A 98,544-nucleotide genomic window follows, 5' to 3' on the forward strand; every position below is an offset into this window, starting at 1 on the left:
GTTGTTTTGGTCGATGACATTATACACGAAAAGGGAGGTCAATGCTCTTTTTATTTGCAAACCTCCAAAAGATCAAGGTAAAACGTAACTTTAACCAATAAAAAGCATGGTAGTTTTGGACACTACCACGAGAAATATGGAGGAATACGTATGAAAAACACGAACCGCCCCGCCTTCCACGGCAGTGATCTGGAACAGATCGAGGCATATTACCATATCAAAAAGGAGGACATCATAAGCTTTGGAGCCAATGTCAATCCTCTGGGGCTGTCCCCCTCTGTCAAAAAAGCTCTGGCAGAAAATCTGGATGTCATCAGCCGCTATCCTGACCGGGACTATGTTTCCCTGAAAGCCGCCATCTCCGACTACTGTCAGATCCCTGCCTCCTTTGTCGCCGTGGGGAACGGCTCCACAGAGCTGATCTCTCTGCTCATCAGCCAGCGCCGGGCCCGCCATGCCGTGGTCATCGGCCCCACCTACTCAGAATACCAGCGGGAACTGGCCCTGACCGGAGGGCTGGTCACCGCCTACAACCTGAAGGAGGAGGACGGCTTTTTGCCGGACACCGCGGATCTGCTGCGCTTTCTCCCGGAAGACACAGATCTTGTCATCCTGTGCAACCCCAACAATCCCACCTCCTCCGCCATCAGCCGGGACGATCTCACATCTCTTGTCAGCGCCTGCCGGGAGCGGGACATCTTCGTCATGGTGGATGAGACTTACGCCGAGTTCGCCCCGGATCCGCGCCTGATCACGGCCATCCCTCTGACTCTTCGCTTTGACAATCTCATGGTCATCCGGGGCGTGTCCAAATTCTTTGCGGCTCCGGGGCTTCGCCTGGGCTACGGGGTCACTGGAAACCAGGACTTTCTCGCGTCACTCAAGATCCACCAGAACCCATGGAGCGTCAGCAGCATTGCTGCTCTGGCGGGAGAGCTGATGCTGCAGGATGCCGGCTACATTGAGAAGACCTGGCAGCTCATAGACTCTGAGCGCACCCGCCTGACTGAGATCCTCTCCGGTTTCCGCCATGCCCGGGTCTACGCCCCCTACGCCAACTTTATCCTGGTGCGGATCCTGAAAGAGGGACTCTCCTCCTTCCAGGTCTTCGAGGCGGCCATCCGCCAGGGCATGATGATCCGGGACTGCTCCTCCTTCGAGAGCCTGCCAGGAGAGTACATCCGCTTCTGCGTCATGCTGCCAAAGGACAACGACCGGCTGATGAAGTGCCTGGCAGAGCTGCTTGCCTGACGGACACCGGACGATATAGAACGGGGCCGGACCGCTTTTTACCGCTGTCCGGCCCCGTATGTTTTGAATATTGCTCTATCCTTTTACATCCTCGAAAATCCGGTCTTTTAGAAGGGTGTCCCGATCATATTGTAGGGCGTCACCTGGTACACGTAGTAATTCAGCCAGTTTGTGTACAGATTGTTCCCGTGGGCCCTCCATGTCAGAAGCGGCCTGTTCTGGGGATCATTGTCCGGGTAATAGTTCTCCGGGATCTCAATGGGCAGTCCCTTGGCAAGATCCCTCTTGTACTCCCCGTCCAGCGTAACCCTGTCGTACTCCGGATGCCCCATGACAAAGATCTGCCGGCCATCCTGGGCCATGGAGAGGAAGGCACCTGCCTTTTTGGACTCTGCCAGGATGGTGATCCTTCCGTCCTGCCGGATCTTCTCCGCCGGTACATCTGTGTGCCTGGAGTGAGGCGCCAGAAAGACATCGTCAAACCCTCTCACCAGGGGGATCTTCCGATTCAGCACTTTGTGGCTGAAGACGCCGAACAGCTTTTTCTCCAGGGGCACTTTGTTGATCCCGTAGTGGTAGTAGAGGGCTGCCTGGGCTCCCCAGCACAGGTGAAGGGTGGAGGTCACATTGGTCTTCGTCCACTCCATGATCTGGGTCAGTTCCTCCCAGTAGTCCACTTCCTCAAAGGGCATCTGCTCCACCGGGGCGCCGGTAATGATAAATCCGTCAAATTTCTGGTCCTTTACCTCATTAAAGGGCAGATAGAATTTATTCAGATGGCTGGTGGAGGTGTTCTTGGACTCGTGGCTGGACACGTTGATGAACACCACGTCTATCTGCAGAGGTGTGTTGGACAAGGACCGCAGGATCTGAAGCTCTGTGTCCTCCTTGAGCGGCATCAGATTCAGAAGCCCGATGCGGATGGGCCTGATATCCTGGTGGGTGGCACGGTGATCGTCCATCACAAATATATTCTCCTGCTCCAATATCTCTTTTGCTGGCAGGTCATTCTGTACTCGAATTGGCATAGTCTCTTCTCCTTTAACTTTTATCTGCTATGGTTTGTCTGGGCCTGTCTTCTCTTCTGCTTCCCCGTCGTCCCGGGGAGCCTTGTCTCTGTGTATATAGGTGCCTTCATCGTCCACATAGCTCAGCTCATCATAATAGTCAGACTGAACAGGGAGATCTTTTTTCTCCAGCCGCCTGTTGACAATACTCTGGATGATATAGTAGATCACTGCAAAGGTGGGCACACCCATGAGCATTCCCGGGAATCCGAACAGTCCACCTCCCAGAAGGATGGAGAAAATAACCCAGAAAGCGGAAAGCCCTGTGCTGTTTCCAAGGATCTTAGGTCCAATGAAATTGCCGTCCAGCTGCTGCAGAAGAAAGATAAAGATAATAAAATACACACCCTTCAGCGGATCTGCGAGCATGATCAGGAGGGCTGATGGGATCGCTCCTATGTAGGGGCCGAAAAACGGGATCACATTGGTCACGCCCACGATCACGCTGACCAGCACCACATACGGCATCTTGAGTATGGAAATGCCGATAAAGCACAGCACTCCGATGATGGCGGAGTCGATGATCTTCCCGATGATAAACCCTCCGAAGATCTCGTTGCTCTTTCTTGTCAGGTGAAGGATAGCGTTGGCGTTCCTGCTGGAAAATGCCGCGTAGACGGTCTTCTTTGTCTGGGACACAAATTTCTCTTTGCTGAACAGCACATACACCGAGACGATGATGCCGATCAGTGCGTTAAAGACTTCGCTGAGGAATCTGATCACTCCCTCTGTCAGGCTGGCCATCAGGTCGTTGATCCGGGCCAGAAGGTCTGTGCGCAGCCAGTTCTGCAGCATGTCTGTTCCTTCACTGAGTGCCCGCTTTATGATATCCCCGATGGCTGAATCATCAGCGTAGATCCGGTTCAGCTGTTTTCCCAGACCGTTCAGCTGCCCCGGCAGGGTCATGATCAGGTCCCGGATACTCTTGTACAGCTCCGGTATCAGCATATTAAACAGGGCCGCGATCAGAAAGAGCAGGAACACCACCGCCAGGGCGATCCCGGCTGCCCGTGAGAACTTCTCCGCCTTCTCGTCATTTTTCATTTTCCTCTTCAGTGCGGGGACGAGATAGCGGTCCACCTGCTTTACAATAGGATTCAGCAGGTAGGCGATGACGAGCCCGTACAGGATCGGCTTCAGCACATCTACTACTGTCCACATCACATCCGTCAGATTGGTGGCCCGGAGCAGCGCAAAATAAAACATGATGCCGGCTGCCACCACGAGGAAATAGGTAATTCCCCTGCCGAACTGCTGCCGGATCCAGGATGTCCCCCTGCCGCTCCTTGCCCTGTCCTTGTTCTCTCTTTCTGTCTCCTTCTCTGTCATATCCATCATTCCTTTTCCATTCTGCGCATATAAATCATTATATCAATGCCCTTCTGAAAAAGCAACGAAGAAAGGAAGGACATTGCTGTATGCTGTCCTTCCTCTCTCTTTCCTGTTCTGTTATCCTGTGCGCGTCGTCTTCTATCCGCACTGATCTTATTCGTCTCAGCAGGTAAATGTGGCGCACTCTGTCTGACTGCTCTGACTGGCATTTCCGCCCTCCACGCTGATCTTTCCGGCATGGCACTGGCAGTTGTCGTTGTACTTGCACTGAACGGCCTGGCAGTCCACACAGCTGCAGGCTGAAGCGCTTGCCGCGCTGTCAGTCATTCCCATGCCGGATGCTCCGCTGTAGGAATTGCTGTAGGAGCTGCCGGATGCATTTGTCTGGGCGTTTCCTCTCTCCTGGAAACTGTCACAGCAGGTCTCGTCCGCTCTTTTTGCAGAGTTTCCTCCCACCTGGATCTTGTCCAGGGTACAGTAGTAATTCTGGTTGTGCATGCAAGTCTGCACTGTGCACTTCAATTCTGGCATTGATACTACCTCCTTTATCCGTTTATCGGAAATAGTATCTGCACTTTTTTGAAAAATATTCTGGCTTTTACTTCTCCTGTCCCATGACTCCCACAAAGAGCGCATGGATGTCGGGATAGTCTTTCTTCAAGGATACAGGGCGCCCCTTTTCATTTAAAAAACAATGCTTTGTCAGCCCCCGGCAGTGGACCATGCCGGTGTTCTCATCTGTCACCTCATACTCCAGGGTCAGCTTGATGCCGTTGTACTCCTTCATCCTGGTTCGGATGGACACGGTGTCCCCAAAGCGGACCATACGCAGATAGTCCGCCTCTACGCCCAGGACGGGGCTGGCTATCCCCAGCTCCTCCATCCGGTCATACCCCATGCCCATCTGCTCCATAAGGTCGACCCTGGCCTCTTCAAACCACCGGATATAGTTGGAGTGATGAACGACTCTCATCTGATCCGTCTCATAGTACTGCACTTTATGTATGTATTTCTGTATCTCTCTCATTATCTCTCACTCCCTCTTATGGATCCGGTGTCCGGATGCTGCCCCGACCAGCCGGTCTGAGGTATGGTCCCCAGCCTGTACATATCCTCCTCTTCTATCTCAAACCCGAACACATCCTGATTCTGCTTCATCCTCTCCATGGCGGAGGACTTAGGCAGGGGCACAACGCCCCGCTGGATGGCATAGCGGATACACAGCTGCGCCACAGAGACGCCGTAGCGGCCCGCCATCTCCTGCAGCATCTCATTGTCCAGGAGGGCTCTCCTTCCAATGGGGCTCCAGGCCTGTACCAGGATCCCCTTCTCCTGACAGTACCGGACCGTCATCTCCTGGGTATAGCCGGGGTGGAACTCGATCTGGTCCACCGCCGGACGGACACGGCAGTCCTCCAGCAGGTTATCGATGTGGTGGGGAAGGAAGTTGCTCACGCCGATGGCTCTGACCTTTCCCTCCTCGTACAGTTCCTCCAGCCCCTTCCATGTCTCTTTGTCCAGCTGTTTCCAGTCCTCGTATCCTTCCTCAGGCAGGGGCCAGTGGATCAGATAGAGATCCAGGTAATCTGTCTCCAGCATCTCCAGAGACTGCCGGAATGCTTTTTTAACATTCTCATATCCCATCTGGGTCTTCCACGCCTTTGACGTGATAAAGAATTCCTTCCTCGGGACGCCGCTTCTGCGTATGGCCTCCGCCAGGTACTCCTCCGTTCCGTAGAAGGAGGCCGTGTCAAAATACCGGTACCCGGCTTCAATGGCCATTTCTATTATATCCGCGCTCTTACCGTCCGCCGCCTTGTAGGTGCCGTAGCCAAGGCAGGGATTTTTCACTCCGTTGTTTAACGTGTAGCAGTCGTACATATTCTTCATCATTTCTCTCCTTTATCTGAAAATCCACATCTTCCAGACCGCAAAGAACTCTCTTACCGCATAGTTAAGGAACAGTACTGCGCTGCTGGAAGCCGGGATGGCCCGGGGATTTTTATAACCTGTTCTCCTGGCATACTCCTTAGCCCTGTACATGTGGAAGTTGTTAGTCACAACTCCAACCGGCTCTGTCTTGTCCGGTATGAAGGCGCTGGAGAAGGCAAAGTTCTCCCTGGTGGACGTAGAACGGTCCTCCTTTAGGATCCGCTCCGGACTGATCCCTCTTGCCCGCAGATACGCCTCCATCGCCCCCGCCTCGGTGATCGCCTCCCCTTTTCCCATGCCGCCGGACACGATCACCGCCGTACCTGGATGAGACTCCAGATAAGTGACCGCCGCCTCCAGGCGGCGGCTCAGGGAGCCTGTCACTTTCGTTCCCTGGATATGGGCCCCGAGGACGATGATAAAGGGACAGTCTGCCTCCCGATCCGGGCGCATCCCCAGAAGGATCCGCATCTCCACCACCGCAAATACAAAAAGGGCAATGGAAAAAGAACTCTCCACTGCCAGTTCCAGCCAGGAAGGCCCCGCAAGGGCGGCCGCATGTCCCAGAAGACACACGGCCCCGGCCCCTGGCCAGAACCAGGCAAAGGTAGATTTCCACTTTCCCATCGCCATACAGATGATCAGATAATATGCCAGACAGAAAACCGCTGCTGCCAGTATCATCTTATCTTCCGCAGCAGTGTTTGTATTTCTTTCCGCTTCCGCAGGGGCAGGGATCATTGCGCCCGATCTTCTTCGGCTTGCGGATCGTGCCTGACTCCTTCTGCTCTTTGTAGAGAGCCTTTCTCTCCTCCTCGGTGAAAATAGCATCCCACTGGGGAAGATTGTAAAGCCAGTCAGCCTTGGCGGCCACCATGTTCTTATATAACAGGGCTTTGTCGTACACAAGGTTTACCTGTGTGTCCTCGTCCATGGTCTCAATGGGGTTTGGCACCTTCAGGCTCTCGTCAATGCCATCCAGAAAGCCCACCATCGTCATAACGCTGTGTCCGAATCTGTCTGCCAGCTCTTTGACTGTGCCGCGGACTTCCTCCTCCGGGTTGGAGAGCAGTTTCTCATAGATCTCCTTCTCGATCTGGAAATAGGAAGCCCAGAACTTCTGAAGCTGGCCTCTGTCTGCCTTCTCATTGTAAGCGGTAGCCCGCCACTGTTCCAGTAATGTACTCATTTTTATACTCCTTTGTGCTCCTGCCTGCGCAGGTTTTTTTCTGTGCAAGCCCTATTATATACTATTTTCCCCGATTTTCAAAGAGGATGGATTTGATTTTTTAACTGTTTCCCTATATAATACTGGAATACAGCAATATGTTTCTGAAAGGAGTCTTCTCATATGGAAAAGATCAGGCGGATCCTGGCAGCCTGCGGGGCTGTTCTTCTCCTCGCCATGTACGGCAGCACGCTCTTCTTCGCCATCACTGACCATTCACAGACAATGGGTCTTCTAAAAGCCTCCATTGCATGTACCTTTATCATCCCTGTCCTTCTGTACGCCTACACACTCGTGTACAGGAACATCCGGAACAGCCGCCCGGCCTCCGGCGAGGAGAGCGCCTGTGAAGATATGACGGATCTGGCAGGGGAAGAAGATCCCGGCAGTGATCAGACGTAAAGTCCGGCCCACATCCAGGCCGGGCTTTTTTCTTTTACCTGACCTTTTCTACTCTGCTGCGCCTCTTTTATCTTCTGTCTCTTATTTAAGTACTCTTCCATGGAAATTGCTTCCTGGCTGATGTCTTTTCTCTCGCTGTTTCTCATGCTGCATACCTCCACTTCTATTTATTTATACTCCATACTCCGATTTCCCGGCTTTATTATTATATTGCCGGTCTTCTGTTTTTATGACTTTTTCTGCTATGCTGTTACTATACTTCACAAATGTGTCTTCTGTATGGAGAGAAGCTAAAATAAAAGTAAGGAATTTCTTAAAAAAATATTGTCACTCCTCCTCGAGAGAATGCTTTTTCTTTATAACAACCGTCTCGTCATAGCAGGCAAAGATCCTGTCAATATGTTCTCCGGAGGGCTTGGGTGTCAAAAGGCTTACCACCGGCACAATGATCATGCCTGCCACCATCGCCAGCGCACCTGCATTGATAGGCGAGTCAATATATCCTATGAGCATGTTGGACACAGTAATGCCTATCCCTGCCGCAAAACTGGCCCACACAGACAGCCTTGTCGTCCGCTTCCAGTACAGGCCATACAGGAAGGGCGCCAGGAACGCACCTGCCAGAGCGCCCCAGGAAATTCCCATGAGCTGCGCGATAAAGGCCGGGGGATCCAGAGCCAGCACAACAGACAGGAGGATAAAGAACACGATCAGAAGCTGCATGACTATGATCTGCCCTCTCTCGCTCATCTTCTTCATCACCGTATCCTTCAGGAAATCCAACGTCAGCGTGGAGCTGGACGTAAGAACCAGGGAAGACAGGGTAGACATGGACGCGGACAGCACAAGGATCACCACAATGCCCACCAGAATGTCCGGAAGCCCTGACAGCATAAAGGGGATAATACTGTCGTACACAACCGATCCGTCTGTCCCGTAGATCTCCGGCGAATCAAAGAGCCTGCCAAAGCCTCCCAGGAAGTAGCATCCGCCGGACACGATGATAGCGAACACTGTGGAGATAATGGTGCCGGTCTGAATGGACTTCTCATCCCGGATGGTGTAGAACTTGTGGATCATCTGGGGCAGTCCCCACGTCCCCAGGGAAGTCAGGATCACCACACCCAGCAGATTCAGCGGGTCCGGTCCAAAGAAGGAGGTGAAGGCGCCGGGCTGCCCCATCGTCACTTCCACGTCACTTGGAATCTGGGCCATCTTTCCCACTGCCTCCATGAAACCTCCCTGTCCTGCCAGCACTGCCGCAATGACTGCCACAATGCCGGCCAACATGATGATCCCCTGTATAAAGTCATTGATGGCTGTGGCCATGTAGCCTCCCAGGATGACGTACACGGCTGTGATCACTGCCATGAGGATAACGCACCAATGGTAGGGAATGTTGAAAGCCATCCCGAAAAGCCTGGAAAGCCCGTTGTAGATGGACGCCGTGTAAGGTACAAGAAAGATAAATACAATGGCGGACGCCGCAATCTTCAGTTCCCGGCTCCCGTATCTCTCCCCGAAAAAGTCCGGCATGGTCCTGGAGCCAAGGTGCTGGCTCATGACCCGTGTCCGCCTCCCCAGGATGACCCAGGCGAGAAGGCTGCCAATGACCGCGTTTCCTATCCCGATCCAGGTGGAGGCGAGGCCGTATTTCCACCCGAACTGTCCGGCATACCCCACAAACACGACTGCTGAGAAATAGGAGGTTCCGTAGGCGAAAGCTGTCAGCCACGGTCCCACTGACCGCCCTCCCAGCACAAATCCGTCCACACTGCCTGCATGTCTTCTGGCATAGATCCCCACTGCCACCATTACCACAAAAAACAACAGCAGGATCGTAAGCTTGATGATCATTTTTGTTTCCTCCTTTTCTCTGCACTTCCTTTTTTCTACATCACTTTAAACCGTAACGCTTTAAAGCACTAAATCATTTCTCTAAAAGAATACCACAGTGCAGCGCGCCCTGTCAACTGCAAAATAAGTAAAAAAGCCCCACAGGCATTGACCTGTGGGGGGGCAAAACATAACATCTTTTTGAGGCTGCTCCTTCGCGAACCTGCTATTTATTTCTGTAGATAATATCTTTTCTTCCCGGTCCGTTGGAGATCATAGTAATCGGATAGCCGATCTCCTTCTCGATAAACTCGATGTAATTCCGGCAGTTCTCCGGGAGATCCTCGTACTTCTTGATGCCCCGGATATCACATTTCCATCCCGGCAGCGTCTCAAGAACCGGTTTTGCTTTCTCCAGAAGATGTGTGGTGGGGAAGTCTTTTGTCACTTTTCCATCGATCTCGTAACCTACGCAGACAGGGATCTCATCCAGGTATCCCAGCACGTCCAGAACTGTGAACGCCACGTCCGTGGTTCCCTGCAGCCTGCATCCGTACCTGGAAGCAACACAGTCAAACCATCCCATACGCCTCGGACGTCCTGTCGTGGCGCCGAACTCTCCGCCGTCTCCTCCGCGTCTTCTCAGTTCATCTGCCTCCTCGCCGAAGATCTCACTGACAAAAGCGCCTGCTCCCACTGCGCTGGAGTATGCCTTGCAGACAGTGATGACCTGTTTGATCTCGTAAGGCGGGATGCCGGCTCCGATGGCGCCGTAACCTGCCAGTGTGGAGGATGATGTGACCATGGGGTAGATGCCGTGATCCGGATCCTTCAGGGAGCCAAGCTGTCCCTCGAGAAGGATCTCCTTTCCTTCCTTCAGCGCATTGTAAAGGAAGAGAGACACATCACACACATAGGGTTCGATCATCTCTTTGTATTCTTTCAGTTCTTTATAAAGGTCAGCAGGATCGATCAATGGCTTATGGTACAGATGTTCCAGCAGTACGTTTTTCTGCTCTGCAACGCGGACCGTCTTCTCTTTCAGCAGCTCGTCATCGAAAAGCTCACTTACCTGGAAGCCGATCTTGGCATATTTGTCTGAGTAGAAAGGAGCGATCCCGGACTTTGTGGATCCGAAGGATTTTCCGCCCAGCCTCTCCTCCTCGTACGCATCAAAATTTTTGTGGTAGGACATCACGATCTGCGCCCTGTCGGACACAAGGATCTTTGGCATGGGAACTCCCTTTTCCACGATGGACTGGATCTCACCGAAAAGGCGCGGAATGTCCAGAGCAACTCCGTTGCCGATAATACTTGTCGTGTGACTGTAGAACACGCCGGAAGGCAGTGTGTGCAGCGCAAATTTGCCATAGTCATTTATGATGGTGTGTCCTGCATTGGCGCCTCCCTGAAAGCGGATGATTATATCCGCGCTCTCGCCAAGCATGTCGGTAATCTTTCCCTTACCTTCATCGCCCCAGTTGGCACCTACTACTGCTTTTACCATATCCATTCCTCCTGTGTATCATTTACATTACTGGCTCACAAACAGCCATATGCATTATACTATATTTTCCCCTCAATGTACAATACTATTTTCCCGAAGCCACCTACATAAGGGGAGCAAAGAGCCTGAGCACCTGTCCTGTGATCTTGGAGAACAGACTCCTGTTACGCAGCTCCACAAGGCTCACCTTGTGGCACTTCATAAGCGTCTCCTGGAAATCTCTCTCCACCCGGTCCACCACGGAATTGTTATAGATGAACACCCCGCACTCGAAATGCAGGTAAAGGCTCCTGTAGTCCAGGTTGATGGTGCCCACGGTGGCCGTGTCATCGTCTGACACGAAAACTTTGGCGTGGACAAACCCCGGCTTGTACTCGTAGATCTGCACGCCCGCGCGGATCAGTTCCCGGTAGTAGGTCTTGGCCACCACGAAGGCATACCACTTGTCCGGGATGTGGGGCATGATGATGATCACCTCGATGCCGCTCTTGGCCGTCCTTGTCAGGGTGGTGATCATCTCGTTGTCCAAAATGAGATAAGGGGTCATAATATGCACGTACTTTTTCGCGTGATTCAGTATATGGAAATATACTTCCTCCCCCACATTTTCATTGTCAAAGGGGCTGTCTCCGTAGGGCAGCACGTACCCCAGCTCCCGCCTGAGCCCCTGGCGTCTCGGCGTGAGATAGCGGGTATAGTGCCCCTCCTCTTTCTCGTCCACATTCCACATCTGCAAGAAGAGCATGGTGAGGCTCTGGACCGCGTCCCCCTTCAGCATGACAGCTGTATCCTTCCAGTGTCCGAAGCGCTCTTTCCGGTTGATGTACTCATCTCCCAGATTGATGCCGCCTGTGAAGCCCACTCTCCCGTCGATCACGCAGATCTTGCGGTGATCCCTGTTGTTCTGCACCGTAGACAGGAAAGGCCTGATGGGGTTCATCATCTTGCACCGGATCCCTTTTCGCTCCAGCTCCTGGGGATACTCGTAGGGAAGATTGGAGATGGCGCAGGTGCCGTCGTACATGAACCGCACTTCCACTCCCTCCCTGGCCTTCTGCACGAGGATCTTCAGGATGGTGTCCCACATATATCCCTTCTCCACGATAAAATATTCCATGAAAATGTATTTCCGCGCTTTTTTCAGCTCAGGAACCAGCGCATCAAATTTATCCTCCCCAAGAGGGAAGTAGGTCACCTCCGTGTTGCGGTATGTGGGGAATCCCATGTGGTGGGCCAGATAGTAGGCCAGGTTGGCATTGGCCGGCTTGCTGGCACGCAGAGCGTCCACCACGTCCATATCCTGCATCATATAGGGATCTGTCTCTATCTTCAGGGTTGCCAGCCTCTTTCCCATCCAGCGGACGCCCACCTGACTCTTCACATATATATAAAACAATGTGCCCACTGCAGGAAAAGCCATGACGCAGAGCATCCACGTCATCTTGAACGCGGGGTTGCCCTCTGCGTTGATGATGTAGATCAGCACCACGACTCCTACTACCCTGAGCGTACCGTTGATAAACAGTGCGTATGACTGTAGCAGATTGGTTGTCACTATAAAAAGTCCAAGCTGTATCAGGATCAGAAGAAGAATAAATCCTGTACGGCTGAATATGATCCTGGAAAGTCCTGATTTCGCCTTTCCCGGTTCGTTCTTTCCCATAAAGTCCTCCTTATCTTGTCTGACGCAATATAGTGTAACACACTTTCCTGCCCTCTACAACCGGACGCATGCCCTGAATTTCGCCAGTATTTGCATGTTTCCCCTTTCTTTTTTTGTTCAAAAGTATTACAATGTATCATATCATACACGCAGTCTGCAGAAAGGAGTCATGGATATGTCTAAATGGATAAAACGCGTGCTTGGTCTGGCTGCTGTAGGAAGCGCCGCTGCCGGACTTTACTATTATCTGAAAAAATCTTCTTCAGATAACACAGATGACGATATGGATGATTTTGAGGATGAGGATTTTGATCTCGACAACGACCTGAAGCCTGTAGGCGACAGGGAGTATGTGCCCCTCAACACACCTCCCAAGGGCGGCAGCGATGCCGGGGAGACGGACGCGGAGGAAGAGGCCACTGCAGAACCATCCGCAGACGAGGATAAAAAAGACGCATAAAACGTCCTGTCAAAACAGGCATAACAGAAGCGGGAACCCCCCGGATGATCTGCAAAGATCTCCACAGGCGGGTTCCCGCTTTTTCGTAAAGATTTCTCTTTTTTCTATTTTTTCCATATCCTGCAAAGGATACTGCAGGCCTCTTTGATCTTATCTTCCGGCATATTGGCGTAGCCCAGCAGGATAACCGCTTCCCTGCCAGGTTCTCCCACGATGTAGTCCGACATGCCGTACACCCTTATATCGCAGGCCGACGCCTTCTCGATCAGCTCCCTCTCCGATCTGCCGTCATCAAAGTGGAGAAGAAGATGGACTCCCGCATTCTCGCCGGATATCCTGCATGTATCCGCAAGGGGCTTCAGCCCCGCTATGAGCTGGTCGTGCCTGCCCCTGTACAGAGCACGGGTCTTGTTGAGATGCCGCTCATAGTATCCTTCTTCAAGAAAGCGGCACATGATGAGCTGATCCACCTTGGACACAGTGGAATTGATAAATCCCAGTTTCCTTTCATACTCTTCGCACAGCGTCTCCGGAAGGACCATATAGCTGAGACGGATGGCGGGGGCGATGGACTTGGAAAAGGTTCCCAGGTATATGACTTTCCCCCTGGCGTCAAATCCCTGCAGCGCCGGGATAGGCTTGCCCTTGTATCGGAATTCACTGTCGTAATCATCCTCTACAATGTATCTTCCCCTGCCCGCCTCGGCCCAGGCAAGCAGCTCCATCCGCCGTTTGATGGGCATGACGATCCCTGTGGGATACTGGTGGGAGGGGGTCACATAGGCAATGTCCGCCCCTGCCTCCTCCAAAAGCCGGGTGTCCATTCCCCTTTTGTCCATCCGGATCGGGCAGACCTGAAAGTCCAGGCTGCAAAAAAGCCGGTATGCCTGTTTGTAGGTAGGGTTCTCCACAGCGATCACATGATCCCGCCCAAGCAGAGAACTAAGAAGCATGAGCAGATAGTCGCTGCCGGCACCCACGATCACCTGCCTGGGCGTACAGCTCACCCCTCTTGCCTGGTAGAGATAGCTGCATATGGCTCTGCGGAACGCATATTCCCCCTGGGGATCCCCCAGCCGGAACAGCTCTGTCCTGTCGTCCAGCAGCACTTCCCGGGACAGCTTCCTCCAGATATTGTAGGGAAAACTGTTCAGATCTACTCCATTGGGGGTAAAGTCAAACCGGTACGCTTGTCTCTTCTTCTCCTTAGGCCCTGCCTTCTCATCTCTGGCAGGAGCCGTCTCCAGATGCCATAGGTCCTCCACCTGGGCCACAAAATACCCTCTGCAAGGGACCGCCTCGATATACCCCTCTGACAAAAGCTGTTCATAGGCCATCTCCACCGTGCTCCTGCTGACCTCCAGATAGCGGCACAGGGAGCGGGTGGAAGGCAGTTTCTCCCCGCAGGAGATCCGGCCCGTCCTTATATTCTCTTTGATATAACCGTAAATCTGCTCGTACAGGGACGTGCCGCTGTGGGGCTGCAGATGGATCGTCAGTTCGTTCATGGCAGGCTTATTTAGGCAGCTTGAAAGAGCTCTTCAGGGAGACGATACGGTTGAACACAAGGGCATCAGGCTCTGAATCCCTGGCGTCGATACAGAAGTAGCCGTTTCTCACAAACTGGAAGCTGTCGTAGGCCTTCGCATCCTGGAAGCTGGGCTCCACATAACAGTTTTTCCGGATTTCCAGGGAGTGCGGATTCAGATTCAGGGAACCATCCTCCTTGTTGTACACACCCTTCTCCTCGTCGATCAGGTTCTCATAGAGGCGCACTTCCGCCTTCTGTGCGCAGGAGGCCGGTACCCAGTGAATAGTACCTTTGACCTTTCTTCCTGTAAAGCCGGAGCCGGCCTTTGTCTCCGGGTCGTAGGTGGCATGGACCACAGTCACATTGCCCTCCTCGTCAGTCTCATAGCTCACGCACTTTACGAAATAAGCGTGCATCAGGCGCACCTCATTACCCGGGAAGAGGCGGAAATACTTCTTCGGGGGCTCGATCATGAAATCCTCCCGCTCGATGTACAGCTCCCGCTCAAAAGGAAGCTGGCGCATTCCCAGTTCTTCGTTCTCCAGGTTATTGGCTACATCCAGGTACTCTCTTTCTCCCTCCGGATAGTTGTCAATCACCAGCTTGATGGGATCCAGCACGGCCATCATGCGGGGACGTTTCATCTTCAGATCCTCACGGATGCAGTACTCCAGCATCGCATAGTCCACAGAGCTCTGGCTCTTGGACACACCGCACATCTCCACAAACATCTTGATGGACTCCGGCGTAAATCCTCTCCTTCGCAGCGCCGCGATAGACACAAGGCGGGGATCATCCCATCCGTCCACAATGCCCTCCTGCACCAGCTTCTTGATGTAGCGCTTGCCAGTCACCACGTTGGTCAGGTAGAGCTTGGCAAACTCAATCTGGCGGGGCGCCGGGTCAAACTCACACTCTCTTACCACCCAGTCGTAGAGTGGTCTGTGATCCTCAAATTCCAGCGTACAGATAGAGTGGGTGATCTTCTCCACTGCGTCCTCGATCGGGTGAGCGAAATCATACATGGGGTAGATGCACCACTTGTCCCCTGTATTGTGGTGGGTCATATGGGCTACTCGGTAGATGATGGGGTCGCGCATGTTGATGTTGGGCGACGCCATGTCGATCTTGGCGCGCAGCACTTTCTCCCCATCTTTGTACTCCCCGTTCTTCATAGCCTCAAACAGGGCCAGGTTCTCCTCCACAGAGCGATCCCTGTAAGGGCTGTTCTTTCCGGGCTCTGTGAGGGTTCCTCTGTACTGCCTTATCTCCTCCGGGCTCAGGTCACAGACATAGGCCTTCCCCTTTTTGATCAGCTTCACCGCGCACTCGTACATGATGTCAAAATAATCAGAGGCAAAGTACAGATGTTCCCCATACTCTGCACCCAGCCACTGCACATCTGCCTTGATGGACTCCACAAACTCCATATCTTCTTTCATGGGGTTTGTGTCGTCGAAGCGCAGGTGGAATTTTCCGCCGTACTTCTTCGCCAGCCCGTAATTTAAAAGGATGGACTTGGCATGTCCGATGTGGAGATACCCGTTTGGCTCCGGCGGGAATCTGGTGCACACATTGTCGTACACTCCCTCTCTGAGATCTTTGTCGATCTCCTGCTCAATAAAATTTTTAGAAACCACTTCTTCTCCCATGTCAACCTCCTGATAACAATAATTCCTCTGGTCATGAAGAATATCTTACCATACTTCCCGTCAATCCACAAGCACAAGACACAAGGTCTTCCTTTAAGCCCTGCTAAAAATCCGTGTAACTCTTTCCGTTCACAAGGGCTGTGTTCTTTGCCGCCGCCAGCTCTGACACCGTCACAAGCTGATAGCCCGCCTCCTGGAGCTTTGGTATGAGCTCCAGGGCCGCATCCACAGACTCTGTATGTATATCGTGCATCAGGATAATGTCGCCATCGTCCACAGAGCTCATAACCGTGTCCACCGTCTTTTTGGCATCCCTTGTATTCCAGTCCAGCGTGTCAATGTTCCACAGGATCATGGGCATGCCCACATTCCCGGACACGGTGCTGTTGATGGCCCCGTAGGGCGGGCGCATGACTGTGGCGGAGGTCCCGGCCGCCTCCCGTATCCTGTCGTTCGTCCTCTGGACCTGGGAGGACACGGCCCCCGCGTCCAGCTTAGTCAGATCCGCGTGGTCATAAGAGTGGTTCCCCAGCTCGCATCCTGTGTCCTTCATCCGCTTTACCAGCTCCGGATAGGAGGAGACCTTCTCCCCCAGCATGAAAAAGGTGGCGTGGGCGCCGTACTTTTTCAGCTGATCCAGTATTTCCCCCGTCCGCTTTCCCGGACCGTCGTCAAAGGTGAGCGCCACCATGGGCCGGGAGGGATCCACCATGCTCTCCTTCACGGAGAGGAATTTCCCGTCCCCGCCAAAGGAATAGAGGGAGAGGCCCATGTAGACATCCCCCACGGCCATCTTTCCCTTCTGGTCAAAATAGTACCTGCTCCCCTCTATCTCCTGCCAGCCGGTGAGCGCGCGGCCGTCCTCTCCCAGGTAATATCTGCCGTCCTCCCCGTCCTTCCACTGGCCGGCCTCCATGGCGCCGCTGTCGTCAAAGAAGTACCTGGCCCCGGCAATTTCCCGCCAGCCAACCGCTTTCTCCCCGGCGGAGTCAAAATAGTAGCTCTTTTTCTGCCAGGTGACAAATCCGTCCGTGACCCAGGAACCGTCGTAGCGCTGAAATCTTTCATCCTTCCACCTGCCCACCGGGTTCTTGACCGTCAGTGTGCCTTCCCGCACCTGGAGCTGTACTTTCTTTCTCCAGTCCTTCCCCAGCTTTTCCTTCAGCTCTCCGTCCAGCTCGATCCGCACAGGATAAGTTCCCTCCATGGACAGGTCCGCATCGCACACAAGGGAAATCCCCTCCCCTTTCTCCAGCCGGCTCACCAGCTCCTCTGCCGTGAGCTTCTTCTTTTTGTCCAGGCGTATCCTCTTATTGTACCTTTCCGTGTCCGAGGTGACCTCCGCGAGCAGGGGCGGCTGCTCCTCTCCTACATAGACCTCCCGGTCCGACGTCGAAATCTGTATCCTGGCACGCCGCCCAAAGCCGGACAGGGCAAAGACAGCCCCCGCGGCTCCGGCACAGGTGAACAGGATGGCCGCAGCCACCAGCAGCCTGACCGCAAGACTCCTCCGTCTCCTCCTGTGCATACGCCCCCTCAACTCTGTTCCTATGCTGTTCCTCTTCCTGTTCATCGGTCCTGCTTATCCTCCCCAGACATACTTTATCTTCGACAGAGTATAGCCTGATTCGACAGGAACCACAAGAGGAGCAAAGAATACTTAAGAAAAGTAAAGAAATTCTTAAATTTTGGCACAAAAAAAATGGAGCATACGGGACTTGAACCCGTGACCTCCACACTGCCAGTGTGGCGCGCTCCCAACTGCGCTAATGCCCCATTCAATCATATGAACTCCATTTAATGGAAAAAGCTGCCTAGCGGACTTGAACCGCCGACCTCCGCCTTACCAAGGCGACGCTCTACCTACTGAGCCAAGGCAGCATATATTTCGTAAGCAACATGAACAATATACAATATTAAGACGGACTTGTCAATGACTTTTTAAAAAAACACAGCATCGGTTTCTGCCTCAAAAGTCGGCGGGGCATCCGCTCATTCTCCGGATGCCCTGCTGACCCCTGCAAAAGTCTTGTCCCCGGTCTTATTTTCTCTCCTGGGAGTCCTCTTCCTCTTTTTCCTTCTTCCACACAACCGCTTCCTTGATCCGGTGGTTCTCCACAGCCAGAACACGGATCTCCAGGTCGTCCGTGCTGCACACAAAGGTCTCTCCATCCTCCGGGATCCGGTCTATGACGCCGCAGACGTAGCCGCCAAACGTATCGTAGTCCTGTGAGGGGAGCTCGATCCGCAGCTCCTCCGCCACATCCTCCACATCCGCGCCTCCCTGGATGCGCCACTGGTTATCAGAGATCTTCACAATATCATCAGGTTCTTCCTCCTCGTCCGGCTCGTAGAGGTCTCCAACAAGGGACTCCATCAAGTCGTGGAGGGTGATGATGCCGCTGACACCGCCGTACTCGTCCACCAGCACAGCAAAGTAGATCCTCTTCTTCTTCATATTCTGGAACAGCGTGTTGGCCTTCATGGTATCCGGCACAAAATAGGCTTTCTCCATGGCATTTGCCATAATGTTTTCACGGCTCTTGTCCTCAAGCCGGAAATAGTCTTTCGTGTCCAGCACGCCCACAATGTCTTCCTGATTTTCCTTGCACACCGGATAATGGGTGTGTCTGGTGGAGTGGATGACCGTCTCCCACTCCTTCATATCCTCGTCCAGATACAGGCAGTCCATGTCCACCCTGTGGGTGCAGATCTGTTCCACGGAAATATCGTCAAACTCGAATACATTGCGGATCATCTCGCTCTCCTCGCTGTCGATATTCCCCTGGGCATTTCCCTCCATAAGGAGCATGCGGATCTCCTCCTCCGTCACCTGCTCCTCCTCTTCCTCCGGGTTGATGTGCAGGAGACGAAGCACTCCGTTGGTGGATTTGGTCAGCAGGAACACAAGGGGGGCGAACGCCTTGGACACCCCGTACAGAAGACCGGACAGCAAAAGGGAGAGCTGCTCCGACTTCTTCATGGCGATACGCTTTGGCACTAGCTCGCCGAACACAAGGCTGAAGTAGGCCAGTATGACTGTGATGACAACAAGGGCAACCGTCCGCACGACCCGCTCCGGCACATCCACTCCCATGCTGATGATCCAGTCTGAGAGAGGTCCCGAAAAGCTGTCCGCCGCAAAGGCACTTCCCAGCTGTCCGGCCAGTGTGATGGCCACCTGGATCGTGGAAAGAAATTTGGCAGGCTGCTCTGTCAATGTGTAGAGATGGCGGGCTCTCCTGTCTCCGTCCTCCGCCATTTTTTTCAGTTTTGTCTCATTCATGGAGATCACGGCGATCTCCGCGCTTGCGAAGATAGCGTTGAGCGCTATCAGCACAACCTGTAAAATCAATGGTCCAACCATTCTTTTCTTACTCCTCCTGATTAATCATTCAAACATAAAACATATGGCAAAAGGGTATAACCCACAGGCCCCGCATCTCAACTGATGCGTGCCTGCAGGCTATACCCCTATCTATTCATGATACCACATGGATTCTTTTTTTCCCGCGCACACAAATATGACGCACACACTGTCATCTGAAAGCACTTGCACCTTTCAGTGTCACTGTCATCGTCCATGTATGTAATCACACCTTTCTTTTACGCATTTCCCGGTATTTGTCAGATTTATACCAGATTGATTAATAAAATATCATACTTCGGGCTGTCTGTCAATCTTTCTCCTGCTCGTTCTGTATGATCTTCTCTGTCTTAGCCTTGATCCTCTGGATCGCATTGTCCACTGTCTTGGGACTTTTATCCAGCAGTCTGGCGATGGTCCGGTAGTCTGTTCCCATGAGATGCAGGTAGAGGACCCTCCTCTCCAGATCGCTCAGAGCGCCCTCCAGCTCCTCCTCGATCCTTCTTGCATTCTCCTTGCCCAGAAAGGCCTGCTCCGGATCGCTCTCCCGGCCGGCCTGGATGGTGTCCATCAGCTTGGCACCCTCCCCCTCCTCCGGGTTCTCCTTCTCGTAGAAGGATATATAAGAATTCAGGGGACTGTGCTTCTTTCTCCTGGACGCCTCTATGGCCGTGTAGAGCTGTCTTCTCACGCACAGCCTGGCAAAACTGTAAAAAGACGCCTCCTGCTCCAGGTCATAATCCTGGACTGCTTTGAAAAGGCCTATCATTCCCTCCTGGATCAGATCATCGTTCTCTCCTCCCAGGAGATACATGGCTTTGGCTTCCTTCTTTACAAGTCCTTTATATTTCTCCATCAGGTAGTCCGTGATCGCCCGGTCTCCCTCCCGGAGCCTGCGTATCAGCTGTTCATCTGTCATCTGTTCATACTGGGGCATACTCGCGCTTCCTTTCCTGATCCTGCTATTTTTGCCTCTATGACATCCGCTGCCGTACGATCTCGTAGGCCAGGACTCCCGCTGCCACCGACGCATTCAGGGAGTCAATATCTCCCTTCATGGGGATGGATGCTGTGAAATCGCAGTTCTCTTTCACCAGACGTCCCACGCCCTCACCTTCATTTCCAATGACCAGGCCGATGGGGCCTTTCAGGTCCAGGTTGTACATCAGCTCTCCATCCATGTCCGCGCACACGAACCACAGGCCTTCCTCCTTCAGCTCCTGCATGGTGCGGGCCAGATTCGTGACCTTTGCCACCGGCGTGTAGTTCACTGCTCCCGCGGAAGTCCGGGCCACTGTGGCCGTCAGTCCCACCGCCCGGCGCTTGGGGATGATGACCCCGTGGGCCCCGGCCAGGTTGGCAGTCCGGATGATGGCCCCCAGATTGTGGGGATCCTCCACATTGTCGAGAAGGATAAGGAAGGGGGCCTCCCCCCTGCTCCTTGCCAGCTCAAGCATATCCTCCACCTGCGCGTATTCCCAGGCCGCAGCGTGGGCGATCACTCCCTGGTGATGCCCTGTCTCTGAGAGCTGTCCCAGGCGCTCCCTGGAGACAAACTGGATGATGGTGTCGTGTTTTCTGGCCTCCCGCAGGATGGTCTGCACAGGCCCGTCCTTGCAGCCGACCTGGACAAACAGCTTGTCAATGGTCTTTCCGGACCGGAAAGCCTCCAGAACCGCATTTCTCCCTTCTATCACCGTGCTGTTTTTCTCTGTCTCTCTCTCTTTCATCGCTCTTCCTCTTTATCTTCATGGCCGGCCATTTCAAAGCCGCCTTCTGCCAGCTCCCCATACTCCAGACTCTCAAGTCCGGTCCGGATCAGGCTGAGCATCCTCTCCCACTCTTTCTCCAGATAGAGATATCCCATCAGCGCCTCAAATCCGGTGGCCCTCCTGTAATCTGTCACAGACTGGTTCTTTGCCGGAGATACGCTCTTGGCATTTCTCCCTCTCTTGTAGACCGCGTGCTCCTCCTCTGTCAGAAGACCCTGGAGAGTGCGCATCATCCTGGACTGGGCAGAGGCCTGCACAAGAGAGCTGGTCATCCTGTGCAGCTGGTTCACAGGCCGGTTCCCCCTGCTGATCACAAGGGTCTTGATGACAAGGTCATAGATGCTGTCACCGATGTAGGCCAGCGTGAGAGGCGAATACTCCCGGATATCCACCTCCTCCATATGGAAGACCTGGCTCATATACTCCTCAAACTGCCACTGCACTTTCTGTTCTACGCTCTTTTCCATTTTACACCTTCACGCGTATCCTCAAGGATAATGCCCTTGGCTGCCAGCTCATCCCGGATGGCGTCCGCCCGCGCAAAATCTTTTGCCTTTCTGGCTGCCTGCCTCTCCTCGATGAGAGCCTCAATATCTCCGTCCAGCATCTGGGCTTCTTTCACCACGATCAGCCCCAGCACATCGCAGAGCTTCTCCAGGACTGCAAGGAGCGCTCCTGCGAACTCGGCTGAGCTTTCCTCTCCCGCTGTGGTGTTGCAGTATTTCACAAGGTCGAACACAGACGCGATGGCATCTGCCGTGTTGAAGTCATCGTCCATGGCCTTCTCAAATGCCTTTACATACTCATCTGTCCTGGCCAGAGCCGCTTTCTCCTCCTCAGACATAGCGGAGGTCTTGGCATTTTCGCCCAGATATTTCAGATTTTCTGCCGCGTTCACGATCCTCTCCAGCCCGTTTTTGGAGGCCTCCATCAGATCAGCGCTGAAATTCAAGGGGCTTCTGTAGTGGGCGCTGAGCATGAAGAAGCGGAGCACCTGCAGGTCATACTGCTCGCTGATCTCGCGGACTGTCCGGAAATTGCCCAGCGACTTGCTCATCTTATGGTTGTCAATATTCAGGAATGCATTGTGCATCCAGTATTTTGCAAATGTCTTTCCGTTTGCCGCCTCACTCTGGGCGATCTCATTTTCGTGGTGCGGGAATACCAGATCCTCCCCACCTGCGTGGATGTCGATCTGCTCTCCGAGATATTTCTTTGACATGACAGAGCACTCGATATGCCATCCCGGGCGACCGTCGCTCCAGGGTGACTCCCAGGCCGGCTCTCCTTCTTTCTTCGGCTTCCAGAGCACGAAATCCAGGGGATCTTCCTTCTCATCCTCGCCGCTGACCAGCAGTGTCCTGTTGCCGGAGCGCAGGTCATCCAGATTTTTGTGGGACAGTTTTCCATACTCTTTGAACTGTCTTGTCCGGAAATACACGGTTCCGTTCTTCTCATAGGCATAGCCCTTGTCGATGAGCTGCTGAATCATCTCCACCATGCCGCAGATCTCCTCTGTGGCGAGGGGGTTTTTTGTGGCCGGCAGGATATTCATGCCATCCATGTCCTTCCGGCACTCTTCGATATATCTCTTGGAGATCTCGTCTGCGGACACACCCTCCTCGATCGCTCTTTTGATGATCTTGTCGTCCACGTCCGTGAAATTGGACACAAAGTTCACATCATAGCCCTTGTACTGGAAGTATCTCCTGACTGTGTCAAACACGATCATGGGCCTTGCATTTCCGATGTGGATCAGATTGTAGACCGTAGGCCCGCAGACATACATCTTGACTTTTCCTTCCTCCAGCGGGATAAATTCTTCTTTTGTCCTTGTCATAGTGTTAAACAGTTTCATGTGGTTCCTCCTTAATTTCTTCCATCTCTATAGTATTGTCTTTCATGCATCTCATATGCTTCTCCAGCTCGCGCAGCTCTGTCTTCAGGCGCATGTTGTCCTTCTGCAGTTCGCGGATATCGTTGCTCACCGGGTCAGGCAGATGTACCTGGTCCATGTCCTCCCTGGGGATCTTCTGGTCTCCCATCTTCACGATGCGCCCCGGAACGCCCACCACTGTACAGTTGGGCGGCACTTCCTTGAGCACTACTGCTCCGGCGCCGATCTTGGAGTTCTCACCGATGGTAAAAGATCCCAGGATCTTGGCTCCGGCGCTGACCATGACATTGTCTTTGAGCGTCGGGTGGCGTTTTCCCTTTTCCTTTCCTGTGCCCCCCAGAGTCACTCCCTGGTAGAGGGTCACATTGTTCCCGATGATGGTGGTCTCGCCTATGATGACACCGGTCCCGTGGTCAATGAAGAGCCCCTTCCCGATCCTGGCACCGGGGTGTATCTCAATCCCCGTCTTCCTGGCTGCCCGCTGGGATACCCATCTGGCCAGGAAATAATGCTTCTTCCTGTACAGTCTGTGGGCCACCCGGTAACTTAAGATCACTTTAAAACTCGGGTAGAGAAACACTTCCCAGTTGGATTTGATCGCCGGATCCCTCTCCCGGATAACCTGAATCTCTTCCCGTATATATTTCACAAGTCCCATGCGTATCCTTTCCTTTCTTTTTATTTTCCGCCCGGCCTATCCCACACGCTGCAGCGCGCCTCTTCAGCCGGAGTTTTCTTTATACAGGCAGGTACGAAGAACTTTCCCGGAACATAAAAAACGTCTCTTACACAATGCCATGTAAGAGACGAATGATGATCCGTGGTTCCACTCTTTTTGAGAACACCCGCCTGCCCCTGGCATGCACAGCTGCTCTCCACTTTCTGGCTGATAACGCCCGCCCTGGCGTACCCGGCTAATCAGGGCGGCTCTCCTGCCGTCTTCCTTTCGCCGGATCAACTCCCGGATGCACTTCACATCGAGCTCGCCCGGAACTGCTTTCAGCCGGTGACAGTTCCTCTCTGATGGCTCCCTTCCATGTTACTCTTTCCGTTCTCCGTTTTTACCGCTATAGATACTATAGTATGTGAAAAGACGGAATTTGTCAACCTCCGCCATGCAGAGTTTTTCTCTTTCCCCTGTCACACCACCTCATTCAGGTAAATAGGGGACAGCGGAACGATCTTTCTCAGCTCTTCCTTCATTCTCTCTGTCACAGTGACGCCGGGCTCCCTCTCGATCTCGTCCGGAGACACACTGCCAAACACCAGCTTTGTCAGGGCCTCCACCGTCAAAGTCCCCTCGCTGTTCTCCGGCTTTCCCTCCATAAGCATCACGCCCGAAAACTCCGTCCCGGTCAGCATGAACACCTGGTTGTTCTCCGGGATAAGGGGATCTGTCACCCGAAAGCACACCGCAGTCAGATAGTTCAGCTCCAAAAGGAGCAAAAGCCGCCTGACATTTACCGGCCGCACCATGATCTTCGGCCTGTCCTTTGAAGTCTGGGGCACCGCAGGCAGACAGTCCACGATCTGCCCGTCCTTCTCGCAGATCATCAGACAGCCGCCGTCGCTCTCGTATTCCCGGATCAGCCTCTCATAGTAAGCCTCGTCCCGCTTTGCGTAGACTTTTGCGCGTCCCCTCAGGCTCTTCTCAGCCGCAGCTCCTATCCGGGTACCGTCTCCCGGGGCTGCCCTCTTTGCGCTCCATTCTTCAGGAAGATTTCCCTCCCCCTCAAAACAGCGCTGCTCCTGCTCATACACGGTAGAAAAACCGTGGGGAAGATAGATCTCCTCCGCCGCCGGCATAAGGAATGTGAAGGGCTCTCCTGCCTGATACATGTCCCCAAGCGCTGTCCTGATAAGGGCTGCCATATAGCCTCTCTTCCGGTATTCTTTTTCCGTAGCCACCGCCACAATGTAGTGGGAGGGCTCTTCCTTTCCGTTTACCATCAAGGTGTAGGGATTGAGGTGCAGCATAGCACGCACGGCCCCGTCCTCCTCCACTACATAGATGGTGTTGTCCTTTGTCTTTTCTGTATAATAGTAATCCACAAACGAAACGCTGTCTTCAGAGAAAATCTCCTCATACAGCTTTCGGGTCTTTCCTTTTTCTGCATCGCTGATCTTTCTGATCTGCATCTTCCTTCACCTGTCTTCTGTCTATCGTTCTTTTGCCCGCGGGCAGCCGCTGCAGGTGGCGCACCCGTCTCCAGGCTGTCCGCCTTCCTCGGGAAGCCGGGGCTCATAACTGTAATTTTCCACCGTCTCAAGGCAGGCAGCCGCCTGGGCTGCGATCCCCTCGCCGCTCCCTGTAAAGCCAAGCCCTTCTTCTGTGGTGGCCTTTATATTGACCTGGTCCTTGCGGATGCCGAGAGTCTCCGCCACATTGTCCCTCATCTGTTCGATATAGGGGGCCAGCTTCGGGCGCTGGGCGATCACCGTGGCGTCAATATTTCCGATCACATAGAGTTCCTCTTCCACCAGCTCTCCCACTCTCTCCAGGAGCTTCAGGCTGGAAGCCCCTCTGTATACCTCGTCTGTGTCGGGGAAATGATTTCCGATATCCCCCAGGGCCGCTGCTCCCAGCAGGGCATCCATAATGGCGTGAAGGAGGACATCCGCATCAGAATGTCCCAGAAGCCCTTTTTCATAGGGAATCTCCACGCCTCCCAGTATCAGCTTCCTGTCCTCTGCCAGTCTGTGTACGTCATAGCCTGTTCCAATCCTCATCCTCTATTCCCCGCTTTCTTCTTTATCCTGGAGCTGTTTTTCAACCTGCTCCTTTCCTGACTCCTCCTCGATCTCATCGATCTCCTGCTGCATATCCTCGTCAGCTGCAATCTCTTCCTCCGACGTTTCCTCCACCGGCTTTGTCATATTTCTGATAGCAAAGACGATCAGCCCCACACCAAACACCGCAAAGAGCACGCCTGCCACGACAAAGCCGATATATCCTTCCGGCTTCTGGTTCAGGACATCCATAACAAGCTGCACGCCTGTGTAGGTGAGATATCCTCCCACAATGATCCAGATCCAGTCTCTCGTTTTTCCATTCATAGTATTCGCTCCTTCATTTTTTCATATGTACAAGTATATAATTATCACATCGAGCTTGTCAATGAGAGGGATTGCCGCAAGGCAAAAATAAACGGCGCCGGAAGTTTTCCGACACCGTTTTCTGGGAGTAGCGGGAACTGGATTCGAACCAGCGACACTACGGGTATGAACCGTATGCTCTAGCCAACTGAGCTATCCCGCCATATGATATGGGGCCTATAGGGCTCGAACCTATGACCCTCTGCTTGTAAGGCAGATGCTCTCCCAGCTGAGCTAAGACCCCATATTTTCTGGTCTTGCAGGTTGCTTTCCCGCAACCCGCTTTGCTATTATACAATCATTTTCAAGCAAATGTCAACACTTTTTTTACATTTTTTTCAAAAGGGTTGCAAACGGCGTTTTTACGGCGTTTTCGGGCTGTGGATTTACAAAAGATCCGGATCGATCCGCCGTCCCCGGGAGTAAAATTCTCTGTCTTTCTCTCCGATGGGGCGCATCACCTGGCAGGGATTTCCCACCGCCACCACGTCCGCCGGAATATCTTTTGTCACGACACTGCCTGCTCCTATCACAGTGTTGTCCCCCACAGTCACACCGGGAAGGAGGATGGCTCCTGCTCCGATCCAACAGTTTCTCCCAATATGCACCGGCAGGTTGAACTGGTACTCCTGCTCCCTGAGAGACGGAAACACCGGATGTCCGCCCGTGGCAATGATGACATTGGGGCCGATCATTGTATGATCCCCCACATAGATGTGTGTATCGTCCACCAGAGTCAGATTGAAATTAGCATAGATATGACTGCCAAAATGGACATGTTTTCCGCCCCAGTTGGCATAGAACGGTGTTTCAATATAACATCCCTCGCCTATCTCTGCAAACATTTTCTCCAGCAGCGCCCTCTTTTCCTCTCCCCTGGAGGGCTTCAGATGATTGTAGTCATAGAGAAGATCCAGGCAGACCGCCTGCTCCTTAAGAAGATCCCCGTCTGTGGGCAGATAGAGTCCGCCCCCGTGCATTTTCTCTGCTGTTTCCCTGTCCATATCCTGTTCCTCCACTCGCGAATTTTCATAATATGATCATTATAGCAGAAAAAACGGCGCAGATGCGCCGTTTTTCCACTTATATATACCCTTATATATGTCCGGTCATACGCCGCCAGGAAAATCCTAGACGATACCCTGTGCCTCCATGGCATTTACGACTTTCTCAAATCCGGCAATATTTGCACCCATCACATAGTTGCCTGCGTGTCCGTATCTCTCGGCAGCGTCAGCCATGCTGTGGCAGATATTGACCATGATGCCTTTCAGCTTGCTGTCCACTTCCTCGAAGGACCAGCTTAAGCGCTCGCTGTTCTGGGACATCTCAAGAGCGGATGTGGCAACACCGCCGGCGTTTGCAGCCTTTCCAGGTGCGAAGAGAACGCCGTTCTCCTGCAGGTACTCGGTAGCATCCAGTGTTGTAGGCATGTTGGCACCCTCTGCCACTGCGATGCATCCGTTTGCAACAAGGGCTTTTGCGTCCTCAAGATGCAGCTCGTTCTGTGTCGCGCAGGGAAGAGCGATATCCACTTTCACGCTCCATACGCCTCTGCCCTCATGGTACTCAGCATTAGGACGGTATTTCTTGTACTCGGAAAGTCTTGCTCTGTTTACTTCCTTGATCTCTTTGATAGCTGCAAGGTCAATGCCCTCAGAGTCATATACCCAGCCTGTGGAGTCGCTCATGGTCACTACTTTTGCACCCATCTGCTGTGCCTTCTCTGTAGCATAGATGGCAACATTTCCGGAACCGGATACAGCGATGGTCTTGCCTGCGATGTCCTTACCGTTCATCTTCAGCATTTCCTCTGTCAGGTACAGAAGACCATATCCTGTAGCCTCTGTTCTTACAAGGGATCCGCCGTATGTCAGGCCTTTTCCTGTCAGAACGCCTTCGTACAGTCCGCGGATGCGCTTGTACTGTCCGAACATGTATCCGATCTCTCTTGCGCCTGTTCCGATGTCACCGGCCGGAACGTCTGTGTCAGCGCCAATATATTTGCATAACTCTGTCATGAAGCTCTGGCAGAATGCCATCACTTCTCTGTCTGATTTACCCTTGGGATCGAAATCAGAACCACCCTTGCCGCCGCCGATGGGCAGTCCTGTAAGGGAGTTCTTGAAAATCTGCTCAAATCCGAGGAACTTGATAATACCAAGGTTTACAGACGGATGAAGACGAAGGCCGCCCTTGTATGGTCCGATCGCACTGTTAAACTGTACGCGGTAGCCTGTGTTTACCTGTACCTGTCCGTTGTCGTCCACCCACGGCACACGGAACTTGAACTGTCTCTCAGGCTCTGTCAGTCTCTCAAGAAGAGCTTCTTTTCTGTACTTCTCCTCGTTTGCCTCAATTACAGGTCTTAAGGACTCCAGCACTTCCTTTACAGCCTGATGGAATTCCGGTTCTGCCGGATTCTTTGCCACAACTCTTTCAATCACTTCATCTACATATGACATTGTTTTCTTCCTCCTTGATCTTCTTATCAGGCGGAAGCCAGCAAAAAGAGCAGGCATAAGCCTGCTCTTAACTAGACCTCTTTGCCTCTTTAACAGAATAAAATATTCCCGGGCAAAACACAAGTATTTTTTGTATTTTTTATGATTTTTTTGCAACTTTATACTTTCATTCCTGCATTTCGTACCCTGTTTAGTATATTTTTACAGAAACTTTGCAATATTGCACATGCAAGAATGCATTTTTATCCAGCTGCTTTATTTAAAATACTCCACGCCGGACTCAAAGATCTTCAGATCCTGCTCTCCGTAGATGTTCATGGCCACGCTCCGGCCCCGGCGCTCCACATGCGCCATCTTGCCCAGCACCCTTCCGTCCGGGCTCGTGATGCCCTCGATGGCAAAGTAGGAGCCGTTCACATTCCACTCCTCGTCATTTGAGATGTTTCCTTCCGGATCACAGTACCGTGTAGCCACCTGTCCGTTTGCAAAGAGCTGTGCAATGGTCTCGGCAGGAGCCACAAAACGTCCCTCTCCGTGGGAGGCAGGAGTGACATAGACGCCGCCAAGATCGGCTTTTGCAAGCCATGGGGACTTGTCTGTCACCACCTTTGTGTACACCATCTTGGAGATGTGCCGTCCGATGGTGTTGTAGGTCAGCGTCGGTGCATTCTCTGTCTGCCCTGTGATCTTTCCATTTGGCACAAGACCCAGCTTGATGAGGGCCTGGAAGCCGTTGCAGATACCAAGTGCAAGGCCGTCTCTCTCATTTAAGAGCTTCTCCACCGCCTCTTTCAGTTTCGCGTTCTGGAAAGCAGTGGCAAAGAACTTGGCTGATCCGTCGGGCTCATCGCCTGCGCTGAATCCGCCCGGGAACATGATGATCTGGGACTGGCTGATGGCTTTCTCAAACACATCTACAGAATCCACGATGTCCGCCGCGTCCATGTTTCTGAATACTTTTGTGATCACCTTTGCACCGGCCCGCTCAAATGCCTTTGCACTGTCGTACTCGCAGTTTGTGCCCGGGAACACAGGAATGAACACCGTGGGCTGAGCGATCTTGTGGCTGCAGATGTGGACTTTTGATGCATGGAAGCAGCCGTCTTCCTTAAGCTCTCCGTCCTCTTTCTTCTCAGACCTGATAAACCAGCTTGTAGGGCCGTCCTGGGCGCCGGATCTGGTGGCAAACACTTTCTCCAGCGTACCTGTCCAGGCCTTCTCCGCCTCGTCAAGTCCGATGACTGTATTTCCATAAGAGAAGGTCTGCTCCTCTGTCACCTCTCCGATGACTGTGTAGGCAATTTGCAGCTCTCCTACTTTCCCCTCCGGTACTTCCGCGATCAGATCGCCGAAGGCCGGGGCAAAGAGTTCTCTTTCATCCATGCTGTGCTCGATCTTCACACCCATGCCGTTTCCAAAGGCCATCTTGCTGACAGCGGCAATGACGCCATGGCGGTCCGGCACGTAGGCGGAGATGATCCTTCCGGCCTTGATATCCTCCGCAAATTTTCCGTACTGCTCCATCACTTTCTCATATACAGGCAGGTCGTACTCATCCTTCGGGATGCGCAGCCACACAAGCTTGCTTCCCGCTTTCTTCAGCTCCGGCGTGATGATATCTTTTTCTTTTGCCACATCCACGGCAAAGGAAACAAGAGTAGGCGGCACATCGATGTCCTCGAAAGTACCGGACATACTGTCTTTGCCTCCGATGGAAGGAAGACCAAATCCAAGCTGGGCCGCATAGGCTCCAAGGAGAGCGGCAAACGGTTGGCTCCAGCGATGTGGATCCTCCGTCATCCGGCGGAAGTACTCCTGGAAAGTAAAGCGGATCTTCCGGTAGTCACCGCCTGCTGCCACGATCTTGGCCACAGACTCTGTCACAGCGTAGACCGCTCCGTGGTAGGGGCTCCAGCTTGACAGGTAGGGATCAAAGCCGTAGCTCATCATGGTCACTGTGTCGCAGTCCCCTTTCAGCACAGGGAGTTTTGCCACCATGGCCTGGGTCTCTGTCATCTGATATTTTCCGCCGTGAGGCATGAACACAGATCCTGCTCCGATGGAACCGTCAAACATCTCCACAAGCCCTTTCTGAGAGCATACGTTCAGATCAGCCAGTGTCTCCAGCCATTTTGCTTTCACATCTGTCACTTCCACTTTATCCGTCAGCACCTTGCCTGCGCGGTCCGGGATGTCCACGGCCACGCTTGTCTCCTGGTGGGCGCCGTTTGTATCAAGGAAAGCTCTGGAGATGTTCACGATCTCTTTTCCTCTCCACACAAGGACAAGTCTTGGATCCTCTGTCACCACTGCCACTTCCACAGCCTCTAAGTTTTCCTCTTTCGCATAGCCCATGAAGGCTGCCACATCTTTTGGATCTACCACAACTGCCATACGCTCCTGGGACTCAGAGATAGCGATCTCCGTTCCGTCCAGTCCGGCGTATTTCTTCGGCACCTTATCCAGGTCCACCCTGAGGCCGTCTGCCAGCTCACCGATGGCAACGGACACGCCGCCTGCGCCAAAGTCGTTGCACTTCTTGATCAGGCAGCTCACTTCCTCTCTGCGGAAGAGGCGCTGGATCTTTCTCTCTGTAGGCGGATTTCCTTTCTGCACTTCCGCGCCGCATGTCTCGATGGACTCCTCCGTATGCACCTTGGATGAACCTGTAGCGCCGCCGCAGCCATCCCGGCCCGTACGTCCGCCGAGAAGAATGATGATGTCTCCCGGATCTGAAGTCTCACGGATCACTGCACGCCTGGGGGCTGCTCCTAAGACAGCGCCGATCTCCATGCGCTTGGCCACATAGTCGGGATGATAGATTTCCTTGACCGCCCCGGTAGCAAGACCGATCTGGTTGCCGTAGGAGCTGTATCCGTGAGCAGCCTCCCGCACCAGCTTCTTCTGGGGCAGTTTTCCTTTCATGGTGTCTTTCACAGAGACAGTGGGATCTGCTGCTCCGGTGACACGCATGGCCTGATATACATAGGTACGTCCTGACAGGGGATCGCGGATAGCGCCGCCAAGGCAGGTAGCCGCCCCTCCGAAAGGCTCGATCTCCGTGGGGTGGTTGTGGGTCTCGTTTTTAAAGTTCACAAGCCACTCTTCCTCCACGCCGTCCACAGTCACCGGCACAACGATGCTGCAGGCGTTGATCTCGTCGGACTCCTCCTGATCCTCCAGCTTTCCTTCCTTCTTCAGCTTGCGCATGGCCATGAGAGCCAGATCCATCAGGCAGACAAACTTGTCCTCCCGTCCTTTGAAGATCTCGCTGTGGTCCGCCAGATACTGGCGGTATGTGTCCTCGATAGGCTTTTTGTAATCTCCCTCTCCAAATGTAATATCCTTCAGCTCAGTGGAGAAGGTGGTGTGACGACAGTGGTCAGACCAGTACGTATCCAGCACACGGATCTCTGTCATAGAGGGATCTCTGTCCTCCTCGCCCTTAAAGTAGTTCTGGATGTGCTGGAAGTCCTTGAATGTCATGGCAAGTCCCAGGGAATCATAGAGCTCCCGGAGCTTCTCCTCTTCCAGATCCTTAAACCCGTCAAAGACCTTGACATCTGCCGGCTCGTCAAATTTTGTCACAAGGGTCTCCGGCTTGTCCATACCGGTCTCCCTGGAATCCACCGGGTTGATGCAGTGATGTTTGACTGCCTCAAACTGCTCATCCGTCAGTTCTCCCCCGATCACATAGGTGGTTGCGGTGCGGATAACCGGCTTCTCATCTTCCTTTATAAACTGTATACACTGCTCGGCAGAGTCCGCTCTCTGGTCAAACTGTCCCGGGAGGAACTCTACAGAAAAGATCCTGTCATCCTCCGCTGCCGGAAATGTCTCTTTATACAAAATGTCTACCGGCGGCTCCGCAAAAACACCTCTGCAGGCTTTTTCAAAAGTCTCCTCTGAAATGTTCTCCACGTCGTAGCGGATCAGCACCCTCACGCTGGTGAGAGTCTTTATCCCCAGGTAGCTTTTGATCTCGTGGAAGAGATCTTTCGCCTGGACTGCATACTCCGGTTTTTTCTCCACATATACTCGTCTTACATTGCCCATAAAACTTCCTCCGTTTTTTATATGTTCATTTTATGATACGCTAACTCTATGATAGCATGGGGTTTGTTATTAGTAAAGTTAATATAACTAAACATTTTTATAAGTTCTTCTTATTTTCTTTGGCATCCCGTACCGGACTTGCCTTCCCAAGGAAGCGCTGCCACACAAGAAAGACGATCAGCAGGATCAGAAGCGAGCCAATGAAAACGCCTCCGATCCGCATGACCATATCATAGAAAAATCCCTCCGGGAGCATTCGGATCATGTAATCCGTGGCCGGGTCAAAAAGCCACAGGTCATTGGTGAAAAATATCTCGTGAAAGATCGTAAAATACTTTGTGAAGTCCGAGGCGATCAGAAGCCCCAGCACCACAGTCAATGCCAGAAAAATACCCAGCGCTATAAAATATGCCTTTGGAAGGATCCGTTTCCAGTCTCCTTTCAGGATCACAAGGAGGATGATAAGCACTGCAGCTCCCCCCAGCAGCCACCACCGAAGAGACAGGCCTCCAAGGAACAGGTTCTTTACATCCGCCATGTGGAGCCGGTCCTGCTGGTTAAAGAAGTCCTGGGTCTGCCCCTCCGCTTCTGTGATCACTGACAGTTCTGGTCTCTCCCCGATGAGGTAATCCATCATCTTCTCTGTCACATCCATGACATCCTCCATCTCCATGCCAAGACTTTCCGTGACATTGTATTTCTCGTATTCCCTCTCATAAAATGCATAGTCCGGATCCCCGTAGATGGCGATCTGAAAGCTGGTGATCAGGAGGGCCAGCACAAGCAGGAACATGGCTGCCACGGCCAGTATGTGATGCAGTTTCTTCATAAAGCAATCCTTCTTTCTGTTGTCTTGTTTTTTGTGATTGTAATTTCCCTGATTTTCCCTTATAATACTAATGATTTTTATTAGGAGGACTTATCATGGATATTAACTATGAATTATATAAAGTATTTTACTATGTTGCCTCGACTTTAAGTTTTTCCGAGGCCTCCAAGCAGCTTTTCATCTCCCAGTCAGCGGTGAGCCAATCCATCAAGACGTTAGAGAGAAAGCTGGACCAGGTTCTCTTTATCCGGAGCACAAAGAGAGTCCAGCTGACACCCGAGGGGGAGATCCTGCTGCGTCACGTGGAGCCGGCCATGAACCTGATCCAGCGGGGAGAGTCCCAGCTTATGGAATCCGCCTCCACCGGAGGACAGATCCGCATCGGCGCCAGCGACACCATTTGCCGGTATTTTCTCGTGCCCTACATCAAGCGGTTCCACGAGGCTTTTCCCGGCGCTCACATCAAGGTGACCAACGCCACCTCCATCCAGAGCGTGGAGCTGCTGAAATCAGGACAAGTAGACTTTATCGTTGTCAACTCGCCCAACGCCTACTTAGGGAGCGCTGCCACGGTCAAACGGATCAAACTGTTTCAGGATGTCTTTCTGGCCAACCGGGACTTTGAGGAACTAAAAGGCCGCCAGCTCTCTTTTGCAGAGCTTCTTAAGTATCCCATCCTGATGCTGGACAAAAAAAGCACCACCAGCGAATTTCTCCACAGCCAGTTCCAGCAGCATCACCTCGACCTTGTCCCGGAGGTGGAGCTTAGCAGCAATGACCTGCTCATTGACCTGGCCAAGATTGGGCTGGGCATCGCCTTTCTCCCGGACTACTGCATTCCCAGGGAGGACGACAATCTCTTCGTCGTAAAGACAAAGGAAGAACTACCTCAGAGGGAGCTGCTGGCTGTCCGGGGCACACGCATCCCTCTGTCCAAGGCTGCCGCTGCCTTTCTCGACTATTTTGAGGAAGTCTGATCCCAGAACAGCCGCATTTTATCACCCGCATTTTTCACATTGCATATCTCCAGGCCTTCCCACTCTCTTGGGAAGGTCTCTTTGTATCTGGGCTCCCGGAAACGGTCGTCCAAAAGCAGGATCACCCCTCTGTCCTCCTCCGTGCGGATGACACGGCCCGCAGACTGGAGCACCTTGTTCATGCCCGGATAGACGTAAGCATAGTCAAATCCCCGAAGCCCTTTTTTGTCGAAATAGTCTTTCAGAAGTTCCCGTTCCCTGCACACCTGGGGCAGTCCGGTCCCCACCACCGCAGCGCCTATAAGCCGGTCTCTGGACAGATCGATGCCCTCGGAAAAGATGCCGCCCATAACGCAGAACCCAAGCAGGCTCTCCTCTCTCTCCTCCTCAAATTCTTCCAGGAAAATCTCCCTCGCCTCCTCCGACATGTAAGGGGCCTGGATCACACACTGGATCCGACTTCCCTCCTTCTCAGCCAGGAGGAGGAACCGGTCGTATACTTCCTCCATGAACTTGTAGGAGGGGAAAAAGGCCATGTAATTGCCCTTTTTTTCCCGCACCATCTCCAGGAGATAGGAGGCATACTTCCGGTAGGTGGTTTCTCCCCTCGCCGTGTAGCGGGTGCTGACGTCATTTCCCAGGAGGAGAAGGCGGTTTTCCCTTGCGAAGGTGGACTCCGCATACACAGCGTAGTCGTCACTTTTTGTGCTCAAGAGCTGCTTGTAATACCGGATAGGAAGGAGGGTGGCAGAAAAGAAGACCGTGCTCACCCCCTTTTCCAGCGCCTCATTTAAGTTCACCGCAGGGTTGACGCAGAACAGGCGGATGAGGAATTTTCCCTCCCCGTCAATCTCCGAGTAGATCATATAATTCTCATCCAGCTTCTCGTAGATCGTCTCGAACATCCGCACTTCAAAATAGAGGTCCAGCACCTCCTCCCGCACATCTTCTTCCTTGCACTCTTCCAGATATCTCTCCATCTCCGCCATGACTGACAAAAGCTTCAGGTAGATGCCTCCGGCACTCTCCAGCACCTGGCAGCCGTCACACTCCCTCTTCAGGGCCAGGAGCTGGCGGTTGCACTCCTCCAGCTGACGGGCCAGCCGCCCATCTCTTGTCTTTACCAGGCGGCGCACCTTCATCACATCTTCCTTACAGAGGCTGGCGCTGAACATCTCCCGCCCCCGCTCCACCAGATTGTGTGCCTCATCGATCAGGAAAATATAGTCCCCTTTTACTCCCTCACCAAAAAAACGCTTCAGCTTTGCGTTTGGGTCAAAGACATAATTGTAATCGCAGATCACCGCGTCTGCCCACAAAGACAGATCCAGCCCCAGCTCAAAAGGGCACACCTGCCATTTCTTTGCCTGCTCCTCCACCGCCTGCCGGCTCATGTCGTCGGAGGTGGTGATCATCTCGTAGACCGCATCGTTGATCCTGTCAAAATGCCCTTTGGCGTAAGGGCAGTAGTCCGGGTTGCACTCCGGCTTCTCGCAGAAGCAGATCTTCTCCTTGGCTGTCAGGGTGATGACTTTGTAGCAGAGAGCCCCCTTCTCATCCTCTTCTGAACAAGCGTGTTTCAGAATGTCAAAGGCCTGCTGGGCCACTGTCCTGGTGATAGTCTTGGCCGTGAGATAGAAAAGCTTATCTGCCAGCCCTTCGCCCACTGCCTTCACAGCAGGAAAGACCGTGGCCATAGTCTTGCCCACCCCCGTGGGTGCCTGGATAAACAGCTTTTTCTTCCGCTGGATGGTCCTGTAGACTGCGGCTGCCAGCTTTTTCTGCCCTTCCCTGTACTGATAGGGAAATTCCACCTGTTTGATGGAGGCATTCCGCTTTTCCTTCCACTCCACCTGGAAGAGTGCCCACTTCTCATAGGCATCCGTGATGCCGTAAAACCACTCTCTCAATTCTTCTATCTTGTACTCCTGCCGGAAACGGCGGATCTCTTCAGTCTCCAGATGGCAGTAGGTCATCTGCACGCCCATCTTCTCCTGCCCGTTCTGCTCCCCATAGATAAAAGCATAGCATTTGGCCTGGGCCAGATGCACCGGGACTGGCTCCTCCATCGTGTTCACATCCTTGAACACGCCTTTGATCTCGTCAATTACCAGTCCCTCCTCTGTATCCATGACGCCGTCCGCCCGACCCTCCACCTGGAGGATGAACTTTTCGTACGGTACCTGGCACTTCACGGACACCTCCGGAGTGTACAGACTTCCCATCTGCCGCTGGATCTTCCGGTGGAGGCGGGCCCCCATCTGCATGGCCTCCTTGTCAGCTGAGGCAGTTCGATTGTCAAGGTCCCCGCTCTGGAGGATGAACTCCACCAGGGCGCGGACCGAAATTTTGATCAGTTGCTTTTCCATAGGTCTATTATAAGTGGGGACGTAATACTTTTCAACAATGTTACGTCCGAAATCAAACCAACTGGTGGGGTATTGTGCATAGCAAAAAAATAATATCTGATTATTTTTTGGAATTGTCTATCCTGAACTATCTAACAAATTCTGTCATGTTGGGGCGGTACCGAAGCGGAAGGTGAGTCCTCTGGCATTTGGGGTTTTCTCTTTCCTTAATGGAAATGGTATTGCAAAACTCCCGCCACAGCTTCTGCATTTCTTCCTCCTGATCTGAAAGGCGGGACAGTCTCGCATCCAATCGGCCTTCCATATCTTCCTCCTGCACCAGGACCCAGCGCCGTCCCGACTCGTGAACAACGAACATATCCCGGTTTTTATCCCGTATCATCCAGTTCTCCAGTGGAAAGCGTTCTTGAAAATGAGCTCCCAGACAGGTCAGGACCTGATTTTTCGGTGTGATGTCCGCAAAAAGTATTCCATTTTCCAGTTCCTGAAAGCGCACAAACCCTGTCAGCAGATGGGCTTCATTTCCCACAGCACGGCTTAACTCAAACACCTTTTCTACAGAAGGGTTTCCAAGATGCTCCATGATCTTCCGGGGCTGCCTGATCTTCCGGGCCGCAAGAAGGGTACCCAGGATCGCCTCGCCTTTTTGGTCGTCCCGCGAAAGAGCTGCATAGTAAATATGATGATAGACATCCTGACCAAGATTGCCCAGGATCATCCGCTCCACTGCCTCCGCTTTACTCTCCTTTTCCAGGATCTCCCGGTACTCGCAGAACAGCTCCGGCTCCACGCTGCCCTGGATCGCAATCCCGCTTGCCCCCTCCCGGCGCCGGTCTTTCCACGCCTCATACACAGCAGAAAAGATTCCTGTGATGCTGTCTGTGCAGATATAGATTGTTTTCATATGACGCCTCCCTCCGCCGCACTGCCAAATCTTACATCATCAAAAAGCGAGAGCTGTCTGAATGTCATGCCGCCGGCTCCCTCAGGCAGCCTCTCCTTTACATTCAATAAATTCCGCGTGATATAGTCCTCCTCGATTTTTACCGGATACATCATCTTCCCGCTGCACGTCAGAAAATACAGAGCCCTTTTGAGCACCACCCCCATTTTCTTCAGATCGCCAAAATCCAGTTTTCCATACCGCCTGGCCTTCACGATCCTTCCAGCCGACTTGTAACCAATGCCTGGTACTCGCAGCAGAAGTTCATATCTTGCGGTATTGACCTCAACAGGAAATACATCCAGATTACGCAGAGCCCAGTTGCACTTGGGATCAAGGAAAATATTGAAGTTTGGATTTTCTTCTGTCAGGAGCTCCCCAGCCTGAAACTGGTAGTATCTGAGCAGAAAATCCGCCTGGTACAGTCGGTGTTCCCGAAGGAGTGGCGGCCCCTCCCCTGTTCTGGCCGGCAGGGAGGCGTCCTCATTTACGTGTACAAAAGCAGAATAGAACACTCGCTTTAACCCGAACTTCTTATAGAGAGCCTCTGCCACATGAATGATCTGAAAATCCGTCTCCGGTGTGGCGCCTATAATCATCTGGGTGCTCTGCCCGGCGGGCACAAATCTCTGGGCATTCCGGTACAGCTGGATCTCCTGCCTGTTTTCCTCCATTCTGTTCTGCACAAGCCGCATGGGTGCAAGGATCCTCTCTCTTGTCTTGTGGGGCGCAAGGAGGCGCAGTCCCTCTGCTGTAGGCAGTTCCAGGTTGACGCTCATCCTGTCCGCCAGAAATCCCAGCCTCTCCAGCAGCTCCTGACTAGTGCCGGGAATAGCCTTCACATGGATGTAGCCCTGAAAGCGGTACGTTGTCCGCAGCTTATAGAGCGCCGCGTAGATAAGGTCCATTGTATAATCCGGACTTTTCAGCACACCAGAGCTCAAAAACAGGCCTTCTATGTAATTGCGCCGGTAAAACTCCATCGTCAGCGTACAGATCTCATCCGGGGTAAAGGAGGCTCTTGGCACATCGTTGCTCCTTCGGTTAATGCAGTATTTGCAGTCGTAGATACACTCATTTGTAAACAGGATCTTCAGCAGGGAAATGCATCTCCCGTCCGCAGAAAAGCTGTGACATATTCCCGCCTGAGCACAGCTTCCGATGCCCGTGCCGTCGTTGCTGCGCTGGGTGCCACTAGACGTGCAGGCCACATCATATTTGGCCGCGTCAGTCAGTATTTTCAGTTTGTCAGCTATGGATATAGACTGCTGAAGTTCCATGATCATACATCTCCTCTCAACAATATAGAACATATGTTCTTATCTCAGTATACAAACGTATGTTCTGCATGTCAAGAGGCGATAAATATGACTGTCCTTTTCTTTCGGTCCTCTCTTACTGCCATTATTTATTTTATGTGATACACAATTTCACACCAGTTTGTTCATTTTTCCGCAGGGGATGATACAAAATTACACACCAACAAACGTAAATGGGGACGTAACCCTTTTAAAAAGGGTTACGTCCCCATTTACGTTATAACTTATTCACCACGTCCGCCAGGTACTGGTTGTCCGCCTCGTAGAACCGTTCTTCTTCCACGGACTCCGCCAGCTTCGGGTCAATGGGCATTTTCCCGAGGACCGGCACACCCAGTTCCCGGGCTGTCTCCTCGATGTGGCTCTCGCCGAACACGGAGATCTTCTTTCCGCAGTCCGGGCATACGAGATAACTGTAATTTTCCACAATGCCCAGCACCGGAATGTTCATCTGCCTGGCCATGTTGCAGGCCTTGTCCACGATCATCTGCACCAGGTCCTGCGGTGAGGTGACGATGACGATGCCGTCCACCGGCAGGGACTGGAACACCGTGAGAGGCACGTCCCCGGTTCCGGGAGGCATGTCCACAAACAGGTAATCCAGCTCCCCCCACATAACATCAGTCCAGAACTGCTTCACCACTCCCGCGATGATGGGACCTCTCCAGATCACCGGGTCAGACTCATGCTCCAGGAGCAGGTTGACGGACATGACCTTCGTGCCGTCCTTTGCCACGCTGGGGAAGATTCCCTCGTCGCTCCCCTTTGCCGTCTCGTGTATACCATACATCTTCGGGATGGACGGCCCTGTAATATCCGCATCCAGGATCCCCACGGAAAATCCCTGCTCCCGCATGATCCTTGCCAGGGAGGCCGTCACCATGGACTTGCCCACGCCGCCTTTTCCGCTGACCACGGCGATCACTTTATTCACATGAGAAAACGGGTTCGCCGGTTCCCTCATATCCTGGGGCTTGCTGCCGCAGGAGTCTGCATGGGCGCACCCCGCACAGTCGGAGGGGGAGCACCCGTTTTGCTGCTCTGCCATTTTTCACTCTACCTCTTTTCTTACTCTTCTGCCTTCCAGGGCTTTTGTTCTTACTCTTCCACTGCCGCGATGACTTCGATCTCACACAGCACATTCTTTGGAAGTGTCTTTACAGCCACACAGCTTCTGGCTGGTTTGGATGTGAAATATTTTGCATACACCTCGTTAAACGCACCAAAGTCTCCCATGTCTGCCAGGAAGCAGGTTGTCTTGATGACTTTGTCGTAGGTTGTGCCTGCTGCCGCCAGGAGCTCGCCGATGTTCTTGCACACCTGCTCTGTCTGTCCCTCGATGGTATCTGCCTCAACTGCGTCTGTTGCCGGGTTGATGGCGATCTGTCCTGCCGCGTAGAACACGCCGTTGTAAATGTATCCCTGTGAATACGGTCCAAGTGCTTTTGGTGCTTTCTCTGTCGCTACTAATTTCATTTCTTATCTCTCCTTTGCTTTCTCCAGTAATTTCTGTGCCACACACACGTCAAAAAGACCCATGCCCACAGATTTAAAATATGTGGTTTTCTTTGCGATCTCATCTTCGTCAGCCCCGGATGCCAGGAACTTATCCATAAGAACCACTCTGTCCATGGTGAATCTTCCCTCGGCAAGCGGCTGACTCAGATCGCCGCTCTCCTCACAGGCATAGGGAAGCTCGATGTACACGTTGTCCACCAGATCCCAGATCACATCCGGTATCTCCCGCATCTGCGGAGTATAGGACCCAATGGCGATGATGCATTTTCCTTCCAGCAGCTCCCTGTCATTGGGAAGTACCGGCTCCTCCGACGGGGTGGCGGTGCAGATGATATCGCTGGCCTTCACCAGTTCTTCCACTGTCTTACATTGTACTACTTCCACCGCCGGATCCGCAATAGTCTTCTTCAGTCTTGCCATGAAATCCGTCAGATCACGGTCGCTGTGGTTCCAGATGTAGACGGTCTCAATGTTCCTGGCCGCGCAGGCGTACACAGCCTGGTGGAAGCCCTGTGCTCCAGCGCCTACAATACCTACTGTGCGGGCATCCTTTCTGGACAGATGGCGGATCCCCACGCCGCCTACAGCCCCTGTTCTCCATGCCGTCACAGCCTGGCCGTCCATAATAGCCAACGGCGCGCCTGTTGTCCTGTCATTTAAGATCACAAGCCCGTCCAGGGAGGGCAGCCCCAGCTTTGCGTTCTCCGGGAAGATGGTCAGCATCTTTGTCCCGATCACATCTTCTGTAAAACAGGGCATATAAATAAGAGTCTTGTTCTCGTGCTCGATTACCGGCCGGGGCGGCATATAGTAGGCGTCTGCCCCGAAGATCCGGTATGCCTCCTCGATCTGGTCCATGATCTCGTCCGGATCCACCAGTTTTTCAATCTCTTCTTTTCCTAAGAAAATCATACTGTTTACCTCTCTTTGTCTTCTTTATTTTGCGTTGTGGTTCGCCGCCTTGTAAATCTCGTAGGCGTCCTGCGCGTCTATCTTTTTAAAGGCACCAAGCAGGATGGTATCCCCCTTTGTGGCGCTGTCCGCCAGCTTCCGCAGCACCTCGTCCGACTGCACGCCTATCTCCAGCTCCCCGATGCAGACGGGCATATGGAGAGACCGAAAGAAATCTTCTGTCGCCTCAATAGCCGCCACAGCCGCCTTCTCCTCATCATCTTCAACAATGCCCCATACTTTCTCTCCATACCGGGCAAATCTTGCCGGATCGATCTTGTACACGTACCTTGCCCAGCTTCCCCAGATAGCGGACAAGGTTGCACCGTGAGCCACATCAAACATACCGCCGATCTCATGTCCCAGCTTGTGGCAGAGGAAATCCTTTGGCCGTCCAAGACCTGTCAGATTGTTGTGGGAAATGCTGCCGCACCACATGATCTCGCTCATGGCATCGTAGTCCGTCTGGTCTTCATATGCCTTTTTCCCACAGGTGATCATGGTCCTTAAGAGTCCCTCTGCGATCTCATCGGTCAGCATGTTGCCGTCCACCGGCGTGAAATACCGCTCCAGCGTATGCATCATGATATCCACGATGCCGCAGGTAAGCTGGTATTTCGGCAGGGTGTATGTAAGCTCCGGGTTCATGATGGCAAACTTCGGTCTGTTAAAATCCGTGTTGATTCCCGCCTTTTTGCCGGTCTCCTCGTTGGTGATGACAGCGGAGTCACTTGTCTCGCTGCCCGCTGCGGAGATGGTGAGGATGACACCCACCGGCAGAGCCGCCTGCACCTGTCTCTCCCCGGCCCAGTAACTCCACACGTCCACAGAAGGATCCGCGGCACCGATGGCCACAGCCTTAGCCGTGTCAATAACACTGCCTCCGCCCACAGCAAGGATCAGGTGCGCCCCGAAATCCACCGCCATCTTCACGCCCTCCCGGACAAGGCCCAGGCGTGGGTTTGGCTTCACACCGCCCAGCTCCTGGAAGGACACACCTGCGTCCGCAAGCTCCGCCTTTACCCGGTCCAGGAGACCGCTCTTTTTCACACTTCCTCCCCCGTAGACAATGAGGACTTTATCGCCGCCCCACTTTTTGGCAAGCCTTCCGGCTTCCTTTTCCGCATCCTTCCCGAACACGATCTCCGTGGGTGCGTACTGCATAAAATTTTTCATAAAACAAGACCTCCTTACGCTCCAATCGTACTCTAAAGATTGTAACATAAGGAGGCCTCAAATTCAATCGGTCTCCCGGTATCTGCTCACCGCCATCCCCACGCCGAAGATGGCCGCCGCAAAGAGAAGCTGCAGTCCCAGCCCCTGCAGCACCTCCGTTCTCTGGCTGGCCGTGAGGGAGGCCTGCTCTGAGAGGATGCCGTTCACCGCCTCATACCAGTACACGGGCAGGAATGCTGCCGCCCGCTTCACCCCTGCAGCCATGACGTCCATAGACACAAAGACACCGCAGAGGAAGCACATGCCCAGGGTCACCACATTGACTACACCGTTTACTGTCTCGGCTCTTTTCACACACATACTCACCACGTAGGCGATGGAGAGACTGACCAGGACCAGGGCGGTCACATTTGCCATATAATAGGGAAGATTTCCGTCTGACAGGAAGTCACCTCTGTAGAGGGTGACCGGCAAGATCAGGGAGATCACCCACACAACCGCCCCCAGGACCAGATATCCGGCCATCAGCCCCAGGTTCTGACGCAGCCTGGGTACAGGGGATACAAGGAGCCTTCGCCTCACCTCCTCCCTCCTGAAGGCGATCATGATAAAAGCCGCCCCGTAGCACAGGATCGAGAGGACCATGTAGGGCAGATACTGAAAGAGAAAGGCGTGGGGCGCCGGCTCTCCCCCGTACCCGCTCTCGTCCAGCATCCGGACAGAGCCGGCCCCGCTCTGGGCCTGCAGCACAAGGGCGCAGGCCTCCTGGGTCCCGTATCCCGCTGCCAGCATGGCCTTCATCTCCCGAAGCCAGGCGCTGATCTGGCTGTCCACATAGTAAGCGCTGGTCGTCCCCGGGATTTTGGTCACCTCCAGCTTCTCCTGCCCCGCAAGGCAGGCAGCCTCAAAGTTCTCCGGTATCCGCACCAAATAATAGATGTCCCTGTAAAACATTTTTTCCTGCAGACCCGTCAGGTCCCCCTCCCACTCCGTCACACGGTGGATCTGTCCCAGGTATTCCTTCAGCCCCTCTGCCGCCGCTCCCCCGTCCCGGTCCTCCACGGCCACAGGCAGAGAGGTCATCTCAAAGGTATCCGTCCCCTCCTCTCTCAGGGAGAGCTGGACAATAACAGCTATAGTCACAAAGACAGCCACATACAGGAGCAGCATGTGGAGCTGACGGAGCGCCAGCTTGATAAATCCTCTAAATACTGTCATACTGTTCCCTCCTCACTGCGGCGAAGGCCAGGAGGATGCAGAGGATGCTCATGCCTCCCAGGATCGCCATATCCTCCAGCAGTCTGTCATAGTCCTCGTACACCGCCAGGCAGTAGAAGGCGTCGCTCAGCACTGCCGCAGGGTTGATCCGGTTAAGGACCGGGCAACGGGTCTCTATGACATATTTCATATTCCCGAACATAAGCCCTGCCAGGAAGGAGGGAAACAGGGTCGCACAGACGCAAAGCCCCATCTTGATGGAGAAGGAAAAACGGCTGATGCTCCCTGTCAGGATGCCAATGCCCACCCCGATCAGGGTTCCCGCAAGGTCCACAAGAAGGACCCATCCCGGGCTGCTGCCAAGGTCCACTCCCAGCACGAGCCATATAAATCCGGTCAGCACCAGCACATTTGCATAGTGGAGAAGGATCAGCACGGCAAAATCCGCCAGGATCCCCTTCAGCTTGTGCATGGGAGAGACACTCCGGCGGGCTCCCAGGGCAGACAGGTTGGCCTGCCCGTCGCAGCACGTCTTGATGCCAAGATAGGCGCCGGACAGGCAGGAGAAGGCGATGAGGGCAAAGAAATACTGCACCCCTGTATTGGTGGTCCTTCCTCCAAGGCTCACCTCCCGCACCCCGCTCTCCTCGGACGCTTCCAGTGCGGCCGCGGCAGCTCGTTCCACTCCCTCCGGGTGGTCTTTGGCTGCCCGGGCAAGGAGATACGCCTGCTGCTCGTACCCCTCCATGAGTTCCCCAAGGATACTCTGTGCAAGCCCGGAGCCGTCCACTGTCAGCTCCGGCTCTTCCTTTACGGTGAAGACGCCTGTCACATCTCCTTCCCGCAGCGCGGCGAAAGCCTCCTGGCTGTCTTCATACTCTTTTATTTCTATCACGTCCCCGTCCAGGGCTTCGAGGAAGGCAGAGAAAGGAGGGTTTTCCTCCGTGACCACCACGCCGGCCGGCACAGACTGCATCTTCTCTCCCATGCCATCCCCTGCCGGGTTGCCGAAGGACACGTAGAAGAGGACCGCCAGGATCAGCGGAAAGGCAAGGGCCCAGAACATAAAGGACTTCTCCCGCACAAGGGTGAGAAATCTGTATTTCAGATAGGTTCCCATTTTATCCCTCCTCCTCTTCCTTTCTGTCCCTGAGCCGCTTTCCCGTGATCTCCAGGAACACGTCGTTCAGCGTGGGGGGCTGGGACCAGACCCTCCCGAAGGGAATGTCCGCCTCCTCCAGCCTGTGCAGAAGCCCTGTCAGGTTGCCCGCCCCCTGGGTGCACTGCACCCGCAGGACTCCCTCCTGGCAGTCTGCCGACACCACGCCCGGGAGCAGCCTGACCTCCTCCACCTGCTCTCCTGTCATTCCGCCTGTCTCCACCGTGATGGTCTCCCCGGTGCCGATCATGGCCTTCAGCTCCTCCTTTGTGCCTGTGGCCAGAATGCGGCCCCGGTCCATGATGGATATCCTGGTGCAGATCTTCTCCACCTCCTCCATGTAATGGGATGTGTAGATGATGGTGGAGCCCTGCTCATTGAGCTTTTTTATCCCCTCCAGGATGTGATTGCGGCTCTGGGGGTCTACCGCCACCGTGGGCTCATCCATGAGGATCAGCTCCGGCCGGTGCGCGATGCCACAGGCGATGTTCAGTCTGCGCAGAAGTCCCCCGGAAAGCTTTTTGGGATATTTTTTCAGATGGTCCTCCAGCCCGGTAAAGCGGACCGCCTCCTCCACAAGCTGCCTGCGCCGCTTTTTGTCCTTCACATACAGGCTGCAGAAATAGTCGATGTTCTCCCGCACGGTCAGCTCCTCGAAGACGGCCACATTCTGCATGACCACACCGATCCTCCTCTTGCTCTCATAGCTGTCCGGCTCCATATTTTCTCCGAAGACCCGGATGCTCCCCTTGTCATATCCAAGGAGAGCCAGAAGGCAGTTGATGGCCGTGGTCTTTCCCGACCCATTTGGCCCCAAAAGGCCGTATATCTCCCCCCTCTTTATTTCCAGATCCAGATGGTCAAGAGCCAGCACATCCCCGTATCTCTTCACCAGATTGTGTATGCTGACAATGGTTTTCTCCTCCATACTGACCTCCCTCTCTTATTTTTGATTTCACTTGTAGTATAAAAGTTTCCGTCCTATAATGATAGTGTCACCTGTCAGCAGACCGAATGACAATTGTCATTTTTTATATCCATCAAAAAGAAAGGAGGCCCCTGATGAAACGACTGAGCGACTGCCTTCTCCTGTTTGTCTGTTCCCTGTCCCTGACCCTCTTCTGTCAGGACCTGCCCCAGGCCGTCACCGGCTTCCTGGTAACGCTGATCTGCCTTTCCGCCGCCCTCCTCTTTCAGCGGAAATCCGTATATATCCCCGCCTTTCTCTGCTGGACTATTTCCGCTCTCCTTACGCCCTGGCAGCTTATCTTCCTTCCCCCTGTGCTATACACCGTCTGCACCTGCAAAAGTCCCCTTCTCTTTGCCCTGTGCCTCCTGCCCACAGCCTTCCACGTCCCCGCTGCCAGCCCCAGGCCCGCCGCTTTTCTTTTGTGCTTCTGCCTGGCCGCCCTGCTCCTTGCCAGGCGGACGCAGGAGGGACTGCGCCTGGAAAAAGAGGTCCATGCGGCCAGGGACACAGGCATGGAGAGAAATCTTCTCCTGGAAGAAAAAAACAGGGCCCTGTTGGAAAACCAGGACTACCAGATGTACACCGCGACACTGAAAGAGCGGAACCGGATCTCCAGGGAAATCCACGACAATGTGGGACATATGCTCTCCCGCTCCATCCTCATGACAGGGGCCATCCGCACGGTAAGCCAGGACAGGGCTCTGGACAGACCGCTGGAGGAGCTGGAGGACACCCTCCACACCGCCATGACAAGCATCCGGCGCAGCGTCCACGACCTGCGGGATGACTCTGTCAGCCTGAAGGAGGCGATGGAGGACCTGATCCGGGATTTTCAGTTCTGCAGCGCCTCCCTCTCCTACGAGGCAGGGCTGCCCATCCCGAGGGAGGTGAAGTACAGCGTGATCATGATCTGCAAGGAGGCCCTGAGCAATGTGATACGTCACAGCGACGCCTCCAGGGTCACCGTCTCCTTCCGGGAGTACCCCGGCTTCTACCGACTGTGCATCCAGGACAACGGCACCTCCGCCCCTCTGTCTCTCACGGACGGCATGGGGCTCTCAAATATGAAGGAGCGGATCCGCTGCCTGGGCGGCGTCATCCAGTTTAACACAGAGCAGGGATTTTCCATCCACGCCTCTGTCCCAAAGGCAGCGGCAAAAGACATGACAGAAAGGAAATCTATATGAATATAGTGATCATCGACGACGATGCGCTCGTGACAACAGCGTTGAAGACCATACTGGAGGCAGACCCGCATGTCACGGTCACAGGGACGGGGAGCGACGGCCGGGAGGCCCTTCCCCTCTACAGGTCCCTGCGGCCGGACGTGCTCCTCATGGATATCCGCATGGAGGGAATGAGCGGCCTGGAGGCGTCAAAGGCTGTCCTTGCAGAGGACCCGGAAGCCCGCATCCTCCTTCTCACCACCTTTTCAGATGATGAGTACATCGTCCAGGCCCTCCGCTGCGGAGTCAAGGGGTATCTCCTGAAAGCCGACTACAACAGCATCCTTCCCGCCCTGCGGGCCGTGCAGACAGGTCAGACCGTGTTCGGCACAGAGATCAGTTCCCGCATCCCAAAGCTCCTTCAGGAGGATAAAGTTTTTCCACAGGAGGCGTACGGTCTCACCGACAGGGAGTATCAGCTCATCAGTCTGGTGGCGGAAGGGCTCAGCAACCGTGAGATTGCCTCCCGCATGTTCCTGGGGGAGGGGACCGTGCGCAATTACCTGAGTGTTCTGCTGGAAAAGCTCTCTCTCAGAGACCGAACGCAGCTGGCCGTCTTTTTTTACCAGCATCTGCAGTAACCCGTCTATTCTCCCCATCAGACAAAGGAGGCAGCTATGATCCAAGAAACATTGCCATCTCACATGAAACCTCTTGCCACTATCAACGGCTTTCCCGTCCGTCCCGGCCTTTACGAGTATTTTGGCGCCTGGGCCATCCCAGGAGGAGTCAGCTTTACTGTCCATTCCCAGAATGCCACGTCCTGTGAGATCCTTCTCTATCACCGGGAGTCAGAGGAGCCCTATGCGGTCCTCCCCATTCCCGACAGCTATAAGATAGGAAACGTTTTCTCCATGATCGTCTTTGGTCTGGATGTGGAAGAATTCGAGTACGCTTTCCGCCTGGACGGCCCCTGGGATCCGGAGAAAGGCCTTCTCTTCAGCAAAAAGAACATTCTCATTGATCCCTACGCCAAAGCCATCACCGGGCAGAGCACCTGGGGCAAAAAGGTCCTGGAAAAGGGGTACCGCGCAAGGGTCGTCAAAAATAATTTCTACTGGGGCGTGGCTCCCCAGCTCTGTACTCCCATCGAGGACCTGGTCATCTACGAGCTCCATGTCAGAGGCTTCACCAAGATGGCAAAGGACGTGTCCGCCCCCGGCACCTTCCTGGGCCTAAAAGAAAAGATCCCCTATCTGAAGGCCCTGGGCGTCAATGCGGTGGAGCTGATGCCTGTCTTTGAGTTCGACGAGCTCATGGACAAGCGCACTCACAACGGGAGGGAGCTCCTCAACTACTGGGGCTACAGTACGGTCAGCTTTTTTGCCCCCAACACCAGCTACGCCGCTGACGTGGAGTACAACAGGGAAGGCCTGGAGCTCAAGGAGCTGGTAAAGGAGCTCCACGACAACGGCATTGAGATCATCCTGGACGTGGTCTTCAACCATACGGCGGAGGGCAACGAAAACGGACCCATTTTCTCATTCAAGGGCTTTGACAACAATGTGTACTATCTGCTCACTCCGGAAGGCTGCTACTACAACTTCAGCGGCTGCGGCAATACGATGAACTGCAACCACCCGGTTGTACAGCAGATGATACTCACCTGTCTGCGCTACTGGGTTACCTCCTACCGCATCGATGGCTTCCGCTTCGACCTGGCCTCCATCCTGGGGCGCAACGAGGACGGCTCCCCCATGGAGCATCCGCCCCTGCTCAAAAGCCTGGCATTCGATCCCCTCCTCGGGAACACAAAGCTGATCGCTGAGGCCTGGGACGCCGGAGGACTCTACCAGGTGGGAAACTTTCCGTCCTTCAGCCGCTGGAGCGAGTGGAACGGGCGTTACCGGGACGACATGCGGGATTTCCTGAAGGGCGGCATCTCCCACACCAGCGCCGCGCTGCAGCGGATCAGCGGCTCACCGGACATCTACGACCCGAAGATCCGGGGCACCCACGCCTCCGTCAATTTTCTCACCTGCCATGACGGCTTCACGCTCTACGATCTGTATGCCTACAACGAAAAGCACAATGAGGCAAATGGCTGGGAGAACACTGACGGTGCAAATGACAACCGGAGCTGGAACTGCGGAGCGGAGGGGGAGACAGACGACCCTCAGGTCCTCCTTCTGCGCATGAAGATGATCCGCAACGCCTGCGCTGTCCTTATGTGCAGCCGCGGGACACCCATGTTCTTTGCAGGAGATGAATTCTGCAACACCCAGTTCGGCAACAACAACCCCTACTGCCAGGACAACGAGATCTCCTGGCTGGACTGGTCCCTCCTGGAAAAGCACCAGGATATCTTCCGGTTCTTCCAGTATATGATCCACTTCCGCATGGACCACCCGGTGCTGCGGGGATCTGCCAGGAGCTGCCGCTACACTCTGCCGGACATCAGCTATCACTCGGAGGAGCCCTGGAAGACTCCCCAGGATAACGGAAACGGGGTGGCCGGCGTCCTCTTTGCAGGCTACGATTCGGCCAAGTCCAGGGACGACATTGTCTATCTGGCGATCAATGTGCACTGGGAGGCCCACAGCCTGACCCTGCCCCACCTCCCCGGCGGCCTCCACTGGCACATCGCGGTCAACACCGGAGACGAGGAGCATATCCTCTTTGAGGCCCCCCTCCCCGTGCTGGCAGGGGACAGTCTGCTCATCGGAGCGCGGTCTGTCATTGTCCTTGTTGGCCGATGATCACACAGGAAAAAGCCCACACAGGCTGCTGTGTGGGCAAAATATTGTTTCAAATTAAATACCTTTTTGATCCCGGCTCGTTTTCAGGGCCTTGCCTGACCGGTCTTATCTCTCCCGGATCACTTTCTCGATCTCCGCTTTTTCCGGCATGACTTTCAGAGCCCCTTTTCTCGTGGTGATAATAGAAGCCCCCGCATTTGCAAAGGTGAGCATTTCTTTTAAGTTCTCCTCTGTCAGGCCTTCCAGACCGTGCTCCAGAATGTAGTTCAGGGTGCACGCCTCAAAAGTGTCGCCTGCCCCGGTCGTCTCAATGGTATCTTCTCTCACAAAGGGGGCTGCCTCCACGATCATATCCCTGTAGTAGGCCCGGCTTCCCTCTTTTCCGAGAGTGACACAGATCAGGGGAATATCAAACTGCTCCCGCAGCATCTCCACCCCTTTTGTGTAATCGGAAGTCCCCGTCATAAACTCCATCTCATTATCCGAGATCTTTAAAATATCGCACTTGGACATACCGTACAGGATCTCCTCTTTCGCCTGGTCCAGGCTTTCCCAGAGGGGCTCCCGCAGGTTCGGGTCAAAGGAGACGAGAAGGCCGTTCTCCTTCGCCACGTCAATAGCGTAGCGTGTGGCCTCCCTCACGCCTGCATGGGTGGAGGAGAGAGTTCCGAAGTGGAAGATCCTTGCGTTTTTGATGATTTCCGGGTCAACCTCCTCCTTGGTCAGCATCATATCAGCGCCCGGATTGCGGTAAAAAGAGAATTCTCTATCTCCGTCCGGAAATGTGTGCACAAATGCCAGTGTCGTGTGTACCTGTTCATCCATGGCAAGGCCGGACACATCCGTGCCGCTTTCCTCCACCACTTCCTTCAGCATCTTTCCGAACTGGTCATTTCCCACCTTGCCGATAAAGGCTGTCTTTTTCCCCAGCCTGTTCAGCATGGCCAGCACATTGCAGGGAGCTCCGCCGGGATTCGCCTCCAGCAGAGGGTTGCCCTGGCCGCTCAGGCCATTCTCTGTAAAGTCGATCAAAAGTTCTCCGAGCGCCACCACATCGTATTTCCTATCCATCTATACCTCTCCTCCTCGCATGTTTCGGTTGAATATCTCTGAATATCATATAACATTTCCCGCCATATTTCCATACTTTTCGTACTCTCCAAAACAGCAGCTTAAAAATGGTTGAGACAATCTCTTTTCCTCCTGCAAGGATGTCAGCGCTGTGCGCTGAAAATGTGCATCGTCATCTTCTTCCCCTCACCGCTGCACCCTATCTTGTCCTCCAGGCCGTACACGGCGTTGCTGATCACGCACTCTCCCTCGTTCACAAAGACCTCCACCAGGTCTTTGTCCACCACCACGTCCAGGTGGCAGCCGCCCTTCAGGGCCGGCGTCTCCGAGCGGAGGTGGGCCCCCGGGAAGGAGGGGAACACGGCGCTCCGGTCCGTGCAGATCCGGTCGCCCTCCCGGCGGATGACAAATCCGCCCACATCAAGCTCCTCCCCGTCCTCCAGGTCCAGTGAGACAAGGTAGCCGTCCTTCGCCCGCTGGGAGCCGGCCGGGATCTCCTGCGAGTAGGCGGCCCGCACGTTCGGGTGCATGGGGAAGAAGATGTGCCCGTCCCTTACCTCCACCACTCTGGGGGTACAGAACATGCCGATCCATCCCTCGTCCGTGACCTTGGGCATCCGCACCCAGGCGGAGAGGATCCGCCGCCCCTCCGCGTCCAGTGTCGTCTGGGGCGCGTACAGGTCCAGGCCGCAGTCCAGGAACTGGTACACATCTGGGATCTCTATCCGGCAGGAGGACTGGTCAAACTCCACATGAAAGCAGATAGACTGGTTTTTCTCCTTCTCCCCGTTCTTAAGGAAGCCCATGGCGGAGAGGATCAGCACCTTGCCCCCTTTCGTCTCAAAGTAGTCCGGGCACTCCCACATCCAGCCGTACTCGGGTCCCTTGAATGCCTTGTCCACGTAGGTCCAGGTGTGGAGGTCATCGCTCCTGTAGAAGAGCACCTCCCCGTACTTTTCTCCCACCGTGCTCCCGAGGACGAGATACCAGTGGTCCCCGCTCTTCCAGACCTTGGGGTCCCTCGTGTGGGTCCGGTCGCCGATGGCCGGGTCCGTGATGGGGGGGATGATCACCTTTTTCCCGTTCTCGTTGTCAAAGTGAAATCCGTCCTCCGAGGAGATCATGAGCTGGGCGGACTCAAACTGATCGTCCAGGCATGTGTGAGGGTCCTCCGGGTTCACCACCTCGTACCGGACGCCGGTGTAGATAAGGTAGAGTTTGCCGTCCTTCTCCACCGCGCTCCCGGAGAAGCAGCCGTTCTGATCCTCCCTCATGGTAGGGTAGAGGGCCAGATCCCTGTGCTCCCAGGTTACCAGATCCCTGCTCACCGCGTGTCCCCAGTGCATGGTCCCCCACCGGGGACCATAGGGAAAATACTGATAAAACAGATGGTAGTATCCTTTGTAGTATATAAAGCCGTTGGGGTCGTTTACCCAGTTGTCCGGCGCTTTTAAGTGTAGTCTCTGTGTTTTCATACTGCCTCCGTAATAAATGCTATTTTTTCTTTTTTCTGTCTAACAGCCTTTTTACTGCATCTCCATGTAGTTGACGCCTGTCTCCTTGTCAAAGAAATGCATCTTTGATGGCATAAACACGAAGTCTATCCTGTCTCCTATCTGGCTGATCTCATACTTGGACACCCGGGCCACTGCCTGGGCCCCGCCGAAGCCAAAATACAGGTTGTTCTCGTTTCCCATGACCTCTGTGTCCGTGATGACCGCGTGGAGCCGGTTCTCCCCGTTGATCTCCATGTTCTGGGCGTCCATCTTGATGTCCTCTCCCCGGATGCCCAGGATCATCTCTCCCCGGCGTCCGTTCAGCTTCTTCAGCGTGCCCTCGGAGAGGGTGATGGAGTTGCCGTCGGCAAATGTCGCCGTGCCGTCCTCCACGGTCACGTCAAAGAAGTTCATCTGGGGCGAACCGATAAATCCCGCCACGAACTGGTTCACCGGGTGGTCGTAGAGCTCCATGGGCTTTCCGACCTGCTGGATCACGCCCTCCTTCATGATGACGATCCGGTCCGCCATGGTCATGGCCTCCACCTGGTCGTGGGTGACGTAGATGGTGGTGGCTCCCAGCTCCCGGTGGATCTTGCTGATCTCTGTCCTCATGCTGACCCTGAGCTTGGCGTCCAGGTTGGAGAGGGGCTCGTCCATGAGGAACAGCTTCTGGTTCTTCACGATGGCCCTTCCGAGGGCCACCCTCTGGCGCTGGCCGCCGGAGAGGTTCTTGGGCTTGCGGTAGCGGTACTCCTCCAGGCCCAGCATCTCAATGGCCCAGTCCACCTTCTTCCTGATCTCATCCGCGGGCATTTTCATGTTCTTCAGGCCGTAGCCGATGTTCTTCTCCACCGTCATGTGGGGGTAGAGGGCATAGTTCTGGAACACCATGGCGATGCCCCTGTCCCTGGGCGCCACCTCGTTCATCTTTTTTCCGTCTATGAACAGCTCTCCCCCGGTGATCTCCTCAAAACCCGCGATCATGCGCAGGGTGGTGGACTTGCCGCAGCCGGAGGGGCCGACGAAGGCGATGAACTCCTTCTCCTCGATATTGAGATTTAAATTTTCCACTGTGTCCTTATCTGATCCGGGATATCTTTTACATACATTCTTAAATTCTATGAAACTCATCTTCTCTTATCCTTCCTTTGAACCTGTTGATGTCACACCCTCCACGATCTGTTTGGAGAACAGAGAGTAGATGATGATGACAGGGATTGTTACAAGCGTGATGACCGCGAGAGTCTGTCCCATCGTCGTGTTTTCATTGGACGTGATGGAGTTCAGACCGATCTGGGCTGTCAGCATGTCGCTGGATGTAAATACGAGCGCCGGCCACAGGTAGTCGTTCCACACATTCAGGAACGTGAATACGCTGACTGTCGCCACCACTGTCTTGGACATGGGGATGACCATGGTGAAGAAGTATTTCACAGGTCCGCAGAAGTCCAGCTGCGCCGCCTCGTACACGTCGTCCGGGAGGCTTACGAACACCTGCCGGAACAGGAAGATGTTGAAGGGGTTGACGATGGACGGCAGGATGTAGCCCAGGATCGTGTTCAAAAGTCCCGCTTTGGCGATGATCAGGAAGTGGATGGTGATGACCGTCTCTGTGGGCACGATCAGCAGCATCATGATGATCAAAAGCCACTGCTCCCGGAAGGGGAAATCGATCTTCGCCAAGGCGTACCCCGCAAGGCCGTTCACAATGATGCCAAGCACGATCAGGATGGCCGCGTAGAGGAGGGTGTTGCCCATATACCGCAGGAAACTGGTGTTTGTGATGATCTCTATGTAGTTGTCAAAGAAATTTCCGTCCAGCGCCGGCGGGATGAAGGCCGCGATGGAATTCATGTCCGCCGTGATTGCCGCGTCCGGCTTGAAGGAGTTGGCCAGCATCCAGATCACCGGGAACAGGAAGAAGATGGAAAGGACCAGCAGCACAGCTACCAGGATCCAGTTAATTCGCCTTTGCTTTTTTGATACCATGCTTTTTCTCCTCCTTGTCCTTAGTCAGTACATTCTGGATGATCGTGAGAATGACCACAAATACGGTGAATACGATAGCCATTGTGGACGCCAGGCCCATCTCCCAGTTCACGGTGCCGGTCTCGTAAATGTCGTACACGATGGTGTAGGTCGAGTGGTCCGGCCCGCCTCCTGTCATGACCATGGGCTGCACCAGCATGCGGAACGCGCCGATGGTGACCGTGATGAACACGAACACGCAGAGGGGCTTCAGCTCCGGCAGGGTGATGTCCTTAAACTGCTGCCATGCGCTGGCGTGGTCCATCTCCGCCGCCTCGTAGAGGGCCGGGTTGATGTTCTGCAGGCCGCCCAGGAAGATGATCATCTGGTAGCCCACGCCCTGCCATACGCTCATGACGGCGATGGAGGGGAGGGCCTGGCTGGCGCTGTGGATAAAGGGCTGGGCGTCGATGCCAAAGTTTGCCAGCAGGGTGTTCAGGATACCCTCCGGGCTGTAGATCTGCATCCACAGGGTGGAGACGACCGCCAGGGACATGACTACGGGCACGAAGAACGCCACCTTGAAGTATTTCTTGCAGTGGGCCGCCTTGTTGATGGCCAGCGCCAGCACCAGAGCCCCGATGCACTGGCAGGGCACGATGATGACGACAAATTTGACTGTGTTCAAAAAGGACTGTACAAAGAGCTCGTCCTTAAAAATATTAAAGTAGTTTTCCAGTCCCACAAAGTGGGTGAGCTCCGGGTTCAGCGCGAAGTAGTCGGTAAAGCTGAACACGAATGTGAGCGCCATCGGCAGAAAGAGAAAGATGGTCAGCAGCACGAGCGCGGGGCCGAAAAACGCCATTCCCAAAATTGAATTCTTCTTTTTCATTCCTTACTCCCTTGTATAACGTTCCAGTTTCTGATCGATCCGTTCCACCTGCTTATCCAGCTCGGTCCGGGCGTCCTTGCCTCCCAGGGCCACGCTCTCCAGTACCTCCTGGAAGGAAGTGCTCACCTGGGGGTAGACCGGGGTCTTCGGCCTCGGGTGCCCGTAGTTGGTGAGCTGCTGGTACAGGGCGCTGTAATTTTCATCTGTCTGGAACACGTCGATGTTTTCAAATGCCTCGTAGGTGGACGGGAAGTTCTTCGTCATATCCCAGATGCGGATCCCGCTGTCCACGCCGCTCATCCACTTCACCAGCTCTGTGGCCGCGTCGATGTCCGTCGCCTCGGAGGAGGCAGCGAAGGCCCAGGAGCCCGTGGGCGTGTAGGTCCCGCCGTCCCAGTCGTCGCTGACCACATAGGGCGCCACCCCCAGGTTGAGATCCGGGTAGCTGGTGTACACGGTGTTGACCTCCCAGGCCCCGTCGAACTTGAAGGCCGCCCGCCCGCTCTCAAAGAGGTGGTCGATGGGGGCCTCGGACATGTAGCCATTTTCTACGACAGTCCGGAAGAACTCCATGGCCTCCTTAGTCTGGTCTGAGTTGAAATATCCGTCCACTGTCAGCCCGTCGTCGCTGACAAGCTCACCGCCGCCGGACCACACGAAGGGCGCGTAGTAGTAGATGCTCGTCTCGCCCACCGGGAAGGTCATATCCAGGCAGTACCCGTCCTTCTCCTCCATGAGGGGCTTCAACTCCTCCAGGATCTCGAGGAACTGGGACCAGGTCCAGGGATGGTCCGCATCCGGTATCTCGATGCCCGCCTCCTCGATGATGTCCTTGTTATAGTAGAAGCCCACGCTGGACTCCATGACTCCCAGGGCGTACAGCTCATCGTTTACTGTCCCCTGCTCGATGATGGAGGGCAGATACTCGCTCTCCTCCTCCTCGGTCAGGTCCGCCAGGGGCTGGATGATCCCGTTGGCCGCGTAGGCCGAGATATTGGGCCCGTCCACAGTGAGCACGTCCGGCAGTCCCCCCGACATGACGGAGGCGTTGACTTTGTCCGAGTAGCCTCCCCCGCTGTCGTTCCTGGGCACGAACTCGATATCCGCGAAATACTGCCCGTCGTAGGCCTCGTTGAAGGTGTCCACAGACTCCTTGTAGGCCTGTCCTTCCTCTGTGTCCTCGATGGAGTGGACCCATATGGAGAGGTATTCCTCCCCCTCATCGTAGCCTGCCACCTCCCCCGGCTGCGGGTCTTTCTGCTGACAGCCGGTGAGGCAGGCCGCCGCCAGGACCGCTCCGGTCAGGCACAGCCTCCATTTCTTCATCACATCTCCTCCTTTATAAAACTCTTTTTGCGTGTAACCGTTTTAGTTACCGGTTAAGTAACCGGTTCCTTTAATAAAATCATATCCCTCTGAAAGCCGGATGTCAACAGAAAAATGGGGTTTCGTCGCTTCTGCCATTTTTTATCCCTCCAATTTGTGCACCTTTCACAAAACCGGTTTTGTTACCGGTTACTTTATTGATTATACGGTCTTTTTTCTGTTATACTACAAGCAGTATTTAAACCTGCTTCCTCCGGGGAGCCAAAGAAAAGGGGATCGGAAATCATATGAAAGCGAAAAAAGTGACATTTGCAGACATAGCGGCCTACACCGGCTTTTCCAAGACGACCATCTCCCGCTACTTCAACAACCCGGACTCCCTCACCCTGGAGAACCAGCAGAAGATCGCGGACGCCCTGGTGGCTCTTGACTACAAGGAGAACAAGGTGGGCAGGATCCTGGCCAGCGGCCAGACGGAGTTCGTTGGGGTCATCATCCCCAACCTGTACATGCACTACTACTCGGAGATGCTCAGCCAGATCCTCTCCACCTACGAGACATACGGCTACAAGTTCCTCGTCTTCTCGGGAAATGCCAAAGCTGATGTGGAGCGCAGATACATCGAGGAGCTGCTGGCCTACAATATAGAGGGCATGATCATCCTAAGCCCCACTATCTCCTCCCGGGAGCTGGCCTCCTACCACGTCCCAGTGGTGGGTATCGAGCGGGAGGACGAGTTCATATCCAGCGTCAACACGGACAACTACATGGGCGGCGTCCAGGCTGCCGGGCTCCTGCGAAAAAGCGGCTGCGACATCCTGATCCACGTAAATGCCAAAATGCCCGACTCCGTCCCCGCCTCCGGCCGTGTCCATGGCTTTGAGGACACCTGCCGGGATTATCACGTCCCCTACGAGCTCATCCTGACTCACATGGGAAATACGTTCGATGAAAACAAGGCAAAGGTGCTGGAGCTGATAGACTATATGGAGGAGAAATATCCCGCCCAGAAAAAAGGTGTCTTCATGCCCAACGACACTCATGCAAACGTGCTCCTCAACGCCCTCATGCAAAAATACGGAAAACTGCCGGACACCTACCAAATCATCGGCTTTGACAACTCTCCTATCTCGCGGGAGGCAGTCATCCCCATCAGCACAGTGGGACAGCAGATCTCCGTCATTGCAGACCAGGCCATGGAGCTCCTGTCTGAGCAGATGGCAGAGCGGAAAAAGAGAAGACCGGCGCCCCAGAGGGAACCGGTCCACAGGGTCATCCCGCCGGTGCTGATCCGCAGGGACACGACCATATAGAGCTGCCGTATAAGACGACTGCACAAAACGACTGTATAAAAGGGAGGCCCTGATGACTAATCATCAAAGGCCTCCTTCACTTTATCCATAAATCCCTTTTTCTTTTTCTTGTGGTTTTCCAGCTCCTCCGGTGTCTGGTTCAGCGTGTTGCCGGAGAGGGCATCAAACTGGCGCAGGGCTTCTTTGGCTTCCGCGCTCAGGTGCTCCGGTGTCTGGATGACCAGCGTCACATAGTGGTCGCCTCTCACCTGGGAATTGCGCACAGAGGGCACGCCCTTTCCGCGCAGGCGGACTTTTGTGTCTGTCTTTGTGCCTGCCTTTACGTTGTACACAACATCTCCATCCACTGTCTTTATTCGGATATCACCGCCCAGTGCCGCCTGTGCAAAGGAGATAGGCACGGTAGAAAAGATGTTCATATCCTGTCGCATAAAAATAGGATGACGGGACACCGCAACCTCCACGAGCAGATCGCCTCTGGGGCCTCCATTTACGCCGGGCTCGCCCTTCTCCCGGATGCGGACACTCTGGCCGTTGTCTATACCGGCCGGGATAGTCACAGCAATCTTCTTTTTGCTGGAAATATAGCCCGTGCCGCCGCAGTCCGGACACTTGTCCTTGATGATCTGGCCGCTTCCATGACAGTCCGGACAGGTCTGTACATTCTGCACTGTGCCGAAGAAAGACTGCTGGGTATAGACAACCTGACCCTTCCCGCCGCACTTGGGACATGTCTGGGGTGATGTCCCCGGTTTCGCCCCTGTGCCGCTGCACTTGGGACAGGGATCCTTCAGAACAACATCAATCTCTTTCTCACAGCCAAATACCGCCTCCTCAAATGTAATGCGGACGCTCTTGCGGATATTCATTCCTTTCATTGGCCCCTGGTTTGCCCTGCCGGACCGGCGGCCCCCGCCAAACAGATCTCCGAAAATATCTCCGAAGATATCACTGAAATCAGCACCGCTGAAATCAAATCCCCCGAAACCTCCGGCTCCGCCGGCGCCGCCCTCAAATGCAGCATGGCCAAACTGGTCATACTGACGGCGTTTTTCCGGGTCACTTAAGATTGCATAGGCTTCTGAGGCTTCTTTGAATTTCTGCTCCGCCTCTTTGTCTCCGGGGTTCATATCAGGATGATATTTTTTAGCTACCTTCCTATATGCTTTTTTCAGAGTTGCCTCGTCCGCATCCTTGCTGACGCCCAGCACCTCATAGTAATCTCTCTTTGACTCTGCCATTCTCTATCAACCTTTCGTTTTATTCAGGAACATGCTGCCCACAAGGCCTCAGTCCGAAGCCTGTGTTTGCAGACAAAGTTCTGCGGGATCCGCAGGAAGTGGATTTCTTCCCCTTTCGGATTCCGCAGAACATGTTTCCTTTGAGATCTTATCTCTTAGTCTTAGACCTCTTTGTAATCTCCGTCTACCACATCATCGCTGCCGTAGCCTTCCGGACCTGCTCCGGCTCCTGTGTCAGCGCCTGCTCCCGGGTTCGGGCCTGCTCCGGCACCTGCGTTTGCGCCAGCTCCCATCTGCTCATACATCTTTGCAAATACTTTCTGTGCGCTCTGTGTCAGTTTTTCTTTGCCGGCTTTGATCTCTGCGATCTGTGCATCAGATATATCATCCATGTTTACTTTTTCCAGTAGCTCTTTCAGAGCCTTGCAGTCAGCTTCTACAGCTGCCTTCTCGGAAGCGTCGATCTTGTCGCCTACTTCCTCGAGAGCTTTCTCTGTCTGGAATACAAATGCGTCTGCATCGTTCTTTGTGTCAATACCTTCTTTGCGCTTCTTGTCCTGTGCCTCGAAAGCTGCTGCCTCTTTTACAGCCTTATCAATCTCTTCATCAGACATGTTGGAACCTGCTGTGATGGTGATGTGCTGCTCTTTTCCTGTTCCAAGGTCCTTAGCGGAAACATTTACAATACCGTTTGCATCAATATCGAATGTAACTTCGATCTGCGGGATTCCGCGCGGTGCCGGCGGGATTCCGTCCAGTCTGAACTGGCCGAGGGACTTGTTGTCTCTTGCGAACTGTCTCTCACCCTGTACCACATTGATGTCAACAGCTGTCTGGTTGTCTGCCGCTGTGGAGAAGATCTGGCTCTTCTTTGTAGGAATTGTTGTATTTCTCTCAATCAGCCTTGTAGCGACACCGCCCATTGTCTCGATGGAAAGGGACAGCGGAGTAACATCCAGAAGAAGGATATCACCTGCGCCGGCGTCTCCGGAAAGCTTTCCGCCCTGGATGGAAGCACCAAGTGCCACGCACTCGTCAGGGTTCAGGGATTTGCTGGGCTCTTTGCCTGTGAGCTGTTTTACCTTGTCCTGTACAGCCGGGATACGTGTGGAACCGCCTACCAGCAGTACCTGACCCAGCTCAGAAGCTGTGATACCTGCATCGGAGAGAGCTCTCTGTACAGGCTCTGCTGTCTTCTCCACCAGGTCGTGTGTCAGCTCGTCGAATTTTGCTCTTGTAAGGTTCATATCAAAGTGCTTCGGTCCCTCAGCTGTAGCTGTGATGAACGGAAGGTTGATGTTTGTTGTTGTAGCGGAGGAGAGCTCTTTCTTTGCTTTCTCAGCCGCCTCTTTCAGTCTCTGGAGAGCCATCTTGTCTGTGGAAAGGTCAACGCCTTCCATTCTCTTGAACTCAGAGATCATATAGTCTGTGATCTTCTGGTCGAAGTCATCACCGCCCAGTCTGTTGTTTCCAGCTGTTGAGAGAACTTCGATGACACCGTCGCCGATCTCGATGATAGATACATCGAATGTACCGCCGCCGAGGTCATATACCATAATCTTCTGCTCTTTTTCATTGTCAAGGCCGTATGCCAGGGCTGCTGCTGTAGGCTCGTTGATGATACGTTTTACATCCAGGCCTGCGATCTTGCCGGCATCTTTTGTAGCCTGACGCTGAGCATCGTTGAAGTAAGCAGGAACTGTGATGACAGCCTCTGTCACTTTCTCTCCGAGGTATCCTTCTGCGTCAGCTTTCAGCTTCTGAAGGATCATAGCGGAGATCTCCTGCGGAGAATATTTCTTTCCGTCGATGGATACCTTGTAATCAGATCCCATCTCTCTTTTGATAGAAGAAATTGTCTTCTCAGCGTTTGTAACTGCCTGACGTTTTGCAGGCTCACCTACCAGACGCTCTCCCGTCTTTGTAAATGCAACTACAGACGGTGTGGTTCTTGCGCCTTCTGTATTAGCGATGACTACCGGCTGTCCACCTTCCATAACGGCGACACAGCTGTTTGTTGTACCTAAGTCAATACCAATGATTTTTCCCATGATTAATTCCTCCTGTTATATTTTAAATTTCGTTGTTTGCTTTTTAGTTGGCCACCTTCACCATGCTGTGTCTCACAACACTGTCACGGTACATGTAACCTTTCTGGAATTCTTCAGCCACAATGTTCTCACCAAAGCTGTCATCCTCCACATGCATCACTGCATTGTGGAAATCCGGGTTGAATTCCTGTCCCACTGCCTCGATCGGCTTGACACCAATCTCTGCCAGTGTGGTCATCATCTGTTTGTACACCTTATCCATGCCCTGCATGAAGGGGTGGTCCTTCTCCTCCTCTTTCACTGCATCCAGCCCTCTCTCGAAGCTGTCCACAACGGGGAGGATCTTCTCTATGATATCTTTCGCTCCAACTTCATACATCTGGGATTTCTCCCTCTCTGTACGCTTGCGGAAGTTATCAAACTCAGCCATCTGTCTTGTGAGCTTATCTGTCAGCTCCTCGATCTTCTCATCTTTTTTATCTTTCTTCTTTCTGCCAAAAAATTTCTTTCCCTCGGTCTTTTCCTCCTCGGAGGAAACTTCCTCGTCATCCTCTTTCGGGCTCTCTGTGCTGTCTTTCTCAGCTTTCTCCGCGTCTTCTGCGGAGGATTCGCCGCCTTCGCCCTGATCTTCCTGCTGGGCAGCGGTCTTCTTGGCCTCTTCCACAGCCTCTTTTACCATATCTTCCTGGCTTTTTTCCTGATTTACTTCTTTGCTGTTTTTATTTTCTTCCAAGGGTCCATCCACCTTTCTTATTCTTTATTATGGAAAATCGCATCCAACTCACCCTGCAGGTGTTTCAGCGATTTTAACACATGTTCGTAATCCATACGCTTCGGGCCAATGATACCTATCGTTCCCTTCATGCCGTCCCCCAATTCATACGTAGCTGTGACGACACTGCAGTCTTTCATGGTCTGCACCGGTGTCTCGTCTCCGATATACACCTGGATGCCTGTGTTGTCTTCCTGGGAAAGAGTCTGGGTAACCAGCTCTGTGAGCTGCTGCTTTTCCTCAAAGGCACTGATGATCTCCTGTGCGCTCTTCTTGTCGCTGAGCTCCGGATATTTGAAAATATTCGTGGCCCCGCTGGTGTAGATCTGCATATCTTCATCTAACTGGATGGCATCTGCCACCGCATCGAGCACATCGCTGATCACCGCGCTGTGGATGCCTGCCTGTTCCTTCAGCCTTGCTATCAGTCCCAGGTTGATCTCCTCAATGGACATACCGTTCAGTGTGGTATTGAGCAGCATGTTCAGCTTCAGAAGATTTTCATTGCCAAGCGGCTCATCTACATTGATGATCTTGTTCTTGATAACATTTCCTCCAAGCACGATCACCGCAATGATCTGCTCATCGTCCACCTGGGAGAGCTGAATGAATTTCAGCTTATTGGCGCTGTTCATGGGAGTGGAAACCATGGTCGCATAGTTGGTGTTCGCCGCCAGAACTCTTGCGGCCTGCTTCAGGAGCTGATCCATCTTGTCTGCTTTATCCAGCATCTGCTCCTGCATCTCATTAAGCTCCTGTTCCTTCTCCTCCATCAGCATATCCACATATAGGCGGTATCCCTTGTCAGAAGGGATCCTTCCCGCTGATGTATGGGGCTGCAGGATATATCCCAGCTCTTCCAGATCCGCCATCTCATTTCGGATCGTCGCAGAGCTCAAATTCAGGTCCGTGTACTTGGAAATGGTCCTGGAACCTACCGGCTCCCCTGTCTCCAGGTAGTTCTGGATGATCGCATGAAGGATTTTCAGTTTTCTCTCACCCAGTCCGTCTCTGACCTGCATCCTGGCTGCCTCCTTTTTATTGTTAGCACTCATTTAGTACGAGTGCTAATCTCTACGGTTACTAATGTATCACTCTGGTTTTTGTTTGTCAACAGGATTTATAAATTTTTTACACTTTACGTGAAATTTATGAAAATTCTTATTTTATATGCTATACTCTAGTTCTGACCTGGCCCATGCGGCCAGATTCTGCCTGAAAGGAAGGACAAAAATGGACAGAACCATAGACTATATAATAGGAAAAGAAGAAGACGGCCTACGGGTGGAACAGGTTCTCAGGCGAAAAGGCTACTCCCGCCAGAATCTCTCTGTCATAAAAAGGATGCCCCAGAGCATCCTTGTAAACGGTGTACATGCTTATATGCGCGGACAGGTACAGACAGGAGACGCCCTGAGAGTCCAGATCCACGAGACCGGAGTCTCCGGGAAAATACCGCCCATACATCTGCCCCTGGATATCGTATATGAAGATGAAGATATCATCGTCATCAACAAGGCGGCAGGCATGCCCATACACCCCTCCATGAACAACTACACCAATTCCATGGCAAACGCCCTTGCCTGGTACTACAAAGAGCAGGGCAAACCCTTCATCTTCCGCTGCTCCAACCGGCTGGACCGGGATACCTCCGGCCTGACTGTGGTGGCAAAGCACCTGGTCAGCGCCGGCATTCTCTCCACCATGACAGCAGAAAAGATCCTGGAGCGGGAGTATCTGGCCATTGTATCCGGACACGTATCTCCCTCCGCCGGCACCATCTGTGCCCCTTTAGCCCGCAAGGGCACCTCCATCATCGAGCGGATAGTGGATTTTGAAAAGGGGGAGGAGGCGGTCACTCACTATGAGACGCTGGGGCACTACGGCCCCCACAGCCTTGTAAAACTGAAGCTGGAAACCGGCCGCACCCACCAGATCCGGGTCCACATGCAGTATCTGGGCTATCCTCTCATCGGAGACTACCTCTACAATCCGGATATGACGCACATCAGCCGGCAGGCTCTCCACTCCCACCGGCTGTCCTTTCCCCATCCCATGACCAGGGAACCTATGGAATTCACTGCTCCTCTGCCGGAGGATATGCAGGAAGTGCTCCGGGTCACATCGTCCTCTCCAGCTTCACAAGAGTGAAAAAGAAGACCCCGGAACCATTTTCTCTTCTCCGGGATCTTCTCTTTGCACGTCCGCTTTCTGCACGCTCTTTTAGCTCAGTTCGATCTTTGCAGCCTCCTCAGGCTTAAAAGCATTGTCCAGATCATAGATATTGTGTCCGGTAGACTCACCCAATACTCTTCCCTCCAGGGAATAGCAGCGGATAAAGCGCTTGGGGGCAATGCTGGACCAGTGCTCCACATCCCAGGTCATGTACCCGTCCTCATCCGACTTTTTCTCCTTCAGGTACAGATCCACCTGGCGTCCATCCTGCATGATCTTGATAAGTTCCTTGTAATCAGCGATCTCCACGTCTTCCTTTTTTACTGTGTCGTAAATCTTCATCTCTCTCTCCTCCTGCCCTCCCCGGGCTGTCGTTCTAGCATCAGTGTACGCTTTTCGCCGCTGTATGGCAAGCCTTATTTTCTCCCGCACTCGCCCGCTGTCCCCCGCAGGACCTCAAGCCCGTGGCCCAGCTGGGGCAGGAGGAACTCCAGCGCCTCTCTCACCGCCTTGGGGCTGCCGGGAAGATTGACGATCAACGTCCCGCCGCGGATACCGGACACAGCCCGGCTGAACATAGCCCTGGGGGTGATGGACATGGAATAGTTCCGTATGGCCTGCGCGATCCCGTCAGCCATCCGGTCGCAGGCGGCGATGGTGGCTTCCGGTGTCAGGTCCCTGGGCGAAAAGCCGGTGCCCCCCGTGGTAAAGATCACATGGACCTGCCGCTGGTCAGCCAGACGGATGAGCTGGCTCTTCAGAGGTTCCACACCATCGGCCAGGAGCAGCTGCTCTTTGACCTCATAGCCCGCCTGCGCCAGCATCTCCGCCACCAGCGGGCCGCTCCTGTCCTCCCGTTCCCCCTTGGCTCCCTTGTCGCTGAGGGTGATCACAGCCGCGGTAAAAGGAAGGTCCGACGCAGGCATCTCTGCTTGCACCTGGTCTCCCTTTTGGATGCGTCCCCCCTTTATCACCTGGGCGAACACGCCCTCCCGAGGCATGATGCAGTCCCCCATGCGCCTGTAGATCTCACAGTGGCTGTGGCACTCTTTTCCGATCTGGGTCAGCTCCAGGACAACCTCACTGCCCACCATAAGGCGGGTTCCCACCGGAAGCGCCCGCAGGTCCATCCCTTCTATAATGAGGTTTTCCCCGAAGGCTCCCGGATCTACCTCCGCTCCCCTCCTGCGGAAATCCTCGATCTTTTCAAAAGAGAGAAGGCTAACCTGGCGGTGCCAGTTTCCTGCGTGGGCATCTCCCTCAATTCCCCAGTCCTCTCTGAGGACCGCCTCTCCCACAGGAGTTTTGACCGTCCCCCGCTTTTTACTGATACATATCTCCAAAAGTCTGCTCAACTTCTCATCCTCCGATCCTGTTCATATTCTTCTGCTCTGTTCCCTCTTCCGCGGCCCGGCCAAACTGGTGGCAGGCCGGCTTCTCCCAGACCGTCTGCCGGATCGCCGATCGGATCTCCTGGTCAGACGCCCCCTGCCGCAGGAGCCGCCGCAGATCTGTCCCTTCCGCGTACTGAAGACAGGGCTTTAAAAACCCCTCCGCACTCAGCCTGACCCGGTTGCACTCGCCGCAGAACTTGTGAGAAAGGGCGCTGATAAACCCGATCCTTCCCCGGAATCCCTCAAAGGTCACGTAAGAGGCAGGGCCATTCCCCGCCGGAGCCTCCCTGCTGTCTGCCTTCTTTTCCGATCCAAATGTATCCCGCAGGCTCCGAAGTACCTCCTCCTGGCTGCACAAAGGGAAATTTTTCCCCAGGCCCACCGGCATCATCTCGATAAAACGCACATCGATCTCCCGGTCTTTTGCAAGCTTTGCCAGGCTGCACCACTGCTCCTGGCTGTCTCCCGCAAGGGGCACACAGTTGAGCTTTACCCGTATCTGGGGAAATTCTTTCATTTTCTCCAGGCTGGCAAGTACCTTCTCCAGCCCGTCTCGCCTTGTAATAGCACGGTACTGTTCCCGGTCCAGCGTATCCAGGCTGACGTTCACAGCCTGGATTCCTGCTGCCGCCAGCTGTGCAATCTGCTCTCCCAGAAGGATCCCATTGGTGGTCAGCGTCACCTCCTCCACCTGATCCAGCGCCGTCAGCATGGACACCAGACTGTGCAGCTCCCTTCTCACAAGAGGTTCCCCTCCTGTCAGCTTGATCCTTGTGATCCCCAGCCCGGCGGCAATCCGGGCAATGCGCGTGATCTCCTGGTAGGTGAGGATCTCACTGTGGGAAATCTGCTCTACTCCCTCCGCCGGCATGCAGTAGACACAGCGAAGATTGCAGCGGTCCGTCACCGAAATTCTCATATAGTTGATCGATCTTCCATATTGATCTGTCATAAACGTATCCTATCTCCCTGCGAAGCGGCGGCCTGCCCTCTACAGAGCCGTCTTTATCCAGAACTAAGTTTAACTGCATACGAAAAAAAAGGCAAGCCATGCTTGACATTTCATTCGCCTTGTCATATTATTGTACTATGTAAGTAATACATTAATACAAATCTGCAAAGGAGGCACACACATGGAACAAGTGATCTTAAAGACAAACCACCTCACAAAACGCTACGGCCACCGAGCCGTTGTAGAAAATCTGTCCATGACCATATATAAGGGGGACATCTACGGATTTATCGGAAAAAACGGAGCCGGAAAGACAACTCTCATCCGCATGGTGACCGGCCTTGCCGCCCCCAGCGACGGCAGCATCCAGCTCTTCGGGAGTGGCAGTCTCCTGGAGGGGCGCCGCAGGATCGGCACAGTCATCGAGGCGCCGGCCTTCTATCCCGGCATGACCGCCCGGGAGAACATCGTCGCTTTCTCCAAGCTCCAGGGGCTCCACGATTTCTCCCACACAGAGGACCTGCTCGAGCTGGTCGGTCTGACTCATACAGGGAAGAAAAAGTGCAGGAACTTCTCGCTCGGCATGAAACAGCGCCTGGCCATCGCCATCGCACTCATAGGGGACCCGGAGCTCCTCATCCTGGATGAGCCCACCAACGGCCTGGACCCGGAGGGCATGAAGGAGGTCCGGGACCTGATCTTGAAGCTGAACCAGGAAAAAGGCATCACAGTCCTCGTATCCAGCCACATCCTTGGAGAACTGTCCAAATTTGCCACCCGCTACGGCATCATCCACCACGGGAAGCTGATCGAGGAGTTCACAGAGGAGGATCTGTGGCGCAGGTGCGCGGGGACCGGCCGCCAGGACATTGATCTGGAAGACTACTTTTTAAGCAGGATCGGAGGGAAACAGGCATGTTAAATTTAATAAGAAGCGACATTTTTAAACTGAGAAAGGCAAAGTATTTCTGGATACTGCTGTTCATCAACATCCTCCTGGCTGTCGGCACTGTCTATCTGCTGGACTTCACCTACAAGCTGGCCGGGGACTCCATGGAAGCCCAGCTCACACAGGAGCAGGCCGCCCTCGACGACGCGGGCATGAATGTGTCCGTGGAAGGCATTCCCACAGGCCACGACCAGCTCAGCGCCTCCGGCCAGCTGCTGACCTTCTTTGCGGGAAACACCACGCTGCTTATGGCTGTCCTCATCTCGCTCTTTGTCGGGAGCGAATTCAACAACGGGACTGTCAAGATCATCGCCTCCCGAAATTACAGCCGACTGAAGATCTACCTGTCCAAACTGTTTGTAGGCATCCTGGCCTCCGTCCTCTTCACCCTGGTGTTTGTCCTGGCTGCCACCATGACCGCCACGGCTCTCTGGGGCTTTGGGGATGTATCCGGCTCCTATGCTTCCCAGCTGCTGCTGAAAGGAGCTCTGGAACTGCTTCTGGGCGCCTCCTACGTGTCCCTCTTTGTCATGTTCAGTTTTCTGATCCGGCAAAACGGGGGCTCTCTGGCTGCCAACATCTGCTTTCTGGAATTCACTTCCCTCGTGGTCACCTTAGGGGAGATGCTTATCCACCATTTTCTCGGCAGGACAGTCACCCTGTCAGACTACCTGCCGGACATGTGCATGACAGCCCTCACCCAGAATCCTGACAGGAATACGCTCCTGCGAGCCGCCCTGGTGGGAGTTTGCTTCCTGCTTGTGCCCACTCTTGTCGGGGCAGCCAACTTTCGGAAGAGGGATATTAAGTAATTCAAAAAAACACTGCGCAAGACTTACGTCTTCACAGTGTTTTTTATTATCCGTATTATCTTTCAGGAAATCTCTTAGCAGATCTTGTGGATCCAGCCTTCCGGGGCCTCAATGTGTCCCATCTGGATGCCTGTCAGTGTATCGTACAGCTTCTGGATCGTGGGGCCCATCTTCTCCATACCGCTGGGGAAGCAGATCTCCTTGTCGTGATCCACGATCTTTCCAACCGGAGAGATGACTGCCGCTGTACCGCACAGACCGCACTCTGCAAAATCTTTCACCTCATCCATGTAGACTTCCCTCTCCTCTGTCTTCAGTCCAAGGTAGTGCTCAGCCACATAGAGAAGAGAACGTCTTGTGATGGAAGGCAGGATCGTGGGGGACTTAGGTGTGACCACTGTATTGTCTTTTGTCACAAAGAGGAAGTTGGCTCCTCCTGTCTCCTCCACCTTGGTCCTTGTGGCGGAATCAAGGTACATGTTCTCGTCAAATCCCTTCTCATGGGCGTCAACGATAGCGTACAGGCTCATGGCGTAGTTCAGACCTGCCTTTACATGACCTGTGCCATGGGGAGCTGCCCTGTCGTAGTCACATACCCGGATAGTGATCGGCTTAGCGCCGCCCTTGAAGTAGGGGCCTACCGGTGTGGTGAATACACGGAACTGGTACTCCTCTGCCGGTTTTACGCCGATAACAGAGTTGGAACCGAACATGTACGGCCGGATATAGAGCGTAGCCCCTGAGCCATACGGCGGAACATAGGCTGCATTCGCTTCCACTACCTTGTGGACCGCATCCACAAAGCGATCCTCCGGAAATGCCGGCATCTCCAGTCTCTTAGCAGAAGCAACCATTCTCTGTGCATTCAGATCCGGGCGGAAAGTAACGATGTGTCCATCCTCCGTCGTGTAGGCTTTCAGTCCCTCGAAACATGTCTGCGCGTACTGAAGAACACAGGCACATTCGTTGAGCACGATATTAGCGTCAGATGTCAGTGTACCTTCATCCCATGCTCCATCCTTATAATTGGAAACGTATCTCTTATCGGTCTGCATGTAAGCAAATCCAAGATTAGACCAGTCGATATTCTTTTTTTCCATGGATTATTCCCCCGTTCTGTGTTTTATTGGTCAATGCTTATCTTCTTGATCTTTTTTCATTATAGTACGGTCATCCGCAAAATTCAAGAGTGCGCTCTGTTTTTTTGTCATCAATTTGAGAGGCAGCTTCCCGCCGTCCGCTGACCGTCTCCACTGACTACCTCTCCATCATGCTGATGGACTCGATCCCCACGCTTCCACCGCGCACTACTTCAATGCTCTTGAACTCCTCCTTCATGAGCTTGATCACCGCATCATTTTTGGTGGCCGTCTGCACAAATTCCAGAAGAAGGCTGTCTTTTCCGTAGTCAATGACCTTGGCCTTGAAGGTCTCCGCGATCTGAAAAGCCTCCACCTTGTCCTCAGCGCTGCAGTTTTTCACCTTCACGTACAGGATCTCCTTCATTCGGACAAAAATGTCTGTAAAATCGATGACCTTGATGACCTCCACCAGTCGGTTGAGCTGTTTTTTGATCTGCTCAAAGGTCTCGTCGTCGCTGACTGTGGCGATGGTCATCCTGGACACCGTGGGGTCTTCCGTTGTCCCCACAGTGAGGCTGTCCATGTTGTAGGACTTTCCAGAGAAAAGTCCTGAGATCTTGGAGAGAACACCTACCTGATTCTCCACATACAGGGATATCCATCTTTTCTTCATTCCGTTGCTCATATTCCTTCTCTCCTTTCTAGCAGTCCATGATCATTTCTTTTAATGTGCCGCCGGGCTGGATCATGGGGTACACCAGATCCTCCGGGTCAATGAGGAACTCAATGATATAGGGGGTCTTTTTGCTCCTGGCCGCCTCTTCGAAAGCAGGGCGGATCTCTTCTTTCTTCGTCACCCGGATGCCTTTGGCCCCGTAGCTCTCCGCCAGCTTCACAAAATCAGGCGTGTAGGGCGGACACTCCACCTCGCCGCATTTTCCCCGGCAGGCTGCCCCGGACCGCAGGCATGTCATGGAATAGCGCTTGCCGTAGAAGAGCTTCTGCCACTGGCGAACCATGCCCAGCACGCTGTTGTTGAACACACAGCTTATAATAGGAAGTTCCTCCAGCACAGCCGTGGCTATCTCCTGAATATTCATCTGCATGCCGCCGTCACCGGATATGGAAATCACGGTTTTGTCCGGATTGCCGATCTTGGCGCCAATCGCTCCGGGAAGGCCATACCCCATGGTCCCCAGTCCGCCGGACATAAGGAGCTGTTTCTTCGGGGTCATCTCCAGAAACTGAGAAGTAAACATCTGGTGCTGTCCCACGTCCGTCACGACGATCGCTTCCTCGAACATCTCATTGATGACATCCAGGATATCCTTGGGCGTCATCACAGGTTTTTTCTTCATAGTCAGAGGATGCTCCTCCTTCCACCCGCTGATCGCCTTCTGCCAGTCTTCCGTCTGGCAGGGCTCCACGTACTCCAGCATCTTATCCACAGCCTCCTTGGCGTCAGCCACAATGGGAATGTCAACCTGTACATTTCTGGAGATGGCGGATGTATCTATATCAATATGCACGATTTTAGCCTTGGGCGCAAAGGAGTGGAGTTTTCCTGTGATCCTGTCGTTAAATCTTGTTCCAATGGAGAAGAGAAGATCACACTCATTTACTGCCATGTTGGCTGCATAGGCTCCGTGCATGCCAAGGTTTCCCACAAAAAGCGGATGATTTGTGGGGATGGCGCCCCTCCCCATGACCGTAGTCACGACAGGAACACTGGTCTTCTCCACCAGCTCTGTGAAGGCCTCCCCCGCATGGGCGATGTTGACGCCGCCTCCTGCCAGGAAGAGAGGTCTCTCCGCCTTGGAGAGCATTTTGATGGCCCTCTTGAGCTGCCCAATGTGCACATGGGTATTCGGCTTGTAGCCTCTTATATTCACTGTGGCGGGATACTCGGCGCTGCCCAGCTCTCCCATCACATCTTTTGGTAGATCCACAAGCACCGGGCCCGGGCGTCCTGTTCTGGCAATGTAGAAGGCCTCTTTGATGATCCGTCCCAGATCTTCTCTGTCGCGCACAGTGACACCGTACTTTGTGATGCTCCTTGTAATGCCTACAATGTCAACTTCCTGGAAGGCGTCATTTCCTATGAGATGCCTTGCCACCTGTCCGGTAAAACACACAAGGGGGACACTGTCATAGTTGGCCGTGGCAAGACCTGTCACCAGGTTGGTGGCGCCAGGTCCGCTGGTCACCAGACAGACCCCTACTTTTCCGGTGGAGCGGGCATAGGCATCCGCCTCATGAACAAGAGCCACTTCCTGCCGCGGCAGGATCACCTTGGTGTAATCCTGTTTATAGAGCTCATCGCTGATATCAATAGTACAGGCGCCGGGGTAGCCAAAGATGGTGTCTACCCCCTCCTCCTTCAGCGCTTTTACAAGCAGTTTGTTTCCAGAAATTTTCTTCATACTTTACCTCCTTAATGACCGTCATAAACACGGGTTAGAGAATAAAGAAACCCTAAGCCATAAAGCTTAGGGCGAATATTCATCCGTGTTACCACCTAAATTCAGAGATCTGTACCTCTGCACTCTGTCAGTACGGGAACCTCTCTGCACACATAAGCATACAGCGCTCCGATACTGTTTCCCATAACGGGGGAATACCGTTGGAGTCTACTGCCGGGGGACTCTGTATACTGCAGTTACACAGAACATTCTGCCCGGGTTCGGTCCACTGCTCGAAGGCTACTTCCATACATCCATCACGAAGATTTCCACCATCCATCTTCTCTCTTGGCTTCCGGTATCTATGTACTCCTCCTTGTCATTGCATTTATTCAGATAATTTCTCTTATTATAGTTGATATACCTGTCAATTGTCAACTGACTTTTTTATTCTTTTTTCATCCACACTTCATCCGGAAAGTCTGCCTCCGGGGCATCCATATCCACGATGTGGTACGCCCCGTTCTCATAGTAAGCCGGCTTCATGCCGCCGGTCTTAAAAGCCTGTACAAGATCCTCCTCAGACCGGATTTCCATGGGGAAATACGTGGCGCAGACTCCCACCTTCTCCGGCACATGGCAGTCGCTGGCTCCCACAGGTATCAGGTTCAGCTTTTTTGCGTAGGATGCCGCTGTCAGACAGGCATCCCGGTGGGTGCTGCCGTTCAGCACCTCGATGCCGGACAGGCCTGTCACCTCGTCCAGATGCTCCTCCATCCCCCTCCTGTTGTTGCGGAAAGGGTGGGCGCTGTAACAGACTCCGCCCTGTTCCCTGACAAGGTCGATAAATGCCTGGGCGCTGATCCGCTCTCTTGGATAGTCATCGATGCCGTAGGCGATGATATCCCCCTGCAGGGAGTAAAACTCGATCCCCACGAAAATGGGGAAGCCGATCTTCCGGGAATACTCCCTTGCAAATTCCCGTATATCCATGTTGTCGTGATCCGTAATACAGATAGCATCCAATCCTTTTTTCTTCGCAATCTCAACGATTTCCTCCAGTGCAAGAAAGCTGTCTCCGGAATTGCGCATCTCGTGCATATGCAGGTCGATAAACACGCCCGTCCTCCTCTCCTCTGCCCATGCAGATCAATTTGTTCTGAATGATTTGCCGCTTTCGCTGCCAGCTGCCGCCTCCAGGATTCTCCCGCAGACTGCTTTCCATGAAATCCGGTCCAGATCCGGTCCGTGCACCTGCTCCGCGCAGATGCTTTCTCCGATCTTCTCTGCCAGCTTCCTCTCAAAGACAGGCAGATCCTCCGGGCAGGGCTCGGCCCCCCGCCTCATCCGGGGAGGCTCTACATAGAAGACAGGTGCGTGAGACACATAGGTTTCCATGAAGGGGCGGATCCCCGGCAGATCTGTCACCACCACCTTGCAGCCGCAGGCAAGCGCCTCCATGACAGTAAGGGGCAGTCCCTCATAGAAAGACGGCAGCACAAAGACATCGCTTTCATTGTACACATCCGCCAGCTTTTCCTGGGGCAGCCTGCCGGCAAAAATGACCGGACAGGGACACGCCTCCGCCAGAGTGCGTATCCTGCCCAGCTCACCCTCGTCTCCATTCCCTCCGGCCAGCGTAAGCTGCAGCTCTCTTCCTCCTGTCTCCACCAGGGCCAGGCTGCGGATCAGGCTTGCCACTCCCTTTTCCTGGCTCACCTTCCCCGCAAACGCAATGCGAACAGGGTGTGATGTCCCGCCATCATTCGCCTTTTCTTCTTCCATTGCTCTGTCTGCTTTCCTGAAAAAAATGCGGTCATTGTAGCCTGTTCCCGCTATGTGCACCCGGCTCTCCTCCACTTTGTACATCTCCAGGATCTCTTCTTTCTGCGCCTGGTGGAGGGCAAAAATGCCGTCCAGCTCTCTCATGTGCTCACAGATAAAATCTCTCTGGAGATCATGTTTTTTCATCTGCCGCAGATCCGTGTTGTGACAGAAACCGTATACAGGAATCTCACGCGCACAGTCCCGCACAAGGGCTGTGACAAGGTACAGATGATGGCAAAGGATCAGATCCGGATGAAAAGACTCCACCGCTTCTTTGATCTTACGGCGGAAAACCTCCATATAGACGCGGACCATCCGGTCATCCATAGTACTGTAGACCGTGCTCTCGTAGGGCATCTTGTCAGACATCCCGGGGATGGCAAAGGGCAGTTCCTCTGACCGGAAGTATACAGGAAAGAAGTCCACGCCTCCGGGAAGGCGGACCTCATCTTCCCGGTATACCCCGGCAAGGACCGCCTGCACATGTCCCTCGCGGCCCAGCTCCCGCACCACCTCTGTAAGATAGACCCCGCTTCCGGTACTGTCCGGCTTCTGTGCGGTAACGCTCAAGATCCTCATTTTCCCCCGGCGATCCTTTCATAGACAGTAAAATAATACTCCAGATCAAAATAGGTCTGCTCGTCACTTGTCTTGGTCATCTTCCACTCCGGGTCCACATCCAGATCCGGGAACCATGTATCCGCGTCATAGGCATGATCCGTCCTGGTCACATAGGCCTTCCTGCACCATGGAAGAAGGCTTCTGTAGATGCTCTCCCCTCCGATGACAAAAATATCCTTCCTGGCATATTTTTTCAGTTCTTCCATAAGCTCTTCCATAGAGTGGACGATGACAGCATCCCCCGCCTTATAGTCGGGATCTGTGGTGAGCACAATGTTGGTCCGGTTCTTCAGGGGCTGCCCTCCCGGAAAGCTCTCCAGCGTCTTTCTCCCCATGACCACTATTTTTCCTGTGGTTGTCTCCCGAAAAAATTTCATATCCTGGGGAATGCTGACAAGGAGTTTGTTATCCTTGCCAATGGCCCAGTTTTTATCTACATTTACGATCAGATTCATAGCATCCTCCCTATTTTCTCCCCTGTTTTAGATAGCCACCGGTATATTTTTGATCTGCTCATGTGTCTGATAATCGATGAGCTTCACATCCTCCGGTGTAAAGTCGTAGAAGTCTTTGACCTCCGGATTGAGCCAGAATCCGGGCGCCGGAAGGGGTTCCCTGGCGATCAGTTCCTCCACCATGGGGATGTGGCGGTCGTAAATGTGGGCGTCTGCGATCACGTGAACCAGCTCTCCCACCTGCATATCACAGACCTGAGCCAGCATATGCAGAAGCACTGCATACTGGCACACATTCCAGTTGTTTGCCGTCAGCACATCCTGGGAGCGCTGGTTCAGAATCCCGTTCAGCGTGAGTCTGTTACTGTCCTTTTCCTTGGTCACGTTGAAGGTCATGCTGTAGGCACATGGATAAAGACCCATCTCATGGAGATCCTGATGCACGTACATGTTTGTCATGATGCGCCTGCTGTATGGGTTGTGTTTCAGGTCATAGATCACCCGGTCCACCTGGTCCATCATCCCCTCCTTATACTGATGTTTCACCTGCATCTGATAGCCGTAGGCTTTCCCGATAGACCCGTTCTCGTCAGCCCAGCTGTCCCAGATGTGGGAGTGGAGATCGTGGATATTGTTGGATTTTCTCTGCCAGATCCACAAAAGCTCGTCCGTGCAGCTCTTGATGGCTGTCCGGCGAAGGGTGAGAGCCGGGAACTCCTTTGACAGGTCATATCTGTTTACCACGCCAAACTTCTTGACTGTGTAAGCCGGTGTTCCGTCCTCCCACACGGGGCGCACCTTCTCCCCTTCCGTGCTGGTGCCGTTGTCTATGATATCCCGGCACATATGAATAAATACCTGATCTGCGTAACTCATATCATCCTCCGTTATCTGCCCTGATTTTTTCGCCTGTTTGCCAGGCTACTTTTTTTCGGGCGCTATGAATATTATAGCAGTTCAGGACTTCTTGTTCAACCATTGGTTCCCTGCGCCAGATCCTTAACTAGCCGAAGCACTCTTTCAGAATGCCATCCAGGGCGCTGGCGCTGCTGCTGTGTGATCTCTCCACCCGCACATCATAACGCTCTGCTTCTTTGAGGGCACAGTGGACCATCTTGTGCGCCACAGTGGACGTGAACAGGATGATCAGATCCGGCTGCCCGATCTGTGTCTTCAGATTGCCGGCCATCCTTGTAAACACCTTTGCCTTACATTTATATTTCCTGCATATCTCTTTGTACTGACATTCCATCCGCTCATTTCCGCCTATGATGACAACGCTCATGCCCGCGCTCCTTTCTCCCGGTTATGGGTGCCTCTTCCATTCTGAGTGCCGTTATTGTGCCGCGTTCGCCAGAGTTTCCCCGGCTTTTTCGCAGGCCTCCAGCGCCTCCTTATCAGGCGCCTCGTTTGCGATCACACCCTGTCCGCCGACAAGCTCTGCTCCGGCTGCTTTCATCCTGTCTTCCCAGGTGCGCATCCATTCGCCGTCACCCCAGCCGTAGGAACCAAAGAGAAGGATCTTCTTCCCGGAAACCAGTCCCTCTAAGGCCTGTACAAAAGGCTCCATCTCCAGTTCTTCCAGCTCTTCCGCCCCCATAGAAGGGCATCCCAGGGCAAATGCATCCTCTGCCGCTATCTTTGCCGGATCTGCCTGGTCGACTGGCAGAAGCTCAGCCTCTGCTCCGCCTTTCACAATCCCTCTGGCAACAGCCTCCGCCATGGCCTGTGTGTTTCCTGTTCCACTCCAATATACAACTGCTATGCTCATATTCTTGTATCCTCCTTTTTTTCAGAAATAAATCAGGCTGCCTGTACGGCAATCTCACGCATCTTTCTCCCCTGGAGAAGCTCCCGCACCGCACAGTCCCTGGCATGATCATAGGCCCGGAACAATGCCTGCGCCCCGTCCGGATCGTGATACACTTTCCAGTAACCTGACAGCAGATAATCTTTTCCGTCATTTCGGATAAAACCTTCCACATCGGCCAGAGGGTAATCCAGGAAAACGCCGATCTCGTGAGGAAAGACCGTCTCCTGTCCGGCATACATGCCGATCCTGTCTGCCAGTCTCTCCAGCAGTTTTTCAGCAGATCCCTCCCGGTATCCAAAATCCGCAAGAAAATCCACATTTTCCCTGCGGCTTATATGCCGTTCAAAACTGACCTTCCTGTACAGGAATACAAGGCATCTGTCTTTTCTTACAGCAAGCACCTTGTAAGATATCCCCGTCCCCGCCAGTAGTTTTTTCAGCATCTTTCCGTCATGTGCGGGCAGATTTGTAATGGCAGAGGCCTTGATCCCCTTCAGAAAAGGGGCGCACTGCAATACAAGCTGTGACTGGAGCTTTCTCTCCCTGTCACTTTCTGATAAGAGATATGAGATCACTTCAACTGGCATTGGTTCCTCCTTTTTTGAAATTGATTATCATTTGCTTTTTGTTACTATAGCACAGTTGAAAATGGTTTTCAATATCTTTGTTGATAAGTTTTCTCATTCACCTCTTTTCAGAAGAATCCACACGTCCCGGGGGCCCTTCATTCCGGGCAATAAAAAAGTGGCTGCATCCCCTAAGGATCAGCCACATTATAGAGCACTTTGTCCAGCATCTTTCGCAATGCCTGCACTTCTTTTTTTGTCATGCCGATAGTCAGCCTCTTATCGACCTTTTTGCGGTCTGCTTCCATCCTTCTGCGGATATCGTAGGCTTTCTCTGTCAGATAAATATTTTTGCAGCGCTTGTCTTTTGTACTTGGAACGATGAGGATATACCCCTTCTCGTCCAGCCGCTTCAGCAGTCCTGTCACAGTCGGATTTTTCAGGCTGAGGGCACGCTCCACATCCTTCTGGTTGATTTCCTCCTTCCGGCTGTGGAACAGATAATCCAGCACCGCACACTGGGACGCTGTGATCCCAAGAGTGCGCAGGCTGTTATTGACCTCTTTTTCATATACATTGTTGATCTGTTTAAACAGAAAACCAAGGGGGAGTTTTTCCTGCATACGATCATCCTTTCACTATTTCGCAGCTCCCTGCAGTCCATGAAACGCTCTCGCACGCCCCAGCACTCTGGCAATGGCGTAGTAGAGCAGGATATCTATGGGAAGAAGAATGGCCTCCTTCAGGATCCTGGCCGGCAGAAGCGCCCCGAAAGCACTGCCGTAGAGCACGGTCAGCCAGTATGTATTCAGGAGCAGATTGACAAACACCGTCACCAGCGTGTTGGCCACAATGACTCTCTTCAGGCTGAGAGGCCTTTTATAGAGCACTACCCCGTAGATCACGCCGCCCAGCAGTGCACTCACTGTAAATCCGGGGAAGAAGGCCCCCACTGGCTTTACAAGATACTTGGCAATGTCTGCCAGAGCGGCCAGCAGCCCTCCTGCCGCAGGCCCAAAAAGCATGCCTGTCAGCTCATTGGGGATAAAGGCAAAGCCGATCTTCAGGAAATCCCCCACCTGCACAGTGGCGTAAAAGCCCAACACCACAGCCAGGGCCAGCATCATAGCCATAACCGAAAGTTTTCTCACATCCTGCAGCTCTCCGAGAGAGTCCGCAAACATCTGTCTCATTTTTTTCATAAAAAATACCTCCTTTCGAAGTAGTCCTTAAAGCTACCCATAAGCAGGCATTTTCTGTCTATGTGTAGCAGCGGGATGCGGAATATGCACCGCAAGCACTCTTGCTTTTCGTCCGGCTGGCAACTCCCCGTCCATCCGGCACTTAACGCGCATCTTCCTACTCTGCTTCGTCTGTTCTATTGTTTACCGGCTCATTGTAACACACTTCCCCCTACTCTGTCCAGCCCCGTCCGCTTCTAACCCCGTCCGCTTCTAGTAGCTGCGGATCACGCTGCTGACCTCCTGCACTGCTTCCAGCCTTTTCAGGTCCTCCAGAGCCTCACTCATATGATACTCTTTTACCTCCTCTGTGACAATGACCAGCTCTGCGCTTCCCTTGGTGATCACCTTCTGCACCACCTTGGAGATGCTCACCTTGTGTCTTCCCAGCTCTCCCGCAATAGACGCCAGCACCCCGGGGCGGTTGGTCACCTGCATACGGATAAAGAATTTATTTTTCACGTCCCTGAATTTTTTCACAGGCACGCTTCGGTAGCACCCGCACCCGATCCTTCCCATGCAGCCATACTCCATGTTCCTCATCACATCAATAACATCACCGACCACTGCGCTGGCTGTGGGGAATTCGCCGGCTCCGCGCCCGTAGAACATGACATCATCCACTGCATCGCCGTGCACAAACACCGCATTGAACGACCCTCTGACCGTGGCAAGAGGATGGTCTTCGGGAAGGAGCATAGGGCAGACGTAGGCTTCCATCTGCCCCCGTCTTTCCCTGGCGATTCCAAGCAGTTTGATGACACATTCAAATTCCTTTGCGTACTTGATGTCACTGGACGAGATCTTTGTGATCCCCTCTGTATACACATCGTCAAAGACTACCGGAGAGTGAAAGGCCGTGGATGCCAGGATCGCCACTTTCCGCCCTGCGTCCAGTCCCTCGATATCCGCCGTTGGATCCGCCTCCGCATACCCCAGCTCTTTCGCCCTCTCGAGGGCCTCATCAAAGTCTTTGTTCTCCTCAAACATTTTGGTCAGGATATAGTTCGTCGTCCCATTGACGATCCCCACCACATCGGAGAGCTCATTGCCTGCCAGGCACTGCTTCAGAGGCCGGATGATAGGAATACCGCCGGCCACTGCCGCCTCAAAGAGAAGGTCCACACCGTTTTCCTTCGCTGCCGCCAACAGCTCGCCGCCATGCACCGCTATCAGATCCTTGTTTGCCGTCACCACATTTTTCCCGAACTGCAGCGCCCGCAGGATCATGGTCCTGGCCGGCTCTATGCCTCCCATGACTTCGATCACAATGGCGATGGAAGGATCATTTACAATTTTCTCAAAATCGTCCGTCAGCAGAGCCGGATCCACGCCCTCTCTCTTTTTATGGATATTGTGGACAAGGACAGCGCCTATCTCCATGGATGCCCCTGTCTTGTCCGCCAGCTCGTCTTTCCTTCTCACGAGGAGCTTGTACACGCCTCCTCCCACTGTTCCAAACCCAAGGAGTGCTGCCCTGATTGTCTTTTGTGTCTTCATACCTTCTCTCCCTTCTTTTGTTTCATGGGGTAAAGTATAGCACACTTTAGGGCAGTGCTCCAGAAAAATAATTTTTTCAAAAATGTTGTTGACATTTCCCCAAACATATAGTATAGTAATTTTTGTTCTGAGAAAACAGAACAGAGAAATGCGACAGTGGCTCAGTTGGTAGAGTACGACCTTGCCAAGGTCGGGGTCGCGGGTTCGAGCCCCGTCTGTCGCTCTTTTAGAAGACACAGCTTTGTATGCTGTGTCTTTTTTCTTTCTCCAGCTCTCCCAGAGCAGATAAAATATTTTCCTAAAAAAGTATTGACTTTTTCTAATTCCTGTAGTATATTATTTTTTGTTCCGAGTGGACAAAATAAACAAATGCGACAGTGGCTCAGTTGGTAGAGTACGACCTTGCCAAGGTCGGGGTCGCGGGTTCGAGCCCCGTCTGTCGCTCTAAAAAAGAACGGAAATCTGAATAACAGGTTTCCGTTTTTTTGTATCACTCTCCACGCGCACCGCTCAGGATCTCCCATCATCACAAAGCAGCAGGGACATCTCTGTCACGAGATATCCCTGCTGTTCTATTATCCAACCGGAAAACTAATTCTCTTCTTCCTCCACAATAGCCAGTCCCAGCTCGTCCAGCTGCTTCTGGTCAACCAGTGTAGGTGCTTCTGTCATAAGATCTGAGGCGTCTTTCACCTTGGGGAAGGCGATCACGTCGCGGATGCTGTCCTCTTTTGCCATAAGCATGACAAGGCGGTCCAGTCCGTAGGCCAGTCCTGCGTGAGGCGGCACACCGTACTTGAAGGCAGTCAGAAGGAAGCCGAACTGCTCCTGCGCTCTCTCCGGCGTAAATCCAAGCACCTCGAACATTTTGCTCTGGATTTCCGGGTTGAAGATCCGGACACTTCCGCCGCCGATCTCATTGCCGTTCAGCACGATATCGTAGGCTTTCGCACGTACCCTGCCGGGATCGGTGTCAAGATACTTAAGATCCTCCTCCATAGGCATGGTAAACGGGTGATGCATGGCTGTGTAGCGGTTTTCGTCCTCATTCCACTCAAGGAGCGGGAACTCGGTAATCCAGATAAATTTGTACTCATTTTTGTCCAGGAGGTCCATCTGGCGGGCCAGCTCAAGTCTCAGGTTGCCCAGCACATCCCAGACAACTTTATTTTTGTCAGCCGCAAAGAGGAGAAGGTCGCCGTTTTCTCCCTCCATGGCCTGGATAAGGGCTTTCATCTCCTCTTCTGTCATGAATTTGGCAAAAGAGGATTTCACTGTGCCGTCCTCCTGGATGGCAATGTAGGCAAGTCCTTTTGCGCCGAAGTCCTTTGCAAAAGATACCAGCTTGTCGATTTTCTTTCTCGGCATGGCGCCCTGTCCCTTGGCGTTGATACCCCGGACCGTGCCGCCGTTTTCAATAGCGTTCTTAAAGACAACAAATTCACTGTCTTTTACAGTCTCTGTCACATCTTTCAGTTCCATGCCAAAGCGGATGTCCGGCTTGTCGGAACCGTAGCGGTCCATGGCCTCCTGCCATGTCATCCTCTGGATCGGAAGGGATACTTCCACGCCCAGCACCTCATGGAACAGTTTTGCCAGAAGGCGCTCATTGACGTCGATCACATCATCCACATCCACGAAGGAAAGCTCCATGTCGATCTGGGTAAACTCCGGCTGACGGTCTGCCCGCAGGTCCTCGTCCCGGAAGCATTTTGCAAGCTGGAAATAGCGGTCGCATCCGGAGCACATGAGAAGCTGCTTGAAAAGCTGGGGAGACTGAGGCAGCGCGTAGAAATGCCCGTGGTGGATACGGCTTGGCACAAGGTAATCTCTGGCTCCCTCCGGTGTGCTTCCCACAAGAACCGGCGTCTCGATCTCAAGAAATCCCTCTTCTGCAAGAAACTGGCGGGTCAGTGTGGCCACCTGGCTTCTCATCAGCAGGTTTCTCTGCATGTCCGGTCTGCGCAGATCCAGATAGCGGTATTTAAGACGCACTTCTTCTTTTGTCTTTGAGTTTTCTTCCACCTGGAAGGGAGGGGTCTCCGCCTCAGACAGCACTCTCAGCTCCTCCGGGATGATCTCGATCTCCCCGGTGGCGATGTTTGTGTTGACAGCGCCGGAACGTTTCTCCACTTTGCCCACAATGGCAACCACATACTCCGCACGGAGTTTTGCCGCTTTTTCAAGAAGGGCGCTGTCTGTCTTGCCCTCCTCAAACACTGCCTGTATGATACCGGACCGGTCTCTCACATCTACAAAGTCGAGACCTCCTTTATTCCTGTTTTTCTGCACCCAGCCCATGATGGTGACTGTCTCGCCGATGTTGGCAGCGGACAGTTCCCCGCAGCGGTGGGTTCTCTTTAAGCCCTGCATTGACTCTGCCATTTTCTCTTCTCCTTTTTCATTATATCTTTATTATAATCTGTCTACTGAGTCTGCGTAGCAGTCAATGATGGTGTCGTATCCTTCCTCAGTAAGCTGCTCCTTCTGGAACTTTTTATTTTTCTTCATGTTGGCCACCAGCACCTGTTTTCCGGCCTTCCTGTCCTCTTTTGCCAGGGAGAGTACCTTGAGCACGCCTTCCTTCGGCATGTTTTTCTCCATGAGATATGCCTTTTTCTCCCCTTTTGAAGGAACCTGGTAACCGTTCTCCAGAAGCAGCATGACGATGCGCTCAAAGCCGATGGAAAATCCGCAGGCCGGTGTATCCTGCCCTGTAAATTTCCCGATCATCTTGTCGTAGCGACCTCCACCTGCCACGGAACCGCCGAAGTCATCCATGACCACCTCGAAGATAGTGCCTGTGTAGTAGGACTGCCCGCGCACCATGGTGGGGGTGAAACGGATCTTGAATTCCGCTTCCTTCGCAGTCTCCACGCTGGACATGATCATCTCCATGTTCTCTGCCGTCTCATCGCCAAGATACTCTCCCAGCTTTTCCTTCAGGTAGCGGATGCCGCTGACGTCTCCCGGCGTCTCGTCAAAGAGCCGAAGGTAGGTGTCCACATTTTCCCTTGTGTAGCCAAGCTCCATCAGTTCCTGGGCCACGGCTTCGGGGCCGATCTTGTCCATCTTGTCCAGGATGATGAAGACCTCGTCATAGTCTTTCTCTGCAAATCCGCTGTAGGCAGCCATGGCCTTCAGGATATTCCGGTCATTGATGCAGACCGTGAAATTTTCAAATCCCATCTTTCCAAGCATGGCCGTGGTGGCAAGGATCAGCTCAATCTCAGCCAGGTTGCCGGCCTCTCCCAGAATATCGATATCGCACTGCACGAACTGGCGGAAACGCCCTTTCTGTGGACGGTCAGCCCGCCATACATTTCCGATCTGCAGGGCTTTGAAGGGGGATGGGAGCTCGTTGGAATGGTTGGAGTAGTACCTGGCCAGAGGCACTGTCAGATCGTAGCGGAGTCCTCCGTCCACCACGTCCATCTCCTCCTGGGCTTCCTTTATTTTCAGCTTTTCTCCTCTTTTCAGGATCTTGAAGATCAGTTTTTCATTGTCCCCGCCCTGTTTGCTGCACAGATTTTCGATGTGCTCCACACAGGGAGTCTCCATGGACATGAATCCGTAGGTTTTGTAAGTATCCTTGATCATCTGGATCACGTAATCCCTGATCTCCATCTCACGGGGCAGAATATCCTTCATGCCTGTGACCGGCTTTTTCTTCAGCGCCATAACCATTCTCCTTTTCGATTTATCATTTCATCAATACGGGTGATGTAGTCTCTGATATTTTTTACATTTTCCACCCGCACAAGTGTTGTCTTTCTGCCATGTCTGCTGCCCGGAACAATGATAGGTTCATCCAGCAGGATCTTTGTGGAGGAACCTGCGCCCGCAGCAATAATGGACTGTTTTTCTTCCATAATAAGTATATTGTAAATTCCCGCTTTGTCAACCTTTGCAAAGCCAACATTTTCAAAATTGCCGGCAATATTCTTCTGACGGTACAGGTAGTATGGGAAAAGTCCCATGCCGCGCGCCGCCCCGTAGGCTTCCTCGATCATGGCGGACAGCTCCCGGGCCATCGCCGCCGGATCCCCGGCAAGAGACGCGATGCTGCCTGTGGTGCTCTTCTCCTGTCCCATCTTTGCCGCCCGCTTGATGGCAAGGGAGTGGACCGTCAGACTGTCCGGCCCCATGGCGCTGATCTTCTCCAGCGTGTCCGCCATGTCAGCGGCCGTCTCCCCCGGCAGCCCGGCAATGAGATCCATATTGATATTGTCAAACCCAAGGCTCCGTGCCATGTAAAAGCTCTCCTCGATCTCCCGGGCCGTGTGCCGTCTCCCGATGAGATCCAGCGTCTTCTGCTGCATGGTCTGGGGATTGATGGAGATGCGGGTGATGCCGTGAGCCCGGAGCACTTTCAGCTTCCCTTCCGTGATGCTGTCCGGGCGTCCCGCCTCCACCGTGTACTCCAGCAGATGCTCCCAGGAAAAGCAGCGGTCGATACAGGACAACAGCCGCTCAAGCTGCTCCTCACTCAGCGTAGTGGGGGTACCGCCGCCAATGTAGACCGTGTTCAGCTTCTTTCCCTGACGCCCTGCTCTCTGCCCGATCCACTCCAGCTCCTTCATCAGTACCCCCAGGTAATCCTCCACATGATCCTTCCACAGATCAATGGGGCCGGAGCTGAAAGAGCAGTAGCTGCACACAGAGGGGCAGAAAGGAATACCCACGTAGAGACTGTAGCCGTCGCGGTAGTCCAGCCGCCCCAGGATCTTCTTCTCACGGCCGGCAATCTGCCAGGCAAGGACAGCCTTCCCGGGGCTCACAAGAGAGTCCTCCCCGAACCATTTTACAAAGGACTCCTCATCCATTCCCTGCTCCTGCTTCTGCATGGCGATCTTGGTGGGGCGCACGCCTGTCAGGATCCCCCAGGCAAGCTCCTTTCCTGTATACTCTCTGCAGGCCTTATAGAGCGCCACGTCCACAGCGTACTTTTTCCGGCTCCGGTCCTCTTCCGCCGGGATATCCTCCTTCTTCACCACAAAGACACTGCCGTCCGGGAAGGTGATCCGAAAGACATCTTCCATCTCCTCTGATACATTCTGTTGCACATCCTCCTCCGGGAAAAACGCCTTGGCAAGGTGATAAGTATTGTATGTATACATGTCGTTGCTGCAGCTCAAAAAAATCATGATCTTGTATGTCCATCCTTCCTATTGTGTATGTTGCACCAGACACGATGCACAATTACACGGGGGTTGACGCAATTCCGGACGTAATACTTTTAAAAAGTATTACGTCCGGAATTGCGTTAAATAAACGGATTATGCTTTCTCTCGTGCCCGATTGTAGTCTCTCCCATATGACCCGGGTACACTTTCACATCATCCGGCAGCGCCATGACCTTTTCACGGAGAGACCGGATCAGATCCGACATGCTGCTGTTGGGGAAGTCTGTGCGGCCCACTGAGTTCTGGAACAGAGTGTCGCCGCTGAACAACACCTTCTCGTTCTCCAGGTAATAGCAGACGCCGCCCGGGGTGTGTCCCGGCGTGTGGATCACCTGGAAGGACGCTCCCGCCAGCTCCAGCGTCTGTCCGTCCCGCACATAGGTAGCCCCGTCAAAAGTATAGCCGTCTGTGTAGCTGATAGACAGATTCAAAGACGGATCCAGAAGAGTCTCCCGGTCTCCCTCGTGGGCATACACCGGAACCGGAAACTCTCTGCGCAGGTCTCCTATTCCCATAATATGGTCGAAATGACCGTGGGTGAGAAGAATAGCCTCCACCTGCAGTCCTTCGCTTTTGATATGTCCCATCAGATAAGAGGGACAGGCCGCCGGGTCAATGACAACCGTCTGCTTTGTCTCCTCGTTGATGACAAGATAACAGTTTGTGCTGATGATACCTGTGACAAATTTTTCTATTTTCATACTCTGTCTATACCTCTGTGTATATTCTCCGTGTATCGTGTATCTATATCAGGTTTTCCGGCATCCTCTACCCTGCCGCTCTCTCAATATCAATGATACCGTCCAGCTGCTGCAGCTTCTTGGACACCGCTGAGAGTTCCTCCCGTCCGTGCACGATAAATCCCGCCTCAATCGTGGCAGTTCCCTTTTTGCTGGTGCGCACATTCAGAGATTTTACATCCAGCTTCGCCTCGGTGAAGATCTTGGAGATCTCCATGAGAAGTCCCTGGCGGTCGTAAGCGTACATCTTGATCTCAGCAAGATACTGGCCGCCCTCTTCCTCAGCCACCTCGCTCTCCCACTCTACGTCGATGAGCCGGGCCCGCTCTGCATCCGTCAGATGCAGCATGTTGACGCAGTCCGTCCGGTGGATGGAAAGCCCTCTTCCTCTTGTGACAAATCCCACGATCTCATCCCCGGGCACCGGATTGCAGCATCTGGAGAACCGGACAGCCATGTCATCGATGCCCTTCACCACAATGCCGCTCTTTGACTTGGCGATATGGACCTTATTTCTGGCAGCTTCAGCCACCTTTTCCAATACCACCTCATCTGTGATCTCCTGCTTGTGCTCTTTGCTGTACTCCTCCATAAGCCGGTTGACCACCTGGCCCTCCTTCAATCCGCCGTGGCCGATGGCAGCCAGCACAGAATCCCAGTCCCGGAAACCGTATTTCTTCTGAACAACCTCCTGGTACTTGGGTTTCATGATGTTGGTCAGATTAATGGTCTTAGTCTTACAATAGCTGGCAATGAGCTCCTTGCCCCGGACGATATTGTCCTCCTTAAATTCCTTCTTAAACCACTGGTTGATCTTGTTCTTGGCCTGGGTGCTCTTGACAATATTCAGCCAGTCCCGGCTGGGTCCCCTGGAATTCTGGGAAGTGAGGATCTCAATCCTGTCACCGTTCTGGATCTTATAGTCAATATTTACCAGCTTGCCGTTGACTCTGGCCCCCACCATCTTGTTGCCCACCGCACTGTGGATGGCGTAAGCAAAATCCACCGGTGTGGAACCGTTTGGCAGGCTCTTGACATCTCCATCCGGAGTAAAACAGTATACTTCCTCCGCAAAAAGATCCAGGTCCCCCTTGAGCATGCTGAGGAATTCCCTGTTGTCTGACATATCCCTCTGCCACTCCAGGATCTGGCGGAGCCAGTTGAGCTTCTCCTCCTCCTGGGCCTTCACGTTCTTCTTCCCATCATTGGACTCTTTGTATTTCCAGTGGGCGGCAATACCGTACTCAGCCGTCTTGTGCATCTCCTGGGTACGGATCTGTATCTCAAAAGGCTGGCCCACAGAACTCATCAGCGTCGTGTGGAGAGACTGATACATATTTGCCTTGGGCATGGCAATATAGTCCTTAAATCTCCCCGGGATAGGCGTATACATCTCATGGATCACGCCGAGGGCCGCATAGCAGTCCTTCACCGAGTCCACAATGATACGCACAGCAAATAGATCGTAGATCTGATCCACTGTCTTATCCTGGTTCACCATCTTCTTATAAATGCTGAAGAAATGCTTCACCCGGCCATTAATCTCTGCTTTGATCCCCGCATTTTTAATGTGCTGGGATACTTCCTCTACGATCTGCTGGACAAACTCTTCCCTCTCCGTCTTTCTGGCATTGATCTGATCCACCAGATCATAAAACACTTCCGGCTGAGAATACTTCAAAGCCAGGTCATCCAGCTCTGTCTTGATCTTGGAAATACCGAGCCTCTGCGCAATGGGCGCATAGATGTCCATGGTCTCCCTGGCCTTTTCTTTCTGCTTCTCCGGGCGCATAAACTGGAGTGTTCTCATGTTGTGGAGCCGGTCTGCCAGCTTGATGATAATGACCCGGATATCCTTCGCCATGGCCAGGAACATCTTACGCAGATTTTCCGCCTGCACCTCCAGCTTATCGGAGGAGTAGGACAGCTGTCCCAGCTTAGTGACGCCATCCACGAGAAGGGCCACTTCCTCGCCGAACTCCTGCCGGATCTGCTCGTCTGTCACGGCCGTATCCTCCACCACATCATGGAGCATACCCGCCACAATGGTCTCTTTGTCCATCTCCAGATCTGCCAGGATAATAGCCACCCAGAGAGGATGTATGATATAGGGCTCACCGGATTTTCGGCACTGCCCGTTATGAGCTTCTTTTGCCAGCGTAAACGCCTTCTCTATCATGGAAACATCTGTCGATGGATGGTACTTTCGGATCCGGGCGATCAGCATCTGGTACAGCTGCTCCGGGTCCTGGTAATCCTCCGGAGACTTCACTGCATGGCCATCCACAATCTCCAGCCCCAGCATCTGATTTTCCATAATAGATTCGGGCGCAATACGGTTTTTACTGTCCGATTCATAGGTCATTACTGCCATATCTGTTCCCTCCCCCTTCTCTTTATTCTCTGCTGCTCTGTTCCCACCTGTCTGCCGCCTCTTACTTTCCGGGATAAATGATCACAGAGTCCACGTCATAGTCTTTCAGCCTCTCCCGGCCCTTCAGTCCGGCAAGCTCCATGAGGAAAATGATCCTGGCGACTTCGCCGCCCATCCCCTCGATCAGCTTGATGATGGCTTCCGTAGTCCCGCCGGTGGCGATCAGATCATCGATGATGACCACCCGCTGTCCTGGTTTTATAGAGTCCTTGTGCATCTCAATGGAAGCAGTGCCGTACTCCAGCTCATACTCAATGGATACTGTCTCTCTTGGAAGTTTCCCTTTCTTGCGCACCGGCACAAAAGGTTTCTTCATATTATAAGCAATGGGAACCCCGAAAATGAACCCTCTCGATTCAGGGCCTGCCACCACGTCAAAATCTATTCCATCCAGCTTCTCCTGCATCTTGTCAATCGCAAGATGCAGACCCTCCGCATCCTGGAGCACGCTGGTCACATCTCTGAAGATCACTCCCCGTTCAGGAAAATCCGGTATACTGACCACATATTCTTCTATTGGCTTCATCCTTACTGCCTCCTTCAGATCAACTGTCAATAAAATGTTATTCTTTAGTATATCATCTATTTTCTGTTTTTTCAAACAATTTGATAGTGGGTGACAACAATCTGCATGGTTTTCTGCCCCATATATTCGTTTACACCCGGGTAATAGGTGACAGAAAGCCGGATACGGCGGTATCCGTCCTCAAAAAAATGATCCCGCACCGTCTTTCCGTATCTTTCCCCCACTTCCTCCAGGAATCCAACGGCATCCCCGAAATACACAGCATCCATGTCCGTGCCGGCCCCGTCACAGAGCCGCATCCGCAGCATATTCCGATTTTTACCGATGAGACGGCAGGAGACAATGGAGACATTTTTCTCTGCAAACACCGGCTTTGTGTTGCCTTTCCCAAAGGGCTCCAGCAGTTTCAGCTCTTCCAGCAGCTCCTCCGTCACACAGGAAAATGGCATCTGCATATCTATGGACACCTTCTCTGTCATATCTGTCTCCGTCAGCGTGCACACTGCATTGATGTCCTGTCGGAATTTCTCAATATTTTCTTTCTTCAGAGTCAGCCCGGCGGCCAGCTTGTGTCCCCCAAACTTCACGAAAAGATTTCTGCACTTGTTCATCTCTTCATACATGTGGTAGGCCTCAATGGAGCGTCCTGACCCTTTTGCCATTTCCCCGCTGTCGGTGATGACAAAGACCGGCCGGCAGTATCTCTCCCGGATCCTGCCCGCCACGATCCCCGCAAGGCTCTCATGGCAGTCCGGCAGATAGAGCACCAGCACCTTCTGACGGCCCGCCTCTGTGTGTTCCACCTGCTCTGCCGCCTGGCGCACCGCCTCTTCCGTCATCTCTTTTCTGCTGTCATTGAGAGCCTTCAAGTCCCCGGCCAGCACATCTGCCTCCTGCTTTGCCCCGGCTTCAAGAAGAGCCAGCGCCCGCTTGGCTGTGTCCAGCCTGCCGCTGGCATTCAGGCAGGGGCCCAGCACAAACCCTATGTGGTAGGTATTGACCGTCTTTCTGTCAATGCCTGTACATTCCATAAGGGCGCGAAGCCCCAGATTGGAAGTGGACTGCAGCATCTCCAGCCCCTGCCGGACAAAGATCCGGTTCTCCCCGGTCAGATCCATCACATCCCCCACTGTAGCGAAAGCCACCTCCTCCATCAGATAGTCGATATCTGAGGAGTCCTTCCCCATGGCCTCATAGAGCGCCTCCATCAGTTTGTAGGCCACAGCCGCACCGCACAGTCCCTTGAATGAATAAGAGCAGTCCGTCCGCTTTGGATCCACCACCGCATCCGCCGGCGGCAAATGATACTTCTTTTCTCCGTCCTCCTCATCAAAGGGCACCTCGTGGTGATCCGTCACGATCACAGTCATCCCCAGCCCTTTCCCGTAAGCAATCTCCTCTGCGGCCGCAATGCCGTTGTCACAGGTGATGATGGTGTCTGTCCCCGCCTCAAAAGCCCGGTCGATCAGATGCCTGTTCAGGCCGTACCCGTCTGTAATCCTGTCCGGTATGTCCGTGTCCGCTACAGCCCCCAGTCCCTTCAGCCCTTCCAGAAGGATGTAAGTGGCACAGACGCCGTCAATGTCGTAATCCCCTATAATGCGGATCGGCGCACCCTCCCGGATCTTCTCCATCAGGATCTCCACCGCCCGGTCCATATCTTTCATCAGCATCCCGTCACCCAAGTCAGCTATGGTGCCGTAGAGATAGTTTTCTATCTGTTCGTCCCCCACAATATCCCTGTTGCGGATCAGGCAGGCGAGCCTGGGACTGATGTGAAACTTCTTTCCGATCCCGGCAAAATCCGCACCTTTTCTAAGCAAAACCCAGCGTTCTTTCATCCCATTTCTCTCCTTCGCACACTCCCTCGTCTTATTTCCACACTAAAACGCCCTGTCCAAAAAGGGGCATGCGGCCAGCCGCACACCCCTTCTTTGTCTTCTATAAATTATTTTTTCTTCTTTCCTGTCTTCTCTGCCGCTTTCTTCTTTCCGCCGATCTTTGTCTTCATCACATACCACAGGGAGCCTGTAATGCATACAGAAGAGTAAGCTCCGCACACAACACCCACCATCAGCGGCAGGGCAAACTCACGGATGGAGCTTACACCCATGACAAAGAGCACTGCAATAGTGATAAATGTTGTAAGCGATGTATAGATGCTTCTTGTCAGCGTCTGGGTGATACTCCTGTTTACAATGCTGTCAAGAGCCTCGTTTTTCGGCGACAGCTTCAGCTCCTCACGAATACGGTCGAAAATGACGATGGTGGCATTGATGGAGTATCCGAAAATGGTCAGGATGCAGGCAATAAATGTGTTGCCCACGGAAATCCTTGCCACCGCGTAGAACAGAGCCACGATCAGCACATCGTGGAGCAGTGCCAGGACAGCGCTTGTTGCAAAGCGGATATCCTTGAACCGGAACCAGATGTAAAGGAGCATCAGAACCGTGGCAGTGATAACCGCCACAATGGCGTCCATACGCATCTCGCTGCTGACTGTGGAGCTGATATTCTCAAATGTGATCAGCGACTCATCCGCCTGGAAATTGTCCACCATGGCCTGATTCAGCGCCTCGCGGGTATCCAGATCCAGCGTGGTGGTCTTGAAGATGATCTGGTTGCTGCCCGCCACTTTCTGGGCCTGCACATTGCGGTCCCCTGTGGCTTCCTCCACAACAGGAATGATCTGGTCGTCGATCTCTTCAATGCTGTAATCTTCATTGAAGGTTACATTCGTGGACGTACCTCCCTGGAACTCCAGGCTGTAGTTCATGGCCCCGTTTCCTCTGGCCGCATTGTATCCTGCCACTCCAAAGCCGGCCACGATAAGGATCAGAGAGATAGCGAAGAAAATGGCCTTTTTCCCCACAAAATTGATGGGCTCTCTCTGCTTTCTCGGACGGTAGTACAGCTTCTCGCTGCGAATGCCCACCGCATAGAAAGCGTACACGATCATCCTTGTGATCACAAGGGCTGTGAACATGGACACGATGATACCGATGGCCAGCGTCTGGGCAAATCCCTTGACAGTTCCGCTTCCCCGGAACCAAAGCACAGCCGCCGCGATCAGGGTAGTCACATTTCCGTCTATGATGGCAGACATGGCTTTGTGGAATCCAGCTTTCAGCGAATTTCTCACGCTCTTTCCCTTTGTCATCTCCTCCTTCACACGGGCAAAGATGATGACGTTGGCATCCACGGCCATACCGATGCCAAGGATGATACCCGCAATACCCGGAAGGGTCAGGGTCACATTAAAGGCATTCAGTATCACCAGCACGATGCCTGTATAGATCAGAAGCGCAAGGCTGGATGCCAGACCCGGAAGCAGGTACACAAAGCACATAAAAACAAATACAAGGGCAAGTCCCACGGCTCCGGCCTGCACGCTTGTGCTGACAGCCTGCTCGCCAAGCTGGGCTCCCACCACGTTGGAGCGCAGCTCCTCCAACCCGAGCTGAAGGCCACCGATACGGATAGTGGACGCCAGGTTCTCTGCCTCCTCGTATGTAAAGTCACCTGTAATGTAGGCTGTTCCGCCTGTGATGGCTTCGTTGACAACCGGGCTGCTGATAGTCTCTCCATCATAGATGATAGCGATCTGGTTGCCCACATTGGCCTCTGTTGCATCGGCAAACTTCTGGGCTCCTTCATCTGTCAGATCCAGCTCCACAGTGTACTCCGTGTTTCCCATATCATCCTGTCCGGATCTTGCTGAAGCGGTAGCCACATCGGCGCCGGTAAGGACCGTCTCGCCGTCAGATGTCTGGAACTCCAGGTTTCCCGGCTGTCCCAGCTCTTCCAGGATGGCGTTGGCGTCTGTCACGCCGGGGATCTCGATACTGATCCTGTCGTCTCCCTCCTGGTAGACAGTTGCCTCTGTACTGTACTGCTCCACACGTCTCTGGAGCTTATAGATCGTATCGCTCATCTGCTCATCTGTCGGATTTTCATCCTTCACCTGGTAGGTGATGCTGACACCTCCCGCCAGATCCAGGCCAAGCTTAATATTTTTTGCAGCTCCCGTGCCTGTGGGGCCGAAGCCGACGATACAGGTATAGGCAAGAAGTATGATCAGAGCTGCTGTCAGGATCAGGCTCAGTACGCCTTTTTTCTTGTTCATGATCTACATCCTCTTTTCTTTTTATTGCATTTTATCTTTCATCAGACGCGTCTGCCAGCGCTGCCTTCATCATGATGGCGCACTCCACTCTCTTGCGCTGCATCTCGCATCCGATGTCATAAGCCTCGTGAATGGTCCCGTGGAAGTTGTAGGCGTTGGCCATACAGCCACCGCTGCAGTAGAATTTTGCGAAACAGTCCCTGCATTTATCCTTGGAATACACGCTGCATCCCCGGAACTCATCTGCAATCTCCGGCCGGGTGATCCCCTCATCCACATTTCCCATGAGGAATTCCTCCTGCCCCACAAACTGATGGCAGGGATACAGATCGCCCCAGGGCGTCACGGCCAGGTACTCTGTGCCGGATCCGCAGCCGGACAGCCTCTTGGACACGCAGGGTCCTCCCTCCAGGTCGATCATGAAATGGAAGAAGTTGAATCCTTTGCCTTCCTTTTCTCTCTCGATCATAATCTTTGCAAGACGGTCGTACTCTTCACAGATCTTCGGAATGTCCTCCTCACGGATGGCGTAGGGATCAGACTCGTCCCCCACCACAGGCTCGATGGACATCTGCTTAAATCCAAGATCCGCAAAATGCAGGACATCGTTGGAGAAATCCAGGTTGTTCCTTGTGAACGTGCCCCGGACATAGTATCTCTCCTGGTTTCTGCTGTCCGCCAGTTTCTGGAACTTGGGAACGATCAGGTCATAGCTGCCTTTGCCGTTCCGGAAAGGACGCATATTGTCGTTGATCTCTTTACGCCCGTCCAGGCTGAGAACCACATTGTCCATCTCCTTGTTGATGAAATCCTGGATCTCATCGTTTAAGAGCACTCCGTTTGTAGTCACAGTAAAGCGGAAATGTTTGTTATGTATCTTCTCCTGCTCCCGGCCGTAGGCTACCAGGTCCTTGACTACCTGCCAGTTCATAAGCGGCTCGCCGCCGAAGAAGTCCACCTCCAGGTTTCTGCGGTTTCCGGAAGAAACGATGAGGAAATCCAGGGCCTTCTTCCCCACCTCATAGCTCATGAGAGCGCGGCGGCCGTGGTACTCGCCTTCCTCCGCAAAGCAGTATTTGCATGCCAGGTTGCAGTCGTGGGCAATATGGAGGCACAGCGCCTTGACAACTGTCTTCCTCTGCTTCACCTGATCGATCATCGGTTCAAACACATCTCTGGTAAAGAGTCTTCCCTCCCGGGTCAGTTCCTTTACATCCTCCAGAGCCTCCCGGATCTCTTCTTCTTTATATCTGTCTTTCAGCGCCGCCAGAAGTCCCTCCAGCGTCTCCGGCCTGTCCAGGGCTGCCTCGTCCGGCTCCTCCCCGGCAGCAAGATGGGCAATGACATCATAGCAGAGTTCATCCACCACATGCACAGCCCCGCTGTTCACATCCAGGACAATGTTATACCCATTATTACGGTACTGATGTATCACTTCAGATACCCCTTTCTATTTTCTTTTTTCCCATACCACAAGAAACAGCGGCCGAAAGCCGCTGCCCCCTCAACAGATTCTTTTTTAATTGCGATCCGTTATTTCTTCTGTTCACATGTCTGATTTCCTACTGTGCAGGAAGTCTTGCAGGCAGACTGGCATGATGTCTGACATTCTCCGCAGCCGCCTTTTTTCATTGTGTTTGTCAGTGTCTGTGTATTTAATGTCTTTACATGTTTCATCTTGTACATCCTCCTTCGCATCTTTGACTTCTGCTATTATAGCACAAGGCTTACTGTTTTGGAAGTATTTTTTCAGCTTTTAAGCTATCCCGGATATTCGCTTTTGCGCGCCTTCTAGGAGATCATACCCCCGATCATGCCGCCCCCGGCGCACAGAACAAAGGTTGTGACCATGTGAATGCCGCTGCCGTCCAGTGTTCTGTACACGCCCAGGGTGATGAGGATGAGCAGAACGAAATATAAAGCGCCTGTCACAAGCCCCCACAGAAACCGTCTCGACTTCGCCATTTTCCCCGCTGCCATCCCACCGATCAGCGTGGCCACGATATAGACGGCCACGATCCCCGCCGACACCGCCTGTTCATCCAGCTGCAGCCTGTACAGCAAAAGGGCCAGCAGAAGGAGAAGGGCTCCTGTCACCACGTAGGAAAGCAGCAGGGCTTTGAGGACCCACAGTATCTTTGTTTCTTTTCCGGCTTTTTTATCCATATTCTCTTTCTCCTTGTCCAGTTATTTCCTATCTAATGGATATGAAACGCCCAGACGGATTATGAGTGCCATATAAATTTTTCTACTGTTCCATCTGTCTTCCCAGAAATCCTGCCGCGCAGGAGGCCAGTTTGAGTTCTGTCTCCCCCAGCTTCCTCTTCTCGTCTCTTCCCAGGATCATGACGCCGCCGATCACATCCCCCTCGCAGAGGATGGGGCAGATGACCTGCTGTGTGCACCCGTCATCCTCCTCGCCGGTGACCCGGACAAATTTCTTCTCCCCCTCTGCAGCAAGGATATCCTTCCTCTCTTCCAGCATCTTTTCCAGCGGCCTGGCAATATATTTCTCCTGAAAATCCTTCTTCCCGCTTCCCGCCGCGGCCACGATCTGATCCATATCACAGATGCACACAAGGCAGCCCGCTGTCTGAGCCAGGCTGTCCGCATACTGTCTGGCAAAGGCGGATAGTTCTCCAATGGGAGAATATTTCTTCAGGATGATCTCCCCCTCCCGGTCCGTGAATATCTCCAGCGGGTCTCCCTCCCGTATCCGGAGGGTTCTTCGTATCTCCTTGGGGATCACCACTCGCCCAAGGTCATCGATCCTTCTTACAATCCCGGTTGCCTTCATATAAAAATTTCCTCCATCTTACATTCTATCCATTTATCTTTCTTGCTGTAGATAATGGTAGTATCTGTAAAGACAGAGGAAATTATACATCTATGACTCTCCCTGACGGAGCAGCCTGCCCCGCATCCTGCTCCAGATGTGAGCCTGGGTATATTCATAAGCATTGTCGTAGATCCACAGTCCCACCTGACCTGCCAGAAGGACACCAGCAAGGATCACCGGCGTAAGCGCCCTGGAAAACAGCAGTTCCTGAAAAAGCAAAACTGCCGGAATGTACATGACATTGAACACCAGGTATTTGATCCCCCAGAACAGGCCTCTTTTCTGAAATCGGCCGGGGTTTCTGGCAAGCAGCCGCCACGCCCCCTCGATCACCAGGATATACAGCCCCATGGCCCCGAAGGTCACAACATAAAATTTATTTGGTGCAATGATAAAGCCGAGAAGGACCGCCGCCAGATAAAAGGCCAGCCCCATCTTCATCCCCATTTCCCGGATCATGATCCCCACGAAAAATGAGGACGCGGCCAGGAAAAACAGGGTTCCCGTCTCAAAAACGCTTCCAAGCGCCATAAAAAGGATGCACAGGGCGAGAGAAAGCCCGCCAAATGCCATCATTTTTGACTTTACATGCATGTACAAAGATCGCCTCCCATACATTCACAGAGCTGGTCTGCAATACACAGGTCACAGCACATATTTCCTGTACCACAGCTGCTGCCCGAGCCGTAATAGCCTCCCCCATATGGATTGTTCTGATACCTGCGGCTGTTAAATTCAATCTGATTCAGCAGCTGCCGGTACTGTACATTGTTTGGCTCCATGTTGACTGCTGTGGCCGCCTGGTCTCTTGCCAGCACATTGTTGCCCAGCCCTGCATTGGCAAAGGCGCTGGCATAGTACCACATGGATGTGCGGTTCTGCATACGGTTCAGCACATTCAGCGCGTCCTGATAGCGCCTGCTGTTGATAAAATTGATAGCCGCCTGCATCTCCACATCCTGCTGGCTGTCCCCGGCACTGCCCGCGGACTGCTGCTGTCCGTATCCCTGGTAGCCATAATTCCTGTATCCGCCGCCTGCAGAGCTCCTGCTTCCGCCGCCAAAACCGCCGCTGGAGCTGCCTCCCTGGGAGCGCTGGCGCATGATCTCGTCATATGCCTCCTGGACTTCCTTGAATTTTTCTTCCGCCAGATCTGCCAGCGGATTGTCCACATTGGCATCCGGATGATATTTCCGACTCAGCTCCCTGTATGCCTTTTTCACTTCATCATCCGACGCGTTCTGGGAAATCCCCAGCACGTCATAAGGATTTTTACTCATTTCCCTTTTTCTCCTCCTGTTTTTTCTTCTGTATGAGCCGGTATCGGTTCCACACTCCATCATACAGAATATTTCTCAAAATGTCTATATCTGTCAGGCAGGGCAGTTTTTCAAACTCTGCGCTGCACTCTCCCATCATCATGCAGAGGATATCCCCCACTCTCTGTTCATAGTCTTCCTTCTTGCGAAGCTCTCTCAGCGGATTATAGCGGCCCTTCTCCAGATCCTCCTCCAGATCCTCGTAGGCATCCATTATATAGATAAATTTCCCCATAAAAAAGCCGATCCTGCGGAGGGTGGGCTCCCACATATCTTTTCTGTATACAAACAGTTCCTCCATGAGACGCCCGAAGCACCCGGCTGTCTGGTCGATATCTGTGCTCTTCTCCTTCTCGAGCTGGGACAGTTCTCCAAGCGCAGCCTCAAACACACGGGACTGGCGCCTGTAGGTTTCCTCGATCCTGCCGGCCTTTCTCTTCAGCAGTTTCCCTGCTGCCAGGCTGGATACCTTCTTCTCATCCTCCCAGTCATCTTTCAGATGATACCAGGCAAGAAGAAGATTCATATCCGCCGCGTAGGAAGTCGCGGAATTCCGCAGCATCCTCTGTTTCTTTGCCGGGTGGACCCTGCACCTGTGGCTCTCCTCTTCTGTCTGGAACTCATAGAGGGAAGACAGGAGCACGACGAGAAAGGTCATATCGTAGGTGAGGGTCATCTGCCCTCCCATGCCGTACTTTTCCTTCAGCTCCTGGCACAGTCCGCAGTAAAAAGCCTTATACCTTTCAAAATCTTTTATCTTCAATTCCGGTTTGCAAATGGTAATATATCCGAACATGTTCCTCTCCGCTGACACGTGTGCCTGACGCACACATCTGAACGTTATTTTACCAGATTTGTCCGTATCCTGCATTATTTTATCCTGAGATTTCACAAAAAGTTTATATCATCCTTTTCATTTCTCCTTCGCTCCGCTATAATATAGGGAGATATCAATAGGAGGGACAGTCAAATGAGCAAAATTGATGAAGTAAGAAGCGCCATGGTCCAGGCCATGAAGGCGGGAGACAAAGAGACAAAAGAGACCTTATCCATGCTTCTGTCAGCGCTGAAAAACAAAGCCATAGACAAAAGAGCCGACCTCACTGAGGAGGAGGAGACACAGGTTGTCTTAAAGGAGATCAAGCAGACAAAGGAGACTCTGGAGATGACTCCGCCGGACCGCACAGAGATCATCGGGGAGTGCAACCACCGTCTGGCTGTCCTTGAGCAGTACGCGCCCAAGATGATGGACGAGGCCCAGATTCAGGAGGTCATAGACGCCACTCTCGCCGAGCTGGGCATCGACGCCCCCACAGCCAAGGACAAGGGCCGCATTATGAAGACCCTGATGCCCAAAGTAAAAGGCAAAGCGGACGGAAAGCTGGTCAGCGACCTGGTGGGGAAATTATTCTAATTGCATTTCATCTGTATTTCAGATCCGCTTTGAGCGGACAGGAATCGAGTAGGGGAGATTTTCTCTCCCCTCTCACACCACCGTACATGCCGTTCGGCATACGGCGGTTCAACATAACTTCAAAGCATGGCGCTCATTGTAATAGTCAAGACAGCTTACAAGCCCTGCTT

The 98,544-nt window shown here is 53.4% G+C and carries 90 protein-coding genes, 6 tRNA genes, 1 riboswitch and 2 other annotated features; of the genes, 14 read left to right on the forward strand and 82 right to left on the reverse strand.

Annotated features, from left to right (window positions below; genetic code table 11):
- The first annotated feature begins 150 nt into the window (after positions 1-150).
- Positions 151-1,251, forward strand: a complete 1,101-nt coding sequence (locus INF30_RS11025) for a pyridoxal phosphate-dependent aminotransferase (RefSeq protein WP_226395211.1) — start codon at positions 151-153, stop codon at positions 1,249-1,251.
- A 107-nt stretch (positions 1,252-1,358) separates the two neighbouring features.
- Here INF30_RS11025 and metA read toward each other — a convergent pair whose 3' ends face one another.
- From metA to INF30_RS11060, 7 genes are all read right to left on the reverse strand, one after another.
- Entirely contained in the window at positions 1,359-2,279 is a 921-nt protein-coding gene (metA, locus tag INF30_RS11030; RefSeq protein WP_076777208.1) for a homoserine O-acetyltransferase MetA, read from the reverse strand.
- A gap of 27 nt (positions 2,280-2,306) precedes the next feature.
- The gene (locus INF30_RS11035) at positions 2,307-3,647 is read right to left on the reverse strand and encodes an AI-2E family transporter (protein WP_330601315.1); all 1,341 of its coding nucleotides are present in this window, start codon (positions 3,645-3,647) and stop codon (positions 2,307-2,309) included.
- A gap of 165 nt (positions 3,648-3,812) precedes the next feature.
- Positions 3,813-4,181 carry a DUF1540 domain-containing protein gene (locus tag INF30_RS11040; RefSeq protein WP_226395213.1) on the reverse strand — a complete coding sequence of 123 codons (369 nt, stop codon included), beginning with the start codon at positions 4,179-4,181 and terminating at the stop codon, positions 3,813-3,815.
- Positions 4,182-4,248: 67 nt separating this feature from the next.
- Positions 4,249-4,677, reverse strand: coding sequence for an acyl-CoA thioesterase (locus INF30_RS11045; protein ID WP_076777205.1), 429 nt, complete (start codon positions 4,675-4,677; stop codon positions 4,249-4,251).
- Positions 4,677-5,543, reverse strand: a complete 867-nt coding sequence (locus INF30_RS11050) for an aldo/keto reductase (RefSeq protein WP_330601316.1) — start codon at positions 5,541-5,543, stop codon at positions 4,677-4,679. The genes INF30_RS11045 and INF30_RS11050 overlap by 1 nt, the downstream gene beginning before the upstream one ends.
- 9 nt (positions 5,544-5,552) lie before the next feature.
- Positions 5,553-6,266: a YdcF family protein gene (locus INF30_RS11055; protein ID WP_076780788.1), complete on the reverse strand. Its 714-nt coding sequence runs from the start codon at positions 6,264-6,266 to the stop codon at positions 5,553-5,555.
- A gap of 1 nt (position 6,267) precedes the next feature.
- Positions 6,268-6,771 (reverse strand): SEC-C metal-binding domain-containing protein, encoded by a 504-nt coding sequence (locus INF30_RS11060; RefSeq protein ID WP_076777203.1) that lies wholly within the window; start codon positions 6,769-6,771, stop codon positions 6,268-6,270.
- A 162-nt stretch (positions 6,772-6,933) separates the two neighbouring features.
- Here INF30_RS11060 and INF30_RS11065 point away from each other — a divergent pair, with 162 nt between their 5' ends.
- Positions 6,934-7,212, forward strand: a complete 279-nt coding sequence (locus INF30_RS11065; RefSeq protein WP_226395214.1) for a hypothetical protein — start codon at positions 6,934-6,936, stop codon at positions 7,210-7,212.
- Here the strand turns inward: INF30_RS11065 and INF30_RS11070 are convergent.
- The 4 genes from INF30_RS11070 to cls form a co-directional block, all read right to left on the reverse strand.
- Entirely contained in the window at positions 7,203-7,358 is a 156-nt protein-coding gene (locus INF30_RS11070) for a hypothetical protein (protein WP_173829252.1), read from the reverse strand. The two genes, INF30_RS11065 and INF30_RS11070, sit on opposite strands and share 10 nt — an antisense overlap.
- Before the next feature lie 181 nt (positions 7,359-7,539).
- The gene (locus INF30_RS11075) at positions 7,540-9,069 is read right to left on the reverse strand and encodes a sodium:solute symporter family protein (protein ID WP_226395215.1); all 1,530 of its coding nucleotides are present in this window, start codon (positions 9,067-9,069) and stop codon (positions 7,540-7,542) included.
- 205 nt (positions 9,070-9,274) lie between these two features.
- Entirely contained in the window at positions 9,275-10,555 is a 1,281-nt protein-coding gene (locus INF30_RS11080) for an adenylosuccinate synthase (RefSeq protein ID WP_076777200.1), read from the reverse strand.
- 103 nt (positions 10,556-10,658) lie between these two features.
- Complete coding sequence (cls, locus tag INF30_RS11085) at positions 10,659-12,218, reverse strand: cardiolipin synthase (RefSeq protein WP_226395216.1); 1,560 nt, start codon at positions 12,216-12,218, stop codon at positions 10,659-10,661.
- Between the two features lie 175 nt (positions 12,219-12,393).
- On the opposite strand from cls, the gene INF30_RS11090 reads away from it, so the two are divergent.
- Entirely contained in the window at positions 12,394-12,678 is a 285-nt protein-coding gene (locus INF30_RS11090) for a hypothetical protein (RefSeq protein WP_226395217.1), read from the forward strand.
- A gap of 104 nt (positions 12,679-12,782) precedes the next feature.
- Here INF30_RS11090 and pdxR read toward each other — a convergent pair whose 3' ends face one another.
- From pdxR to INF30_RS11190, 20 genes are all read right to left on the reverse strand, one after another.
- Complete coding sequence (gene pdxR, locus INF30_RS11095; protein WP_226395218.1) at positions 12,783-14,186, reverse strand: MocR-like pyridoxine biosynthesis transcription factor PdxR; 1,404 nt, start codon at positions 14,184-14,186, stop codon at positions 12,783-12,785.
- 7 nt (positions 14,187-14,193) lie between these two features.
- Positions 14,194-15,861: a glutamine--tRNA ligase/YqeY domain fusion protein gene (locus INF30_RS11100; RefSeq protein ID WP_226395219.1), complete on the reverse strand. Its 1,668-nt coding sequence runs from the start codon at positions 15,859-15,861 to the stop codon at positions 14,194-14,196.
- Between the two features lie 103 nt (positions 15,862-15,964).
- Positions 15,965-17,434, reverse strand: coding sequence for a polysaccharide deacetylase family protein (locus INF30_RS11105; protein WP_226395220.1), 1,470 nt, complete (start codon positions 17,432-17,434; stop codon positions 15,965-15,967).
- Positions 17,435-17,564: 130 nt separating this feature from the next.
- Positions 17,565-17,637 (reverse strand) — tRNA-Ala (locus INF30_RS11110).
- Positions 17,638-17,669: 32 nt separating this feature from the next.
- Positions 17,670-17,742 (reverse strand) — tRNA-Thr (locus INF30_RS11115).
- 160 nt (positions 17,743-17,902) lie between these two features.
- Positions 17,903-19,228, reverse strand: coding sequence for a hemolysin family protein (locus INF30_RS11120; RefSeq protein WP_076777194.1), 1,326 nt, complete (start codon positions 19,226-19,228; stop codon positions 17,903-17,905).
- A 310-nt stretch (positions 19,229-19,538) separates the two neighbouring features.
- Entirely contained in the window at positions 19,539-20,165 is a 627-nt protein-coding gene (locus tag INF30_RS11125; RefSeq protein ID WP_076777193.1) for a sigma-70 family RNA polymerase sigma factor, read from the reverse strand.
- Between the two features lie 37 nt (positions 20,166-20,202).
- Positions 20,203-20,958 carry a 23S rRNA (guanosine(2251)-2'-O)-methyltransferase RlmB gene (gene rlmB / locus INF30_RS11130; protein ID WP_226395221.1) on the reverse strand — a complete coding sequence of 252 codons (756 nt, stop codon included), beginning with the start codon at positions 20,956-20,958 and terminating at the stop codon, positions 20,203-20,205.
- Entirely contained in the window at positions 20,955-21,467 is a 513-nt protein-coding gene (locus INF30_RS11135) for a Mini-ribonuclease 3 (RefSeq protein WP_076777191.1), read from the reverse strand. The genes rlmB and INF30_RS11135 overlap by 4 nt, the downstream gene beginning before the upstream one ends.
- Complete coding sequence (gene cysS / locus INF30_RS11140) at positions 21,452-22,858, reverse strand: cysteine--tRNA ligase (protein ID WP_226395222.1); 1,407 nt, start codon at positions 22,856-22,858, stop codon at positions 21,452-21,454. Before cysS ends, INF30_RS11135 begins: the two co-directional genes overlap by 16 nt.
- Positions 22,845-23,555 (reverse strand): serine O-acetyltransferase EpsC, encoded by a 711-nt coding sequence (gene epsC, locus INF30_RS11145; RefSeq protein WP_076777189.1) that lies wholly within the window; start codon positions 23,553-23,555, stop codon positions 22,845-22,847. Before epsC ends, cysS begins: the two co-directional genes overlap by 14 nt.
- Before the next feature lie 141 nt (positions 23,556-23,696).
- Positions 23,697-23,962, reverse strand: a binding site (T-box leader).
- A gap of 75 nt (positions 23,963-24,037) precedes the next feature.
- The gene (locus INF30_RS11150; RefSeq protein WP_226395223.1) at positions 24,038-25,036 is read right to left on the reverse strand and encodes a GNAT family N-acetyltransferase; all 999 of its coding nucleotides are present in this window, start codon (positions 25,034-25,036) and stop codon (positions 24,038-24,040) included.
- Positions 25,037-25,057: 21 nt separating this feature from the next.
- Complete coding sequence (gene ispF / locus INF30_RS11155; protein WP_226395224.1) at positions 25,058-25,627, reverse strand: 2-C-methyl-D-erythritol 2,4-cyclodiphosphate synthase; 570 nt, start codon at positions 25,625-25,627, stop codon at positions 25,058-25,060.
- 3 nt (positions 25,628-25,630) lie between these two features.
- On the reverse strand, positions 25,631-25,954 hold the full coding sequence (locus INF30_RS11160) for a hypothetical protein (RefSeq protein ID WP_226395225.1): 324 nt from the start codon (positions 25,952-25,954) through the stop codon (positions 25,631-25,633).
- A 128-nt stretch (positions 25,955-26,082) separates the two neighbouring features.
- A tRNA-Met gene (locus INF30_RS11165) sits at positions 26,083-26,156 on the reverse strand.
- Between the two features lie 8 nt (positions 26,157-26,164).
- A tRNA-Val gene (locus INF30_RS11170) sits at positions 26,165-26,237 on the reverse strand.
- 142 nt (positions 26,238-26,379) lie between these two features.
- The gene (locus tag INF30_RS11175) at positions 26,380-26,997 is read right to left on the reverse strand and encodes a sugar O-acetyltransferase (protein WP_226395226.1); all 618 of its coding nucleotides are present in this window, start codon (positions 26,995-26,997) and stop codon (positions 26,380-26,382) included.
- 126 nt (positions 26,998-27,123) lie between these two features.
- Positions 27,124-28,458 (reverse strand): NADP-specific glutamate dehydrogenase, encoded by a 1,335-nt coding sequence (gene gdhA / locus INF30_RS11180; RefSeq protein ID WP_076777184.1) that lies wholly within the window; start codon positions 28,456-28,458, stop codon positions 27,124-27,126.
- Between the two features lie 255 nt (positions 28,459-28,713).
- Positions 28,714-32,514 carry a phosphoribosylformylglycinamidine synthase gene (locus INF30_RS11185; RefSeq protein WP_226395227.1) on the reverse strand — a complete coding sequence of 1,267 codons (3,801 nt, stop codon included), beginning with the start codon at positions 32,512-32,514 and terminating at the stop codon, positions 28,714-28,716.
- A 97-nt stretch (positions 32,515-32,611) separates the two neighbouring features.
- Positions 32,612-33,343, reverse strand: coding sequence for a TIGR01906 family membrane protein (locus tag INF30_RS11190; protein WP_226395228.1), 732 nt, complete (start codon positions 33,341-33,343; stop codon positions 32,612-32,614).
- A 95-nt stretch (positions 33,344-33,438) separates the two neighbouring features.
- Between INF30_RS11190 and INF30_RS11195 the strand changes: the two genes are divergently transcribed.
- Positions 33,439-34,320, forward strand: a complete 882-nt coding sequence (locus tag INF30_RS11195; RefSeq protein ID WP_076777181.1) for a LysR family transcriptional regulator — start codon at positions 33,439-33,441, stop codon at positions 34,318-34,320.
- Here INF30_RS11195 and INF30_RS11200 read toward each other — a convergent pair.
- The 10 genes from INF30_RS11200 to INF30_RS11245 all read right to left on the reverse strand — a co-directional run bounded on the left by INF30_RS11200 (position 34,302) and on the right by INF30_RS11245 (position 45,886).
- Entirely contained in the window at positions 34,302-36,689 is a 2,388-nt protein-coding gene (locus INF30_RS11200; protein WP_226395229.1) for an ATP-dependent DNA helicase, read from the reverse strand. The two genes, INF30_RS11195 and INF30_RS11200, sit on opposite strands and share 19 nt — an antisense overlap.
- Before the next feature lie 127 nt (positions 36,690-36,816).
- Entirely contained in the window at positions 36,817-37,593 is a 777-nt protein-coding gene (locus INF30_RS11205; RefSeq protein ID WP_226395230.1) for a TIGR03915 family putative DNA repair protein, read from the reverse strand.
- Positions 37,590-38,918, reverse strand: coding sequence for a putative DNA modification/repair radical SAM protein (locus tag INF30_RS11210; protein WP_226395231.1), 1,329 nt, complete (start codon positions 38,916-38,918; stop codon positions 37,590-37,592). The genes INF30_RS11205 and INF30_RS11210 overlap by 4 nt, the downstream gene beginning before the upstream one ends.
- Before the next feature lie 250 nt (positions 38,919-39,168).
- Complete coding sequence (locus tag INF30_RS11215) at positions 39,169-39,999, reverse strand: Mrp/NBP35 family ATP-binding protein (protein WP_076777177.1); 831 nt, start codon at positions 39,997-39,999, stop codon at positions 39,169-39,171.
- 50 nt (positions 40,000-40,049) lie between these two features.
- Positions 40,050-40,427 (reverse strand): Rid family detoxifying hydrolase, encoded by a 378-nt coding sequence (locus tag INF30_RS11220; RefSeq protein WP_076777176.1) that lies wholly within the window; start codon positions 40,425-40,427, stop codon positions 40,050-40,052.
- 3 nt (positions 40,428-40,430) lie between these two features.
- Positions 40,431-41,381, reverse strand: a complete 951-nt coding sequence (locus INF30_RS11225) for an ornithine cyclodeaminase family protein (protein ID WP_226395232.1) — start codon at positions 41,379-41,381, stop codon at positions 40,431-40,433.
- A gap of 24 nt (positions 41,382-41,405) precedes the next feature.
- Positions 41,406-42,596 (reverse strand): iron-containing alcohol dehydrogenase, encoded by a 1,191-nt coding sequence (locus INF30_RS11230; protein WP_226395233.1) that lies wholly within the window; start codon positions 42,594-42,596, stop codon positions 41,406-41,408.
- A gap of 63 nt (positions 42,597-42,659) precedes the next feature.
- Positions 42,660-43,814: an ABC transporter permease gene (locus INF30_RS11235; protein ID WP_226395234.1), complete on the reverse strand. Its 1,155-nt coding sequence runs from the start codon at positions 43,812-43,814 to the stop codon at positions 42,660-42,662.
- The gene (locus INF30_RS11240; RefSeq protein WP_087173136.1) at positions 43,801-44,934 is read right to left on the reverse strand and encodes an ABC transporter permease; all 1,134 of its coding nucleotides are present in this window, start codon (positions 44,932-44,934) and stop codon (positions 43,801-43,803) included. The genes INF30_RS11235 and INF30_RS11240 overlap by 14 nt, the downstream gene beginning before the upstream one ends.
- Position 44,935: 1 nt before the next feature.
- Positions 44,936-45,886, reverse strand: coding sequence for an ABC transporter ATP-binding protein (locus tag INF30_RS11245; RefSeq protein ID WP_087173256.1), 951 nt, complete (start codon positions 45,884-45,886; stop codon positions 44,936-44,938).
- Between the two features lie 149 nt (positions 45,887-46,035).
- Between INF30_RS11245 and INF30_RS11250 the strand changes: the two genes are divergently transcribed.
- The 3 genes from INF30_RS11250 to INF30_RS11260 are packed head-to-tail and all read left to right on the forward strand — an operon-like array spanning position 46,036 to position 49,868.
- The gene (locus INF30_RS11250; protein ID WP_226395235.1) at positions 46,036-47,130 is read left to right on the forward strand and encodes a sensor histidine kinase; all 1,095 of its coding nucleotides are present in this window, start codon (positions 46,036-46,038) and stop codon (positions 47,128-47,130) included.
- Positions 47,127-47,750 carry a response regulator gene (locus INF30_RS11255; RefSeq protein ID WP_226395236.1) on the forward strand — a complete coding sequence of 208 codons (624 nt, stop codon included), beginning with the start codon at positions 47,127-47,129 and terminating at the stop codon, positions 47,748-47,750. Before INF30_RS11250 ends, INF30_RS11255 begins: the two co-directional genes overlap by 4 nt.
- A 36-nt stretch (positions 47,751-47,786) precedes the next feature.
- Positions 47,787-49,868, forward strand: coding sequence for a glycogen debranching protein (locus tag INF30_RS11260; protein WP_226395237.1), 2,082 nt, complete (start codon positions 47,787-47,789; stop codon positions 49,866-49,868).
- 105 nt (positions 49,869-49,973) lie between these two features.
- On the opposite strand, the gene INF30_RS11265 is transcribed toward INF30_RS11260, so the two are convergent.
- The 6 genes from INF30_RS11265 to INF30_RS11290 all read right to left on the reverse strand — a co-directional run bounded on the left by INF30_RS11265 (position 49,974) and on the right by INF30_RS11290 (position 56,624).
- A complete protein-coding gene (locus tag INF30_RS11265; protein WP_226395238.1) occupies positions 49,974-50,939 on the reverse strand; it encodes a carbohydrate kinase family protein in 966 nt (321 codons plus the stop codon).
- Positions 50,940-51,082: 143 nt separating this feature from the next.
- Complete coding sequence (locus INF30_RS11270; protein ID WP_226395239.1) at positions 51,083-52,414, reverse strand: glycoside hydrolase family 32 protein; 1,332 nt, start codon at positions 52,412-52,414, stop codon at positions 51,083-51,085.
- 51 nt (positions 52,415-52,465) lie between these two features.
- The gene (locus INF30_RS11275) at positions 52,466-53,569 is read right to left on the reverse strand and encodes an ABC transporter ATP-binding protein (RefSeq protein ID WP_226395240.1); all 1,104 of its coding nucleotides are present in this window, start codon (positions 53,567-53,569) and stop codon (positions 52,466-52,468) included.
- A 6-nt stretch (positions 53,570-53,575) separates the two neighbouring features.
- Positions 53,576-54,427 (reverse strand): carbohydrate ABC transporter permease, encoded by an 852-nt coding sequence (locus tag INF30_RS11280; RefSeq protein WP_087173129.1) that lies wholly within the window; start codon positions 54,425-54,427, stop codon positions 53,576-53,578.
- Positions 54,399-55,298, reverse strand: coding sequence for a carbohydrate ABC transporter permease (locus INF30_RS11285; RefSeq protein WP_226395241.1), 900 nt, complete (start codon positions 55,296-55,298; stop codon positions 54,399-54,401). The genes INF30_RS11280 and INF30_RS11285 overlap by 29 nt, the downstream gene beginning before the upstream one ends.
- Before the next feature lie 3 nt (positions 55,299-55,301).
- Positions 55,302-56,624 carry an ABC transporter substrate-binding protein gene (locus INF30_RS11290; protein WP_226395242.1) on the reverse strand — a complete coding sequence of 441 codons (1,323 nt, stop codon included), beginning with the start codon at positions 56,622-56,624 and terminating at the stop codon, positions 55,302-55,304.
- A gap of 287 nt (positions 56,625-56,911) precedes the next feature.
- Between INF30_RS11290 and INF30_RS11295 the strand changes: the two genes are divergently transcribed.
- Positions 56,912-57,937, forward strand: coding sequence for a LacI family DNA-binding transcriptional regulator (locus INF30_RS11295; RefSeq protein ID WP_226395243.1), 1,026 nt, complete (start codon positions 56,912-56,914; stop codon positions 57,935-57,937).
- A 56-nt stretch (positions 57,938-57,993) separates the two neighbouring features.
- Here the strand turns inward: INF30_RS11295 and dnaJ are convergent, their stop codons facing one another.
- The 4 genes from dnaJ to hrcA all read right to left on the reverse strand — a co-directional run bounded on the left by dnaJ (position 57,994) and on the right by hrcA (position 63,023).
- Complete coding sequence (dnaJ, locus tag INF30_RS11300) at positions 57,994-59,178, reverse strand: molecular chaperone DnaJ (protein WP_226395244.1); 1,185 nt, start codon at positions 59,176-59,178, stop codon at positions 57,994-57,996.
- A gap of 161 nt (positions 59,179-59,339) precedes the next feature.
- Positions 59,340-61,229 carry a molecular chaperone DnaK gene (gene dnaK, locus INF30_RS11305; protein WP_226395245.1) on the reverse strand — a complete coding sequence of 630 codons (1,890 nt, stop codon included), beginning with the start codon at positions 61,227-61,229 and terminating at the stop codon, positions 59,340-59,342.
- A gap of 43 nt (positions 61,230-61,272) precedes the next feature.
- Positions 61,273-61,962, reverse strand: a complete 690-nt coding sequence (gene grpE, locus INF30_RS11310; protein WP_330601320.1) for a nucleotide exchange factor GrpE — start codon at positions 61,960-61,962, stop codon at positions 61,273-61,275.
- A 17-nt stretch (positions 61,963-61,979) separates the two neighbouring features.
- On the reverse strand, positions 61,980-63,023 hold the full coding sequence (gene hrcA, locus INF30_RS11315; RefSeq protein ID WP_226395246.1) for a heat-inducible transcriptional repressor HrcA: 1,044 nt from the start codon (positions 63,021-63,023) through the stop codon (positions 61,980-61,982).
- Positions 63,024-63,234: 211 nt separating this feature from the next.
- On the opposite strand from hrcA, the gene INF30_RS11320 reads away from it, so the two are divergent.
- The gene (locus tag INF30_RS11320) at positions 63,235-64,152 is read left to right on the forward strand and encodes an RluA family pseudouridine synthase (RefSeq protein ID WP_226395247.1); all 918 of its coding nucleotides are present in this window, start codon (positions 63,235-63,237) and stop codon (positions 64,150-64,152) included.
- Positions 64,153-64,224: 72 nt separating this feature from the next.
- Here INF30_RS11320 and INF30_RS11325 read toward each other — a convergent pair whose 3' ends face one another.
- From INF30_RS11325 to moaA, 3 genes are all read right to left on the reverse strand, one after another.
- Positions 64,225-64,518 (reverse strand): hypothetical protein, encoded by a 294-nt coding sequence (locus INF30_RS11325; RefSeq protein WP_226395248.1) that lies wholly within the window; start codon positions 64,516-64,518, stop codon positions 64,225-64,227.
- 74 nt (positions 64,519-64,592) lie between these two features.
- On the reverse strand, positions 64,593-65,531 hold the full coding sequence (locus INF30_RS11330; protein ID WP_226395249.1) for a molybdopterin-binding protein: 939 nt from the start codon (positions 65,529-65,531) through the stop codon (positions 64,593-64,595).
- 4 nt (positions 65,532-65,535) lie between these two features.
- A complete protein-coding gene (gene moaA / locus INF30_RS11335) occupies positions 65,536-66,522 on the reverse strand; it encodes a GTP 3',8-cyclase MoaA (protein ID WP_226395250.1) in 987 nt (328 codons plus the stop codon).
- Positions 66,523-66,703: 181 nt separating this feature from the next.
- Here moaA and INF30_RS11340 point away from each other — a divergent pair, with 181 nt between their 5' ends.
- Positions 66,704-67,444 (forward strand): ABC transporter ATP-binding protein, encoded by a 741-nt coding sequence (locus INF30_RS11340; protein ID WP_226395251.1) that lies wholly within the window; start codon positions 66,704-66,706, stop codon positions 67,442-67,444.
- Positions 67,438-68,283, forward strand: a complete 846-nt coding sequence (locus tag INF30_RS11345; protein ID WP_226395252.1) for an ABC transporter permease subunit — start codon at positions 67,438-67,440, stop codon at positions 68,281-68,283. Before INF30_RS11340 ends, INF30_RS11345 begins: the two co-directional genes overlap by 7 nt.
- A 74-nt stretch (positions 68,284-68,357) precedes the next feature.
- Here INF30_RS11345 and INF30_RS11350 read toward each other — a convergent pair whose 3' ends face one another.
- The 13 genes from INF30_RS11350 to INF30_RS11410 form a co-directional block, all read right to left on the reverse strand.
- Positions 68,358-69,383 (reverse strand): branched-chain amino acid aminotransferase, encoded by a 1,026-nt coding sequence (locus INF30_RS11350; RefSeq protein ID WP_076777122.1) that lies wholly within the window; start codon positions 69,381-69,383, stop codon positions 68,358-68,360.
- 157 nt (positions 69,384-69,540) lie between these two features.
- On the reverse strand, positions 69,541-70,050 hold the full coding sequence (ilvN, locus tag INF30_RS11355) for an acetolactate synthase small subunit (protein ID WP_076777120.1): 510 nt from the start codon (positions 70,048-70,050) through the stop codon (positions 69,541-69,543).
- Positions 70,051-70,066: 16 nt separating this feature from the next.
- Entirely contained in the window at positions 70,067-71,788 is a 1,722-nt protein-coding gene (ilvB, locus tag INF30_RS11360; protein WP_226395253.1) for a biosynthetic-type acetolactate synthase large subunit, read from the reverse strand.
- 64 nt (positions 71,789-71,852) lie between these two features.
- Positions 71,853-72,159, reverse strand: a binding site (T-box leader).
- A 55-nt stretch (positions 72,160-72,214) separates the two neighbouring features.
- Complete coding sequence (locus INF30_RS11365) at positions 72,215-72,886, reverse strand: PHP-associated domain-containing protein (RefSeq protein WP_226395254.1); 672 nt, start codon at positions 72,884-72,886, stop codon at positions 72,215-72,217.
- A 30-nt stretch (positions 72,887-72,916) separates the two neighbouring features.
- Positions 72,917-74,173 carry a glycosyltransferase family 4 protein gene (locus INF30_RS11370; RefSeq protein WP_226395255.1) on the reverse strand — a complete coding sequence of 419 codons (1,257 nt, stop codon included), beginning with the start codon at positions 74,171-74,173 and terminating at the stop codon, positions 72,917-72,919.
- Positions 74,170-74,670 (reverse strand): dihydrofolate reductase, encoded by a 501-nt coding sequence (locus INF30_RS11375; RefSeq protein WP_076777111.1) that lies wholly within the window; start codon positions 74,668-74,670, stop codon positions 74,170-74,172. Before INF30_RS11375 ends, INF30_RS11370 begins: the two co-directional genes overlap by 4 nt.
- A 27-nt stretch (positions 74,671-74,697) precedes the next feature.
- Positions 74,698-75,546 carry a thymidylate synthase gene (gene thyA, locus INF30_RS11380; RefSeq protein ID WP_226395256.1) on the reverse strand — a complete coding sequence of 283 codons (849 nt, stop codon included), beginning with the start codon at positions 75,544-75,546 and terminating at the stop codon, positions 74,698-74,700.
- A 127-nt stretch (positions 75,547-75,673) separates the two neighbouring features.
- A complete protein-coding gene (locus tag INF30_RS11385) occupies positions 75,674-75,955 on the reverse strand; it encodes a DUF2325 domain-containing protein (RefSeq protein ID WP_076777107.1) in 282 nt (93 codons plus the stop codon).
- 51 nt (positions 75,956-76,006) lie between these two features.
- Positions 76,007-76,441 carry a flavodoxin gene (locus tag INF30_RS11390; RefSeq protein ID WP_226395257.1) on the reverse strand — a complete coding sequence of 145 codons (435 nt, stop codon included), beginning with the start codon at positions 76,439-76,441 and terminating at the stop codon, positions 76,007-76,009.
- Between the two features lie 32 nt (positions 76,442-76,473).
- On the reverse strand, positions 76,474-77,070 hold the full coding sequence (locus INF30_RS11395; protein ID WP_226395258.1) for a DUF3793 family protein: 597 nt from the start codon (positions 77,068-77,070) through the stop codon (positions 76,474-76,476).
- Positions 77,071-77,240: 170 nt separating this feature from the next.
- Positions 77,241-77,672 (reverse strand): MarR family winged helix-turn-helix transcriptional regulator, encoded by a 432-nt coding sequence (locus INF30_RS11400; protein ID WP_033126619.1) that lies wholly within the window; start codon positions 77,670-77,672, stop codon positions 77,241-77,243.
- A 15-nt stretch (positions 77,673-77,687) separates the two neighbouring features.
- Entirely contained in the window at positions 77,688-78,251 is a 564-nt protein-coding gene (locus INF30_RS11405; protein WP_076777101.1) for a folate family ECF transporter S component, read from the reverse strand.
- Positions 78,252-78,317: 66 nt separating this feature from the next.
- Positions 78,318-78,418, reverse strand: a riboswitch (THF riboswitch).
- 85 nt (positions 78,419-78,503) lie between these two features.
- Positions 78,504-79,790, reverse strand: a complete 1,287-nt coding sequence (locus tag INF30_RS11410) for a homoserine dehydrogenase (protein WP_226395259.1) — start codon at positions 79,788-79,790, stop codon at positions 78,504-78,506.
- A 150-nt stretch (positions 79,791-79,940) separates the two neighbouring features.
- On the opposite strand from INF30_RS11410, the gene INF30_RS11415 reads away from it, so the two are divergent.
- Positions 79,941-80,013, forward strand: a tRNA-Gly gene (locus INF30_RS11415).
- 148 nt (positions 80,014-80,161) lie between these two features.
- A tRNA-Gly gene (locus INF30_RS11420) sits at positions 80,162-80,234 on the forward strand.
- A gap of 147 nt (positions 80,235-80,381) precedes the next feature.
- On the opposite strand, the gene aspS is transcribed toward INF30_RS11420, so the two are convergent.
- From aspS to INF30_RS11495, 15 genes are all read right to left on the reverse strand, one after another.
- Positions 80,382-82,175: an aspartate--tRNA ligase gene (gene aspS / locus INF30_RS11425; protein WP_226395260.1), complete on the reverse strand. Its 1,794-nt coding sequence runs from the start codon at positions 82,173-82,175 to the stop codon at positions 80,382-80,384.
- Between the two features lie 30 nt (positions 82,176-82,205).
- Complete coding sequence (gene hisS, locus INF30_RS11430) at positions 82,206-83,477, reverse strand: histidine--tRNA ligase (protein ID WP_226395261.1); 1,272 nt, start codon at positions 83,475-83,477, stop codon at positions 82,206-82,208.
- Positions 83,462-84,937 carry a coproporphyrinogen dehydrogenase HemZ gene (gene hemZ / locus INF30_RS11435; protein ID WP_226395262.1) on the reverse strand — a complete coding sequence of 492 codons (1,476 nt, stop codon included), beginning with the start codon at positions 84,935-84,937 and terminating at the stop codon, positions 83,462-83,464. The genes hisS and hemZ overlap by 16 nt, the downstream gene beginning before the upstream one ends.
- A gap of 119 nt (positions 84,938-85,056) precedes the next feature.
- Positions 85,057-85,677 carry an MBL fold metallo-hydrolase gene (locus INF30_RS11440; protein WP_226395263.1) on the reverse strand — a complete coding sequence of 207 codons (621 nt, stop codon included), beginning with the start codon at positions 85,675-85,677 and terminating at the stop codon, positions 85,057-85,059.
- Between the two features lie 67 nt (positions 85,678-85,744).
- Positions 85,745-88,090 (reverse strand): RelA/SpoT family protein, encoded by a 2,346-nt coding sequence (locus INF30_RS11445; protein WP_083582490.1) that lies wholly within the window; start codon positions 88,088-88,090, stop codon positions 85,745-85,747.
- A 61-nt stretch (positions 88,091-88,151) separates the two neighbouring features.
- A complete protein-coding gene (locus tag INF30_RS11450; RefSeq protein WP_076777088.1) occupies positions 88,152-88,676 on the reverse strand; it encodes an adenine phosphoribosyltransferase in 525 nt (174 codons plus the stop codon).
- Between the two features lie 71 nt (positions 88,677-88,747).
- The gene (recJ, locus tag INF30_RS11455; protein ID WP_226395264.1) at positions 88,748-90,517 is read right to left on the reverse strand and encodes a single-stranded-DNA-specific exonuclease RecJ; all 1,770 of its coding nucleotides are present in this window, start codon (positions 90,515-90,517) and stop codon (positions 88,748-88,750) included.
- A 107-nt stretch (positions 90,518-90,624) separates the two neighbouring features.
- Entirely contained in the window at positions 90,625-92,802 is a 2,178-nt protein-coding gene (locus tag INF30_RS11460; RefSeq protein ID WP_076777082.1) for a protein translocase subunit SecDF, read from the reverse strand.
- Between the two features lie 31 nt (positions 92,803-92,833).
- Positions 92,834-94,237: a thioether cross-link-forming SCIFF peptide maturase gene (gene scfB / locus INF30_RS11465; protein WP_226395265.1), complete on the reverse strand. Its 1,404-nt coding sequence runs from the start codon at positions 94,235-94,237 to the stop codon at positions 92,834-92,836.
- A gap of 98 nt (positions 94,238-94,335) precedes the next feature.
- Positions 94,336-94,479, reverse strand: coding sequence for a six-cysteine ranthipeptide SCIFF (gene scfA, locus INF30_RS11470; protein ID WP_033126632.1), 144 nt, complete (start codon positions 94,477-94,479; stop codon positions 94,336-94,338).
- 114 nt (positions 94,480-94,593) lie between these two features.
- Entirely contained in the window at positions 94,594-94,968 is a 375-nt protein-coding gene (locus INF30_RS11475; RefSeq protein ID WP_076777077.1) for a TIGR04086 family membrane protein, read from the reverse strand.
- An 82-nt stretch (positions 94,969-95,050) separates the two neighbouring features.
- Positions 95,051-95,599, reverse strand: coding sequence for a stage V sporulation protein T (gene spoVT / locus INF30_RS11480; RefSeq protein WP_076777075.1), 549 nt, complete (start codon positions 95,597-95,599; stop codon positions 95,051-95,053).
- 90 nt (positions 95,600-95,689) lie between these two features.
- Complete coding sequence (locus INF30_RS11485; protein WP_076777073.1) at positions 95,690-96,235, reverse strand: hypothetical protein; 546 nt, start codon at positions 96,233-96,235, stop codon at positions 95,690-95,692.
- The gene (locus INF30_RS11490; RefSeq protein WP_076777071.1) at positions 96,226-96,921 is read right to left on the reverse strand and encodes a DnaJ domain-containing protein; all 696 of its coding nucleotides are present in this window, start codon (positions 96,919-96,921) and stop codon (positions 96,226-96,228) included. The genes INF30_RS11485 and INF30_RS11490 overlap by 10 nt, the downstream gene beginning before the upstream one ends.
- Entirely contained in the window at positions 96,914-97,756 is an 843-nt protein-coding gene (locus INF30_RS11495) for a DUF5685 family protein (protein WP_076777069.1), read from the reverse strand. The genes INF30_RS11490 and INF30_RS11495 overlap by 8 nt, the downstream gene beginning before the upstream one ends.
- A gap of 174 nt (positions 97,757-97,930) precedes the next feature.
- Here INF30_RS11495 and INF30_RS11500 point away from each other — a divergent pair, with 174 nt between their 5' ends.
- A complete protein-coding gene (locus INF30_RS11500; RefSeq protein WP_226395266.1) occupies positions 97,931-98,374 on the forward strand; it encodes a GatB/YqeY domain-containing protein in 444 nt (147 codons plus the stop codon).
- Positions 98,375-98,544 lie beyond the last annotated feature (170 nt).

The organism is Claveliimonas monacensis, from assembly GCF_014982975.1.
GTDB lineage: Bacteria > Bacillota > Clostridia > Lachnospirales > Lachnospiraceae > Claveliimonas > Claveliimonas monacensis.

Bases quoted from the DNA above. Each gene is read 5' to 3' on its own strand.
- INF30_RS11025 (WP_226395211.1), top strand. From the start codon at position 151: ATGAAAAACACGAACCGCCCCGCCTTCCACGGCAGTGATCTGGAACAG.
- metA (WP_076777208.1), bottom strand. From the start codon at position 2,279: ATGCCAATTCGAGTACAGAATGACCTGCCAGCAAAAGAGATATTGGAG.
- INF30_RS11035 (WP_330601315.1), bottom strand. From the start codon at position 3,647: ATGACAGAGAAGGAGACAGAAAGAGAGAACAAGGACAGGGCAAGGAGC.
- INF30_RS11040 (WP_226395213.1), bottom strand. From the start codon at position 4,181: ATGCCAGAATTGAAGTGCACAGTGCAGACTTGCATGCACAACCAGAAT.
- INF30_RS11045 (WP_076777205.1), bottom strand. From the start codon at position 4,677: ATGAGAGAGATACAGAAATACATACATAAAGTGCAGTACTATGAGACG.
- INF30_RS11050 (WP_330601316.1), bottom strand. From the start codon at position 5,543: ATGATGAAGAATATGTACGACTGCTACACGTTAAACAACGGAGTGAAA.
- INF30_RS11055 (WP_076780788.1), bottom strand. From the start codon at position 6,266: ATGATACTGGCAGCAGCGGTTTTCTGTCTGGCATATTATCTGATCATC.
- INF30_RS11060 (WP_076777203.1), bottom strand. From the start codon at position 6,771: ATGAGTACATTACTGGAACAGTGGCGGGCTACCGCTTACAATGAGAAG.
- INF30_RS11065 (WP_226395214.1), top strand. From the start codon at position 6,934: ATGGAAAAGATCAGGCGGATCCTGGCAGCCTGCGGGGCTGTTCTTCTC.
- INF30_RS11070 (WP_173829252.1), bottom strand. From the start codon at position 7,358: ATGAGAAACAGCGAGAGAAAAGACATCAGCCAGGAAGCAATTTCCATG.
- INF30_RS11075 (WP_226395215.1), bottom strand. From the start codon at position 9,069: ATGATCATCAAGCTTACGATCCTGCTGTTGTTTTTTGTGGTAATGGTG.
- INF30_RS11080 (WP_076777200.1), bottom strand. From the start codon at position 10,555: ATGGTAAAAGCAGTAGTAGGTGCCAACTGGGGCGATGAAGGTAAGGGA.
- cls (WP_226395216.1), bottom strand. From the start codon at position 12,218: ATGGGAAAGAACGAACCGGGAAAGGCGAAATCAGGACTTTCCAGGATC.
- INF30_RS11090 (WP_226395217.1), top strand. From the start codon at position 12,394: ATGTCTAAATGGATAAAACGCGTGCTTGGTCTGGCTGCTGTAGGAAGC.
- pdxR (WP_226395218.1), bottom strand. From the start codon at position 14,186: ATGAACGAACTGACGATCCATCTGCAGCCCCACAGCGGCACGTCCCTG.
- INF30_RS11100 (WP_226395219.1), bottom strand. From the start codon at position 15,861: ATGGGAGAAGAAGTGGTTTCTAAAAATTTTATTGAGCAGGAGATCGAC.
- INF30_RS11105 (WP_226395220.1), bottom strand. From the start codon at position 17,434: ATGAACAGGAAGAGGAACAGCATAGGAACAGAGTTGAGGGGGCGTATG.
- INF30_RS11120 (WP_076777194.1), bottom strand. From the start codon at position 19,228: ATGGTTGGACCATTGATTTTACAGGTTGTGCTGATAGCGCTCAACGCT.
- INF30_RS11125 (WP_076777193.1), bottom strand. From the start codon at position 20,165: ATGCCCCAGTATGAACAGATGACAGATGAACAGCTGATACGCAGGCTC.
- rlmB (WP_226395221.1), bottom strand. From the start codon at position 20,958: ATGAAAGAGAGAGAGACAGAGAAAAACAGCACGGTGATAGAAGGGAGA.
- INF30_RS11135 (WP_076777191.1), bottom strand. From the start codon at position 21,467: ATGGAAAAGAGCGTAGAACAGAAAGTGCAGTGGCAGTTTGAGGAGTAT.
- cysS (WP_226395222.1), bottom strand. From the start codon at position 22,858: ATGAAACTGTTTAACACTATGACAAGGACAAAAGAAGAATTTATCCCG.
- epsC (WP_076777189.1), bottom strand. From the start codon at position 23,555: ATGGGACTTGTGAAATATATACGGGAAGAGATTCAGGTTATCCGGGAG.
- INF30_RS11150 (WP_226395223.1), bottom strand. From the start codon at position 25,036: ATGCAGATCAGAAAGATCAGCGATGCAGAAAAAGGAAAGACCCGAAAG.
- ispF (WP_226395224.1), bottom strand. From the start codon at position 25,627: ATGAGGATTGGAACAGGCTATGACGTACACAGACTGGCAGAGGACAGG.
- INF30_RS11160 (WP_226395225.1), bottom strand. From the start codon at position 25,954: ATGAATGGAAAAACGAGAGACTGGATCTGGATCATTGTGGGAGGATAT.
- INF30_RS11175 (WP_226395226.1), bottom strand. From the start codon at position 26,997: ATGGACAGGGAAACAGCAGAGAAAATGCACGGGGGCGGACTCTATCTG.
- gdhA (WP_076777184.1), bottom strand. From the start codon at position 28,458: ATGTCATATGTAGATGAAGTGATTGAAAGAGTTGTGGCAAAGAATCCG.
- INF30_RS11185 (WP_226395227.1), bottom strand. From the start codon at position 32,514: ATGGGCAATGTAAGACGAGTATATGTGGAGAAAAAACCGGAGTATGCA.
- INF30_RS11190 (WP_226395228.1), bottom strand. From the start codon at position 33,343: ATGAAGAAACTGCATCACATACTGGCCGTGGCAGCCATGTTCCTGCTT.
- INF30_RS11195 (WP_076777181.1), top strand. From the start codon at position 33,439: ATGGATATTAACTATGAATTATATAAAGTATTTTACTATGTTGCCTCG.
- INF30_RS11200 (WP_226395229.1), bottom strand. From the start codon at position 36,689: ATGGAAAAGCAACTGATCAAAATTTCGGTCCGCGCCCTGGTGGAGTTC.
- INF30_RS11205 (WP_226395230.1), bottom strand. From the start codon at position 37,593: ATGAAAACAATCTATATCTGCACAGACAGCATCACAGGAATCTTTTCT.
- INF30_RS11210 (WP_226395231.1), bottom strand. From the start codon at position 38,918: ATGATCATGGAACTTCAGCAGTCTATATCCATAGCTGACAAACTGAAA.
- INF30_RS11215 (WP_076777177.1), bottom strand. From the start codon at position 39,999: ATGGCAGAGCAGCAAAACGGGTGCTCCCCCTCCGACTGTGCGGGGTGC.
- INF30_RS11220 (WP_076777176.1), bottom strand. From the start codon at position 40,427: ATGAAATTAGTAGCGACAGAGAAAGCACCAAAAGCACTTGGACCGTAT.
- INF30_RS11225 (WP_226395232.1), bottom strand. From the start codon at position 41,381: ATGATTTTCTTAGGAAAAGAAGAGATTGAAAAACTGGTGGATCCGGAC.
- INF30_RS11230 (WP_226395233.1), bottom strand. From the start codon at position 42,596: ATGAAAAATTTTATGCAGTACGCACCCACGGAGATCGTGTTCGGGAAG.
- INF30_RS11235 (WP_226395234.1), bottom strand. From the start codon at position 43,814: ATGACAGTATTTAGAGGATTTATCAAGCTGGCGCTCCGTCAGCTCCAC.
- INF30_RS11240 (WP_087173136.1), bottom strand. From the start codon at position 44,934: ATGGGAACCTATCTGAAATACAGATTTCTCACCCTTGTGCGGGAGAAG.
- INF30_RS11250 (WP_226395235.1), top strand. From the start codon at position 46,036: ATGAAACGACTGAGCGACTGCCTTCTCCTGTTTGTCTGTTCCCTGTCC.
- INF30_RS11255 (WP_226395236.1), top strand. From the start codon at position 47,127: ATGAATATAGTGATCATCGACGACGATGCGCTCGTGACAACAGCGTTG.
- INF30_RS11260 (WP_226395237.1), top strand. From the start codon at position 47,787: ATGATCCAAGAAACATTGCCATCTCACATGAAACCTCTTGCCACTATC.
- INF30_RS11265 (WP_226395238.1), bottom strand. From the start codon at position 50,939: ATGGATAGGAAATACGATGTGGTGGCGCTCGGAGAACTTTTGATCGAC.
- INF30_RS11270 (WP_226395239.1), bottom strand. From the start codon at position 52,414: ATGAAAACACAGAGACTACACTTAAAAGCGCCGGACAACTGGGTAAAC.
- INF30_RS11275 (WP_226395240.1), bottom strand. From the start codon at position 53,569: ATGAGTTTCATAGAATTTAAGAATGTATGTAAAAGATATCCCGGATCA.
- INF30_RS11280 (WP_087173129.1), bottom strand. From the start codon at position 54,427: ATGGTATCAAAAAAGCAAAGGCGAATTAACTGGATCCTGGTAGCTGTG.
- INF30_RS11285 (WP_226395241.1), bottom strand. From the start codon at position 55,298: ATGAAAAAGAAGAATTCAATTTTGGGAATGGCGTTTTTCGGCCCCGCG.
- INF30_RS11290 (WP_226395242.1), bottom strand. From the start codon at position 56,624: ATGAAGAAATGGAGGCTGTGCCTGACCGGAGCGGTCCTGGCGGCGGCC.
- INF30_RS11295 (WP_226395243.1), top strand. From the start codon at position 56,912: ATGAAAGCGAAAAAAGTGACATTTGCAGACATAGCGGCCTACACCGGC.
- dnaJ (WP_226395244.1), bottom strand. From the start codon at position 59,178: ATGGCAGAGTCAAAGAGAGATTACTATGAGGTGCTGGGCGTCAGCAAG.
- dnaK (WP_226395245.1), bottom strand. From the start codon at position 61,229: ATGGGAAAAATCATTGGTATTGACTTAGGTACAACAAACAGCTGTGTC.
- hrcA (WP_226395246.1), bottom strand. From the start codon at position 63,023: ATGCAGGTCAGAGACGGACTGGGTGAGAGAAAACTGAAAATCCTTCAT.
- INF30_RS11320 (WP_226395247.1), top strand. From the start codon at position 63,235: ATGGACAGAACCATAGACTATATAATAGGAAAAGAAGAAGACGGCCTA.
- INF30_RS11325 (WP_226395248.1), bottom strand. From the start codon at position 64,518: ATGAAGATTTACGACACAGTAAAAAAGGAAGACGTGGAGATCGCTGAT.
- moaA (WP_226395250.1), bottom strand. From the start codon at position 66,522: ATGACAGATCAATATGGAAGATCGATCAACTATATGAGAATTTCGGTG.
- INF30_RS11340 (WP_226395251.1), top strand. From the start codon at position 66,704: ATGGAACAAGTGATCTTAAAGACAAACCACCTCACAAAACGCTACGGC.
- INF30_RS11345 (WP_226395252.1), top strand. From the start codon at position 67,438: ATGTTAAATTTAATAAGAAGCGACATTTTTAAACTGAGAAAGGCAAAG.
- INF30_RS11350 (WP_076777122.1), bottom strand. From the start codon at position 69,383: ATGGAAAAAAAGAATATCGACTGGTCTAATCTTGGATTTGCTTACATG.
- ilvN (WP_076777120.1), bottom strand. From the start codon at position 70,050: ATGAGCAACGGAATGAAGAAAAGATGGATATCCCTGTATGTGGAGAAT.
- ilvB (WP_226395253.1), bottom strand. From the start codon at position 71,788: ATGAAGAAAATTTCTGGAAACAAACTGCTTGTAAAAGCGCTGAAGGAG.
- INF30_RS11370 (WP_226395255.1), bottom strand. From the start codon at position 74,173: ATGAGGATCTTGAGCGTTACCGCACAGAAGCCGGACAGTACCGGAAGC.
- INF30_RS11375 (WP_076777111.1), bottom strand. From the start codon at position 74,670: ATGAATCTGATCGTAAATGTAGATAAAAACTGGGCCATTGGCAAGGAT.
- thyA (WP_226395256.1), bottom strand. From the start codon at position 75,546: ATGAGTTACGCAGATCAGGTATTTATTCATATGTGCCGGGATATCATA.
- INF30_RS11385 (WP_076777107.1), bottom strand. From the start codon at position 75,955: ATGAGCGTTGTCATCATAGGCGGAAATGAGCGGATGGAATGTCAGTAC.
- INF30_RS11390 (WP_226395257.1), bottom strand. From the start codon at position 76,441: ATGAGCATAGCAGTTGTATATTGGAGTGGAACAGGAAACACACAGGCC.
- INF30_RS11395 (WP_226395258.1), bottom strand. From the start codon at position 77,070: ATGCCAGTTGAAGTGATCTCATATCTCTTATCAGAAAGTGACAGGGAG.
- INF30_RS11400 (WP_033126619.1), bottom strand. From the start codon at position 77,672: ATGCAGGAAAAACTCCCCCTTGGTTTTCTGTTTAAACAGATCAACAAT.
- INF30_RS11405 (WP_076777101.1), bottom strand. From the start codon at position 78,251: ATGAAAAAAATGAGACAGATGTTTGCGGACTCTCTCGGAGAGCTGCAG.
- INF30_RS11410 (WP_226395259.1), bottom strand. From the start codon at position 79,790: ATGAAGACACAAAAGACAATCAGGGCAGCACTCCTTGGGTTTGGAACA.
- aspS (WP_226395260.1), bottom strand. From the start codon at position 82,175: ATGGCAGAGTCAATGCAGGGCTTAAAGAGAACCCACCGCTGCGGGGAA.
- hisS (WP_226395261.1), bottom strand. From the start codon at position 83,477: ATGGTTATGGCGCTGAAGAAAAAGCCGGTCACAGGCATGAAGGATATT.
- hemZ (WP_226395262.1), bottom strand. From the start codon at position 84,937: ATGATTTTTTTGAGCTGCAGCAACGACATGTATACATACAATACTTAT.
- INF30_RS11440 (WP_226395263.1), bottom strand. From the start codon at position 85,677: ATGAAAATAGAAAAATTTGTCACAGGTATCATCAGCACAAACTGTTAT.
- INF30_RS11445 (WP_083582490.1), bottom strand. From the start codon at position 88,090: ATGGCAGTAATGACCTATGAATCGGACAGTAAAAACCGTATTGCGCCC.
- INF30_RS11450 (WP_076777088.1), bottom strand. From the start codon at position 88,676: ATGAAGCCAATAGAAGAATATGTGGTCAGTATACCGGATTTTCCTGAA.
- recJ (WP_226395264.1), bottom strand. From the start codon at position 90,517: ATGAAAGAACGCTGGGTTTTGCTTAGAAAAGGTGCGGATTTTGCCGGG.
- INF30_RS11460 (WP_076777082.1), bottom strand. From the start codon at position 92,802: ATGAACAAGAAAAAAGGCGTACTGAGCCTGATCCTGACAGCAGCTCTG.
- scfA (WP_033126632.1), bottom strand. From the start codon at position 94,479: ATGAAACATGTAAAGACATTAAATACACAGACACTGACAAACACAATG.
- INF30_RS11475 (WP_076777077.1), bottom strand. From the start codon at position 94,968: ATGGATAAAAAAGCCGGAAAAGAAACAAAGATACTGTGGGTCCTCAAA.
- spoVT (WP_076777075.1), bottom strand. From the start codon at position 95,599: ATGAAGGCAACCGGGATTGTAAGAAGGATCGATGACCTTGGGCGAGTG.
- INF30_RS11485 (WP_076777073.1), bottom strand. From the start codon at position 96,235: ATGCATGTAAAGTCAAAAATGATGGCATTTGGCGGGCTTTCTCTCGCC.
- INF30_RS11490 (WP_076777071.1), bottom strand. From the start codon at position 96,921: ATGAGTAAAAATCCTTATGACGTGCTGGGGATTTCCCAGAACGCGTCG.
- INF30_RS11495 (WP_076777069.1), bottom strand. From the start codon at position 97,756: ATGTTCGGATATATTACCATTTGCAAACCGGAATTGAAGATAAAAGAT.
- INF30_RS11500 (WP_226395266.1), top strand. From the start codon at position 97,931: ATGAGCAAAATTGATGAAGTAAGAAGCGCCATGGTCCAGGCCATGAAG.